This window comes from Bradyrhizobium sp. Leo78 (assembly GCF_059512425.1).
In genome coordinates, this window is record NZ_JCAMOT010000010.1 from 1 (window position 1) to 113,615 (window position 113,615).

Here is a 113,615-nt window from a genome sequence, read left to right on the forward strand (position 1 = left end):
AGGCGGAGGTAGGATGCTCCGGATCAGCCCGCCGCCGTCACCGCGCGCTGCGCCATCACCTTGATGAGGTTGGCGCGCATCACTGCGCGCCGTTGTCACAGGCGGAGGTAGGATGCTCCGGATCAGCCCGCCGCCGTCACCGCGCGCTGCGCCATCACCTTGATGAGGTTGGCGCGGTAGTCGGCGGAGCCGTGGATGTCGCTGAGCAATCCGGCAGACGGAATTTGCACGCTGTCGAGCGCGGCTGCCGACCAGTTCGCCTTCAGCGCCGCTTCGATCGGGCCGACGCGCGTGACGCCGCTTTGCGACGCGCCGGTCGCGGCGACGCGGACGTCACCGTCCTTGGTCTTGGCGACGAACACGCCGGTCAACGCAAAGCGCGAGGCGGGGTGCGGGAATTTGGCGTAGCCCGCCTTGGCCGGAATCGGGAACGACACGGCCGTGATGATCTCACCGTCTTCAAGGGCGGTCGAGAACAGTCCCTGGAAGAAGTCATCGGCTGCGATCATGCGCTTGTTGGTTTTGATGGTCGCGCCGAGCGCCAGCACTCCGGCCGGGTAATCCGCGGCGGGATCGTTGTTGGCGAGCGAGCCGCCGATCGTGCCGCGATGGCGCACCGCGGGGTCGCCGATCAGCGAGGCGAGATAGGCGATTGCCGGGATCGCCTTTTGCGCCGCGCTGTTCTGCGCCACGTCACAATGCGGCGTCGCCGCCTTGATCGTCAGCGCGTCGGCCGTCGCGTCCACGCCGATCAATTCCTTGATCTTGCCGAGGTCGATAACGTCAGATGGCGAGGCCAGCCGCTGCTTCATCACGGGGATCAGCGTGTGACCGCCAGCGAGATATTTCGGCTCCTCACCTTTGGCGAACAGGGCAGCCGCTTCGTCGACCGATGAAGCGCGATGATAAATGGTCTCGTACATGGCTCACGCTCCTCGTTAACCGTGAATGGCATGCCAGACGCGATCGGGCGTCGCCGGCATTTCGAGCTTGTTGCTGCCGATCGCATCCGTGATCGCGTTGATCACGGCGGCAGACGCACCGATTGCGCCAGCCTCGCCGCAGCCTTTGACACCGAGCGGATTGCCCGGGCACAGCGTCGTGGTGTGCGAGATCTGGAACGACGGCAGGTCGTCGGCGCGCGGCATGGTGTAGTCCATGAAGGATGCCGTGACCGGCTGGCCGTTGCTGTCGTAAACCGCGCTTTCGAGCAGCGCCTGGCCGATTCCCTGCGCGAGTCCGCCATGGACCTGGCCCGCGACGATCATCGGGTTGATCAGCCGGCCGAAATCATCGGCCGCCACGAAGTTGACGAATGAAGTCTTGCCGGTCGTGGGATCGACCTCGAGCTCGCAGATATAGGCGCCGGCCGGGAAGGTGAAGTTGGTCGGATCGTAGAACGCCGTCTCCTTCAACCCCGGCTCCATGCCATCAGGCAGATTGTGTGCAGTATAGGCGGCGAGCGCGACCATCGGCAGCGCGATCGACTTGTCGGTGCCGGTGACCTTGAACTCGCCATTCTCGATCACGATGTCGTTCTCGGAAGCCTCCAGGGCGTGCGCGGCGATCTTCTTGGCCTTGGCCTCGACCTTTTCCATCGCCTTCACGATGGCCGCGCCACCGACCGCGATCGAGCGCGAGCCGTAAGTGCCCATGCCGAACTGCACCTTGTCGGTATCGCCATGGACGATCGAGACCTGGCTGATGGGGACACCGAGGCGGTCCGCGATGATCTGGCAGAACGTGGTCTCGTGACCCTGGCCGTGGCTGTGCGAGCCGGTGAGGATCTCGATCGTGCCGACCGGATTGACGCGCACCTCCGCCGATTCCCAGAGGCCGACGCCGGCGCCGAGGCTGCCGACCGCCTTTGACGGCGCAATCCCGCAGGCTTCGATATAGCAGGACACGCCGATGCCGCGCAGCTTGCCGTCCGCTTTCGCCTTCGCCTTGCGCGCCGGGAAGCCGGCATAGTCGATTGCCTTCATCGCCGCGTCGATCGAGGCATGGAAGTCGCCGGTGTCATAGGTCATGATGACAGGCGTCTGGTACGGGAACTGGGTGATGAAGTTCTTCTTCCGCAGTTCGGTCGGATCGACCTTCAACTGCCGCGCCGCGGTTTCCATTATCCGCTCGATCAGGTAGCTCGCCTCGGGACGGCCCGCACCGCGATAGGCATCGACCGGCGTGGTGTTGGTATAGACGCCGATCACCTCCGCATAGATCGCCGGGATGACGTATTGTCCCGAGAGCAGCGTCGCATAGAGATAGGTCGGCACGGCCGAGGAGAACAGCGACATGTAGGCGCCGAAATTGGCGTGGGTCTTCACGCGGAGGCCGAGGATCTTGTTGTCCTTGTCGAACGCCAGTTCGGCCTTCGAGACATGGTCGCGGCCATGCGCATCGGTGAGGAAAGCTTCCGTGCGGTCGCCGGTCCACTTCACCGGGCGGCCGACTTTCTTGGAGGCCCACAGCGCCACCATCTCTTCGGGGTATATGTAGATCTTGGAGCCGAAGCCGCCGCCGACGTCGGGCGCGATCACGCGCAGCTTGTGCTCGGGCGCGATATTGTAGAAGGCCGACAGCACGAGACGGGCGACATGCGGGTTTTGCGAGGTCGTATAGAGCGTGAAATGCTCTTCGGCCGCGTCATAGTCCGCGATCGCCGATCGCGGCTCCATCGCGTTCGGCACCAGGCGGTTGTTGGTGAGCTCAAGCGTCACCACATTCGCCGCCTTGCTGAAGGCGTCCTTCACCGCGGCCTCATCACCGAGATGCCAGTCATAGACCACATTGCCCGAGGCTTCCGGATGAAGCTGCGGCGCGCCCGGCTTGATCGCGGCCTTGATATCAGAAACTGCCGGCAGCTCTTCATAATCGACCACCACGGCTTCCGCGGCGTCGCGCGCCTGGTTCTTGGTCTCGGCGATCACGACTGCGACGGCCTGGCCGACGAAGCGCACGGTCTCCGGCGCCATCGCCGGCCACGCGCCCATCTTCATTGGCGAGCCGTCCTTCGACGTGATGGCCCAGCCGCAAATGAGATTGCCGATTTTGTCGTCGACGAGCTCTTGGCCCGTGAGCACGGCGATGACGCCGGGCTTCTTCAGGGCCTCGCTCGAATCGATGCTCTTGACCTTGGCATGCGCGTGGGGGCTGCGGATGAACTGGGCATAGGTCATGCCCACCAACTTGATGTCGTCGACGTAACGGCCTTTGCCTGTGATGAAACGGCGGTCTTCCTTGCGGACGACGCTTGCGCCAATGCCTTCGATGCCCATTGTGAATCCTCCCGACCGGAGATGTGATGTCCCGCCGCTTCCATCGAAGCCCGGCGGCGTTTGACGAGATGTGGCGGGCGGCGGCTATTCCGCCGCTTGCGCGACCTTCATGCGCCCGGCGGCGTCCAGCACCGCCTTGACGATGTTATGGTAGCCGGTGCAGCGGCAGATATTGCCTTCCAGCTCGTGGCGGACGGTGGTCTCGTCGAGCTCGCCGCCATAGCGGTGCACGATATCGATCGCCGACATGATCATGCCCGGCGTGCAGTAGCCGCACTGCAGGCCGTGATTGTCGCGGAATGCCGCCTGCATCGGGTGCAATTCGTCGCCCTTGGCGATGCCTTCGATGGTGGTGACGTTCGAACCCGCCGCCTGGCCCGCCAGCACGGTGCAGGATTTCACCGCCCGCCCGTCAATATGGACCACACAGGCGCCGCACTGGCTGGTATCGCAGCCGACATGGGTGCCGGTCAGGTTCAGGTTTTCGCGCAGGAGATGGACGAGGAGGGTTCGGTCCTCGACGTCGACGGATACCGCTTTGCCGTTCACCGTCAGCTTGACTGTAGACACGCGTCGTTCCTCCGGATGCTTTTAATTATTCCAATTAGAAACAGCGGCGAGGAACTTGGCAACTAGGATTTTGCCTACCTTTGTCACGGCCATGACATCGGGCGAGGACGAGGAGCTGCGCCTCCCGGCGGGGTACTCCACAACCTCTCCGAAATGTCTGCTGAATTTACTAGCTCTTATCGATTCTGCCTTAGCTTTGCGCGTCGGGTCCGGGCAACGATTCCCGGACACCACTTGTTTTCAGAATGAAGACGGGGGTTGGGGTGGGACTACTGGGGCGTGTGGGGTCGCGAGTGCCGACCCTTCGATTTCGTGCGAAAATCATCCTGGGCTTTGCCGCTGTGCTGGCGATTACCGCCGCCAGCATGGGCTTTGCCTATCTCGGCTTTGAGCGTATCGCCGCAGGCGTCGCCGCCTACCGCGCGAGCGTCCGGGAGGCCGATCTGGCGCGCAATATCGACCGCGAGCTGATCTCCTACCGTTCGCTGGCGCGCTACTATGTGGCGACCGGCAAGGAGGAGGACGGCAAGGCGGCGCTCGCGGCTGAGGCCAGCCTCAAAGAGGCCATCCTCCAGGCAATGAAAGGTACCACCGACCCTGCGCGGGTCGAGCAGGTGACGAAACTCGAGCGCGAGTTCCGCGCCTTCACCAAGATCTTTGCCGAAATCCTGAAGGTCAAGGAAGAGAGCGGGCTGCTCGCGCAGAATCAGCTCGCCCGCGGCGGTAACTCGCTGCGCTACAAGCTCGACGATCTCGCCTCCAACGCGGCCGAAGCCGGCCTGTCCGCCGTCGAGATGGGCGCCAAGCAGGTCGGCTCGCAATTCCAGCAGGCGAGCGCGCTCGTCAATACCTTCGTGGTCAATTCCGACAAAATCACCGCAACCAGCGGGCTGGCTCGGCTGAAATTCGTCGAGAACTCGCTGAAGGCGGTCTCTTCGACCGACGAGAAGGTCGTCGCTGCGCTCAAAGAGCTGACGAAGATGCTCGATGAGTATCGGGAGGCGCTCTCGAAGCTGATCGAGAACGCGAAATCGATCGACGAGCTGACCCTCGAGATGACGGAATCCGCGGCCGCCATCAATCAGGGCTCCGGCGTGATGAAATCGGACCTGCTCGCCGACCAGAAGCGCATGGAAACCGAGTCGGACGCCGCGATCGGCGCGACCGAGCGGTTCATTCTGATGCTCGCCGCCGGCGGCTTCGTGTTCGGCGCCGTTCTCGCCTTTCTGCTCGGAACCGGCATTTCGCGCCCGATCCGGGCGATGTGCGCCGCAATGCGCGAGCTTGCGGCCGGCAATTTCGACGTCGTGCTGCCGGGGCTCGGCCGCAAGGACGAAGTCGGCGAGATGGCCGGCGCGGTGGAGGAATTCAAGCTCCAGGCGATCGCCAAGGCCGAGCGCGACGCCGCAAGCCAGGAGGCGCAGAACAAGGCGAGCGCCGCGGCACGCCGCACTGAATTGATCCGCTTCGCCGACGAGTTCGAGACGGCGGTCGGCTCGATCGTCGCCAATGTCTCGGCCTCGGCGGTGCAGCTCGAGACCGCGGCGGGCACGTTGACGCGGACCGCTGAGACCACGCAGAACCTCTCAAGCCAGGTAGCGGGTGCCTCCGAGGAGGCGTCCAGCAACATGCAGTCGGTGGCTTCCGCTACTGAAGAATTGTCGGCTTCCGTGGACGAGATCGGACGCCGCGTGAAGGAGTCCAGCCGGATCGCCGATGCTGCGGTGCGTCAGGCCGAGCAGACCGACGCCCGCATCGGGAAGCTCTCGCTCGCGGCGCAACAGATCGGCGACGTGGTCAAGCTGATCACCGCGATCGCCGAGCAGACCAACCTCTTGGCGCTGAACGCGACGATCGAAGCCGCACGCGCCGGCGATGCCGGCCGCGGCTTCGCGGTGGTCGCCTCCGAGGTGAAATCGCTCGCCAGCCAGACCGCGCGGGCGACCGAGGAGATTTCCAGTCACATCGCGGGCATGCAGTCGGCGACGCAAGAGTCGGTTGCCGCCATCAAGGAGATCGGCGGCACCATCGGCCAGATCTCGGAGATCGCCGCCAACATCGCCGGCGCAGTCGAGCAGCAGAGCACGGCGACGCAGGAGATCGCCCGTAGCGTGCAGAATGTCGCGCAGGGCACACAGGAAGCCGCCACCAGCGTCACCCTCGTCAACCGGGGCGCCACCGAGACCGGCTCCGCGTCGGAGGAGGTGCTGAACTCGGCACGCTCGCTATCGTCCGAAAGCACGCGCCTGCGCGACGAGCTCGACCGCTTCATGGCGAACATCCGCGCGGCGTAGCTCCGTCCCGGGCTTGACCCGGGACCCATAACCACAGGCGTTTGTGGTGTGCTCCGCTGCAACTGCTTGCTCGCGTCATAACAGCTTCCTGTGGTTATGGGTCCCGCCTTCGCGGGGACGACAACGGGGCACACGTTCACTCCCTCTCGAACTGGTGCTTCAGCTCTACCTTCGCGCGTTCTAATCGCGTGCGCTGCGCCTGCGGCAGCGTCTTGCCGGCGCGGTTGATGTAGAAGGTCAGCATCGATAGCGCCGAGCGGTAGGCGCCGGCCTTGCGGCGCTTGCTTCGCTCGGCGGAGCGCTTCAGTGAAGCGGCGATCTTCTTCGCGCTGGTCTGCTTGAACACGCCGCGGTCGAGATCGAGTGCGTCGCTCCGCTGCGTCACGCGTTGCGACCAGCGCCGCGATGACGTCTTGCGCGTGCCGGTCTTTCGCGTACCGGTCTTGCGCCGCGCCGTGGTTGTCCTTGTCGCACCTTTTCGTGCCGTGGTTTTTCGTGCGCTGGTTTTGCGACGTGGTGCCATTGCGAGCTCCTGTTTTTCAGGTAGCAACATCTGCGGTTATGTCCGGGTTCCTATGTCGCGATGCGGGAACCCGGTGGCTTGGCGGACGTTGTCGTGCGTGGCGGCGGGCATCTGTTTGCCGCAAATTTTTGGGATGAGCACCTTGGGGCAAGCTGCGTTCCGGGGTGATTTCTCGTTGGTTCCGTGATGGATTTGCAGCCGATCCAGCCCAGTCCTGCAACTGCTTCTGCACTCCGTGACGCTGACGCGCCGCAGCCGCAGGATCGTGACCGCATTATCGAGACCTCCATCCCCGTGCGTCTCGACAATCTCTATTGGAGCGGCTTTCACACCCGCGTGGTGCTCGCGCTCGGGATCACCTGGATCCTCGATGGGCTCGAGGTCACGCTCGCCGGCGCGTTGTCGGGGGCGCTGAAGGAGAGTCCGACGCTGCAATTCTCCAACTTCGATGTCGGGTTCGCCAACAGCGCCTATCTTGCCGGCGCCGTGTTGGGTGCGATCGGCTTCGGCTGGCTCACCGACCGCATCGGCCGCAAGAAATTGTTCTTCATCACGCTCGCGGTTTATCTCAGCGCCACGGCCGCGACCGCGCTGTCGTGGAATGTCGCAAGCTATGCGCTGTTTCGCTTCCTGACCGGTGCCGGCATCGGCGGCGAATACACCGCGATCAATTCGACCATCCAGGAATTGGTGCCGGCGCGCTATCGCGGCTGGACCGATCTTGTCATCAACGGCAGCTTTTGGATTGGCGCCGCGATCGGCGCCGTCAGCGCCATCGTCCTGCTCGATCCCGCCGTGATCAATCCCGAACTCGGCTGGCGGCTTGCCTATTTCACCGGCGCCTGTCTTGGCCTCGTCGTGTTCGTGATGCGGATGTGGATTCCGGAAAGCCCGCGCTGGCTGATGATCCACGGCCGTCCCGACGAGGCGCATCGGATCGTCGACGACATCGAGCGCTCCGTGACCGGCCATGTCGAGGCGCACTCGCAGGAACTGCCGAAGATCAAGCTGCGGATGCGCGACCACACGCCGCTGCGTGAAGTGGCGCATACGTTGCTTGTTACCTATCGCCAGCGCGCGCTGGTCGGGCTCGTGCTGATGAGCGCGCAGGCGTTCTTCTACAACGCGATCTTCTTCACCTTCGCGCTGATCCTGACCGACTTCTTCGGCATCCCCGCCAGCCATGTCGGCTGGTACATCCTGCCGTTCGCCGCCGGCAACTTCCTGGGGCCGCTGGTGCTCGGTCGCCTGTTCGATACGCTGGGACGCCGCACCATGATCACGCTGACCTACGGCGTGTCGGGCGTGCTGCTGGCGCTCTCGGGCTATTTGTTCTCGATCGGCGCGTTGAGCGCGCAAGGACAGACGATCGCCTGGATGGTGATCTTCTTCTTTGCCTCGCCCGCCGCGAGCGCCGCTTATCTCACCGTGAGCGAGACGTTCCCGCTCGAGGTGCGGGCGCTCGCGATTGCGCTGTTCTACGCGATCGGCACAGGGATCGGCGGCGTGATCGGACCTGCATTGTTCGGCGCGCTGATCGATACCGGATCGCGCAATTCCGTCTTTGCCGGCTACCTCCTGGGGTCGGCGCTCATGATCGTCGCGGCCTTGGTCGCGTGGCGCTACGCCGTCGCCGCCGAGCGAAAATCGCTCGAATCTGTCGCGCGGCCACTTGCTGTTGTGGAGTAGAATGACATGACTGAGGAACTGGCTGACATGCCGCTGGACGAAGACTTTTCGCCGGAAGACGAAGCATCGCCGGAAACCGTGCCGGTGCCGAGCGCGTTGGTCGGGCATCTGAGCGAGACCGCTGTCCTGCTCGACGTCGACGGCACCTTGCTCGACTTCGCGCCGACGCCGCGCGAGGTCTGGGTGCCGCCCGGGTTGGCGAAAACGCTTCATCGCCTGCTCGAGCGCACCAACGGTGCGCTGGCGCTGGTCAGCGGCCGTTCGGTGAACGATCTTGACCTGATTTTTGCCCCCGATGTCTTTCCTGCGGTCGGCGGTCATGGCGCGGAGATGCGGCTCGATCCGCAGGGCGATGGAGATGCAGGCCCCGCGCTGCAGCTCGACAAGGAGCTGAAGCGCCGTCTGGCCGCCATCGCCAGATTGAGCCCGGGCATTCTGCTTGAGGACAAGGGCTATTCGCTCGCGTTGCACTATCGCCTTGCGCCGCATGCCGAGAGGGCGATCTATGAGGCGGTGTCGCTGATCCGCGCCGATCTGCCCGATGCGCCGATCGAGGTGCTGCCGGGCAAGCAGGTCTGCGAAATCAAGCTCGCGGGCTTCACCAAGGCCACCGGCGTGCGCGAATTGATGAAGCATCCGCCGTTCAAGGGCCGCAAGCCGTTCTTCATCGGCGATGACGTCACGGACGAGACGGTATTTGCGATCATGCCCGAGCTCGAAGGGCTCGCTTTCTCGGTCGGCCGCCGTGCCAAGGGAGTGGCCGGTCATTTCGATGCGCCGAGCGACGTGCGCGAATTCCTTGCGCATCTGCTCGACGACGAGCGCGAAATCGCCGCGCCTTAGCCGAAACCTCAACCGCAAATTGGCGCGGAATAACCGCAGTTCCTTCTGTGGGCGGCCGCCTGCTCGCAAAAATTTTCTTTTTGTGAGTTGACGCCCCGGTTCCATGCGGGCCTGCCTGAATTTGGTTTCAATTCGGAGAAAGCGTGGCCAGGAACCATATTGATGAATGGTTGTTAATACGCGAATGCCCAACGGGAGGGGACCATTTGAACCTCGTTGTCGTGTCGAACCGCGTAGCGCGTGGAAAACCCAATGAACCCATGACCGGCGGCCTCGCCGCCGCTCTTTTGCCTGTCGTCGAGAAGTCGGGCGCGATCTGGGTCGGCTCCAGCGGCCGTGTCCGCGATGGGAACCAGAAGGAACCTTTCGCGGAGGTGGAAGCGCTCGGCGCCGGTGCGCTGGCGATGCTCGATCTCCCGGCCGCGCATTACGGCGGTTACTACGAAGGCTTTGCCAACTCCGCGCTGTGGCCGGCGCTGCATTCGCGCGCCGACCTGATCCGCGCCTCGGAGGAGGATTATGCCAGCTATCGCGAGGTGAACGCCTTCATGGCGCGCGCTCTGCTGCGCTTCCGCAAGGACGATTCGGTGTTCTGGATTCAGGACTACCATTTCCTCGCGCTCGGCGCGGAGCTGCGCGATCTCGGCATCGACAAGCCGATCGGCTTCTTCCTGCACACGCCGTGGCCGGCGCGCGCGGTGATCGAGGGCGTGCCGCATCATCGCGAGCTGATCGAGGCGATGCTTGCCTATGATCTTATCGGCTTCCAGACCGAGGAGGATTGCGAGAATTTCCTCGGCTATGTCGAAGCCGATCTCGGCCTCGTGGTGCGCGATGGCAGCGTGACCTCGCGCTATGGACGCAGCCGCGCCGCCGTCTTCCCGATCGGCATCGATCCGGAGAAATTCGCGCAGCAGGCGACCAAGGCGACGACCCATCCCGACGTCTCGCGCTTGCGACGCAGTCTCAACGGCGAGCGGCTGGCGATCGGCGTCGACCGGCTCGACTATTCGAAGGGCCTGATCAACCGCATCAAGGCCTTCGACCGGATGTGGACGATGCATCCCTCGCTGAAGCGCACGATCTCGCTGCTGCAGATCGCGACTCCTTCGCGCGGCGGCATCGAGGCCTACGGCAATCTGCAGAGCGAGGTGGCAAAGCTCGTCACCGACGTCAACGGCATCCATGGCGAGGTCGACTGGACGCCGATCCGCTACCTCAACAAGGGATTCAGCCAGGCGGTGCTGGCCGGCCTCTACCGCACGGCGCAGGTCGGCGTGGTGACGCCGCTGCAAGACGGCATGAACCTCGTCGCCAAGGAATATGTCGCCGCCCAGAACCCGGCCGATCCCGGCGTGCTGGTGCTGTCGAAATTCGCCGGCGCCGCCAACGAACTCGAGGCCGCCCTCATCGTCAACCCGCACGACGTCGACGGCATGGCGCGCACCATCGCCACCGCGCTGTCGATGCCGCTCGCCGAACGGCGGCTGCGCTGGGAAGCGATGATGGAGAAGATCTGCACGGGCACCATCCAGCAATGGTTCGCCAATTTCGTCGAGGCGCTGCAGGACACCGGCGCCGACGAAAAGCCCGAGCGCGCGCCGCCACTGGCCGAAGCCACGCACTGGCCCTATCGCAGCGCCCGCATTCATTAGCCGCTCTTCTTGGCACATCTCCGTCGGTCCCGGCGGAAGCCGGGACCCGTAACCACAGGCAGGTGTTGTGGCGCGAGCAAGCGGTTGCGGAGCCGTAGGGTGGGCAAAGGCGCATCAGTGCCGTGCCCACCATGACCACTCCGCTCGTGAGGGTGGGCACGCTTCCGCCTTCGCTCTACGAGCTACGGCGGACAAGTCGCTTTGCCCACCCTTCGGCATCGCCGCGAGTTATGATTCAAATTTCAAACAACGTGAGGATATGAGCGTGCATTCTCGCGGCGCGTTGCACCCGAGCTTTGCGTCTCGTTCCACCCTCCTCGATAGCAGAGGGCGCAGGGAAAGCCGGGTGCCGGTTGCACCCATGGGTCCCGTGCAACAAAAAGCACGGGGGTAGGACCACAGGTTCAACCGAAGCATTCCGGCTTTCCCTGCGCGATGGTGTTACGGCTTCCTTCGTACTCTCCCCGGTGACCGGGCTTTCTTGCCACCGTCGCCTCTCGCGCGAACTGTTCGCGCGAAAAACTTAGCGCCAGCGTCGGGGCGCCAGGACCATACGACTTCGCCGTCCGCGAGTGCCACGCTCGTCAGTCGTGACACTCCCGTCCACCGCATCTCACCGCAACGTTCGTGACGATCGCGATCCGCCCCTCATTCGGGTGAGACGCGCGGAGTTAAATCACTGATTTGCCCGACGACGGAAGCGGAATGTTTTTTGCGCGAGGGCTGGACAGACTTTCGGTGATTTGCCCGTCGGGTTGATTTGTCGCACCGAAAGTCGCCACATCGTCATTGCGAGCGCAGCGAAGCAATCCATCGCGCCGCTTGTGGAGACATGGATTGCTTCGCTCCGCTCGCAATGACGGAAAGTAGGGCACCCGTGGGCGCGTCAGCGCAAACGCGGACAGATCAATAACAATACGGCACGCCATCGAGCACCGGGCAGCGCGCCCGCCGCGGGTCGCTTGGATTCTCCATCGGCACAACGCCGTTGCCCTTGCCGACGAACACGCCTTGCCCGACCCTGACCGAGGACCGGTTGCCGACGATCACGCTCGGATGCGGCGAGGTCAGGCTCGAGCGCGTGCCGTCGCTCCAGATGATGGTGTCGCCACCGTCCGTCGTCGCAGCTCACATCCGTCCCCGCCTTGGTGCAGCTTTGCGCCAGCGCCGGACCGGCGCCCACAACCGCCACCACGACCAGGCCGAGAATCGCAAATGCCCGCTTCATGCCGCCCTCCACCGCTGATTTGCCTTGCGGTCGTCGGTGCTGGGCGGATTCGGGTTCAACAGGCCGAACCCGCGCCCCGATCCCGACCGGCAGCCCCGCCAAAAACCCAAGCTGTTCCAAAAACTTAAGGAAATTTCAGCTTCCACCTGCTCTCTCCCTTGCAAAATCCGCCCTATCCCTTCAAGAGAGGGCGCTTCCGGAGAGATGGCCGAGTGGCTTAAGGCGCACGCTTGGAAAGCGTGTGTGCGGGAAACCGTACCGTGGGTTCGAATCCCACTCTCTCCGCCATTTATGCGAGTTTGTACGCCGGACTACGATTTGGACGGTGTTGCACGCGATATCACGCCGTTGCACACGCAGGGCATTCTAGAGCTTTGCTTAGCGGGTGGTTCAAGGCAACGGTCTCGAAGTGCATAATGCAGACATCTAAAACTGTCTAAGCGGTGAACGAGAGGTGCGAACGATCTCCGCACCTCCCACCAACGGGCTTACAAAAACCCGATAGAAATCCAGGGCACTACAGCCACTAGAAGTGTGCCGAGGAGTAAGGCCAGTATGTACGCGACGATCGGACCCATGCCTTCGTCGGGATGAATTCGACTGATCGCGCAGGCTGCGTAATAGCCAACGCCGAAGGGCGGGGCAAAAAGACCGATTCCCATCGCGAGAACGACGACCATCGCATAGTGGACCTCATGGACGCCCACTTGACGAGCAATGGGGAAGAGCAGTGGTCCAAAGAGCACGATGGCAGGAATACCTTCGAGTACACTCCCGAGGATGACGAACGCGATGATGGTGACGATCAGAAATGCCGGCGCACCACCGGGCAAGGAGGTCATGAACTTCGCAAGCCATGCCGAGAAGCCCGACTGGGTCAAAGCCCAGGCCATTCCCGTCGCCGCACCGATGATGAAGAGGATTGCGCCGGAGAGAGCCGCGGTCTCAACCAGCATCGGATAGAGGCGACGCCAGTCAAACTGGCGATAGATGAGAAGCCCAGCCAATATGGAATAGACGATGCCGATTGTCGAAACCTCGGTCGCAGTCGCGACCCCTTCGATAACCGCGGCGCGGATCACAAAGGGAAGGGCAATAGCGGGAATAGCAATCAGAAACGCACGACCAACTTCTCGGCCCGTCGCTCGCTTGACGTGGGATAAGTCCTGCCGACGGTATCGCCACCACACGACCGCGCACAGCCCGATCGCGAGCACGATGGCTGGCAATAACCCACCGGTGAACAGCGCGGCGATTGACACGCCGGTCACCGATCCGATCGTGATCAGCACCAAGGAGGGAGGGATCGTCTCGGTCTGGGCGCCGGTAGCCGCCAACAGTGCGACGAGGTCGCCGCGCTTTGCGCCGCGCTTGGTCATTTCAGGGAAAAGCACGGGCGCTACCGCCGCCATGTCGGCCGCCTTGGATCCTGAAATGCCTGAGACCAAGTACATCGCACCGACCAACACATACTGGAGGCCGCCCCGGACGTGGCCGAGCAGGCTGGCAAGGAACCCGACCATGGCGCGTGCCATGCCTGTCATTTCGATTAACAGACCGAGAAATACAAACAGGGGTACCGCAAGAAGGATGAGATGGCTCATGCCTTCGTCCATGCGGCCGATGACAACCACGTCGGGCGTGCTGGTGGTCAGCGTGATATAGCCGATGGTTGCCAGGCCGAACGCGAAGGCGATCGGCACCGCCGCAAAAACCATCGCCCCGACGATGAATACAAAGAAGATCAGCAAGTTGAGATTGCCGAGCGGTTTCAGCACCGGCGCTAGTAGCGCCAGAACTGCGACCAGCGATCCCACCGCGACGACAGCCCCAACGAGGTGCTTGAGATTGGCCGTGGCCGCCAGCCTTAGGCTTGCGACGATCAGCATCAGGCCAATTCCGACCGGAAGCGCGGCGGCCCGCCAGGTGTTGACGATGCCCAGTGCAGGAGTGGTGACATAGACTTCGTCGGCCGCGAACTCGTACGCCGGTTGAATGACCAAAAGCAGGAATGCCAACGATGCGGCTGTCGCGAAAACATCGAGGAACAACCTGGCTTCAGGGCGGATCATGCCGATGACCGCCGTCATCCGCATATGTTCGGCTCGTTGGAAAGCGATAACTGATCCCAGCATCGCGAGCCATAGGAACAGAATGCCAGCAAGTTCGTCCGACCAGACAATCGGCGCCTGGAGCACGTAGCGGGAAATGATGCCGACAGAGAGGACGATCACCTCGGCAACGATGAGCAGTGCGGCAGGGACGGCGACGACAGGCTTGAGCGCGCGGTTCACGCTCACGACAATCTTTCGCCATCCGGAGGCCGGTTCGGGAAGGGCAAGAACCGCCCCTTCTATGTGTCCGTGTTCCATGGCGCTCAACCCAGCTTACCGGCGGCTTTCTCGAGCTGCGCCCATGCTTCTTCACCGAATTTGGCTTTCCAGTCGGCATAGAAGCTCGTCTTCGCCAGCGCCTGGCGGAAGACCGATCGGTCGACCTCGAGGAATTGCATGCCCTTTGCGGTCAAATCGTTGCGTAGGGACTCGCTGAGCTTCGCGATATCCGCCCGTTCATCATTCGCAGAGCGATCGAACTCGCGCGTCACGATCTCTTGCACGTCTTTCGGAAGCTTCTCGAAGGCGCGCTTGTTGCCGAGAATCCAGTAGTTGTCCCAAACATGCCCGGTCAGGCTGCAGGTCTTCTGCACCTCATACAAGCGCGCCGTCGCGATGATCGGAAGCGGATTTTCCTGACCATCAACGACCTTGGTCTGCAGCGCGGAATAGACTTCGTTGAAGTTGATCGGTGCCGGACCCGCGCCAAGAGCTAGAAACAGCGAAGTCAAATTCGGAGCAGCAGGGACCCTCAGCTTGAAGCCCTTGAGATCCTCCGGCTTCTTGATCTCGCGCCCGGAGGACGTAATGTGCCGGAAGCCGTTGTCCCACGGCTTTGACACCGCCATGATCGGCGTCTTTGCAATCTGCGCGCGGATATAGGCGCCGAGTTCGCCATCCATGGCCTTCCACACCGCATCATAGTTGGGAAATAGGAAGCCCAGGTTGACGGTGCCGGCGGCCGGTACGAGCGTGGCCAAGATCAGAGAGGAGAGGTTGAAGAATTCGACACTTCCGTTGCGAACTTGTGTCAAGAGATCGGTATCCGAGCCGAGTTGATTGGCGGGGAAAACGTTGATCTCGAGACGTCCGCCGGTCGCCTCCTTGATGCGATCGGCCGCTTCTTTGGCGCGAACGTTTACGGGATGCGTCGGGTCCTGCCCGGTCGCAAGCTTGTATGTGAATTCTGCCGCCGCAGCGGGTCGTGTGAGGATGGCGCAGAACGGGACGGCCGCGCCGGCCAAGAGTAATTTGCGACGACTGATGGCGATCGGTTTACGTTGGGTCATAGGTTCCTCCTTGTTAGTGCGAAGTGGTCTATTCACCGGTAGCGGGACATGATTGCAGCTTCGACCGGCTCTCGGACGCCGGGTTCGGGTAGCAGCCATCCTTCTGCGCGGTGGGGCCGCGCAGCCGATGTTTTTTCGCAGTCGAACGTGACGAAGGGACGATGCGCGCTTAGCGCAGCCACTCCTTGATCTGCCGCGAGACTTCGGCAGTGGAAATTCCGTAGCGATCGTGCAGCGTGGGGAGCGCCCCTGCGGCAAGAAACTCGTCGGGTAGCGCGACCTGACGGAAGGCAGGATGGACTCCCGAACGCATCAGCAGAGCCGCAACCGCCTCCCCGAGGCCGCCGATGGTGGTATGATTCTCGGCGACGACAACGAGGCGACCGGGCTTGCCGGCCTCGCGCAGGATCGCTTGCTCATCGAGCGGCTTGATGGTCGGAACATGCAGCACGGCAGCATCGACTTTGTCGTCAGCAAGCGCTTTGGCGGCTTCCAGCGCGCGCATGGTCATGATGCCCGAAGAGATGATCAGGACTTCCCGCCCGTCGCGGATTAGCGACGCCTTGCCGAGCTCGAAGCGGTAGTTGTATTCGTCGAGCACAAGCGGCACCTGGCCGCGCAGCAGTCGCATGTACACCGGTCCCCGATGAGCGGCGATGGCCGGAACGATTTGCTCGATCTCATGAGCGTCGCAAGGATCGATCACCGTCATGTTCGGTATCGCGCGGAAGAGGGCGAGGTCTTCCGCCGCCTGGTGGCTTGGGCCGTAACCGGAAGTGAGGCCGGGCAAGGCGCAAGCGATCTTCACGTTGCGGTCCTCTTCCGCAATCGTCTGATGAATAAAGTCGTAGGCGCGTCGCGACGCGAACACCGCATAGGTCGTCGCAAAGGGCATGAAGCCTTCGGCCGCCAATCCAGAGGCGGCGCCGAACAGCAGTTGCTCGGCCATGCCCATCTGATAGTAGCGATCCGGAAACTGCTTCGCGAAGATATGCAGGTCCGTGTACTTGCCGAGATCGGCCGTGAGCCCGACGACCTCCGGCCGGCTCCGTGCCAGTTCGACGAGCGCGTGGCCAAACGGCGCAGGTTTGGTCCGTTGGCCTTCGGCCGCGATCGACGCGATCATTGCAGAGGTAGTGAGCCGCGGTTTCCCGGGGCTAGCTGGGGCTGCCGATTTCATGACCTGTCTCCCGCATCGAGTTCTGCCAGGGCGAGCTGCCATTCGTGCGGCTCAATCCGGATGAAATGGTTCTTTTCGCGCTGCTCCAGGAAAGGAACGCCCTTTCCCATGAGGGTGTCGGCGACGATCACGCGCGGTTGCGGTTCGGGGTGCGAACTCGCTGCGTCAAAGGCCGCCACGACGGCGTCGAGGTCATTGCCGTCGACCCGGCCTACGAACCAGCCAAAGGCTTCGAGCTTGTCGACCAACGGCTCGAATCCCAGCATCTGCTTTGAGGGGCCATCGGCCTGCTGATTGTTAACGTCGATGATCGCGATCAGATTGTCGAGCTTGTGGTGTGCTGCCGACATCATCGCTTCCCACTTCGAACCCTCGTCGAGTTCTCCGTCGGAGAACAGTGTGAAGACGCGACTTTTGGAGCCCTTTCGCTTCAAGCCGAGACCCATGCCGACCGCGATACTTAATCCGAGCCCCAGTGACCCGCCGGACATTTCCATGCCGGGCGTGTAGGAGGCCATGCCAGACATTGGAAGACGGCTTTCGTCGAAGCCGTACGTCTCCAGTTCGGCTTCCGGGATAATGCCGGCCTCGATCAGTGCGGCATATAGGGCGATGGCGTAGTGGCCGTTGGAAAGAAGGAAACGGTCACGATCTTCCCAGGTGGGCTCCTCGGGCCGGTAGCGCATCGCGTGAAAGTATGCGACCGCTAGCACATCGGAGATGTCGAGAGCCTGCGCGATGTAGCCTTGGCCTTGCACTTCGCCCATGAGCAGGGCGTTACGGCGAATGTTGCGCGCACGCTGTGCAAGGGTCGGCGTGTTAACAAACGTATTCGTGGACATCCTTCTCTCCATCGCTTCTCTCAGTGAATGAGCATCCCGCCGTTGACGTCGATCACCGCGCCGGTGACGTAGGCGGAAAGGTCCGAAGCGAGGAATGTGTAGATTCCCGCAACATCCTTCGCTTCCCCGAGCCTTCCCAGCGGAATGCCTTCCAGAATCTTCGCCCTCATTTCGTCAGTGAGCTTGCCGGACGTGATGTCGGTGCCGATCAATCCCGGCGTGACGCAGTTGACGCGAATTCCATCGGCGCCAAATTCCCGCGCCATCGCCTTGGCAAGCCCAAGGACGCCCGCCTTTGCTGCCGAGTAGTGCGGTCCACCGAAAATGCCGCCACCGCGCTGGGCTGATACGGACGACATGCACGCAATGGATCCGGACTTGCGCTTCTGCATGTGCGGAATCACCGCCTGAGACAGGAACAGTATGCCCTTGAGATTGACGTCCTGAATCCGGTCCCAGTCGCCCGGCTTGATGTCGAGGAACTTCACCGGCTGGGTAATACCAGCGTTGTTGATCAAGACGTCGATCTGACCGAAGACGCTGGCGACGGTTTCGACCGCTTTCAGGCAAGCGGCCTGGTCGGCGACGTTGCAAGCCACTCCAATATGAGCGTCGCCCAGATCTTTTGCGGCGGCTTGCGCGGCGGGGCCATCGAGATCGAGGATACCGACGCGAGCGCCTTCTTCGGCAAACCGTCTGGCGGTCGCGAGGCCAATTCCGCGCGGCGAAGCCGCACCTGTAATAATGGCTGTCTTGCCGCGAAGCAGCATTCGATCCTCCCTGTGTCTATTCTTCCAAGGCGCTGCGGTAGGCAGCCGGTCTTCTTCACCCCATTCCTAGGTCCGAGGCGCTGCAGGGACAAACGCGCTGTTGTCTTGGATATGTGAATCTGGTTCACTCATAGGCATGCTGCTGTCGAGCATCCCGATCTCGGCGATCCGAGCCTTCGAGGCGGCTGCGCGCACCGGCTCCTTCAGCGGCGCGGCCGACGAACTGCATTTGACTCCGAGCGCAGTCAGTCACGCCATCCGCAAGCTCGAAAGCACGATGAGCACCACTCTGTTCGAAAGGAGTGCACGTTCCGTCCGTCTGACGCCGGCGGGCGAAAACCTGATGCGTCACGCCGGCGCGGCTTTTGACAATCTGCGACGTGGCATCGAAGAGGTTGCCGGTCGCGGGCCGCAGCTCTTGAGGGTGCATTGTGCGCCAAGTTTCGCCGCGCAATGGCTGGCCCCGCGATTGACAAAATTCCTCGCTGCCGAACCGCGGCTCGAAGTGAGGCTTGCCGCCAACACCGACTATGCTCGGTTCACCAATGACGACTTCGATCTTGACATTGTTTATGGTCAGCCGCGCGGCGAAGGCGTCGATGTGATACCTCTTGGGGAAGAAACTGTTACCCCGCTTTGCACGCCTGAAGTCGCGAAAAAGATTCGCAAGCCAAAGGATCTTTTGGGCGCGGTGCTCATCCGTTCAGACGTTAAGCAAGTGCAGTGGCATCAATGGTTCACTGCGAACGGACTTGAGCCGCCGGCCATCCACGGAATGCGTTTTGATCGCAGCTTCCTCGCGATAGCCATGGCATGCGGCGGTGTCGGCGTTGCTTTGGAATCGACTCGTCTGGCCGAGCGTGAAATGGCATCTCGCAGATTGGTGGCGCCGTTGGTCGGTCGTTCTGTCGACATTCGATACGTCGGCCATCATCTGGCATTTCCGCGTGCAAGTCGGCAACGCCGCGCCCTGCGAACGTTCGTGGATTGGATCACGTCGGAACTCGCGCTGGCCGATAAGGGTTAGTTCGAGTTGAGTTAGGAAAACCCGCTGGCCATCTGCCAGCCGGTGGCGCAGTGCGCTCTCGCCGCTGTGCATCAATTCCGATCATCGCGCGGCGGCTGCCTTCGGAGGGCAAATGGTCGCCCGACATGCAAGGGACAACGCATCGACCAGTCCCAAGGATCGTGTTTTGCAGCATCTGTGACCTCGCCGCCCCGCTCATTCATACGCCGCACCACGCTGCGTCGCGAAACTGGCATAAGGTACTGTTGTCGATGAAAAGATCTATCAGCGGAAAGAGATTCTGTCGGAGACAAAATACTATCTTCCAGCGTAGCTTAGAGTGTGGGTTTTGGTCTAGGAAAGACAGAAACGCTTTATCTTTCAATGGGGATTGACTGACACTCTCTCCGCCATTTACACGATTTTGTACCCCAAACTACGATTTCGCGCGCTGGGGTTCGTTAGTTGTGCCGAATGCACGCCAGTGGCTTGCATGAGGGACTTCAAGTGATCTCCCATCAACAAGGATGTGGACGCGCCGATCTTCCAGGTGCCGTTGGGCGAAGCATCAGCGGCAAATCTTCGGGCGCGATACCGAGCCGTTCGACTAGCTCGCGACCATCGGGCCGCCCGGGTTTGCCGCGCGTTCGTCTCTTCATCGACTCGGTTGCCGCTGTTCTCGGCCCCGGACGGCGTCTTTGGCGGTTGTGCTAATCGATAAAGGCCGCAAGCTCCTCCGGTGTCCCTGAGGGGAAGGCTTCCTTGAGAAAGTCGAGGAACGCGGATACGCGAGCGCTCAGCAGTCGGCGCGATGGATAGAGTGCCCAGAGGACGATCTCCGGTCCGTCGACATCACCCCAGTGGACAAGCTTGCCGGCGGCCAGATCGTGACTCACGAGCGACACAGGAAGGCGTGCGGCGCCCACGCCTGCGCGGACCGCATCGCGGACCATGACGATCGACGACAGGCGAAGCACCGGGGCGGTCGTGATCCGAGAGTTTCCGCTTGACGACTTCACATCCCATGCGGATGTCAGATCGCTCACCCCGCGCACCACGGTCGGAACGGCAAGATCGCGCGCAGGACGACTTAGGTCGGGGCTCGCCACCACCACTAGCCGATCGCGCATCAGGATTCGTCCGACAAGGGTTTCGTCCGGATCCGGATTGACCCTGATCACCAGGTCATAGCCTTCCTCGATCATGTCGACGGCGCGGTCTTCCGTCGTGACCTCGAGCCGAACCTCCGGGTATCTCAGCGCGAACGCGGCAGCCAGCTTTCCCATCGCGGTCTGCGAGAAAAGCAGAGGCGCGCTGACCCGTAACCGGCCTCGCGGCTTGTCCCCGCCCGAAGCGATCGCCGCCGCCGTTTCGTCGAGCTCGGCGAGCAATGCTCCTGTCCGCTCAAAAAGCGCTCGACCTTCCTGAGTAAGCTTCAGTGTGCGCGTTCCGCGCTCGAACAACCGCAGATCGAGGCTGCTCTCCAGTTCCGAGACTCGGCGGGAGAGCGTCGCTTTCGGGCGGCCGGCGGCCCGGGCGGCCCGTCCAAAGCCTCCATGGCGGGCGACGAGGTTGAAATCGGCGAGGGCCAGCAAATCCATTCGTTCCACCAGTGAGACGATCTGTCTAAATATAGCGTCTATCTGGCGGAATTTGGATCACTAATTTGCGGGGGTGTCGCAACCCACCCGGAGTGATCCCCATGACCATCCTCGTTACCGGCGCCACCGGCAATGTCGGCCGCCACGTCGTCGAACAACTCGTCAAGCGCGGCGCCGATGTCCGTGCCCTCGTGCGCGATCCCGCAAAGGCCAACTTCCCGGCAAGCGTTAACGCCGTGAAAGGCGACCTGCTGGACGTCGACTCGCTGCGCAGCGCGTTCTCGGGCGTCTCGACCCTGTTCCTGCTCAACGCAGTGGTGGCGGACGAATTCACCCAGGCGCTGATCGCGCTCAACCTGGCGCGAGAGGCCGGCATCGAGCGCATCGTGTACCTGTCGGTGATCCACAGCGACGTCTACGTGAACGTGCCCCACTTCGCCGGCAAGTTCGGAGTCGAGCGGATGATCGAGCAGATGGGCTTTAGGGCCACCATCCTGCGCCCCGCTTACTTCATGAACAACGATCTCACGATCAAAGACGTCATGACTGGCTACGGCATCTACCCGATGCCGATCGGCAGCAAGGGCCTCGCCATGATCGACGCGCGCGACATCGGCGAGATCGCTGCTATCGAGCTCGTCCGCCGCGAGACGTCCGTCGCGTCGCTTCCGCTCGACCGGATCAATCTCGTCGGTCCGGATGTGCTGACCGGCGCGAAAGCTGCCGCCATCTGGTCGGAGGTGCTGGGTCGCACGATCGCATATCCGGGCGACGATACCGCCGGCTTCGAGAAGAACCTGAGGCAGTTCATGCCGAGCTGGATGGCCTTCGACATGCGGCTGATGAGCGAGCGCTTCCTCACTGACGGAATGATCCCCGAGGCCGGCGACGTCGAGCGTCTGACCGCTCTCCTGGGCCGTCCGCTGCGCTCCTATCGCGACTTCGTCGCCGAGATCACGGCCGCTGCCTGATGGCAGCGGCTTCACCCAAACGCGACAACCAAGGAATACGACCATGATCCATTCGACCGCCACCGTTCCGGTGAATCCGAAAGGCGAGATTCCGCTGACCCGCGCGCAGGTGTGGAAGGGCCTTGTTCTCAAGGCCCGCGACGCCCGGCTGTTTCTTCCGCCCAATCTCTGCACGCGTTGCGAGGTGGTAGAAGAAAGCAAGACGCACATCGTGCGTGAAGCCACGATCGCCGGCGACGATCTGCGCGAGATCATCGCCTTCGAGCCGGAGAAGAAGGTGACCTTCTTCCAAGCCACCGGCCCGCGCGAAGGCGCGATCGTCAACGAACTCTTCGAGGACGAGGTCGGTGCCCTGCAACTGCGGTTCTATTGCTACACGGGGCTGCGCGGCAAGAAGCCGAATGGCCCCGAAGAGCAGGCCGAGCAGGCGCAGTTTGACAGCGACAAGGGCTACAAGGCCGCCATGCTGTCCACGCTAAAGCGGACCCGCGAATTGCTCGCGGAAACCAAGCTCTGATCATCACCGAAAACCGAAACCGCGGCACGACCTCCTGAGAGGCGTCCCGCCATTCAAGGAGGCATCCATGAGCAATCCCACGAACGACAGCACCAGGACTTCCCCATCGAAACTGTTGGTTCTTGGCGCGACCGGCGGCACCGGACGTCTGATCGGCAGCCAGGCGTTGGCGCGCGGACATCAGGTCACCGCGCTGGTGCGTTCAACCGAGAAGGCAAGCGATCTGAAAGGCGCCAAGCTCGTCGTCGGAGACGTCCGCGACGAACAAGCGTTGCGCGAAGCCCTCAAGGGACAGGACGCCGTCGTGAGTGCGCTCGGCACGCCGGCAAGCCCCTTCAGCGAGGTGACGCTGCTCTCGACGGCAACGCGCGCACTGGTGAGCGCGATGAAGGCCGAGCACGTGTCCCGCCTGGTTTGCATTACGGGGATCGGCGCCGGCGACAGCGCCGGACACGGCGGCTTTCTCTTCGACAACTTGATCTTTCCGCTTCTCCTGAAGAAGGTGTACGCCGACAAGAACCGCCAGGAAGCCGTCGTCAGAGACAGCGGGCTCGACTGGATTCTCGTTCGGCCCTCCGTCCTGAATGATCAGCCCAGCCGCGGCTCGGTCCGGGCCCTGACGGATCTCTCCGACTTCCATGGCGGAAGCATATCGCGACAAGACGTTGCGGCGTTCGTCCTGGATCAACTGCGCGCCGATGTCTGGCTGCATCGTGCTCCGTTGATCACCTGGCGAACGCGATTCCGCGCACCGTCTAGTCCGTAACGCGTACGAGTGCGCGGAATGTGGGCTTGACTATGCTGGCGTTCATGATGTGGGGCGCGCCAAGCTGGGTCGGCATCATTCTGCGCGTGGAAGCCATCATCCCCGTAGGCGACATGCTGCTCATTCTTGCAGAAGGCCCCACGAAAAGCGCCTTCGGTATGCACGGTCTCACGGCCGTGATCATGGTCGAAGTGCTAGAGTTGGAGGCAATGCATCGCCGCGTGCAACGTGGCGCTTTTCTCGGCTGGAGCGGTTTGCTGTCAGACAGAAAGTCGATAATATAGCGATAATACGTGAGTTTTGGTATCGGGGAAGGGCTCAGTGACCAAGGAACGAGAGTTGCCTCTCATCGCCCTTCGGGCGTTCGCCGTCGCCGCACGTGCGCACAGTCTGAGTTCCGCGGCGAAAGAACTCGGGGTGACTCACGGAGCGGTTAGCAAGCAAATTCGCTCCCTCGAGAGTTGGCTGGGTCGACGCGTATTCACGCGTGAGGGAAGGGGTCTTACGCTGACCCCCTATGGCAAGATTCTCGCAGAACAGTTGGGGCAATCCTTCAAGGATATCGGAGCCGCTTGCGAGTACGTGAGACGCCAGCGAAGCAAGACGGTTCTTGCCATTGAGGCACCCTCCACATTTGCAATGTACTTTCTGATGCCCCGATTGAGACGCTTCGAGGTGCGCAATGCCAACGTGTCGGTTTGGATTTCAACGCGCATGACCGGCGAGACCCCCGACATATCGGCCAATGATTTAGTGATAACGAGAGGCACAGCGGAGCGGATTGGATCGTACCTCAAGGATACCACGGCACTTTTCACCGAGAACCTTACCCCTGTCAGCGCGGAGGTCCTCTTGCAACGTCGCCCCGTTAAGAAGCCGGCTGATATCCTCAAGCATTCTCTGATCACATCGGCAACGCGTCCGGGGCACTGGGAAGCGTGGCTGCAGGAGGCCGGGGTCCGCGATTATCTGCTTGAAGGCGGCCACCGATTTGATCACATGTTCGTCGCGATGCATGCGGTGCGCGAAGGATTGGGGTCGATTGTAGCACCCAAAGAGTTCTTCGCTGGCCCGAGCAGATGGAAGCTGCGCTGTCCGCTCCCAGGCATCGCTGTGAAAGGAGAGCAGTACTTCGCGCATTCTACTTCGAGAGCTGACCCGCGACATGTCAATCGCGTCGTGGATTGGCTGAAAGAAGAGATCGGGAAGTAGCGCACCCACGAAACGTGCCGGTCAATTTTGTCCGGCGCCGGCGGATTTCTGCGTGCCAGAAAATTGAGTTCGGACACCTCTCCGCAAAACGATTTCGCGGATGTCCTCTGCTGGCTGGTACAGTTACTAGAACTCACATATAGGTGCATTTAATTCGATTGAAACTCTCGCTCGCGAGCGGGAATGTGCCGCCATGCACGATTTGCCCACCCGAGCCTTATCCATGAACCAACGCCTCGCGCCCTCGCAGAATCCCGCTACGGGAGTCGACGTGAACGGAAGATTTTATGCTGCGCCCAAACGTCCCACCGTCGTGGTGTGTGTCGACGGTTTCGACCCCGCTTATCTGGAGCATGGCATTGCGAACGGCACGTTGCCCACGATGAAGTCCTTCAAAGAACATGGCTTTGTTGCAATCGCGGATTGCTCGATGCCGAGCACGACGAACACCAATAATACGTCAATCGTCACCGGCGTGCCGCCGGTCGTGCATGGGGTCAACGGAAACTATTATCTCGATGCGGAAACCGGCAAGGAGATCATGGTTACCGACGCCAAACGCCTTAGGTGCGGCACCATCCTCGGTGCATTGAGTCGGGCTGGCGTAAAGACGGCTGTTGTGACCGCGAAAGACAAGTTGCTGAAGGTACTCGCTTACGAGATGAAGGGGATCAACTTTTCCTCGGAGTACGCCGGCAAAGCCAATCTGAAGGAAAACGGTATCGATAACGTCGAAAAATTGGTGGGGCGCACTACGCCGGACCAATACTCGGCAGATCTCTCGCAGTTCGTCTTCGACGCCGGTGTCAAGCTCCTGGCGACTGAGCATCCAATGCTCATGTACCTGTCGACCTCCGACTACGTCCAACACAAGCATGCGCCGGGCGAGCCCGAAGCTGACGCGTATCATCAGGCTGTCGACAAGGCGATCGCGTCCTTCATCTCGCTTGGAGCAACTGTTGCGATTACCGCAGATCACGGGATGAACGACAAGTCTGCCAAGGATGGCACTCCCAATGTCGTGTACCTCGAGGACGAACTGAACTCACGGTTCGGCGACGGCTCGGTGCGCGTGATTTGTCCGATTGCGGATCCATTCGTTCGTCATCACGGGGCGCTCGGTTCCTTTGTTCGGGTGCACCTGCGAAAGCCCGGCGATGTCCACGCGATGATTGCCTTTGCCAAGACGTTGCCGGGAATCGAACTCGTCTTGGACAAGCAGCAGGTATGTAGGCAGTTCGAACTGCCCATCGACCGTGAAGGAGATTTTGCGGTCTTCAGCGATCGGCACACCGTGGTGGGCGCTCGACAGGAGGATCATAATCTCAGCCAGTTGGCCGGCCATCGGCTGCGCTCGCACGGTGGCCTCGGCGAGCAGAAGGTGCCGTTCCTGATTTCGCGTCCGATCAGCGAGCAATACAAGGAAAAGGCAAAAGCCGGACCGCTGCACAACTACGACATTTTCGATTTCGCGCTGAACGGAGTTGTCGACTAGACAGCAAAGCGCCAATCGAGAGCGGCGGTCCGTAGCTGCGCGAACCGCTGATCGTTCCGTCCGTCAATGTCTATCCCTACAAGCACGCGATAGGCTTCCCAAAGGTTTTGCAAGGCCGTCCGGCGCAACACGCAGGGGGCGCCCACGTTGACCCAGGGGCGCTTGCGCCTTGCTCACATCGGCGCTCGCCAGCCGGCCGACCTGGACAGCGCCGGCCGGCTGCGTGCATCAATGGGCGTGCGTCGCTTAGGGACGAACGCGGATGATCGTCTTCCCCTTGCGTCGCTCGGTCGGGTTTAAGGCGATGACGGCATCGTCGAGGGGCGAGACGTTGCCGATGTTCGTCCGCAGTCGTCCGTCCCGCACCCGCTGGACGATCTCACTCAGTTGGGCACGATCGGACTCGACGACGAAGTCGACCGCGAGGCCGTCGGCGGGCCGTGCCTCGGCCGGCCCGACGATAGACACCAGCGTTCCTCCGGCTCGAATCAGGCCTGCGGACCGCTTCCCGATGTCGCCGCCGATGACATCGAACACGAGATCGACTCCGCCGACGTCTTCCAGGGCGTCGTTGTCGAGGTCGACGAACTCCTTCGCGCCGAAGTCGAGCACCGTCTGACGGTCGGCGGCGCGTCCGGTACCGATGACGTAGGCGCCGGCCTCTCGTGCGAGTTGCGTCACCATCGACCCGACTGCGCCGGCCGCACCGTGCACGAGGACGCTCTGCCCCGCCTGAAAGCGGCCGTGCTCGAACAGTCCCTGCCACGCGGTCAGGCCCGAGATCGGCAGGCTCGCGCCGACCGTGAAGTCGAGATCGCCCGGCAGCGGCGCGAGGTTGCGTGCCTCGATCGCCACATACTCGGCCAGCGTGCCGTCGCGATACCAGTCCGCGAGGCCGACCACCCGCTGTCCCACCGACAGACCGGTCGTGCCATATCCGAGAGCGGTGACCACTCCGGCCAGCTCGTGCCCCAGGATCGACGGTGTTCGATCACGGTCGAGGCGATCGGTCCAGGTCGAGGGCCACGCCAGCTCAGTCGGGACGAATCCCGACGCATGAACCTGAACGACGACGTCGTTTATCGCTGCCTGCGGCTCGGGCCGCTCCACCAGCGTCATCCCGGCCGTTCCCGCCGCTTGGTCCGTCACAACGATCGCTTTCATGATAATTTTCTCCTCGGTCATTTGTCTCTTTGGCTCGGGAGCGTGGACGCGCCGGCTATCCACAAAATGTCAGCCATTGTCGAAGTCCGGTCTCCATCCCTGCGATCTGCGCTGTCTGCATTGACCGGGGTTCCCACCAAGCCTGATGCATCGGGATCGCTCCGGTCGCCGGTGTTGACGAATAGATGCGCTGCGGCTGGTCATAAAACAGTACCAAGATTGCCAATTTTGGCTGTACCATCGCGCAATGGCTGGCCTCCGCATCCGACTTGATCGTGCCAGAAGGACCCCGCTGGCTGCCCAGATCTATTGCGCGGTCAGAGAGGGTATCGAGAACGGGCGGCTCACCTCGGGCGCGCGGTTACCCTCTTGGCGCGATCTGGCCGCTCAGCTCGGAAGGACTTGATGTCGCCGCTGGTGTCCAGACCGCCGGTGGAGCGACATTGCCAGTTGTAACGCCAGGCCAGCAGGCACCGCTCGGAATGACGATGTCGCTGCCGCGGCGGCTTGCACTGATCGCCTGGGCTCGGCGGAACGACGCCTGGATCATCGAGGACGATTACCTGAGCGAACTGCAGCTGAAAGGACGGGCGGCTCCGGCTCTCTCTCGACGGCCGGGAGCGAATAATATTTCGACCTTCTTGCGCTGTCGTCGTGATGCTCGACCCTTCCAGGATTTGGCAAGCGCCCGCGCCATGTCGCGGGCTCTTCATGAAGCGAGCGAGGTACCTTTCGAGCAGGCGGGCAGCAATGTCGATTGTTCAGACAAGAAGCCGCAGCGCAGGCTATTGGAACAAAAGCATGCAATGTCGGTTGGCCACCAGTTGTCCAAGGAGGAGAGCAATGGATTGGAATCGCGTTGAGGGCAATTGGAAGGAAATGAAAGGTAAGGTCAAGGAGCAGTGGGGAAAGCTCACCGATGATGACCTCGACGTCATCGCGGGAAAGCAGGACCAACTCGAAGGACGTTTGCAGCAACGTTACGGCTATGCGAAGGACCAGGCCAGAAAAGAGATCGATGACTGGTACGGTCGTCAGAAGTGGTAACTTCAAGAAGCCCCGCTTTTGCGGGGCTTTTTTGATCGGAGGTCCAGGGTTTCGACGTCCTTCAGGACAGGAACAAAATGTCGCACCGGCACGTTCTTCATCTGTAATCGGAATGGAGGAATGAAATGAGGAGCTACCTTCTTGCCGCCGCCTTGATGGTGTCGTTTGCCGCCCCCGCTTTGGCTGAAGACGTTGGCGTTGGGGTTCAAACCGGACCGGTTGGCGGAGGTGTCACTATCGGTGAGCCTCGCGATCATCGCGACCGCGATCGGACCACCGTCATCAAAGAACGTGAGCCTCGCGAGACCGACAGGACAACGGTCATCAAGAAAGAAAATGAGGACGGATCTCGCGAGAAAACCGTCATTCATCATGACAACGACTGACCGGACGACTGGTGAAGACGGCCGGCAACAGCCGGAGAAAATTGGAAAAGGCGATCGGGCCATCAAGCGGGCATTCTTGGATCCGCAAGATACTGCCCGGCCCTTCAACTTCTGAAAGAGCCTCCGCTGCCTAGCGGGGGCTTTCTCATACGAGGCGGCATGGTCGTACAAGCGCTTGGTCGGAGGTCGGACCCGTGCGATTCCGGTCCGCCACGAAGTGCGCTATCATCCGATTCGAGCGCGGCCCGCGCCTCCCCCTCCGATCGGGAAAGTATTGTTCATACCGGGCTACCTGATCATCGAACCGACTGTTCGAGCGGCAAGCATAAGGAGGGATTGCGAAGATTGCTCGCAATAGGAGGTTGCCGATGAAGCTGTCTGCGCCGCTCTACCATTTGAAGCGCAAAGCCAAACGACTATCCCGCGAGGAAGGTATTCCACTCCATGTCGCGCTGAATCGCATCGCCCTTCAGGAAGGCTATAGCGGTTGGAGCCTGCTTGCGGCGAAGCTGTCCGCGTCCAGGCCCGCCGGCAAGCTGCTTGCTCGGTTGAAGCCTGGTGACTTGGTGCTGGTGGGCGCGCGTCCGGGCCAGGGCAAGACGCTGATGAGTCTCGAGCTCGCCATTGAGGCCATGAAATCCGGCAATCGCGCCGTGTTCTTCACGCTGGAGTATACCGAAAGGGACGTTCTGGATCGCTTCCAGGCCATCGGCGCGGAGTACGCGCGGTTCGACGGACTGTTCGAACTCGACTGCTCCGACGCGATAAGTGCCGATTACATCACGAGGGTGTTGGCGACGGCAGCTCGCGGCACCCTGGTGGTGGTGGACTATCTGCAATTGCTCGATCAGAAACGTGAACACCCGGGATTGGCCGAGCAGGTTCGCGTGCTGAAATCGTTCGCGCGGGAGCGGGGGCTGATCATCGTCTTCATCTCGCAGATCGATCGCTCCTACGATCCGGCGAAGAAGACGTGTCCTGACATTGGCGATGTCCGGCTGCCTAATCCGCTGGACTTGCGGCTGTTCAACAAGACGTGCTTCTTGAACAAAGGCGAAGTCCAGTTCCGGGCCGTGAGCTAGCGCGGGCCAATCCGGTCCTGCTCCTGTCGTGTGCCAAATCGATCGTGCGCGACAGGGGCTGCAACGCCCCGTTGCTCCGTTTCTGATATCGCCAGTCGTGTTCACGCCTTCGGCAGGCTCGGCGGAAACCAATCGTTAGGATTCGGTCGGGTCCGCTTTTTCCGGCTTCGATTCGTTCTTTGAGAACGAAATGAAGTCAGATGCAGAACAGTCAAAGACAGGTGCATCGCCCGCAAAACAGCGCGCCCCGCCGCGGGCGTGCTAGTCGCCTCTCTTGCATTCACTCTCGCGCGCAACCACTGTCCGGCAACGCGCTAAGGGGCGGCCGCGATGGCTTCGATCTCAATAACGAATTCCGGTCGCACCAAGCCGGCCACCATTATCAGCGTCGTCGCCGGCGGCGTTCCCGGAAACTGCCGGTCGCGCGATCGCCTGTAGCCCTCCATGTGCTCACGGGCCGTCACATAGACGCTGAGGCGGACGACGTTCGCCAGCGCCATCCCGTCCTCGGCAAGGATCGCCGCAATGTTTGCGAAGCAGAGATCGGCCTGCGCTTCGCTGTCCGCGGGAATCCTCTCATCTGGAGCGATGCCGAGTTGCCCCGCAGTGATCACCAGGCGGTGGCCCGCCGGCACGGCGATCCCGTGGCTGTATCGCGCCAAGGGCGGTCGAATCGACGAGGGAGATAGTGCACGCATGGCGACCATCCTGAATGGAGACAAAGGGCAGATGACGCAGTCGATGCTAGTCAAAGCTACGACGCAGCGTCAATGAGATGACGTCGCCACGTTCGGCGGAAACTAATCGTTAGGACGCCGTCCGGACCGATTTTCGCGGCTTCGATTCGTTCCTTGGGAACGAAATGAAGTCAGATGCAGAACAGTCGAAGGCAAGATGCATCGCGACGGAAAACAGCATGCCCTGCCGTTGGCGCGCTAGTCGCCTTTCTTGCCATCGCTCGGAGGCGCAGGCCTCGGTGGCGGTGGGCTGCCCACGCTGCCGGGGGTACCACCGGTCCGGGCTCCAGGTTTGAGTGGCGGCGCGCTTCCGCCCACGGCGCCTGTTGCAGCGGCCGGGTCTCCAGGCCTGGGTGGCGGTGGACTGCCGACGCCTTGCGCAAACACCTGAAGTGGCGCGAGTGCGAGAGCTGCGGCGATCAGCATGGAGAGCTTACTTTTTGACATTCGCTTCTCCCAATGATGTCCCACGATAACTTTCAGGCCAGGTGCGAAGTTCCTCATCGACCCATTCGATCGATCTCGGCCGCAGCGAGTCGCGCGATGTGCAGATCGATCTCCGCCATCGGATCGCCGTCGCCCGAGTACCAGGCTGCAGACAGACCGGTCCAAGCCAGGATCCAGCGAAGCAGGCGAAGCCGGTCGAGCTTTGCGGCTTCTGCGACGATGTCCAGACGCCGTGCAAAGCGACCCGGCACGGTGGCCACCGGCCGCGTCGGGTCGGCGAGATCGGGATTGGTGAAGATGTTGGCGAAGTCGAAGCCGCGCTCGCCCACGATGTGTTTGGGATCGATCGCGAGCCAGCCGCGCGCGCCAAAGTCCAGCACGTTGTCGTGGTGCAGATCGCCATGGAGGACGACGATGTCGCGCTGATCGCGGAGCAGGGCTTCGGCCGTCTCGGTGCAGCGGGGAAGAATCCCGCCGTAGGTTCGCGCGGCTGGCGCGAGTTCGCGAAACCATTGCGCCAGCGGTATCAGCTTCGGCAAGGCCTTGGTGCGGGGCGCATGAAGGCGGGCGGCTGTCCGGCACAAAATGCGGCAGGCCTCATCGTCCTGCCCCGTTCGGGCCATGTCGCTGAGAGAGGCCGGACCGATGGCGCCCTCCAGCAGCAGCGCGTGTTCGTCGCGCGCCAGCACGCGGGCCGCACCGTCTCCATCCCACCATTCCATGACCGCGCCGCCGAGGCGTTCGTCCTCCTCGAACGACAGCTTGAGCATGGCGGGTTCGCCGTGCCGTAGCACCGGCAGCAGCCGCGCCGCATGGGTGACAATGGGTTCGCCATCAGGGACGAGGCGCCATTTTGCGAGATATGAATCGAACATCCGACGAGCGTATAGCGGCGTTTATCGTGTTGTTCACGCGGTCGTGTAGAGGTAATTCATCGTTATTTTCGCACCAGCCGCGATGCATTCCTTGCGCCGCTTGGCGACGCGCCGATTTCTGCGATTTGCGCACAAGTCTTTCAAGCGCGGCGCGCTTTTTCCGAATCGGTGTTCCGCGATAGCTGTGCTGTCAGATCAGTTGCAGCCATTGCGAGTCAGGCGGGCATGTCCCTCAAACGATTACCAGTACCACGCTGTTGCGTGGGCGATGATTGCTGCCGTGATCCTCACCAAGGCAGTTACGGAGAAACAAGATGAACAGCCTCAAAATATCAGTCGCTTCGGCCATGCTGCTTTCGGCGCTGGCGGCGGCGCCGGTGTTCGCGCAGCAAGCGATTCAAGAGCCCGGCCTGCGGGCATTCTATTACCCGAACTCGGACGTGCTGAATTCGGGCGCGAGCGCAAACAAGCTTGTGAATGACGCCAGCGCCTATGCGGCAATGGAAGGCGGTCGTGCTTCGCAATGCGCGCCGCGGGTTCGGTCTCAGAAATCCGGATCGCGAGCCGTTGCTGCAGCGGACAATCGGCAGCTTCGCTGCGACTGACGCATCGTCCATCCTGAATGTCGAACGACAGTGCGGGTTCGCCTCGGCGGCCCGCGCTTCACACGCTGAGAACCGGAGCGCTTCGGTCGCTTCCCTGGTCCTGGATCGCGCCCGGGTCCTCGGAAAGCAAAGCGCGAATTTCTCGCAGCTCTTCCAGGATGAAATTCAGCACCACGCGCGTGCGCGGCGCAAGATGTCGGCGTGAGGAGTAGACCAGGCTGAGCGGAATGTTCGGCGACGGGAAGTTGTTCAAGACGCGGATAAGCTGGCCACTGCGCAGATCGTCGAACACGTCGACCAGCGTGAGATAGGCAATCCCGTATCCGCCTCTGGCGGCCAGATGCACAGCGCTGCCGTCATTGGCGAGGAATCCGCCCGACACGCGAAATTGCTGGGTGCCTTCGTTGGTCACGAACGTCCACATATCCGAATTCTGGCTGGTGGCGTGCACGATGCAGGTGTGCTCTGCAAGTTCGGCGGGCAAGGAAGGCTCGCCATACTTTTCGATATAGCTCGGCGCCGCCACGGCGACGCGCGAAATCGTGCCGGCGTGACGAACGACCAGCGATGCATCCGATATCTCGCCGGCGCGCATCGCTAGATCGAGACGATCTTCGATCATGTCGCCGATCCGATCGCTCACCACGAGCTCGACCTTCAGTCCCGGGTGATCCGCGAGCAACTCGGGCAGACGCCGCGCGAGGAAGCGGCCTGCGGTCCCCGTCACGCCGACGCGGACCAGGCCTATGGGAGAGGCGCTCTGTCGTCCCACGGCGGTCAGCATGCCCTCGACGCCGTCCAATATCGGTCGCGCGAGGAGGACAAGCATCTGTCCGTCATCGGTGAGGCTGATCTTTCGCGTGGTGCGATGGAACAAGCGAACGCCAAAGTGCTCTTCGAGCTGCGAAATCTGGCGGGCGACCGCGGCCTGGCTCACATCACGCTCGCGCGCGACGGCGGAAAACGAAAGAACTTCCGCTACGCGTACCAGAATGCCGAGGCTGCCGAGAAGGTCCATCGCCGGTGCGCCTGTTCTCTAAGGCTCCGCCACCTGCAGACGTGCTTTCTCCAGCCTTTCCTTGAGAGAGAATAGTTTTCCACTGAGCTCATCGAGTTCGCCGGGCGCGAACTCCGCGAAGATAAATTCAATCAATGAATCTCGTCGCGGTGCCAGTCCTTCCAGATGCTCCAACGCTCGATGCGTCAACGACAGGTTGACGATTCGTCCGTCTCGTCGCGATGTCTTTCTCTGGATTAAGCCCTCTTTCTCAAGGATTTTTGACTGTGTTGTGACAAACGATGCTTCGACGTTCAAAATTTTCGAGACGTTGCCGACGGACAACCCGTTGTCATCGCCGGCATCGGCGAGGATCAGCATGATCTTCCATTGCGGGCCGGTGATTCCGAGCGTTTTCGCCCAGGACTGATAGAGTTCATCAAGAGATGCGTGGAGCGACGCGATTTCCCGACCAAACTGTCGAATAGAGTCTCGCTTCCTCATTGCGAATACATCTGCTCCGTTCATTGGTCATGTCACCGAGTGTAGCTTGGCTGCAACAAGATCGATTTTGTTGTCATTTGATAATGGTGTTATCTAGATCATGACAAATAAGTTCGTTACTTATGCTCGGGCAAGGGGGCTGGTTGGCTGGACGCGATAAATTTTCCGTCAGCTTGAGACACTTGTAATTGGGCATTACGCGAGAGCGATGGGTCTCAGGCCGCTCGTTCCGCTTCGACTGACACCAGTCCGTCAGATCAGGAGGTTGCAATAAAATGACTGTCGTTAGGACATTCGTACTTGGTGGGGCCGCAAGCCTCATCACTCTGGCGGGCGCGCAGGCGGCCGACCTTCCGGTGAAGGCGAAGGCCGTCGAATATGTGAAGGTTTGCTCGCTGTACGGCGCCGGCTTCTGGTACATCCCGGGCACCGACACCTGCATGAAGATCGGTGGCTATCTGCGCGTGGACGCGACCTTCAACGGCGGCATCCATGGCACCCCGGCGTGGAACGGCGATATCGGTCAGGGGAACCGGTATCGCGATTACTTCGCCGCTCGTTCCCGTATGGCGCTGACGATCGATACCCGCACCGCCACCGAATATGGCGTGGTTCGCACCTTCGGTCAGGCCGACTTCCAGTTCTCGACGCTCGGCGGCAGCACCTACAACCCGAACTCGATCAATACCGGCCTGCCGGTTGCCGGCTCGCAGCTGCTCGACACTCCCGGCGGCGGCTATGTCGCGGTTGAGTATGTCTTCATTCAGTTCGCCGGCTTCACCTTCGGTAAGTCTGCCTCCGCCTACGCTACTCCGTGGCAGGGCTTCCCGGGCAACATCAACTCCAACCTGCTCGGCGGCCAGAACACCGACACCGGTGTGAACAACATCCAGTACACCGCGCAGTTCGGCAACGGCATCTCGGCCAGCATCGGCTTGGATGATCCGACGGTCTGGGATCGCACCGCGGTCTACAACCTGTCGCTGCCTCTGAACGCGACGTTCAATACGGGCAACGCCTATGCGGGCGTTCACGCGCCTGACGTGGTCGGCAACATCCGCATCGACCAGGCTTGGGGTCTGTTCCAGATTTCGGCCGCGGCGCATGAAGTGAGCGGCTCCTACAACACGCTCAACGCACTCGGCGCTCCCGCCGGCGGCGTGGGTCTGCCGGGTGCGGCACCGACCGGAGCGTCCGAGCTTTCCGGTCACCCTGACACCAAGTGGGGTGGCGCGGCGATGATCGGCGTGAACATCAAGAACATCCCGACCGGCCCCGGCGACGACATCAAGTTCGATGTCAGCTACGCCAAGGGCGCGACCAAGTACGTGATCGCCACCTCGTCGTCCTCGCCGAGCTTTGCGATCTTCGGCGGCGGCGGCGCGGGCGCCTATCAGAGCATCGGCTTCGGTGCCACCACCGACGGCGTCTACCTGCCGGTCGCGGCCGGCGGCGACGGATCGTTGCATCTGACGGAAGCCTTCGGCGTCCGCGGCGCCTTCAACCACAACTGGGATCCGTACTGGTCGACCAGCCTCTTCGGCAGCTATTCGGCGGTCCGGTATGATGGTGCGGCGAAGGCGTTCATGTGCCTCAACTACACCACGCCGGCCAAGGCGGTCAGCGCGAATTACGTCTGCAACCCCGACTTCAACGTCTCGCAGCTCGGCGCGGTCACCCGCTGGACCCCGGTCAAGAACCTGACCTTCTCGGCCGAATTCCAGTGGTTCCATCTCGACCAGAGCTTCCAGGGCTCCGCTGTCCTGGGCCCGTCGGCGCCCAAGCCTTCGGCCCGCTACGAGTTCAAGGACCAGGATACCTACCTGCTCCAGCTCCGCGCGCAGCGTAACTTCTGAGGACAAAGAGCCGCAGCGCGCCTGCGGCTCCAGATCATGATCCGATTAGACCAATCGGATCATGATCCCCTCTATCTGTTTGAGCATGATCTCCGCGCAAACGCCTCGCGTTTGTCGCGAGGGAAACCGGTTTCCACTTTTCCGGATCATGCTCTAGCCAACGTCAACAGAGACCTGCCGCAAACAGTTCTTCGTGTTGACCTCCAGGGACCTCCGGCGATGCCCCGCCGGAGGTCTTTCCTTTGAGATGACATATTATTCACGTGACATGGTGTCCGCGCGACATATTGTTGTTGCGCGTGTTCCGCTTTTGCTCATATTTTATGCAGAACCGGCCGGTGAATTTCGATTTTCGTTCTGGCGTTTCCTATGGCGGCCGATGCAGCATCCCGCGCCCTGTCGGCGCTCCAGGGTCGCTTCCAGAAGGAGCAGTCGGGGGCGCCGTCGGTCATGCCCATCCTGTCCCGCGAGCATATTGAACCAGCAGAAATGTCCTACCTTGACGATTCCCTTGGCTATGCCCTCCATCGGGCGCAACTGGCGGTGTTTGAGGGAATTCTTCAGTGTTTCGCTGAGTCCGACGTAACGGCTGCGGAATTCCTGGTGCTTGTGGTGGTGGCGGAGAACCCCGGCATCAACCAGGCTGATCTCGCCAAGAGCCTTGAAGTGGAGCGCCCGAGGATCGTTCCGACCCTCAACAGCCTGGAACAGCGCGGGCTAGCCAAGCGCACCCACGTCGCCCAAGATGCCCGCGTCAGACAGATCCACCTCACCAAGAGCGGCCATCAGCTCGTGAAGGTGCTGCAACGGCGCGCCCGGGACCATCAGAAAAGGGTCATGTCGCGGCTCGACGAAACCGAGGCAAAGGTGATTCTCTCCTGCCTCTGGAAACTTGCAGGGCGGGATTGTCCGGACGAAGAGCGCGTCCGTCGGAACGGAGCGCAAGTCCGCAGCGTCTGAGCCTTCGCCGCGAACGTGCTGTGACCATCGCTGCCGTTTCTCGTTTTCGCTGCGGCTGACGATCACGCCTGGACGTTGATCAGCTTCGCCGCGGTCAGGCCGAGGATGTCGGCCTTCTCCTCGTCGCTCAATGACGTGCATGCGAAGACGTGGTCGACCGGCTGCAACTGCCACGGATACGGATAGTCGCTGCCCAGCACGAGCTGGGATGCGCCGACCTGCGCGGCCAGATGCCGGATGGCCTCCGGCGTGAACACCAGCGAATCGAAATAGATCTGCTTGAGATATTCGGTCGGCCGCTTCTTCAGCTTGATGTCGGGATTGCAATTGGCCGGGCTGACCAGGCAAGCGTGATCTGCACGATCCGCATAGGAAGGTAGATAGCCGCCGCCATGCGCGGCGATGATCTTCAGGCCGGGGAAGCGATCGAACGTGCCTTCGAAGATCAGGTGTGCGAGCGCGATGCTGGTCTCGGTCGGGTAGGCAACGAGGTTGGAGAGCCAGCCGTTGCCGGCAAGATGCTTGTTCAATTCCGCGATCCCCTGCGGGTGGATGAACAAGGGGACGCCGAGCTCTTCAGCCTTGGCCCAGACCGGGTGAAATTTGGGATCGGAAAACGGCATGCCCTCGACCATGCCGCCGATCGCCGCGCCTTTCAGCCCCTGTTTCCTGACCGCCGTCTCCAGCTCCTTCACCGCGAGATCGGGCGCCTGCAGCGTCAGCGACGCGAAGGCCGCAAAACGCTCGGGCTTGGATGCACAAAGCTCGGCCAGCTTTTCGTTCTGCATCTCTACGATCTTGCCGGCGAGCTCACGATCGCGGCCGTACCAGAACGGATTGATCGACAGCACTTCCATGTCGACCGCCTGCGCGTCCATCGCCGCCAGCCGCTGATCGAGATTGATGAAGGCTTCCTCGGCGCCGCGCACCGGAGGAACCTGGATCTTGCTGGCATCGTTGCCCAGCAGTTCGCCGGCTTCCCGGATCTGGCAATGCGCGTGAACGTCGATGGTCTTCACACGCTTGCCGCTGACACTGACTGGCAGCGTCTGGCGCGCCGGCTGCTGCGCGTGCGCGCTGCGCAACAGGCCGCAACTGCAGAACATGATGCTGGCGGCAGCGCCGCCCTTCAAGAAGTTTCGACGGGTGGTCACGCGGGTTCCTCCCAGTTCTATTTTTGAAGTGTGCAAGGTAAGGTAGAAAACGCGGCCTCAACAAGGCAGCCGGTGCGCGCCGCACAAAATGCAACCGCGGCAACTTTTCAGAGGCGCTTCTCGAAGAACGTGTCCGGATACGGATCGTCGTTGAAACGCTCGATCTCGTTCCAGCCGCTGTTGCGGTAAAGCCGCTGCGCCTCCGGCAGCGCGCTGTTGGTATCGAGACGCAGGACCTTGATGGACAATTCGCGCGCGATGTCCCCGGCGGCCTCCATGAGACGATGTGCGAGCCCAAGGCCGCGCGCTGACGGCGCGACCCACAGCCGCTTGATTTCCGCGATCTCGCCGCCACCGCCCTTCAGTCCGACGCAGCCGATCGGCAGGCCATCCGATATCGCGACGAGAAACGCGCCGCGCGGGCGGATCATGTCCACGGCTTCCGGATCGCGGGACAGCGAAACGTCGAAGCCGTTCTCGAAGCGGCGTGCGAGTTCGGCATAATATTCGCCGAGGCAATATCTGGCGTCGTCGCGCCTCGGGTCCATTTCCTCGAGCACGATGCGGCCGCGCCCGAGCGCGGAAGCGACAAGGTCCATCGCGCGCAGAAGTTCTTCCTGCCGCGAGTGGCGGGCCAGGAAGTCTTTGGCCTGGGCGTTGGAGAGCGCTTCATAAGCGCGGAATTCGGAACGGCCGGCCTTGGTCAACCGGGCGACGCGCCGCCGTGCATCCTCGGGATGCGGCACGGTCTCGATCAGGCCTTCGTCTTCCAGGCCGCGCAGCAGGCGACTCATCAGGCCGGAGTCGAGGCCGAGATAGTCGCGGATCGCCGCGACATCGGACTGCCCATGCCCGATCGCGTTGAGCACGCGCGCGCTGCCGAGCGGGCGTCCGCGCCCGAGAAAGGAGGTGTCGAGGGCACCCACCTCGGAGGTGACGGCGCGGTTGAAGCGGCGGACACGCGCGATGGGGTCGAGCGGCATGATATCTGACTTTAGTCAGATAAATTGTTCTGTCAATCGAGGGCGGGGCGAAGTTGGACGAAGCCCTGCGCACTGCGTCATGTCGTTCGCCAGATCCGGGCTCGCCAGCAGGCACTTACCGCGCCCGTTAACCCAACCTCTTAACAATCCGTAAACACCTGCAAGCGCAGCCTCCGCACCGGAGGTGCAGCATGCTCATCTACCCCGTACCTGTCGAAGTGACGAAGGCGAGGGTTCAGCTTCTCGCCCATCAGATGGAAAAGGCCCCGCCTCGTGTCATCAGCGAAGCCGTCCTTGACGTCTTCGCGGCCAAGAACAAGGTCGAGCGCGACGCGGTTGCCGTCGATATCAAGGCGTAGCACGCACTGACGTCTTCTCGTATCCTCGCCGCGCGCTGCCTTTGGCGCCGTTGTCTTACCGTGAGGTCACGCGAATGAAGCGGCAGTTGATCATGGCCCTCGGCGCGACGACGTTGCTGCTCGCGTCATTTGTTTCCGGGCAGCCGATGGCGCAGGACGCGGGCGCATCGGGAAAGCAACTGTTCAACAATTCCTGCCGGACCTGCCACACAACGAAAGAGGGTGACAATCGCTTCGGTCCTCACCTGCACAACATCATCGGCCGCAAGGCCGGCTCGCTGCCGAATTATCGCTACTCCGAGGCGATGCAATCTGCCGATTTCGTGTGGGACGAAGACAAGCTCGGACGCTTCATCGAAAATCCGGATGCACTGGTGCCGGGCAACGGCATGACACCCTATACCGGAGTCCGTTCTGCCGAGGACAAGGCGAAGATCATCGCTTTCCTCAAATCGTCCGGCCCATGAGTCCGCAACTCCCGTCGTCGCGCGGGCGGGCCTTCAGTGCGTCGGCACGACGAAGACCTGCCCGGGATAGATGCGGTTGGGATTGCGGATCTGTTCCTTGTTCGCCCGGTAGATGACGGCATAGCGTTGCCCCGCACCGAACGCGCGCTGGCTGATGCGCCAGAGGCTGTCACCGCGGGAGACGGTGGCGGTCGTGATCTTCGGCACCACCACGGCGGAGGGCGAGCCCTTGTCGGACGGAGCGGTCGTCTGGGCAGCGGCCAGCTTGGTCGGGGCAGCTTCCGAGGGCTTGGCCTGCGCCGGCAAGGAGGCAGTCGTCAATGTGCTCGGAACGTTGAACGGCACCTCGGCGCGCGCGCGGACGGCGCCTGAAGCAGCCTCCACCTCGTCCAGCCTGATCCGGTAATTGCCCGCCGCCACGCCGGCGTTGATCGCGACGGAGAGGCGACCGTTGTCGTCCGACGTCACGGCGGTGACAAAGCTGTCGTTGAGATAGAGTCTCACTGCGGCGCCGGGATGCGCGCGACCGCTGACACGGAGCTTTCCGCCCGGCTCGGTCTCGACCGCTTCCACGACGATCACGCGCTCCGCCGCCGGCGTGGGGGCGGGATCCTGCGAGAGCACCTTCACAGGTTTATCCGGCGCTATCAGCGCTACGATCGGCTGCTCCTTCCCGGCAGGCTCGAGCGCCACCGCGACGCTCTGCTTGGACGCGGTCTCCTTGCCGTCCGGCTGCTTGACGCGCAGGGTCAGATCGTAATTCCCCGGCGGCAGTGGACGCGGGATCATGGCGAATTGTCCCGATTGATCGGCGACGATGCGATCGTGCAATTCGCCGTTGCGGAGCAGCTCCACCGTCGCACCCGGCGTCGCCCGGCCCGCGATCACGGCTTCGCCTGTTGGCTCGATGCGGACAACGTCGAACTCCGGCATGCCGTCGCTGCTACCCGGGGCGGGAGGCAGGCCGGTAAGCGCTGTTGCGAGGTTGGCCGCCTCCGATTGCAGGGCCGATAGAGCCGATGGTGCCTGATCGCGCTTGTCCGATGCCGAATCCTGCGCTGCAGGCGCAGACGTCGTGGCGGAGCTGGTGTCCACCGGTGGCGTTTGCCGCGCGGGAGGAATGAGGAAGAACAGCGCGACGACGCCGGCGATGGCAAATGCCAGCATCGGCACGACCATTCGGCTTATCGACGTGGCGCTCATGATGTTCATCCGTTTGGCCGAATCGCTTGACGGCGCGTGGCGCAGCATGTCGGGAACAGTGCTCCCATCTGTTCAGTCCATCAAGTAGCCTTCAAATCGCTTGGTGGATTGGTCAGCCAGGCTGACTTAATCCGCCAGCGCTCCTCAGTGCCAATCCGCCAAATTGATCGCGAGCGCGATGGCGCCGACCAGGACCAGGCTCACGGCCCAGACCGTCTCCAGATTGAACCAGCTTCTCGCCACATACCTCACGCCGAGATAACGATACACCAGCCACGCCAGGCATCCGCCGGCGGTGATCATGGCTGCGGTGTGGACCAGGGCGACCAGCAGCGCCATCGCGAGGTTCTGGTTGACGACGCCTGCCGCCGCCTCGTGGCCGTCATGGATGCCGGAAGGCAGGCAGAGCCCGAGATAGAGCGGCAGGATCATCAGCCCGGCGCCATGGGCGATCGCGACCGCGAACGACCACAGGCCAAGTTGCGTCGGCGGTATCCGTGCCAGCGCGCGCGGATGGCGAGGCCTGAGCAGTCGCGTGACGCCAAAGGCGATGACGAGCAGGCTGGCGCCGGCCTGGATCGGGCGCTGCCACTCGACCAGCGCGATCAGGAGCGCGAACGGCAACAGCACCAGCAGCATTGCCAAGAGGTGACCGACCGACAGCGGCAAGAGCGCACTGACGAGTGCACGAGGGGATTTCTCCATCAGGCCCGCGGCGACCGCGAGCGGCCAGCCCATGCCGGGATTGATCCCGTGATAGAGGCCGCTCGCGACGATGCCAAGCCAGAGCCAGAGGATGGGCGTGTCTGCCTCGTTCAATTCCAGACCGACGGATAGCAGAAGGAGTCCGTCGAGCAGTCGCCGCCTTCGAGGCGGATCTGATGCGCGCGGTAGCCATCGGGGAAGCTCACGAAGTAGTCGCGGGCGAGCTCCAGCCCGCCCTGCGGCCCGACATTGGCCATCACCTTGGCGCCCGGCACGCCGTCGGGATAGAACTGGTCGTCCCAGCTCGAATAGAGCGAGTTGGTCCAGTACACGCGCTTGCCGTCGCGGCTGATCTCGACCATCTGCGGGCCGCCGGCGAAGGCTTTTCCATCGGGGTGTGGCGTGCGGCGCGCGATGCCACCGATATGCACGGAGCCGGCAAGTTTCGGCTTCCTGGGATCGCTGACGTCGTATTGGCGCATTTCGCCGGTGCCCCAGCAGGCGACGTAGAGGAAACGATCGTCCATCGACAGATCGATGTCGGTCACCAGCGGCGGCACCGCGCCGAAGCCCTGCAACAGCGGCGGCAGTTTTTCCTTCGGTGCGGGCTCCGCGGGAATTGTCGCCGTCTTCTCGATGTGGAACTTGCCGCCCTCGCGCCACCAGGTCCAGATCGAGCCTTCGAGGTTGGTGGTGTCGACGACGACGCCGACGAAGCCATATTCCCTGACCGGATCATGCGCAGGACGCACCTCGAGCGCCATCTGGTGGTTGGCGCCGAGATCGAGGGTCTGCACGTTGCGGCGGGCGCGAAGGTCCCAGAAATGCAGCCTGTGGCCGTATTTGTTCGACAGCAGATCTTCCGGCACGACGCCGTTCTCGAATTGCGGCGGCAGCGCCCATTCGCTGCTCACCATGTAGTCGCGCGGCAGATTCCACCAGAAGTCATAATGCAGCGTCTGCGGGCCGCGATCGATCTCCCAGCGCCCGAGCACGTCGAAGGTTTCACAGTCCATGATGAAGATGCCGGGAGGCCCTTTGGTGCCGTCCTTGCCGCTGCCGCCGAGCGTCGAGACATAAATGCCGTCCGGCCCGCAATGGATCGTGTGCGGCCGCGAGTAGCCGGTCTTGTCGAACACTTCCTCGGGCTCGATGATCTTATGAATCTTTGCCTCGAGCGGCGATGGCTTTGTGTCGATCACATAGATGCGCGAGGACCGCAGTCCCGGGATGATGAGATAGCGGCGTTCGACAAAGGCGTGTCCCGTGAGCGGCGACAGCGCGGAGGAGCAGGCATTCCAGCCGAAATGATGGAATTCATCGCCCTTGTTCGGCATCGTCACGGTATGGACGATCTGGCTGTAGGTCTTTGAGCCCGGCTTGACGTCGATCACCGCGAGCGCGTCGGGCTTGGAGAAATCGGGGCTGAGCAACAGCGTGTAGGCAAAATTCTCCGGCGGCGCTTCCATGGCAAGCTTCGGCGACGCATGGAACGTGGGGTCCGGTCTCATCGTCATGACTTCCTCCGTTATTTCGGCTTGGGCCAACGGCTCGGACGGTCGGAGCGAGGAAACGGCTTGTTCTGGGACTTGCGATCGGGGCTCCGCGGGCGAGGGTTGGCAGCGCCAGCTTACGGCATCGCGCGCCTGCGCGGAATATGCTTGTGGGCGACAGCGGTGCGGCGATTGGGCCCTGCCGCGGAGTTCTTCGACAGCTGCGGAGCGTCGCACTGCGCTCGGGGTCACGCCGAATGGGCAAGTATCTCTGTGATTCCGGTATTCTTCCGTCAACCAAGCTTATTCAGCTTTCGGCTAGGAATACCTGCCAAGCTGTCGTCATTGCAAGTGGTCGCGACTGAAGCGTGATGACTTCTTCTCGAATTGTGATCCCGCTTTAGCTTCTTAGTTTGAGCATGATTTTTTCGGGGAGGCGGTAGTCACGCTTCCGGCTCATGCTTGAGCGACAGTGAATTCCGGAATGATCTGAAACCCGGACCAGCCCGGTTGGCGGTCTCTTCCACAAAGGAGGCCCCTATGCTCAAGGGCTTCGCAATTGCGGTTTTGCTGCTGCTTGGTGCATCGCAGTTCGATCAATACTGCTACGCAGGCCGTTACACGGATGCTGCGCTGTCAATGCTGAGACAGATCAGGCACTCATTTCGGATCTGACGCCCGGCGCTGTCTGCACCGGATCATCGTTCGGGGCGTATACTCGCACGCCTGGGACGCGCAAGCTGCCAATGGCCAAGCCCGCGTTCATTCGGGCTCGATCTGGCGCAGATTTCAATCTATGATTGATAACAGCAGAGTTCGGCGAGAGGCGTGAACCGGGAGGGGTCCAATGCGTTTCAAGATGCTGACGCTTGTCGCGTTGGTCGCGAGCTTTCAGTTCTTTGGCGCATCCAACCGGCTTGATGCCGCAACTGACGGTGAAGGTCCTCAGGAAGTCCTCTGGCCGACAAAATCCTGGCAGACGTCGAGCCCCGAAGAACAGGGGATGGACTCAGCGAGTCTTGCCCGGCTGATAGAGAATGTCGGCACTTATCAGCAGGACAGCCTGACGATCATTCGTCACGGCAAGATCGTCGCTGATGTCTACTACGCTCCGTACATCGCCGGGGTCAGCCACGATTTGAGATCAGTGACCAAGAGCGTCGTCGGCACGCTGACCGCTATTGAGCTGCAAAAGGGCGAGCTTGATAGCGTTGATCACCCGGTCATCGATCTGTTTTCAGACAAGCAAATCCAAGACGTCGATGACCGGAAAAAGGCGATCACGGTGCAAAGCCTTCTCGACATGACGTCAGGCATCGAATGGCTGGAGAAGGCGTATCGCCCCGGCGAGACCATCATGAAGATGTACGAGAGCCCCGATCGGACGGCCTTCGTGCTGAACCAGCCGATGGCTGGCGCGCCCGGTGCCACGTTCAATTACAATGGCGGCAACCCTTATCTGCTGTCCGCGCTCGTCAACAGGAAGTCCGGGCAGAGCGCCTTCGATTTTGCAAAGAAGGAGCTGTTCGAACCGCTTGGCATCCACAGTGCCCGATGGGGAAATGTGGACGCGCAGGGTGTGACGGACGGCGAAGCGGGCCTGTATCTCGCGCCGCACGACATGGCCAGGATCGGCTACCTGTATCTTCACAACGGGCAGTGGGAAGGAAAACAGCTTATCCCGTCGTCATGGGTCGAGAGGGCGAAGTCCGGGCCCGTCGCCGCGACGTTTGGATTCCACTATGGGAACCTGTGGTGGTCTTATCCCGAAAAGGGCGCCTACATGGCGCGCGGCCGGCATTCGCAATTGATCCTGATCATACCGAGGCTGGATGTTATCGCGGTTATGACCGGGGCCCTGCGGGACACCGAGTTCTATTCGGCCTCCGGGCTGATCGACGATATCTCGGGCGCGGTCAAATCCGACAAGCCGCTGCCCGAGGATCCCATCGCCAAGGCGTTATTGACCGACGCGATACGTCGAGCCGCGACGGAAAAACCATGCGCCATCGGCGGCACGCCAGAGTTGGCCAAGGCGGTTTCGGGAAAGGTCTATCATTTCTTCGACAACAGGCTGCGGTTGAAAAGTTTCACGCTGAATTTTTACGACACGGATTCGTCCTGGGTGATCACGACCTATACCGACAAGTCAGATGGCCGGTTCACAGGATTGGTCGGACTGGACGGAACCTATCGCAAGAGCCCTCCGGCGCGGTATGGGATCAACGCCGCAAGAGGGCGCTGGACCAGCGACCATACGTTCGTGATGGAGCGCCGGATCCTGGGGCATGGCGAAATCCAGACCTGGGCGCTGACCTTCGACGGCGACAAAGTGAAGGTGAATTTCGAAAACACCGACGGCTTCAAGGCGGAGCTGCAAGGCGAGAGCACCGAGTGAATGCAGCCCGCTGCGAAGGCGGGCCCGCTCCTGCAACAGATGGAGCGTAAGCCGCGCGAGTATTCGCATCTGTTTGGTCGACGAGACGGTCATGACTATCTCGCCGACCAAGGAAGCCAATTCAGTCCGTTCAGCGTCACGACAGCGATTGCCCGACGCCGGTCCGGCGGCGAAGCCTGGATACTTCGACCGGAGCGATTTCTCCATCGAGCCAGTCCTGCTCGCGCGCCAGAGCCCTCCAGGAATCTTCCAAGCGCTTGAAGTAAATTTTCGTCTGCTTGTCAGTTGTCCGCTTTGCAAGCTTTGAACAGATCACCGCGTTATCCAAGAGATGCTGCGATTGCTTCATGGAAAGTCCTCCCGTTCGAAGGAAACGTAGGCGATCGGCAAGGCCATTCAACGAAACTTCCGTGACGATTTGGTCACGCTCATGAACACCTGTTCATCATGAGCGTCCAGTCGCGGGCAAGCGAACGAAGTCAATTCGCGGCTGCAAATGTCTTGCGCAGCGATTTCCGAACGCGCTTACACCTCGACGTTGCGAGGAGCGGGAACATCACGACATTGTCCGCGTTGAGGGTGCCGTTGGAATGCTTCAATGAAGGGCGACCCATGAACAAAGCAACGCTGAACGGAATCGCAACCGCAGGTGTCCTGGCGCTCGCGCTCGGCATCGCTCCGGCTAATGCTCAAGAGGCTGGACGAACGAAGGTCGGCACGCTCACCTGCAGCATATCGCCAGGGGTCGGGATGATCGTCGGGGGACAGCGGCAGCTGAGCTGCATCCTTACGTCGGCGAGAGGCAGAGCACGCGAGCCTTATGATGGCACCGTCAGCACGCTCGGGCTCGACATCGGCGCCACATCCGGCGGCCAACTGACATGGGCGGTTTTTGCGCCGACGACACTGCGCCGCGGCGCGTTGGCGGGAACCTATGTGGGGGCGACCGCCGGCGGCACGGTCGGCGCCGGCGTGGGCGCCAACGTCCTGGTCGGAGGCTCGGACCGCACGGTCACCTTGCAGCCGCTGTCCGTGCAGGCGCAGACGGGCCTGAATATCGCGGCGGGCGTATCCAACATGGAGCTACGGCCGACCGCTGCGCCGCCTGCACGTCGCAGGGCTCAGTGACTGGAACGAGCCCGGCTCATTGCTGCGTGCCGGCGTCCTTGTTCCGGAATGCTTTCTCTCCGGCATCGGACACTTCGACCCACGTCTTGTCGGGCGCGGCGTCGGCGACGTAGTTGTCGTGCCAGTTCCACCACTTGTAGGTCGGGGTCTGGGGATAGCCTTCGGGCGAGTCCTCCCAGACCTCCTGCCGGCCCAGCGGCGTGATGTCGAGATAGTTCCAGGTGCCTCCCATCTGCTCGTCGCCTCGGTTGTTGATGAAGTAGGTGCGGAACACGCGGTCACCGTTGCGGTAGAACACGTTGGTGCCGTGCCACTCGTTGACGCCGAAGTCGGCGTCGAAGCCATCAGTGATGGTGAACCATGGCATCTGCCAGCCCATCCGCGCCTTCAGCCGCGCGATGTCCGCCTGCGGCGCGCGTGAGACGAAGACGAGGGTGGTGTCACGGGCGTTCAGATGGGCGAGGTGGGCGACCTGATCGGCCACCATGGAGCAGCCGCGGCAGGCGTGATCAGGCCAGCCGAACACGCCCGGCTCGAAGAAGGCGCGATAGACGATGAGCTGACGCCGGCCGTCGAACAGGTCGAGCAGGCTCGTCTTGCCCGCAGGCCCCTCGAACGTATACGACTTCTCCACCGCCATCCACGGCATGCGCCGGCGTTCGGCGGCGAGCGCGTCACGGGCGCGGGTCTGCGCCTTCTCCTTCACGAGCAACTGCTGGCGGGCCGCTTCCCACTCCCGCGGCGATACGACCGGTGGTGTGTGCATGGCGCGCTGGCCGCCTTTCCGTCCGTTCTCTGTCGATGTGTTCATGGCTCCGGAAACCTCCTGATTTGGACGAATTCGCGGCCTCGTGGCGTGAGGCGCGATTCCATTCGCCGCAAGTTGGCAGCGGAAATCGAACGGTGAGAGTAACAAGTGTGGCGCTATTCGGTTCGAGTCGCTGATTGCAGCCGCTATGCGCGAGGCAGACATTCCCCCGTCGATTCGATTGTGGCTTGGGGCCCAGAAGCAGAAGTGTCACTGACGCATTATTGGTGCGCTGCCATAAGGTGTTGGGAGCGGCCTCACCAGCTCCCCTTGCTTGATGTGCCGTATGGCTTGATGCAGACTCTGCTATCTCAAGACTTGTCTATTTGAGGCAAATTCGCGACTGAAGGGCAGGCATTGCCTGCGAGGCTGACATATGAGCGCAGGGCTCGACATGTCCGCAGCGCAAATGTTGCGTCATGGGCGCGACGTGCTGTTCGCGCTTTGCCTCGTGGTCGAACTTGTCTTCGGTCGGGTCACGCCGGCCCACGCGCTCGAACAGGTGTCGCTGCAATTGAAGTGGAAACATCAGTTCCAGTTCGCCGGGTATTACGCTGCGGTCGAGAAGGGATTTTATCGCGACAACGGCCTCGATGTCTCAGTTCGCGAGGGCGGCCCTGGCATCGATGCGGGCCTCGAAGTGGCCAAAGGCGCTGCTGATTTCGGCGTGTGCACGACCAGCGTGTTCGTCAACAGCGCCGAACGCGCCAACAATGTCGTCCTCGCTGTGATCTTTCAGCACTCCGCGGCCATCATCCTGGTGCTGCACCGCGCCGGCATCCATGCGGTCTCCGAGTTGAAGGGCCACGCTTTGATGGATGCCCCCAGCAGCGACGACATCGCCGCGATGCTGAAGCACGAGGGGGTCGGCTACGCGGACCTGCCCCGCATCGCCCATTCCGGGAATCCGCGTGATCTGCTCAGCGGCAAGGCCGATGCGATGGTCGCCTACAGCACCAACGAGCCGTATTTGTTCGAAGAGTACGGCACGCCATATCTGGCCTTCTCGCCGCGCGCCTACGGGTTCGACTTTTACGGCGACAACCTCTGCACCTCAAAGCGCCAGATCGCAGCGCATCCGGAGCGCGTAGCAGCGTTTCGCGAGGCGAGCTTGAGGGGGTGGGCGTATGCGCTCGCCCACAAGGAGGAGATCGCCGATCTGATACGAGGCAAGTACGCCGCGCAAAAAACTCAGAAGGCGCTGCTGTTCGAGGCCGCGCGGACCGAGCTGCTGATCGAGCCGCATCTCACGCCGATCGGTCAGCAGAGTGTCGCGCGCTGGAACGCCATCGCGCGCGCTTATGTCGACCTCGGCATGTTGGATGAAGCGAAGCTCCCGGAAGGCCTGATCTATGCGTCTGACGATCAATCATGGCGATCGCAGATACGAGATCCGAGACCGTGGGCCTTCCTTGCGGTCGTTGCTGCCATCCTGCTGAGCCGGACTCTTTATCGCCGGATTGTGCCCGCAATCGGTGCGCTGCGACTGAGCGCGGCGATGTCGGGATTGTTCGTCCTCCTCAGCATTCCCGCGCTGATATTCATCCTGGCCTACAATTACTGGCAAAACTCGGCCACGATCAATGCGACGCTGAACGACGTCGTGGCCAAGACAAAGCGGGCCAGCATCGATGACGCCCGAGGCCTGGTCAATCCGGTCGAGGCCACGCTGGAATTGCTCGCCTCCTTTGCCGCGGAAGATCCCGAGATATTCAAAAAGGAGGAGAGCCGCGAGTTGCTCCACGAAGCCCTTACATCTGCGCCGCAGATCGATGCGGTCTATGTCAGCTTGGAGGACGGCTATCATCGGGTTGTGACCCGGATCGACGATGACCGCCGGCGCTCCGATCCCAAGATTCCGGCGACAGCGAACTGGCATTCCGGCTACATCGACAGCTTCTCCGGCTCGCCGCGACGGGTCCGGCACCGTACGTTCTACGATACGTGGCCCCATGTCGTAGGGAGTTATGACGTTGGGACAATCGAGGACATCAGGACCCTTGCGGGTTACCAGGCGGCGAAAGATGCCCGCGCACTGATCATCGAGGGGCCTCGGCCAAATCCGGACACCGGCTTTCCGGTCATCATTGTGAGAGTCCCGATCATCAAGGACGGCGCGTTCGTTGGCTGTGCTTCGGCAAATATCACGCTCAACGTGCTGTCGCAGTTTCTCACCAGCCATCGCGCCAGCCCGCGCAGCACCACCGTGATCGCCAATCCGACCGATGGCACGATCATCTCTTATCCTGACCCGAAGAAAGGCGTGAGACTGGAGAACGACCGTCTGGAAATGGCCAGGCTGGATACGATTGACGACCCCAATGTGCGCGAGGCTCATCGGCTACAGAGCGATACCAATCGCGACGATTTCCTGTTCCGGTCGCCGCAGGGCGGCGAAGAGATCAGCGCCTCATTTGCCCGCTTTCCAGGAAGTTTCGGCAAACCGTGGGAGGTTATCACCCTGACGCCGACCGATGATTTTATCGGGACCCTCAAGCGAACGAACAGGCAGATGGTCGCCCTGATCGCCGCTCTCACCGGCATCGAGTTGCTGCTGATCCATTTCTTCTCCCGCAGATTGTCACGGCCGATCGAATGCGTGTCGCAGGACTTGCGGTCAGTCGAGGACCTGACGTTCTCACACGGGGTCGCGACGCCATCAAAGATCAAGGAGATCAAGGAACTCCAAACCGCCGTCAAGCTGTTCGAGACGTCGCTGCGCTCCTTCTCTTCGTTCGTACCGCTGGGCATAGTCAGGAATCTGATCAAGACGGGGACCCCGCTGACGCTCGGTGTCGAACAGCGCTTCATGACGGTGCTGTTCACCGACCTGAAGGACTTTTCCACCCTGTCGGAGCAAATGGCGCCGAATGATCTCCTCGCGCAACTTTCGCACTATTTCGAAGTCGTCTCGCACGCGATAGCGGAGGAGTCCGGTACGGTCGACAAGTTCATCGGTGACGGCATCATGGCGTTCTGGGGCGCTCCGGTCCATCGCGCCGATGATGTGTTGCGTGGCTGCTGTGGCGCGATGCGGGCGACGAGGCGAATGGAACAGCTCAATGCGGACTGGAGCAAGCAGGGGCGACCGTCACTGTATCTTCGGATCGGGCTGCATTGCGCCGAGGTGCTTGTCGGCAATGTCGGTTCAAGCGAGCGGCTCAGCTACACGGTGATGGGAGACGGGGTGAACGTCGCGGCGCGACTGGAGGGCATCAACAAGAATTTCGGAACCACGATCTGCATCAGCGACAGCGTGGTCGAGGCTGTCGGGCCGGAAATCGTGGCAAGGCCTATCAGAAAGGTTCAGGTCAAGGGTCGCAAGCGGGAGTTCATGATCTATGAGCTTCTGGGCATCAAGGCCAGCGACGATCCGGAGCTGAAGGCGTCGGTCAATGCCGCCAGACTGTGCGATTTGACGTGGGACGCCTCGTTACATTTCGAGCGAGGTGAATTCGATCAAGCCGCCCGCTGCTACCAGGGTATTTTGACTGCCTTCCCCGATGATCCAGTTGCAAAGTCGCTGCTCGCGATGTGCTCGGCAAAGGCATCGGCTTAGTCCAGGCGCGCGGCCTAATAGGGCACCGGCGCGTCGAACGTGTTCGGCGTGACGCAGACCATGGCGTAGATGCCGACGAGATAGGACGGCTCGGCCGCGCCGTGCGCGCCGAACTCCTGCACCGCTGTGCGATAGGTCAATTCTGGCAGCACGCCACGGTTCAAAGGCTCAACTGGTTTACGGCCAGCTACTTGCGCTTGGGCCTGATGGCGTCGGCAGTGCCCTGGATGAAGGCCTGGATTTTCACAACGTCCGCTTCCGTCAGCTTGCCGGTGAAATCAGGCATGCCCTTGTCGCGGAACGGACCGTGGAAGACGATGTCCTTCAGATTGGCGATCTCTTCGGCCGGAACGTAGCCGAGATTTCTAATGTTGCCTCCGGGGCCGACACCAGGCACGCCGTGGCAGGCTGCACAGGCCGCCGCGACATAGATGGCACCGCCTTCCCTCACATCCTTCGGATCGTACTTCACGCCCTGCAGGAGACCTTCGGTCTGGTACTTCACGAACTCCGGTAGCTTCGCCTTGCCGCCCAGCGCAAACGTATAGACCGTTCCCGGGTTCTGGAACTCGGTCACTCGCTGAGAAATGCCGAAAGCGCCGCCCCAGCCGACCGCAATCGAGACATACTGTATGTCATCGATCATGTAAGTTGCGGGAGCCGCGACCACGCCGTTGCCGGTCGGGGTTTCCCACAGCTTGGTTCCCTTTGCTGCGTCATAGGCGACAAAGCGGCCATCCGCCGTCCCCTGGAAAACCAAGTTGCCTGCGGTGGTCAGAGTACCGCCGTTCCACGGCGACACGTGCTCGACCCGCCAGACTTCCCTTTGATGCGCCGGATCCCAAGCGAGCAGACGTCCGAATGCGGACGATTTCGGAGGCGTGCTGTTGAAAACGAAGCCGATATTCCCGCCCAGTATGGAGCCAACCTTGCCCGGCGTAGCCGCATTCTGCGTAAACGACTTTTCCGGCGTCACACTAACCGGTATGTGCTGCACCGGAATGTAGACGAGGCCGGTCTGGGGATTGAACGACATTGGATGCCAATTGTGAGCTCCGTCTGGCCCGGGAATGGAGTCGTATGGACCGTCGCCGCGCGCAGGCGGCAACTCGATCGGCCGCCCGTTGGCGTCGTATCCCGTCGCCCAATTCACATCGACGAAGTTCTTCGCCGAGATAAACTTGCCGTTGGTACGATCGATAACGAAGAAGAAGCCATTCTTCGGCGCGTGCAAGATCACCTTACGCAGTACACGGTCGATCATGATGTCGGCGAGGATCATCGGCTGGGTTGACGTGTAGTCCCAATTATCGCCGGGCGTCTCCTGGTAGTGCCAGATATATTGGCCGGTGTCGGCGTTGAGCGCGACGAGCGAGGCGAGGTAGAGATTATCGCCGCCCGACGGACTGCGGAATTTGCGATTCCAGGGAGAACCATTTCCAGTACCGATATAGACCATGTTCAAGTCGGGATCGAACGTGATCGTGTCCCACGGAGTCCCGCCGCCACCGTTGATCCAGTATTTGCCTGCCGGGTCCCAGGTCTTGGCCGCGGCTTCCATCGAAGCGTCTTCAAACGGCTTCGATGGATCCCCGGGCACAGTGAACCAGCGCCAGAGTTGATTACCTGTCTCGGTGTCGTAGGCCGTGACATACCCGCGCGCACCGTACTCGGCGCCGCTCTGGCCGATCACGACCTTGCCGTTGAACGCGCGAGGCGCGCCGGTGATCGTATAGGAATGCGCGTGGTCGATCAGCGTATCTTTTTCCCAGACCTTCGCGCCGGTCGCGGCATCGAGCGCGATCAGGCGGCCGTCATAGGCCCCCACGAATACCTTGCCCTTGTAAATGGCGACGCCACGGTTGACCACGTCGCAGCAGCCCTTGTAGCCCTTTGACCGGTCGACACCTGGATCGAACGACCAGAGTTTTTTTCCGGTCCGCGCGTCAATCGCATGGACCACGCTCCAAGGCGCCGACTGATACATGATGCCGTCGACGACGACGGGTGTCGCCTCGACACCGCGTGATGATTCAAGATTGTAGCTCCAGACCAGCCCAAGATCCTTCACGTTGTCGGTGTTGATCTGATTGAGCTTGCTGAACCGCGTTTCGGCGTAGTCGAGGCCGATGGTTGGCCAATCCTTGGATGTTGTGGCGTTTGCCTTGATGAAGTTGCTGTCGACCGCCGAGGTACTCGCCTTGATGCGGTCGAGCTTCGCGTCGGTGATGCTCTGCGCCGATGCATTGAAAGGGAGAGAAAGACCAAGGAGAACCGCAAGAACAACTTTTATGTTATTGGAGGAACTCTGGATCTTGAACCGATATCCAGGTGTCGTCCCTGGCCATTCACCCTTCAAGTTTGATAGCGCCATGTGTCGTCCCCGGCCTACGCCTTGCGCTGGTTGATATGGCGTATTCAAACTGTCTTCCCGCTACGGCACTATTTCAGTCTCCCGAAAAACGGTTGCAGTTGTAGGCGTGCGGCCGTCACATGGCGGGGACTGCCGATGCCGTTGCCCGGGTGGAGCGTTAGCGTAACCCGGGGCTGCTCGTCGTGTTGATACGGATGTCCCGGGTTTCGCGTTCGCTCCACCCGGGCTACGCAGAGAGACGAACTCGGCTCTTGTCAATCCGGCACCGGCACGTCGAACGTGTTCAGCGTGACAGAGACCATGCAGTAGATGCCGACGAGATAGGACAGCTCGGCTGCGCCGTGCTCGCCGAACTCCTGCACCGCCGCGCGATAGGTCAGTTCCGGCAGCACGCCGCCGTTCACGAGCGCCGAGGCCATGTCAAAGGCGACCGCTTCCTGCCGAGTCAGGTCGACCGGGCGCTGGCCGGCGACGATGGTGGCGAGCTTTTCGTCGGAGAGGCCGCGCGCCTCGGCGACCAGCACGTGAGCATAGAGCTCATAGCCCGAGCGAAAATGCGACCCGGTGACGAGGATCGCGACCTCGCGCACCGGTGCCGGCAGCAGCGGGTTCGAGGCGACGGCCTTCACCAGATCCCAGACCGGCTTGCCGAACCTCGGCTCGCGCAGCCAGGGATTCCAGGGGCCGAGCAGCGCGCCGTCGGCGCGCATGTTCACGAAGCCCTTGAAATGGCGTTCGATGCCCTTGCGCATGTCATCGTAGAGCGGCTTCTGCTCGTCGGTCAGTTCGGTCGGATCGAGGATCGGAAGGCGCACGGCAAAGCTCCTCTCTCTGATGAAAGCCCAAAGAAGAGTTGAGCGTCGCGTGCATGGCGGCACGAAGCAAGTGAAGTTGCCGTGACATGCGATCGGCAAGATGCGGCCAATCCGGTTCAAAACTCCAGCGGTGCATTGTCCACCACCTCCTTCATCACGAAGAAGGTTCGCGTCTGCCGGACGCCAGGCAGCGCGATCAATTGCTCGCCGTGGATGCGGTTAAAATCTTCCATATCGCCGACGCGGATTTTCAGGAAGTAGTCGAAGTCGCCGGCGACGAGGTGACAGTCGAGGACGAATTTGAGCTTCGCGATCGCCTGCTCGAAGGACGCAAAGCTTTCGGGCGTGGAGCGGTCGAGTACGACGCCGACCATGACGAGCGCGCCCTTGTCCACTTTGCGTGGGGCGACGATCGCGCGGACTTCCCTCACGAAGCCTTCCTCGAACAGGCGCTGGGTGCGGCGGTGACAGGTGGCGGGGCTGACGCCGGCCTTCTCAGCCAGTTCGGCGTTGCTCAGCCGGCCGTTCTTCTGCAGCAATCGCAGGATCTTGAGGTCGATGCGATCGAGCTTGGCAGTCATGGAAGATTCTTTCGTTATTCAGCCGGTCTGTGAGAGAAATGGCGGTATGAACGCACATTTGGCGTAGCAGAGCATAAAGCAGTCAATCGAAATAGAGAGCACCTTTCGCGCAGCCGGTGCTAGGAATCCGCATCGAGACCACGCCATCAAGGGGGACCACGATGCTGGAAAAATTCGCGCGCTATCCGCTCACCTTCGGGCCGACGCATATCGAGAAACTGGAGCGGCTGTCGAAGCATCTCGGTGGCAAGGTCGAGATCTTTGCTAAGCGCGAGGACTGCAATTCGGGGCTCGCCTTCGGCGGCAATAAATTGCGCAAGCTGGAATACATCATTCCTGATGCGATCGCGTCCAACGCTGACACGCTGGTCTCGATCGGCGGCGTGCAGTCGAACCACACCCGCATGGTCGCGGCCGTCGCCGCCAAGCTCGGCATGAAGTGCCGCCTGGTGCAGGAAAGCTGGGTGCCGCATGAGGACGCGGTTTATGATCGCGTCGGCAACATCCTGCTCAGCCGCGTGATGGGCGCCGACGTGCGGCTGGTCGATGACGGCTTTGATATCGGCATCCGCAAGAGCTGGGAGCAGGCGATCGAGGAGGTGAAGGCCGCGGGCGGCAAGCCCTATGCGATTCCGGCTGGCGCCTCCGTGCACAAATATGGCGGGCTCGGCTATGTCGGCTTCGTCGAGGAGGTGCGGGCGCAGGAGAAGCAGCTGGGCTTCAGCTTCGACTACATCGTGGTCTGCACCGTGACCGGCTCGACCCATGCCGGCATGCTGGTCGGCTTCGCCGCCGACGGCCGCGCGCGAAACGTGATCGGCATCGATGCCTCCTTCACGCCGGCGCAGACGAAGTCGCAGGTGCTCTCGATCGCACGCAATACTGCCGCTCTCGTCGAGCTCGGCCGCGAGATCGTCGAGGACGATGTGGTGCTGCTCGAGGATTACGCCCATCCCGCCTACGGCGTGCCGTCGGACGCGACCAAGGAAGCGATCCGGCTGTGTGCACGGCTGGAAGGCATGATCACCGACCCCGTCTATGAGGGCAAATCCATGCAGGGCATGATCGACCTCGTGCAGAAAGGCTTCTTCCCGGCCGGCTCACGCGTGCTCTACGCCCATCTCGGCGGCGCACCGGCGATCAACGGCTACGCGTACACATTCCGTAACGGCTGACGCGACGATTTTACGGACTGACGGCTACCAACGCGGCTTTTCTGAAGTCCGTGTTCTTTTGCTCGCGGAGCGGAGATTTGGCTTCCTCCATTCGGAGATTCGCGATGACCGAGAACATCACGAAGCCGCCCGCCTTTCGCGGGACGATGAAGTATTGCGAGATATTGGCGCGCTCAGAATCCTCGCAGGAGGACATCCCGCGGAATACAACATCGCTGTCAACCAACTCGCTGTTCCGAGCCGATGCGAACTTGCCTTTGCAGTCCTTCGCGTCATTCGCGACGATTGTGGATGCCACATCCAGGCCCTTGACGCCGCTCTCCGCCGGAATGATCCGGACGAATCCGATCGCATCATCCGATTTCCAAGCCGCTCCATTGTTGACAATCGTGGCTGGCGTTTCTGCCCGGCTAAGCACCCGCGGATTGCTCAACGAGGCCTTCAAAATAAAGTTGGTCGCGAGTTGCAAGGCTTCCAGCTGAAGTTCCGGCGAGGATGGACCGGAGGCTGGCCGAAGGCTGCTGCCGGTATCAGGTGAGTGAACGGGAGCAGCCCTCGCGACGGCGCCGGGAGCTCTTGGGGGCAACACAAAATCCTTTGCGCCTGAGATGCCATCGCGATTGACTGTAGCAACACAATTAACGAGAGCCGGAAGAAGAATACTTGTCTTGTCCAAGCTGAATTGGAAAAGGTTGCCCTGCGCAAATGCACTCATCGTGGACGAAGCACGAAACTGACGGATCAGCCCGGAATTATCGGGCATATCCACGCTCACCGTGTGGGCGGAGATTGATCGGCCAGTAACGTTGAAAGGCGTTTTCCCATCAAACGTCAGCACGATCGGAAATGTCCCTCCCGGCGTGAGAGACCAGGTCTCGTGGCTAAAACCCAAGTTCCAGGTCATGGCCGAACTGACCATCACAAAGAACGTGATTCCGCTCTTGTACGGAGCCGACGCTATGCAGCCGGTAAAGGCGCCCGTCTGATCGTTGGTGAATGCCCCTCCAGTCCAATTTCCGATCTTTATCGACCCGTACGGACCTCTGGCAGTAGCGGTCGAGAACGACAACCCCACTAGCAGTGCGGTCATACAGACAATTCGCCAACGCATAGTCCTATTGCCCCCATTCTCCCAACTGATTCCGCAACTGGTGCGAGAGTGCAAGGGGAAAGCTCGCTTTTTTCGTCGCTTGCCAATCACTTGGCACGTGCGCTTGCCTCACCCCGCGCGTCGCAGCGTGTGCAGCGTGATCTCCGGCGGGCAGTTGAGGCGGACCGGCAGCAGGCTGGTACCGGCGCCGACCGAGGTGTAGCCGGCCATCTTGCCGTAGCGCCAGGCGCCGGCGCCGAACGCGCGTGGCAGCCACGCTTCCAGCTTGATCGCGATGCCGCCGGGCAGGCAGAGCTGGCCGCCATGGGTGTGCCCGCTCAGCATCAGGTCGAAGCTTGCGGCTGCCGCCGCCCGGTACACTTCCGGCGTATGCGAAAGCAGGATCGAGAAGGCGTCGCCGGGAATGGGCGCGGCGGCCTTGCCGATGTCGTCGGCGCGATAGAAATGCGCATCGTCGACGCCGGCGAGATAGATCGCCTCATCGCCGCGCCGGATCGCTTCGCACTCGTTGAACAGCATCCGGATGCCCATCGCTTCCAATGCCGGCGTCATCCGGATCGTGTCGTGATTGCCGAGGATGCCGTAGACCGGCGGCTTCAGCGCCGCGATCACCGGCGCAAGATAGTCGAGGCTCTTGTCGAAGGGACCAAAGGTCTGGCCGCGATAGTCGCCGGTCAGGACGCAGATGTCGTAGGCGAGCTCCGCGACCATGCCGGGCAGCCGCCGCATCGCGCCGGCACTCATGTCGGCGTGCAGGTCGCTGATATGGAGCATGGTGAAACCCTCGAAGCTCTTGGGCAACACGGTCGAGGCAAGCTCGTTCTGCCTGAGGCACACGCGGTCCGCGTTCTGCCGCGCGCGGCCGTAGAGCCCGGCAATCTTGAGCGCTGTCGCGATGACGCTCGGCGCGAGCAGCGAGTTCTCCAGATTGAAGAACAGCGTGCCCTGGCCGAACAACTGCGCCTCATGCTCGGTCTCATCGTTCAGCCGCCGCCTGACATGCTCGGCGCCGATCCGCTTGATCAAATCCTGAAGACCCAATTCGTGCATGGCTTGTTCCAAGTTCGAACCTCTTGCTCAGGACGCCATACGGCTCCGGCTATCTTAGAGCGCCATGGAACCATTCAAAATGGCTTCGCATCGCCATTGATGGGAATATCATGACGCAATACAAACTTGGCAAAGCGGTAACAAAGCAGATTGTTAGAGGCGCCAATGAAGCTCGGATGGCGGCCGCAAAAGTGGCTCGAGAAAAAGAGTAAATTGGGATTTCGGGGTTATCCGGTCGGCACCATCGCGTTTTACGGACCTGACGACCGGCACGCCACCAAGGTGGCTGTCTCCATTATTTCCGAATCAGGCGTGGAAGCGGTCGTGCTGGCGCGCTTGTTCGCCGAGAATGGCGATGTCCGCAAGGACCCGGCGATCATTGAACAAGTCGCCTCGCTCCTTCGGGGCGCAGCGGTGCACTCGGTGGCGATGGCGGAAGGGGTGTATGGATGTCCGCACGAGGAGGGAATTGATTATCCCGTCGGCGAGCCATGTCCGCATTGTCCGTTTTGGGCTGGTCGCGATCGTTCGCTCCATTTGACAAGCGGGTGAGCTGCACGAAGTTCGGATGATGGCACGATAGGTTTAGCCTTCGTTCGATCGCACCAGAGCGACCAACTCGTCGCCGTAATGCTCGAGCTTCTTGTCGCCGATCCCGACGATGCCGCGAAGCCGGTCGAGCGTCGTCGGGCGCACGGCGGCGATGCCGTCGATGGTGGAATCGTGCAGCACGACATAGGCCGGCACGCCCCGCTGCCGCGCCACCTCGGAACGCCAGGCGCGCAGCGCGGCATGAAGCGCGGGGTTCGCTGCCTTGCCCTGGCCGGTCGCGACCGGCGCTAGCTCGCCGCGCCGCGACTTGGAACGGATGGCGCGGTTGCGCGCGCCTTCCGCCTGCTCGCGCAAGAGAACTTCAGTCTCGCCCTTGAGGACGCCGCGCGCGCTCTCCGTCAGTTTCAGCGCGCCGAAAGCCTCGCCGTCGGCCCAAAGATGCCCCATCGCGACAAGCTGGCGCAGCACCGCGCGCCACTGCTTCTCGTTGAGCTCGCGGCCGACGCCGAACACCGAGAGCTTGTCGTGCCCAAACTGGGTTACGCGCTCGGTGAGGCGGCCGACCAGCACGTCGATCAGGTGCATGGCCCCGAAGCGCTGGCCGGTGCGGTAGACGCAGGACAGCATTTTCTGCGCCAGGATCTTGCCGTCGCGGACGCGCGGCGGCGACAGGCAATTGTCGCAATTGCCGCAATTCTCTTCTGTCAGCGTCTCGCCGAAATAGGCCAGCAGGCGCCGCCGGCGGCAGCCCACGGTTTCCGCCAGCGCCACCAGCGAATCGAGCTTGCCGATCGAGACGCGCTTATAGGCATCCGAGCCGGTGGACTCGTCGATCATGCGGCGCTGCTGCACGATATCGGAGAGGCCATAAGCCATCCACGCGCTGGACGCCTTGCCGTCGCGCCCCGCGCGGCCGGTCTCCTGGTAATAGGCTTCGATGCTCTTCGGCAGATCGAGATGGGCGACGAAGCGCACGTCCGGCTTGTCGATGCCCATCCCGAAAGCAACCGTGGCGACGACGACGATGCCGTCCTCATTGATGAAGCGATCCTGGTTGCGTGCGCGCACGCTCGGCTCGAGCCCGGCGTGATAAGGCAGCGCCGGGATGCCGGCCGCGCTGAGCGAGGCTGCGACGTCTTCCACCTTGGCGCGCGACAGGCAATAGACCACGCCGGCCTCGCCCGCATGCCGCTCGGTGATGAACGCCTTCAACTGCACCATCGAATTCACCTTGTCGATGATCTCGTAGCGGATGTTCGGTCGGTCGAAACTCGACACGAAGCGCGGCGCGTCGGTGAGTGACAGCCGTTCGGCGATCTCCTCGCGGGTCAGTTCGTCGGCGGTCGCGGTGAGCGCCATCCGCGGCACGTCGGGAAAGCGCTCGGCGATCACGGAAAGGCCGATATATTCGGGCCGGAAATCATGGCCCCATTGCGAGACGCAATGCGCCTCGTCGATCGCAAACAGCGCGATCTTCGCCTGCGCGAGCAGACTGAGGCAGCGCGGCGTCACCAGCCGCTCCGGCGCGACGTAGAGCAGATCGAGATCGCCTGCGATCAGGCGGCGCTCGACTTCGTTGGCTTCCTGCGGCGACAGCGTCGAGTTCAGCACCGCCGCGTTGACGCCGGCCTCGGTGAGGCCCGCGACCTGGTCGCGCATCAGCGCGATCAGCGGCGAGACCACGATGCCGCAGCCCTCGCGCAGCAGCGACGGCAACTGGTAGCAGAGCGATTTGCCGCCGCCGGTCGGCATTAGCACCAGGCAATTGCCGCCATCGGTCACATGCCGAACGATCTCTTCCTGCGCGCCCCGGAACGCGGTGAGGCCGAACACGGAATTGAGCACGGCAAGCGCATCGCTGGTCTCGCCGGACGGACGGTTGAGGACAGAATCCATGTCGGTTTCAGACGCAGTCAAGAAGCGGTGATCGGGAGCCCCGCCGGCGAACGATGCCGGGATCTCCGTGTTAAAACACGGTCCAACCACAAACTCAAATGGCCGGCATGGCGAGATCGCCACGGATCATCGCAGGCATTGTCGCTGTCGCGCTGGCCGCAGGCGCAGCGGCGGCCTTTGCGATCGTGTGGCAACCCGCAATCGCCGCGATCGAACCGCCGCAACCGGCATCGTTCGATCCGGCCGTTGTCAAGCGTGGCCGCGAGCTCGCTGCACTGGGAAATTGCAGTAGCTGTCACACCGTGCGTGGCGGCCAGGATTTTGCCGGCGGCGTGCCGGTCCCGACCCCGTTCGGTGTGGTCTTCTCCTCCAACATCACGCCGGATCCGGAGACCGGCATCGGCAGGTGGTCGGAAGAGGCGTTCGGCCGCGCCATGAGCAGCGGCGTCAATCGCGAGGGCCAGCATCTCTATCCGACCTTCCCCTATGACCACTTCACCAATGTCACCGATGAGGACGACCGGGCGCTTTATGCGTTCCTGATGACCCGGCCGCCGGTGCATGCGGTGGCCCGGCCGAACGAACTCGTCTTTCCGCTGGATCAGCGGCCCATCATCGCCGGATGGAAATTGCTGTTCCTGCGCCGCGAGACATTCCAGCCGGATCCGGCAAAGAGCGCCGAATGGAACCGCGGCGCCTATCTGGTCGACGGCCTCGCCCATTGCGGCGCCTGCCACACGCCGCGCAATGCGCTGGGCGCCGAGCGCGTGAGCGCGCAGTTTGCCGGCGGCGAGGCCGACAATTGGCACGCTTATGCCCTTAACGACCGCGCGCATGCGCCGGTGCCGTGGAACACGGAGTCGCTTTATGCCTATTTGCGCAACGGCTGGCATCCCGATCATGGCACCGCGCGCGGGCCGATGGCGGAGGTGGTGAGCAACCTCTCCACGGTGCCCGACACCGACGTGCGCGCCATCGCCATCTATATGATGGACGTCTCCGGCGCGGCGAAGCCGGAACGCGATCGCAGCGCTGTGCTCGCCCAAGCCGAATCGGCACCTGCGCAAGGAGACCCGACGGGTGCCGCGATCTACGTCGCGGCCTGCGCCTCCTGCCATGAATCCGGCCGGCCGCTGCCTTATGGCGGCGTCAACCTTGCGCTGAGCACTGCGGTCACCAGTCCTGATCCCCGCAACCTCGCCAATCTCATTTTGGCCGGCGTTCCGGCGGTGGCGGGCGAACGCAGTCCGATCATGCCGGGCTTCGCCGACAGCATGACCGACGCGCAGGTTACTTCGCTCCTCAATTACCTGCGCACGCGTTTCAGCAAGGAACAGCCCTGGACTGACGTTGAAAAGACCGTTGCGGATGCTCGCCGCACCCAGACCGCGCTTCTCCAGACTTCCATTGGGCCGCGCAATGCGCCGGCCGACCCTTCGCAGCGAGATCAGCCATGATGACATTGAAGGTCAACGGCCAGGACAATCACATCGATGCCGATCCGGACACGCCGCTGCTCTACGTGCTGCGCGACGATCTGAAACTCAACGCCGCCAAATTCGGCTGCGGGCTCGGCCAATGCGGCTCGTGCACTGTCCTCGTGGATGGCAAGGCCGTGCTGTCCTGCGTGACGCCGCTGGTGCTGCTCGAGGGCAAGCAGGTGACGACGCTGGAAGGTCTCGGCACCGTGTCCGCGCCGGCACCGATCCAGCGCGCATTCATGGAAGAGCAGGCGGCGCAATGCGGCTATTGCATCGCCGGCATGATGATGCGGGCGCAGGCGCTGCTGCTCAGGAACCCAAAACCGACCGATGCCGAGATCCGTGCCGAGCTTCAGCCGAATCTTTGCCGTTGCGGCACCCATATGCGCATCCTGCGCGCGGTGCATCGCGCCGCGCGATTGATGGATACGGCGGATGCATCCGCAAACGAGAGGAGCGGCCAATGAATGCGCCTGTCATCCTCGATCGGCGCCACGTACTGCAAGGTGGCGGCGCCCTCATCATGAGCTTCTCGCTCGGCCGTGCATTCGCGGAAGAAGGGACGCCGGCGGCTGCAAAGCGGCCGGGCAGTCTCGCGACCGCGCCTTATCTCGATTCCTGGCTCCGCATCGATTCCGATGGCCGCATCACCGCCTTCACCGGCAAGGTCGAGCTGGGGCAGGGATTCAAGACGGCGCTCCAGCAGATCGCCGCCGAACAGCTCGATGTGGCCTTCCAAGCGATCCACGTCGTCACCGCGGACACGCAACTCACGGCCAACGAGGGTTATACCTCAGGCAGCCACTCGATGCAGGATTCCGGCACCGCGATCCTGAATGCCGCCGCGCAGGTGCGCGAACTCCTGATCGCGGAGGCGGCAGGAAAGCTCGGTCTCGCCGGAGACAGCCTGAAGACCGAGAACGGCGCGGTGGTCGCGCCGGATGGCAGGCGGCTGACCTACGGCGAACTGGTTGCGGCCGACATGCTCCATGTGCAGGCACAGCCGCAATCCAAATTGAAGGACCCTGCAACGTTCAAGATCATGGGACACGCGGTGCCGCGCGTGGACATCCCGGCGAAGGTCACGGGCGGCGAAGCCTATGTACAGGACATGCGGCTGCCTGACATGGTGCATGCGCGCGTGGTGCGGCCGCCGAGCTATGGCGCGCAGCTCGTCGAATGCGACAGCTCGTCCGTCGAGAAACTGCCCGGCGTCGTCAAGGTGGTGCGCGATGGCAATTTTCTCGCTGTCGTCGCGGACAAGGAGTTTCGGGCGGTCAAGGCGATGAACGCGCTCGCCGCCGCCGCGAAATGGAAGGAAAGCCCGAGCCTGCCGAAGCAGGATGATCTGCTCGATGTGCTCACGAGCTTGCCTTCCCATGATTCCACCATCTTCAATCGCAGCGATCCTTCCGTCTCCGGCCAAAAGACCCTCGAGGCCACTTACACGCGCCCCTATCAGTCGCATGGCTCGATCGGGCCATCCTGCGCGGTGGCGCATCTCGTTGGCGACGCGATGACGGTCTGGACGCACACCCAGGGCGTCTATCCCGACCGCCAGGCGATTGCGGAGATGCTGCGGATGCCGCCCGCGAGCGTCCGCCTGATCCATGTCGAGGGATCCGGCTGCTACGGCCATAACGGCGCCGACGATGTCGCGGCCGACGCTGCGCTGATCGCGCGGGCGCTGCCCGGGCGGCCGGTGCGCGTGCAGTGGATGCGCGAGCAGGAACACGCCTGGGAGCCGTTCGGGCCGGCGATGGTGACGAAGCTGAAGGCCTCGCTCGACGCCGATGGCCGCATCGCCGACTGGAATTTTGCGGTGTGGAGCAACACCCATTCGATGCGGCCGGGCAAGGCCGGCACGCTGCTTGCTGCGCAGCACATGGCGCAGGGCTTTGCCGTTCCGCCGCCAAAGCCGTTGCCTTTGCCGGAAGGCGGCGGCGACCGCAACGCGATCCCGCTCTACAATTTTGCCAACGCGCACGTGGTGCATCATTTCATTCCAGCGATGCCGCTGCGGATTTCGGCGATGCGCGCGCTCGGCGCCTATCACAACGTGTTCTCGATCGAGAGCTTCATGGATGAGCTTGCCGGGCTCGCCGGCGCCGATGCGGTCGAGTTTCGCTTGCGGCATCTCGAGGACGCGCGCGGACGCGACGTCATCGAAAAGGCCGCGCAGGAATTTGGCTGGACGCGAGATCAGAAACCGCAAGCCGGCCGCGGCTACGGCTTTGCCTTCGCGCGTTACAAGAACCTTGCGGCCTATTGCGCCATCGCTTCGGAAGTCGAAGTCAATCGCGAGACCGGACGTGCGCGGCTGCTGCGCGCGGTCGCCGCTGTCGATTCCGGGCAGGTCGTCAATCCGGATGGGCTGACCAACCAGATCGAGGGCGCGATCATGCAATCGATGAGCTGGACGCTGTATGAGAGCGTCAGCTTCGACGACACCAGGATCACCAGCATCGACTGGCAGACCTATCCGATCCTGCGCTTCGACGCGGTGCCTGACCGCATCGATGTCCACATCATCAACCGCCCTGGCCAGCCGTTCCTCGGCAGCGGCGAGACCGGCCAAGGCCCCGCCGCAGCCTCGATCGCCAACGCCATCGCCCACGCCACCGGCAAACGTCTGCGCAACCTGCCGCTGACGCGCAAACGCATCAAAGACGCGATCGACGCGTGAACGGTAAGAGTATCGCGCTGACATCGTGCGCGCCGTCTCCACTTGTTCGGACGCGCCTCTCCCCTTGTGGGAGAGGCCGTATCGCATGCAGCGAAGCGGAATGCGATGCGGGTGAGGGGTCTCTCTCCACGCACTGTGCTCGCGGAGGCAGACCCCTCACCCGGAATTCAAGCTGCGCTTGAATTCCGACCTCTCCCACAAGGGGAGAGGTGGCGTTCGCCGCGCCAGCGTCGCGCAACGTTTCACGCCGCCCGCGGTTTATTGATAAGTCGCGACGATATCGGAGACCGCGCGTTCGAGCTGCTGGGCGGTGGCACATTGGCGCACCACGCTGCAGAAGGTGGCGTAACGCGGCATTTCCGAATCGCCGAAGCCCCAGGTCATACGGCCTTCCGGGTTGAGCCAGACCAGGCGTTTCGAACGCTCGGCGATGCGGCGCAAGATGTCGGCGCGCGGATCGAGGTTGTTGCTGCGGGCGTCCCCGAGCACGATCACGGTGGTCTGCGGCGTGATCGTGTCCATCCAGCCCTTCTCGAAATCGGCAAGCGAATTGCCATAGTCGGAAGAGCCGAAGCCGACCTTCGACATGATCTCGGCCATCGCCGCCTCAGGCGATTTGTCCTCCAATATGTCGCTCACCTCGATCAGATGGCCGGAGAAGGCAAAGGAGCGGACATCGTCGACCACTTCGTGCAGCGAGTGGATCAACAGCAGGAAGAAATCGGACACGCGCGCGACCGAGCCGGAGACGTCGCAGAGCGCGACGATCTTCGGCCGGTCGCGGTGCTTGCGCTTCCAGGCCGTCAGGAAGGGCACGCCGCCCCAGGCCGCGTTTCGCCGCAGCGTGCGGCGCACGTCGAGATGGCCGCGGCGCTGGCGCTTGCGCGGCTTGGAGTAGCGTTCGCGCAGGCGGCGGGCGATCTGGCGGATCAGCGCGCGCATCTGCTCGACCTGGCGCGGCTCGATCCGGGCGAGCGGCGCATTGCGCAGGATCTCGTTGCGCAGGTTCTCTGTCTCCTCGCGGCCGTAGAGCAGAAGCGCCTGCGAGACCGTGTCGCGGACGGTGCCGCGCAATCCGTCGAGTGCCGCCTGCAGCCGCTCGGCCAATGCCGGATTGGTCGCGGTCAGGTTGTCGAGATCGTCGCGCAGGCGCTGGATGCCCATGGCGTCCAGGATGCGGCCCGAGAAGATGCCGCGTTGGGTGAAGTATCTGATGTTTGAGAGCGAGGCCGCGCCGGAGGCGTTGGCGATCGCCGCCGCTATCGCATTACGGTCCTGCGACTGCAGCATCTGCGCGAGGGGGCCAAGATTCTGGGCCTGATCGCCGCTGCCGCTTTCGCTCGAGGAATCGGAGCCAGCGCTTGAATCCGCCCGCTCGGCATCGTCCGACTTGCTCTCGTCCTGCGCCGTATCCTGCGCCGGCTCGGGCTGGCTGAAGAACAGATCAAAGCATTCGCCGAGCGCGCGCTTCTCGTCCTGCGACTTCGCAAGCGTCAGCAGGAAAGTGTCGCGCAGGACGCCGCGATCGGCAAAGCCGACCTTTGAGACCGCGCGCATCGCATCGATGCTTTCGGCAGGCGAGACCCGGACCCCGGCTCCGCGCGCGGCACGAAGGAACCGATGCAGGTTCTCGCGCATGGCGTCTACCCGAACACGCCCTGCCGCGACGCCTTGGCGATGAAGGTGGTGAGTTGCGGCTGCGCGGCCTCGATGTCGGCCTCGTATTTGAGCAGGACGTTCAGCGTGTCCTTGACGATCTCGTGGTCGAGCTCGGTCGCCTGCAGCAGCACCAGCACGCGCGCCCAGTCGATGGTCTCGCTGACCGACGGCAGCTTCTTCAGGTCGAGGGTGCGGATTTCATGAATAAAACCGACCATCTGCCGGCGCAGCGTCTGCGAGATGCCGGGCACGCGGCTCTCGACGATGCGTTCTTCCAGCTTCTGTTCGGGGAAACCGATATGCAGATGCAGGCAGCGCCGCTTTAGGGCGTCGCCGAGATCGCGCTCGCTGTTGGAGGTCAGGATCACGGTCGGCGGCGCGATCGCCGAAACCGTGCCGAGCTCGGGAATGGTGACCTGGAAATCGCTGAGGATTTCGAGGAGCAGCGACTCGAACTCGGCGTCCGACTTGTCGATCTCGTCGATCAGGAGCACGCAGCCCGCCGGCTGCTCCAGCGCCTGCAGCAGCGGCCGCGGCTCGACGAATTCCTTGGAGAAGAACACGTCGCCGAAGGTGTGGAGCTGGTCCAGCGCCTGATGCAGCGTCTGCGCGCCGCCCAGCACCTCGCCGAGCTTGTCCTTCAAGATCTGGGTGTAGAGGAGCTGTTTGGCGTATTTCCACTCATACAGCGCCTTGGCCTCATCGAGGCCCTCGTAGCACTGCAGGCGGATCATCTTCATGCCGCGCCAGGCGGCGATCGCCTTCGCCAGCTCGGTCTTGCCGACGCCCGCGGGCCCTTCGACCAGGATCGGTTTCTCGATCTCTCGCGACAGATAAACCGCAGTCGCGATCTGCCGGCTCGCGATGTAGCCTTGCGCGGCGAGGCCGCTTTCGACGGCCTCGATCGAGGCCGCAGGCCGATTGTCAGCCACCGATGTGAGCTCCGGATTTGCCTTGGTGCATCAGGTTGTTCTGCCTCCCTCTCCGCCAAAGCACAAGGCTCATTTGCGCGAGGGCGGACCTGGTTCCGGCATTTTCCGCCTAGCGACATTTGTTCTCGAGCCGGGAGGCGAATTCCGCTTCGCGAGGCCGGATCGCATCGCGGATGCGATCCGGGTGAGGGGAAGCCCCCGCGATTCCATCTGTCACGGTGTTTGCGGAGGCCGCCCCAACCCTCCCCCCGTAAGAATGGGGAGAGGGGGAAGTACCGTCGACGCCGCTCAGCAGCCGCGGCAGATGCTGCGCAAGCTCTTGTAGACTTCCTCGTCATCCCGCCGCATCTGCTGCAGCGATTCCATCGGCTTGCTGTCGTAGACCGGCTCCGGCTTGCGCTTGGCCTCGAGCGCCACGGCCTGCCGCTCGTAGCAGGCTTCCCGCTCGGCTTTCGCCTGGATGAACCGGCATTGCTCGACCGCTGCCGAGGGAGGGGCGAAGCCGACCAGAAGGCCGAGGGTTATGAGGCTGAGGAGTTTCATGTCGCCCGTCCTTTACCGGCCCCTTGTCTCAGTTCCGTGAAACGCGAGCAACATCAACTTTGCGCGCGAGCCATTTCCTGACCGAGCTTTCTTTGCTAGCCCGTTGTTGCGATAACAAAATCCTCCAGCCCGTCATGATGGCGGGTCACTTCCGGGAAGCAAGCGTGCCAAAGACGATCGACGAACCCGCACGGCGCGTGCCGATCTATGGCGAATATGAAGTCGCGGTGCTCGGCGGTGGGCCCGCCGGCATCGCGGCAGCGGTTGCCGCAGCGCGTGCGGGGCGGCGCACGCTCCTGATCGAGCGCTACGGCTTTCTCGGCGGCATGGGCACCGCCGCGGGCGTGACCAACTTTTGCGGATTGCACGCCAACGTCCACGGCGAAGCGCATCGGGTGGTGCAGGGCATCGCCTCCGACCTGCTGGATCGAATCGACCGTCTCGGCGGGCTGAACAAGCCGCATCTGATCCTCGGCAAGATCCTGGCGCAGGCCTATGACACCGCGGCCTACAAGATCGCGGCCGACGATCTCCTGGCGAGCCACAAGGTCGATATCCTTTTCCATGTGCTCGGTGCCGGCGTCGTGATGGATGGCGAGAAGCGCATCGGCGCGCTGATGGTAGAGACTAAGGCTGGCCGCCGCGCGGTGCTGGCCAGCATCTTCATCGATTGCTCAGGTGACGGCGATCTCGCCGCCTGGGCCGGCGCGCCGTACGAGATTGGCGATGAGCAGGGCAGCATGCTCTACCCCTCCATGATGTTCCGTCTCAACGGCATCGACCCCGAAAAGGCCGGGGACGCCTGGCGCACGATCCCGGCGCTGATGGAAAAGGCGGAAGCCGCCGGTACCCACCAGTTTCCGCGCAAGGCCGCCATCGTGCGGCCGCAGCGCTCGCAGATCGAATGGCGGGTGAACTTCACCCAGCTTGCGCGCGAGGACGGCTCGGCCGTCAATGGCCTCGAGCCCGATGACCTTACCCGCGGCGAGATCGACGGCCGCCGCCAGGCGATCCAGGCGTTCGAATTCCTGCGCACGGTGCCGGGCTTCGAGAATTCCTACATCGTCGACCTGCCGCCGCAGCTCGGCATCCGCGAAACGCGGCGCGTGGTCGGTGGTTACAAACTCAGCGGCGAGGATGTGCTCGGCTGCGCCTCGTTCGAGGATTCCATCGGCGTCAACGGCTGGCCGATCGAGGCGCATGTCGCCGGCGATGTCATCTTCAAGTTCCCGCCGATCCCGGAATCGCGCGGCTTCAACGAACTGCCCTATCGCATGCTGGTGCCTGAATGCGTCGACAATCTCCTCATTGCCGGGCGCTGCGCCTCGATGACCCATGAGGGACAGTCGGCGGCACGGGTCTCCGGCGCCTGCTTTGCCATGGGGGAAGCGGCAGGCTCGGCCGCCGCGCTGGCGCTGTCCGGCAATACCAGGCCGCGCGACATCGCTGTAGACAGACTGCAACAGGGACTGAAACAGCAGGGCGCCTTCATCGGGCGCGAGCAGAAAGTTCCTGACGGATTGTGAGGAGGAAGCGGATGAAGGGTTTTGTGCGGCTCGCGCTTGCGGGCCTGCTGGCGCTGACGGCGAGCGGGACAGCGCGGGCCGATGAGCTGCTGAAGGCCAAGATCGGCGTGCTCCGGCTGTCGTCCTCGGCGCCGGTGTTCATCGCGCAGGACAAGGGCTATTTCCGCGAGGCCGGGCTCGATGTTGAACTGAAATTCTTTGACGCGGCGCAGCCGATCGCGGTCGCCACCACTTCGGGCGATGTCGATTTCGGCGTCACGGCCTTCACCGCCGGGCTCTACAATCTCGCCGGCAAGGGCACGCTGAAGGTGATCGGCGGCATGAGCCGCGAGAAGGCCGGGTACCCCTTGATCGGCTATTTCGCCTCAAACAACGCCTATGCGGCCGGGCTGAAGACGCCGAAGGATCTTGCGGGCAAGCGCGTGGCGGTGACGCAGGTCGGCTCCAGCTTTCATTATTCGCTCGGCCTGCTCGCCGACAAATATGGCTTCAAGCTTGCGGACGTGAAGGTGGTGCCGCTGCAATCGCTTTCGAACGCGGCCGCCGCGCTGAAGGGCGAAACCGTCGATGCGGCGCTGCTGCCGGTCTCGACCGCGCGCCCGCTGATGGAGACGAACGGCGCCAAACTCCTCGGCTGGGTCGGCGACGAGACGCCGTGGCAGCTTGGCGCTGTGTTCGCTTCGCCAAAGACGCTTTCAAACAAGGCGCTGGTGACGAAAGTGCTTGCAGCTTTGGTGAGGGCCGACCGCGAATATCACGTCGTGATCCTGGCTGCGATGAAGAACGGCACAGCACCGATCAACGAAAAGACAAAACCGCTGCTCGACATCATCGCCAAATACACAAATCTGCCAGTTGAGCAGGTGGTCGGCAATTGCGCCTATATCGATCCCGACGGCAAGCTCGACGTCAAGAACGTCGCCAACCAGATTTCCTGGCTGCAGGAGCAGGGCTTTGTCGACAAGGGCTTTGATGCGGACAGCATCATCGCGAAGGAATATGTGAAGCCGGATTGATACCGTAGTCGCCGTCATGGCCGGGCTTGTCCCGGCCATCCACGCACTTTGTGGCCAGGGAAGGAAAGACGTGGATGCCCGGGACAAGCCCGGGCATGACGAGCGAGAACGAAGTGCGGAGCCAAGCAAGAGCCAGATGGACCTGATCGCCGACCATATCAGCCACCGCTTCGACACGCTCGACGTGCTCGACGACGTCTCGTTCACGGTGCGGGCGGGCGAGGTGGTTGCGATTGTCGGCCCCTCCGGCTGCGGCAAGAGCACGCTGCTCTCGATCCTCGGCGGCCTGTTGCGGCCGAGCGGCGGCGCGGCCGAGCTGTGCGGTGCGCCGCCAAAGGACAGCCTTAATCCGCTGACCTTCGTGTTCCAGGATTTTGCGTTGCTGCCCTGGTGCACGGTGGAGGAGAACGTCGCGTTCCCGCTCGAGCATACGGCACTCAGTGCTGCGGAGCGCCGCGGCATCGTCGATGATGCGCTCCGCCGCACCGGGCTTTTCGATTTTCGTGGGACCTACCCAAAACAGCTTTCCGGCGGCATGCGCCAGCGCGTCGGCATTGCGCGGGCGCTGGCCGTAAAGCCGGCAATCCTCCTGATGGACGAGCCGCTCTCGGCGCTGGATTCGCAGACACGCGAACTCCTGATGGAGGATTTCGTCCGCCTGCTTGCCGACGGCGCGATGGGCGCGGTCTATGTCACGCATAATCTGGAGGAAGCGGTGCGGCTTGCAGACCGCATCGTGGTGCTGTCGCGCCGGCCCGGACGCATCCGCAAAGTCGTGCCCATAGCGATGACACGCAGCGAGCGCGGCGACAGGAATGCGCGCGAAAAACTGCTGGTGCTGCAGGACGAGCTATGGTCGCTGATCCGCGAAGAGGCGATCGATGCCGAGCGCGAGGTGCAGCATGCTTGAGCGCGCGCCACCAGAGACACCATCGGATATCGACGCCAAGCCGCGGCCGGTCGCGTTTCGCGGCGCCGGCTTCACGCCGAGCACGGGGCGCGCGTCGGGCTGGATCGCGCTCGCGCTCGTCATTGCACTGTGGCAACTGGCGGGCAGTGCCGGATGGGTCAATCCGCTGTTCCTGCCCCCGCCATCGGCGATCGCGGTCGCGACCTATAAGCTCGCGATGTCGGGCGCGCTCTGGCAGCATCTCGGCTGGTCGGTGATGCGGATCGGCGTTGGCTGGCTGCTTGGCACGGTGGCCGGCGTCATCGTCGGTTTTGCGATCGGCCTGTCGACGCTGGCGCGCGGCGTGGGCATCACCTTCATCTCGGCGCTGTTTCCGATCCCGAAGATCGCGCTGCTGCCATTGTTGATCCTCTGGCTCGGGATCGGGGAAGAACCCAAGATCGCGACCATTGCGCTCGGGGTGTTCTTCTCCACCGCGATCTCGGTCTATAGCGGCGTCGATGCGGTGCCGCGCAATCTGATCCGCATGGCGCAAAGCTTCAACGTGCCGTTTCATGCCATCGTGCGGCGCGTGATCTGGCCGGGCGCGCTGCCCTCGATCCTGGCGGGTTTTCGCATCACCGCCTCGGTCGCGCTGCTATTGGTGGTGAGCGCCGAGATGATCGGCGCGCAGTACGGCATCGGCGCTTTCGTGCTGCAGGCCGGCAATTTGATGCAAACCGATCAACTGCTCGCCGGCGTCGTGATCCTGTCGCTGTTCGGGCTCGCAGTGGGGAAGCTGATCAATTTGCTTGAGGCGAGGCTGCTCCACTGGCGATGAGAGGTGGTTCCGCTCCACCACAGCCGTCATGCCCGGGCTTGTCCCGGGCATCCACGCTCTTGCTCTCCTGTTGCGCCAAAGGCGTGGCTGGCCGGGTCAAGCCCGGCCATGACGGAGAGAGCGGCTATGCATTGCCGCGGTCTTCACGGAACAGGTCGAGCTTCTGCTGCACCGGGCGGTCGGAGAAGCTGAAAAGCACCGAATCGACATCCGCCTCATGCGTGACCCAGTGCCAGCTCGGCACCACGAACAGGTCGCGCGGGCCCCATTCGAAGGTCCGCTCGCCGATCCTGGTGCGACCCTTGCCCTCGATCGCGGCGAATACGGTCGCATCCGTTGAGCGATAGCGCGCGGTCTTGAAGCCCTTCGGCAGGAGCTGGATGAAAGTGCCGATGGTCGGCATCGCATAGTCGCCGGTCTCGGGGTTGGAGAATTTCAGCTTCAGGCCGTGACAGGCGTCCCATTCGTCGCGCGCCTTGGCCTGCTCCAGCGCTTCGCGGGTGTAGCTGTAGGGATAGTTGAAGATCGGCGACGTCTTCGACGCGCGCTTCTGGTCGACAGGCAGCAGGTTGCGACCATAGCGCGCAAAGCTGTCGCCGGCGGGTTTTGTGATCTGCTGCTGATCTTCCTTCGCGCCCTCGGCGAAGGAAGCGTCGAAGAACTGCACCATTGGGATGTCGAGCCCGTCGAGCCAGAACATCGGCTCGCTGGTTTCGTTGGAATGGTCGTGCCAGGTCATCGACGGCGTGATCACGAAATCGCCCGGCGACATCGCGGTGCGCTCACCGTCGACGGACGTATAAGCGCCCTTGCCCTCGAGCACGAAGCGCAGCGCCGATTGGCTGTGGCGGTGGGCCGGGGCGATATCGCCGGGCACCACCATCTGCACGCCGGCAAACAGCGACGTCGTGATCTTCGATTGCCCGCGCAGGCCGGGGTTTTCCAGCACGAGCACTCGACGCTCGGCTTCCTTGGCCGTGATCAGCTTGCCTGCCTCATTCATGTAGTCGCGGATCTGGTCGAACTTCCACAGGTGCGGCCGGCAGGCGCTCCTCGGCTCCGGCGTGATCAGATCGTTCATCACGTTCCAGAGTGCGGAAAGATTCTCGCCGTCGATCTTCTTGTAGAACGCCTCGCGCTCCGGCGTCTTCTGCACCGCTTCCATGGCAGGCCTCCCGTCCATTTCTTTGTTCGCTGATTGACAGCATACTGACAATATGGCTAGCGTCAACTTGAAGAAAATCAGAAGACACCAGGGAGGTTCCGATGAAGCTGCACGGCTATTTCCGCAGCAGCGCCGCGTATCGGGTGCGGATCGCGCTGAACCTGAAGGGGCTCACCGTTGAACATCTGCCGCATCATCTTCGCAAAGGCGAACAATGCGCGCCCGCCTATCTCGCAATCAATCCGCAAGGGCTGGTGCCGACATTGGAAAGCGACGCGGGCGCGATACTGACCCAGTCGCTCGCCATCATCGAATGGCTCGACGAGAGCCATCCAGAACCGCCACTATTGCCAGCGGATTCGCTGCAGCGCGCAAAAGTCCGCGCCTTCGCGCAGGCCATCGCCTGCGACACCCATCCGGTGCAAAACCTCAAAGTGCTGGCGCGGCTGCGACAGCTTGGCCTGCCTGAAGAAAAGGTAACGGAATGGGCGGCCTGGGCTAACCGCGAGGGGCTTTCGGCCTGCGAGATATTGGCTGCGGGCGAAGCGGGGCCGTTCTGCTTTGGAGCTATGCCGACGCTGGCCGACCTTTGCCTGGTGCCGCAGCTTGCCAATGCGCGGCGTTTCGGTGTCGATGTCAGCGCTTTTCCGCGGCTGCTCAAGGCGGAAGCCGCAGCCAAGGCAATGAAGGCGTTCGCCGACGCCGCTCCGGACAGGCAAGGCGATGCCGAATAATAACAAGCCAACCCATGTTACCATGGACGCGGTCTATACCGCGCCTGGTTATCTGTTCCGGCGGATGCAGCAGATCGCTGTCTCGATTTTTGTCGAGGAGTGCAGGGCGTTCGACCTGACGCCGGTGCAATATGCCGCGTTGATCGCAATCCACACCCATCCCGGCATCGATGCGACGCGGCTGTCCGCCGTGATCGCCTTCGATCGCTCCACGCTCGGCAATGTGATCGAGCGGCTGCAGACCAAGGGTCTGATCGAGCGCAAGTCCGATTCCGATGACAAGCGCGTCAAGCTGCTCACCATCACCCGGCAGGGCGCTTCGCTGCTGCGCGAGATCATGCCCGTGGTTGACCGTGCCCAGGCGCGGATGCTGCAGCCGCTCAAGCCTGCCGACCGCAAGACGCTGATGGCGCTGCTCGCGCAGCTCGTCGATCTCAACAACGAGGCCTCGCGCGTGCCGCTGCGCGCCGAGGACGCCCTCGAACATCTCGGGAAGTCGGGCTGATGGCAAAGAGCAACCTGCCGGTCCTGATCGCAGGTGGCGGCATCGGCGGCCTTGCCGCGGCGCTCGGGCTTGCGCAGAAGGGCATTCGCTCGATCCTGCTGGAAAAGTCCGCCTCGCTCGGCGAGATCGGCGCCGGCATCCAGCTCGGCCCGAACGCATTCCATGCCTTCGACTATCTCGGCGTCGGCGAGGCCGCACGGCGCATGGCCGTCTATATCGACCAGCTCCGCTTGATGGATGCACTCACCGCCGAAGAGATCACCCATGTCGATCTGCGCGAGCCGTTCCGAACCAGGTTCGGCAATCCCTATGCTGTGGTGCATCGCGGCGATTTGCATGGCGTGTTCCTGCGCGCCTGCCGCGAGCACGAACTGATCGAGCTGCGCGTCAGCAGCGAGGTGACCGGCTACGAGCAGGACAGTGCCTCGGTCACCGCGCACCTCGCCAATGGCGAGCGCGTCACCGGCCGGCTCCTGATCGGCGCCGATGGCTTATGGTCGAACATTCGCAAGCAGGTCACATCGGATGGGCCGCCGCGCGTGTCCGGCCACACCACTTACCGTTCGGTGATCCCGACCGAAGAGATGCCGGAGGATCTGCGCTGGAACGCGGCGACGCTGTGGGCCGGGCCGAAATGCCATATCGTGCATTATCCGCTGTCGGACTGGAAGGTATTCAACCTCGTCGTCACCTATCATAACGACGCGCCCGAGCCGGTCGCGGGAAAGCCGGTCAGCGATGAAGAGGTGATGCAGGGCTTTCGGCACGTCCATGCGCGTGCGCAAAACATCATCCGTCACGGCAAGAACTGGCGGCTCTGGGTGTTGTGCGACCGCGATCCGAACGAGCGCTGGGTCGACGGCCGCGTCGCGCTGCTCGGCGATGCCGCGCACCCGATGCTGCAATATTTCGCGCAAGGCGCGTGCCAGGCGATGGAGGATGCGGTGTGTCTGTCGCACATGCTGTCGCATCACGACGACCACGCAGTCGCGCTGGAGCATTACCGAACACAACGCTTCCCGCGTACCGCGCAGGTGCAGCTTTGGTCGCGCGCGATCGGTGAGCACATCTATCACCCCGCCGGCGACCACGCCCGTTTCCGCAACGCCATCATGGGCGCGAAGACGTCCGAGGATTATTACCAGGATCTCGCCTGGCTCTATGGCGGCACGGGGTTGGGAGTATGATCCTCGCGCCACATACTCCGCCGTCGTCTCGGGCTTGACCCGGGACCCATAACGACGAATGTTGATGTGACGTGATGTCCGTGCGGCAAGCTCCACCTCTCCCTTGTGGGAGAGGTCGGAATCCAAGCGCAGCTTGGATTCCGGGTGAGGGGTATGCCTCCGCGAGTCGTGGTCCCTCGATAGACCGCGACCCCTCACCTGGATCTCATTCCGCTTCGCTACATGCGCTCCGGCCTCTCCCACAAGGGGAGAGGCGGGGCAGTTGCGTAAGCGGATATCACATCTTCATCACCGCCTGCCGGTCGATCTTGCCTGTTCCCGTTTTCGGCAGCTCGTCAATAAACTTGATCTCGCGCGGATATTTGTACGGCAGCAGCTTTGCCTTCACGTAATCCTGCAGCCGCTTCGCCGTCTCCTCCGCATCGAACGCGCGGTCGTTCATCACCAGCACCGCCTTCAGCGTCATGCGTCTATCAGGCAGTTCGGCGGCGAAGACTGCGCATTCGCGCACGTCGGGATGATCGGCGAGGCAGAGCTCGACCTCCAGCGGATAGACCCATTGGCCTGATATCTTGATCAGGTCGTCGGCGCGGCCGCGGAAGAAATGGAAGCCGTCGCGGTCGCGGACGAAGCGGTCGCCGGTGTAGATCCAGCCGCCATCGCGCACGGTCTCGGCGGTCTTGTCGGGACGATTCCAGTACAGCGGCGTGTTCGAATCGCCGCGCACCCACAAAATGCCTTCTTCGTTGTCGGCGACCTCGCGGCCGTCCTTGTCGCGCAGCAGGATCTCGTAGCCGGGGACGCGCACGCCCGCAGCGCCCAGCTTCTTCCTGTCCGCGCGGTTGCAGAGATAGATGTGCAGCACCTCGGTCGAGCCGAGACCTTCGATGATCTCGAGCCCGGTCAGTGCCTTCCAACCGTTGAAGACGTCGGCCGAGAGCACCTCCGCGGCCGAGATCGCCATGCGCAGTGAGGAGAAATCGGCCTTGTCAGCACCGTCGGCCTTGGTCAGCGCGGTGTAGAGTGTCGGCAGTCCGAAGAACACGGTCGGACGATACTGCTCGATCGCGGCGAAGATCGATGCCGGCTTCGGCTGGCCGGGCAAGAGCAGCGTGGCGGCGCCGACCGAGAACGGGAAAGTGATGGAATTGCCGAAGCCATAGGCGAAGAAAATCTTCGGCACCGAGAAGCAGATGTCGCCGGGCGTCAGCTTCAGCACGCTGCGGGAGAATGCCTGCTCGCTATAGGCCATGTCGTGGTGTAGATGCACGATGCCCTTCGGTCGGCCGGTCGAGCCGGAGGAATACATCCAGAACGCCATCTCGTTGCGGTGGGTGTCGGCTGTGGCGAGCTCGGTCGAAAAACGCGGCAGCCATTCATCGGCCAGCAGGGCCTGCGGTACGGCAGGCTCGCCGGCCGCGCCATTGACCACGATCAGCGTTTGCAGCGGCGTGTCCTTGCAGGCCTCAGTGTTGAAGCGCGAACAGAACTCGGCATCGGCAACCGCGATCGTCGCGCTCGCGTCCGAAAGATAGAACTGCAGGAGGTCCGGTGGCGTCAGCGTGTTGATGAGCAGCGGCACGAAGCCGGCGCCGATAGCACCGAAGAAGGCCGCCGGATAGGCGGGGGTGTCGTCAAGGAACAGCAGGATGCGATCGCCGCGCTTCAGGCCCAGAGAAGCGAAGCCATGGCCCCAGCGCGCGGCGTCGGCGCAGAGTTCGCGGTAGGTCCGCGTTCCCGCCGGGCCGGTCAACGCCGTCAAATCCCCGCGGCCCTGCGCGAGATTGTCGAACAGGATGCGGCTTGCGTTGTAGCGCTCGGACAGCGCAAAGCCGATCTCGCGCGCGCCCGGACTGTCCGATGGTACCTGGTCGGCGATCTCGTTCACGACTTGCTCCTCGAGGCCTCGTAGCCTGCCATGAAGTTCGGCGACATCGCGCGCAGCCGCGCGTCGTCGATCCGTCCCGAACGGGTGATGTAACTGAAGGCAAAATCCATCGGGTCGAGCTTCATGTGTTCGGGGAATTTCTCGTACCAGTCGGCGCTGGTGCGCGCCGCCGTCACCAGCTTCTTCACGATCGGTTTGCGTTCGGCTTCATAGCGGTGAAGGGCGGTGGAGACATGCGCCTCGGATTCGAGCGCCTTCGTCAGCGCAATCGCGTCCTCGATCGCAAGGCGGGTGCCGGAGCCGATCGAGAAATGCGCCGAGTGCAGGGCGTCGCCGATCAGTACCATGTTCTTGAACGACCAGTGCTCGTTCCAGATCCACGGGAAACTGCGCCACAGCGATTTGTTCGAGATCAGCGGCTGTCCGCCGAGCGTCTCGGCAAACACCTCCTCGCACACGGCCTTGGCGTGATCGGCGTCCTTGTTGGCGAAGCCATAGGCGTGCCAGGTGGCACGGTCACACTCGACCAGGAACGTGCTCATGGTCGGCGAATAGCGATAGTGGTGGGCATTGAGGGCGCCGCGTTCGGTCTTGACGAAGGTCTGCGATAGCGTCTCGAACCGCTTCGCGGTGCCGTACCAGACGAACTTGTTGGACGAATAGGACAGCGAGGTCCCGAAGTCGCCCTCAAAACTCCGGCGCACCAGCGAGTTCAGCCCGTCCGCGGCGACGATCAGGTCATAGCCTTGCAGCGCGTCGACCGACTGGATCGGTTTTTCGAATTGCGGGGTGACGCCGACCGCGCGGACGCGCTCCTGCAACAGGGAAAGCAGCGCAAGTCGGCCGATCGAGGAGAAGCCGACGCCGTCGATCTCGACGCTCTCCCCGCGCAGGTTGAGCGTGATGTTCTTCCAGCTTTCCATGTTCGGCGCGATGGCGTCGACCGTATCGGGATCGTCGGCGCGCAGAAATTCCAGCGCCTGGTCCGAGAACACGACGCCGAACCCCCAGGTCGCACCGGCCGGGTTCTGCTCGAACAATTCGACGACCGCGTCCGGATGTCGGCGCTTCCAGAGATAGGCGAAATAGAGGCCGCCGGGACCTCCGCCGATCACGGCGATGCGCACGATATTCCTCCCGATCGACAGTGCACTTACGATTTTGCGGCTAGACTATCCGCAGGGCGCGCGCAGCGCCACCGGAAAGTTTCGCTCAAGCTGATTCAGCTTATTCTCGTGTTCCGCTGCGCGGAGCGGGTCGGTCGCGGCGGGCTCATCGCGCCGCGAACCGTCCCAGCACTTCCTTGCAGGCGGGCGACAGCGAGGCGGCATTCGAGGCCAGGCACTGCGCGATCCGGCCGCCTCCCGGCGCAACGCCGCCACACAGCGAGCGTACGTCGGCGCCGCAGGCCGACCGCACGACGAGCAGTTCTTCGCGCGGACGCAAGGGCCTCAGTACGATCCCTGCCGCGGGCGCCGCCGGTGCGGTAGCCGCCGCGGTGGAGCCGTCGCCTGCCGCTGGCGCCGCACCACCACTCGCGGCCGCAACTGCCTCACCGCAAGCGGGCGAGAGCCTCGCCTTGTTCTTCTCGAGGCATCGCAGTGCGGGGGCGCCGCCGGTCGGCACGCCGGGACAGACCTTCTGATAGTCGGAACGGCAGGCGCTCCGGATCGCGGAAACCTGCGCCTCGGTCGGCTTGGCCTGCGTGCCCGCCGCTTTCGGCTTCGCTGCGCTGGTTGCCGCCGCCGGCGCCTCGGTCTTGGTAGGGGCCGGCGCCGTCTCCGCCTTCGGTGCGGCCGGTGCTTCTACTGCACGCACCGCACTGGCGCAGCCTGCAGACAAGCTCGACATGTTCTTCTGCAGACATTGCAGCGAAGCCTCGCCGCCGGGCGGAATGCTGGAGCAATGCGCCATGTAATCGTTGCGGCATTGCGACTTGATCGCCTCACGCTGGGCCTCGCTCGGCGCCTGCGCGAGCGCTGCGGTCGCCAACAGTACGACGGAAAACGGCAGGGCGCGCCCGCACGCGCGCTTCAATGTCTTGATCATGTAAGCAAACCCTTTGTTGTCGACGGAAGCCGCCGCTTCAACCGAAGTTCATTCTTGCGAAGTTCGTTCTTGAAGAAGGTCGCTCTTTAAAAGTCTGCTACGGCAATCTTAGTGGGCGGTATCATTTTCTGTTTCGGGTTCCACTGCAAGCCAATTGTTGCTATGGATGCATCGCGACAGTCGTCTCCGGATGAACGCCTCTTTGCGGGGCAAGTTGAACTGGTGCACGGAAATGAAGCTTGCGCACCCATCGGCCTGTTGCAGATCGAACCATGGCGCGCGGCCGGCCGCTGCGCCCCTGTTGCGCATTAGCTTCCTGCTGTCCGTCTTGGTCGGTTTAAGTGGCTGCGAGCAAAATACTTTCGTGCCACCGCCGCCGCCAAAGGTGGAAGTCGCCATTCCAGTGCAGCGCAGCATCACGCGTTTTCTGGAGACAACCGGCACCACCGCGCCGGTCAAGAGCGTTGACCTGGTGGCGCGCGTGCAGGGTTTTCTGCAGTCGATCGATTATCAGGACGGCACCTTCGTCAAGCAAGGCACCACGCTGTTCACGATCGAGCCTGAGACCTACAAGTTGAAGCTCGAGCAGGCAAAGGCGGCGGAGGTGGGCGCGCAAGCGACGCTGAAGCAGGCCGAGACCGATTTCAAGCGCCAGATCGACCTGGTGCAGCGACAGGCGGTCTCGCAGGCGACACTCGATACGTCGACGGCGAATCGCGACAACGCCCAGGCCAGCCTGCAGCAGGCGCAAGCCAATACCCGGATCGCAGAGGTCAATTACGGCTACACCAATGTGACGGCACCGTTCGACGGCATCGTCAGCGCGCACCTCGTCTCGGTCGGCGAACTCGTCGGCTCGACTTCGCCGACGCAGCTTGCCAGCATCGTCCAGCTCGATCCGATCTGGGTCAATTTCAACGTCAACGAACAGGACGTGTTGCGCATCCGCGAGGACGCGAGGCGGCGTGGTCTCTCCGTGGCCGAGCTGCGTCAGTTGCCGGTCGAGGTCGGCCTGCAGACGGAGACCGGCTATCCGCACAAGGGCAAGCTCGACTACATCTCGCCGATCCTCACCCAGTCGACCGGCACGCTGCCGGTGCGCGGCATCTTCGACAATCCCGACCGCACGTTGTTGCCGGGCTTTTTTGTCCGCGTCCGCGTGCCCTATGACCAGCAGCAGGACGCGCTGCTGGTGCCCGCTACCGCGCTCGGCAGCGACCAGGCCGGCCGCTATGTGCTGGTCGTCAACGCCGACAACGTGGTCGAGCAGCGCAAGGTGGAAACCGGACAGCTCGAAGGCGAATTGCGCGTCATCGATAGCGGGCTGAAGCCGGACGACCGCGTCCTCATCGCCGGATTGTTGCGCGCGATCCCCGGCCAGAAGGTCGATCCGCAACTGCAGAAGATCGAAGCCTCCGCATCGGCGAAGTGAGGGGGCGGCCATGATCTCGAAATTCTTCATCGAGCGGCCGGTCCTTTCCAACGTCATCGCGATCCTGATGATCCTGATCGGCGGCGTGGCGCTGCTCAACCTGCCGGTCGCGCAATATCCCGACGTGGTGCCGCCGACCGTGCAGGTGACGACCCGCTATCCCGGCGCATCCGCCAAGACCGTGATCGACACCGTGGCGCTGCCGATCGAGCAGCAGGTCAATGGTGTCGAGGACATGCTCTATATGCAGTCCTATAGCGGCGCCGATGGCACCTATACGCTGACGGTCACCTTCAAGATCGGTACCGATCTCAATTTCGCGCAGGTGCTGGTGCAGAACCGGGTGTCGAGCGCGCTGTCGCAATTGCCGCAATCGGTGCAGAGCCAGGGCGTAACGGTGCAGAAGCGATCGACCTCGATCCTGCTGTTCGTGACGCTGACCTCGCCGAACAAGACCTATGACAGCCTGTTCCTTTCCAACTACGCGACCATCAGCATCAGGGATGAGCTGTCGCGGCTGGCAGGGGTCGGCAACGTCACCGTGTTCGGCGCCGGCCAATACTCGATGCGGGTCTGGCTCGATCCGAACCAATTGCAGGCACGCGATCTGGTGCCGCAGGACGTCATCCAGGCGATCCAGCAGCAGAGCCAGCAGGTCACGGCGGGACAGGTCGGCATGCCGCCGACCCCGCCCGGCCAGGCGTTCCAGTACACGCTGAACGTTGCCGGCCGGCTTGATGACACGAGCCAGTTCGAGAACATCATCGTCAAGACCGGAAACGTCGGCGACGTCACCCGCGTCCGCGACGTCGGCTGGGTCGAGCTCGGCGCCCAGACCTACAGCCAGATCTTCTCGCTCAACAACAAGCCTTCCACCGGCATAGGCGTGTTCCTGTCGCCCGGCGCCAACGCGCTCGAGGTCGAGAAGGCGGTGGAGAAGAAGATGGTGGAACTGGCCAAGCAGTTCCCGCAGGACATCAAATACGACACGCCGTTCGACACCACCATCTTCGTCCAGGCCTCGATCAACGAGGTCTACAAGACGCTGATCGAGGCGGGCCTCTTGGTGCTGATCGTGATCCTCGTCTTCCTGCAGGACTGGCGCGCGATGCTGGTGCCGGCAACCACCGTGCCGGTGACCATCATCGGCGCGTTCGCGGCGATGGCGGCGCTCGGCTTTTCCATCAACCTCTCGACACTGTTTGCGATCGTGCTGGCGATCGGCATCGTGGTCGACGACGCCATCGTCGTGGTCGAGGGCGCCGCGCACAATATCGAACGTGGCCTGTCCGGCCATGATGCGGCGATCAAGGCGATGGATGAATTGTTCGCGCCGATCGTCGGCATCACACTGGTGCTGATCTCGGTGTTCCTGCCGGCGGCGTTCCTGCCGGGCCTCACCGGGCGCATGTACGCGCAGTTCGCGCTGGTGATCGCCGCGACCGCGCTGATCAGCGCCATCAATGCCGCGACCCTGAAGCCGACGCAGTGTGCGCTGTGGCTGCGCCGGCCGGTGCCGCTGGAGCAGCGCAATGTCTTCTACCGCGGCTTCAATGCCCTCTATGAGCGGCTGGAGCGCGGCTATGCGCGGCTGATCGGCGGGCTCGTCAGGCACAGCAATGTTTCGGTCGTGGCTGCGCTGATCCTGATCGGTCTTGCCGGCTACGGCCTGTCGCGGGTGCCGACCGGCTTCATCCCGATCGAGGACCAGGGCTATCTGCTGGCTGCAGTGCAATTACCCGATGGTGCTGCGTTGGATCGGACACAACGTGTCCTCGAAAGGGTCAGCGAGATGGCCGGCAAGTCGTCTGGCGTGCAGCAGGTGGTCTCCATCGCCGGCATCTCCGCGCTCGACAACAGTTCGAGCCTGGCGAATGCCGGCGTCGCTTATTTGATCCTGAAGGATTGGAGCCAGCGCGGGCCTGGCGAGGATCTGCGCTCTCTGGTGTTTGGGCTGAACGACAAGCTTGCCGAGATCGAGGAGGCGCGCATCCTGGTGATTCCCCCGCCGCCGATCCAGGGCATCGGCAATGCCGCCGGCTTCGCGATGCAGGTCGAACTCCGCGACGGCAATGCCGATTACGCGAAGCTGCAGGCGATCACCGGCGCGGTCGTCGCCAATGCGCAGACGCAGAGCGCGCTGCAGCGCGTCAGCTCGTCCTTCCGTTCCATGGTGCCGCAGTACGACGTCGAGGTCGACCGGACCAAGACCCAGACGCTGAACGTCACGACCGACCAGATCTTCTCGACGCTATCGAGCTATCTCGGTGCGAGCTACGTCAACCAGTTCAACAAATTCGGCCGCACCTTCCAGGTCTATGTGCAGGCGGATTCGAAATTCCGCCTGAACCTGCGCGACATCCAGAACCTGATGGTGCGCAACAGCCAGGGCGAAATGGTCCCGCTTGGCACGGTCGCCACGATCACGCCGTCGGTCGGGCCGTCGCTGATCAGCCTCTATAATCTCTATCCGTCCGCCTCCATCATCGGTCTGCCGGCGCAGGGCTACAGCTCGGGACAGTCAATGGCGCTGATGGAGCAGATCGCCGCAAAGACGCTGCCGCCGGGTACGGGCTTTGAGTGGACGGCGATGTCGTATCAGGAGAAGGCAGTCAGCAACCAGATCTACTATGCATTCGGCCTTGCCTTACTGCTGGTCTACCTGGTGCTGGCCGGTCAGTATGAGAGCTGGTACGCGCCGATCTCGGTGATACTCGCCGTGCCGCTGTCGTTGCTCGGCCCGATGCTGGTGTTGTCAGCCTTGCGGATCGACAACAACCTCTACACCCAGATCGGCATCATCTTGTTGATCGCACTGTCGGCGAAGAATGCGATCCTGATCGTCGAGGTCGCGCTCGAGCATCACGTGCGAGGCCGCGAGCCGCTGATCGAATCGGCGATCGCGGCGGCACGCGCCAGGTTCCGCCCGATCCTGATGACGTCCTTTGCCTTCATCCTCGGAGTGGTGCCGCTGGTGCTCGCGACCGGCGCCGGCGCCAACGCGCGGAAGTCGATCGGCATCACCGTGTTCTCCGGAATGATCGCCTCGACCTGCCTTGCCGTGCTGTTCGTGCCCGCGTTCTTCGTTGTGGTGCAGGGCTTCGAGAATTGGCGCAAGTCGCGCAAGGAAACGGCGCCGGATACGGGGATTGTCCCGCAGGCGCCGTAACGGCTCCTTCACTGCACCTCGCCCCGCTTGCGGGGAGAGGTCGGATCGCATCGCAGATGCGATCCGGGTGAGGGGGAGTCTCCGCGAACTCAGCTATTACCGTATTTGCGGAGAGAGCCCCTCACCCAACCCTCTCCCCGTAAGAACGGGGAGAGGGAGAAGGCCGCATCGCCAGAACATCACACCCGGATCATGCGCTTGCCGCGGTTCTCGCCGGCGAGCAGGCCGATCAGCGCGGCCGGCGCGTTCTCCAGCCCGTCGATCACGTCCTCCTGCACCTTCAGCCTGCCTGAGGCGACCCAGGACTGCAGGTCGGCGAGTGCGGCGTCGCGCTGGTCCATGAAGTCCATCACGATGAAGCCCTGCATGATTAGCCGCTTGACAACGATCAATCCGGGCACGCCGCGCGGGCCGTGAGCGGAGGGGACGCCGTCATATTGCGAGATCGCACCGCAGCAGGCGATGCGGCCGCGATTGTTCATCTGCGGCAGGCAAGCCTCCAGGATGTCGCCGCCGACATTGTCGAAATAGACGTCGATGCCATCAGGCGCAGCCGACCGTAGCGCCTTGTAGGTGCCGCCGTCCTTGTAATCGACCGCGGCGTCGAAGCCGAGTTCGCTGGTCAGCCAGTGGCACTTGTCCTTGCCGCCGGCAATGCCGACCACGCGGCAGCCCTTGATTTTTGCGATCTGTCCAACGATCGAGCCCACCGAGCCGGCGGCTGCCGAGACCACGACGGTCTCGCCTTCCTTGGGCTTGCCGACATGGAGCAGGCCGAAATAGGCGGTGAGGCCAGCGATGCCGTAGACGCTGAGCAAATGCGTCATCGGCTCGAGCTTTGGCATCTTGGTCAGATGCTTTGCCTGCACCGCGGCATAATCCTGCCAGCCGGTGTCCCCGAACACGATGTCGCCCGGCGCAAGGCCTGAGGCCTTAGACGCCACCACCTCGGCGATGCCGCCACCGGACATCACGGTGTTGGCCTCGACCGCGGCGCGGTAGGTCGCGCCGTGCATCCAGGCGCGGTTGGCGGCATCGAGCGAGAGATAGCGCAGCCGCAGCAAGGCCTCGCCGTCCTTCGGCTCGGCGATGCTGCCATTGACCATCCTGAAGTGCTCAGGTCCGAGCCTCCCGGTCGGCTTCTCCACCAGCAGGATCTGACGATTATTAGCTTCGCTCATGGTGTCCCTCCCTTGTTGGTCAATCCCGATGCAACTGCGTGCGCGTTGCGCGCCAGATTGCACAGATTGTGCGCTGCCATGACGCTAATCCCCGCGTGTCTATTCCACAACTGGAACATGCAGCTCTGCTCGCACAGAGCGAAAGCGTGTTGCGCGCCTGCGTAAATCTGCCACACTCCATCGCTTGCCGGGTGACTTACGGGAGTAAGAGCATGTCGAGCAGGTTCACGCAGTACATCCTCATCGCGATGGTGCTGGGCATCGTGATGGGTGCCTTCGTCTACAACTTCCTGCCCGACAGCCGGGCGGAGATCGCGGCCGACGTAAACCTGATCGCGATGCTGTTCCTGCGGCTGATCAAGATGATCATCGCGCCGCTGGTGTTCGCGACATTGGTCGGCGGCATCGCGCATATGGGAAGTGGCGCGCGGCTCGGGCGCATCTTCGCGAAGACCATGGGCTGGTTCGTCAGCGCCTCCTTCGTCTCGCTCCTGCTCGGCCTCGTCATGGTCAACCTGCTGCAGCCCGGCGCCAACTTTCCGGGCACGCTGCCCGACAAAGCCCAGTCGACCGGCCTGCCGGTCTCGGCCTTTTCATTTGAGAAATTTTTGATCCACCTGGTGCCGACCTCGATCGCGGACGCGATGGCGCAGAACGAGATCCTGCAGATCGTGGTGTTCGCGGTGTTCTTCGCGGTCGCGCTCGGCGCAATGCCGGAGCGGGCGAAGCCGATCATGGCCCTGATCGACGACCTCGCCCACATCATGCTGAAGGTCACGAGCTATGTGATGCTGTTCGCGCCGCTTGCGGTGTGGGCCGCGATCATGGCGACGGTGTCGAAGAACGGACTTGGGGTGCTCTGGAAACTCGTCGTGTTCATGGGCGGCTTCTACGTCTCGCTCCTGATCCTGTGGGCGATCCTGGTCGTCGTCGGCTTCATCGTGATCGGGCCGCGCTACAGCCACCTGTTGCGGCTGATCCGTGAGCCATTGATGATCGCGTTCTCGACCGCCTCGTCGGAGGCCGCCTATCCGAAGACGCTGGAGGGATTGAACCGCTTCGGCGCCTCGGCGCGGATTTCGGCCTTCGTGCTGCCGCTCGGCTATTCGTTCAACCTCGACGGCACGATGATGTACTGCACCTTTGCCAGCATCTTCATCGCGCAGACCTATCATATCGACATGTCGCTCGGCACCCAGCTCGCGATGCTGGCCACCTTGATGATCACCTCCAAGGGCGTCGCCGGCGTGCCGCGCGCCTCCCTCGTCGTGATCGCCTCGACACTCAGCCAGTTCGGCATTCCCGAGGCGGGCCTGCTAATGATCATGGGCATCGACACCTTCCTCGACATGGGCCGCAGCGCCACCAATGTGATCGGCAATTCGCTCGCCACCGCCGTGGTCGCCAAGTGGGAAGGCGAGTTGAAGGAAGAGCACGAGCTTGGGCCTGACGATGCGGTGCCGTCCGATGCGGTGCCGGGTGCGGTGATGGCCGGCCATTGATGGGAGGGGTGCATGCATCACGCCCGAAGCTTGGCCGCGGCGCTGTTGTCAGCAAGCCTGCTGGCCGGCGCCGCGGTCGCTCAAACGGTGGAGGGCCTTAGCCCGACGCTCGCCAATATCAAGAACACCCATGTGGTGCGGCTCGGCTACCGCGAGAGCTCGCCGCCGTTTTCTTTCCTCGATCAATCCAACCGGCCGATCGGCTACAGCCTCGAATTGTGCGAGGCGATCGTGGAGGAGATCGGCGTCGAGGTCGACGACCCCAATCTCAGGATCGACTACGTCAAGGTCACCTCCGACGACCGCATTCCCGCCGTCGTCCAGGGCAAGATCGATCTCGAATGCGGGTCGACCACCGCGAACGCCGAACGAGCCAGGCAGGTCGCATTCTCGCCTTTGATCTTCGTCGCCGGCACCAAACTGATGGTGCCGAAGGCCTCCTCGGTCTCGGCGGTGACCGATCTCAAGGGCAAGACCGTGGTGGTGACCAAGGGCACCACCAACGAGCAGGCCATGCACAATGTCGACAAGAAGTTCTCGCTCGGGCTGAACATCGTGACGTCGCCCGACCACGAGCAGTCCTACCAGATGCTGGCCGACGGCAAGGCGGATGCGTTCGCGACCGACGACATCCTGCTCTACGGCCTGATCGCGCGGCACAAGTCGCAGGACAAGTTTCGCGTGGTCGGCGACTACCTGTCCTACGATCCCTACGGCATCATGTACCGCAAGGGCGAGCCGCAGTTGAAGGACGTGGTCGAGCGCACCTTCCGCAAGCTCGGCTCCGGCCGCGACCTGATCCCGCTCTACAACAAATGGTTCGTCGCCCGGCTTCCCACCGGCGAACGCCTCAACGTCCCGATCTCGCCGCAGCTCGAGGAAGCTTTCAAGGCGTTGGACGATAACGAGGGGACAAGTAATTAGCTTCTCGTCCGTCATTGCGAGCGCAGCGAAGCAATCCACGCTTCCGCAAGCGGCGCCATGGATTGCTTCGCTACGCTCGCAATGACGGGGAGAGAGCGCCGCATTCCGACTTCTCCCCTCACCCGAGGAGGCCGCGCAGCGACCGTTTCGAAGGGCGAGGCCACCGGCGGGGCCTCATGGTTCGAGACGCGCGTTCCGCGCTCCTCACCATGAGGGTCTCACAGCGTCACTGCCTTACTGCGCAAACACCCTATCCAGCGCCGCTTCATACGCGGCATATGCCAGTTCCGGGTGCGAGCGGCTCAGCGCTTCCATCTTCACGCCGGCGTTGACTTCGAGGATCCGCCAGGCGCCATCGGTGCGCACCACGTCGATCGAGCCGAAACGGATGCCGATCGCGCAGGCGGCCCTGATCGCGATTTCGATGCAGGCGTCGCGCCTCTCGCCCTGCTTCAGCAATACCGGCCGCGCGCCGGAATCGAGGTTGTGGCGCCAGTTGAGGATGCGCCGCTCGCCCTCCGGGACGATCGCATCGAGCTCGGCCCGCCCGATCGTCGCGATCAGGCCGGGCAGCGCCGTCGATCGCCGCTCGGCAGGCATGGCCGCGAGCGCAAGCTCGAGCAGCGAATGCCTGCCGTCGCCGATCACGAACGGGCGCTCCTTGCTGTAGACGACGACCGGGAGATCATCGACCAGGACAACACGAATCTCGTCCTCGATCTCGACATAGGGCGAGATAGCGAGGCTTGGGTAGGCCGCCAGGATCCTGCCGACCGCGAGCTCGAGCGCATGCTTGGTCGTCACCCGGAAGACTCCCTCGCCCGACGTGCCCTCGTTTGGCTTGACGACGAGCCCGTTGGGATGCTCGGCCAGCAGGCGGAGCATCGTTTCCCAGGAGCCGGCCGACCGCGTATAGGCCGCAAGCTTCGGCCCAAGGAACAGGGTGTGGGGGATGCAGGGCACCCCAAAACATTGTAGCACCTCGGCGGTAGCCGCCTTGTCGTTGGCGATCTGGTGCGCGACCGCGCTGTTCAGCCCGACGTCATACGCGAAGGCGAGGTGCCGCCGCTGCCCACGTTGCATGACGATCAGCCAGGCCTCCGACCGCACCTCGACCGTAATGTTACGGGCCAGGCAATATTTCGTGACCGCGTCGACAAAAATCCGCTGGCTGATCGGGATCGCCAAGTCGATTTTCCTCTCTCAATGGTGCCGTGTGGAATTAATTGCTCTACCGGCATCGTTTCCAGCAAGTTAATTGCGCCGCGCCGGAAACCTTAACAACGATGTTTTGAACCATTCTGCGAAATCAATCGACAGCCATGCTGAGTTCGCAATTGCACAATGGATGAATTCCATTATGTGTGTCAGCGGCGCGACGGGCAGGCGGGCTTCCCCTTGATGTCAGTCAATTACGTGCGGTCGAGCAGCCGCTACTCGACCTCGTTTATGTAAGGTCAATCGGAAAAACCAGACACATGAGCGCGTTCTATCGAGAGAAGGTCCTTTCTGTTCGTCACTGGACCGATACGCTTTTCAGCTTCCGAGCCACCCGCGATTCCGGCTTCCGCTTCCAGAACGGCCAGTTCGCCATGATCGGCCTCGAGATCGATGGCCGGCCGCTGCTGCGCGCCTATTCGATGGCGAGCGCCAATCACGAGGAAGAGCTCGAGTTCTTCTCGATCAAGGTGCAGGACGGTCCGCTGACCTCCAAGCTGCAGAAGATCCGGGAAGGCGACATCATCCTGGTCGGCCGCAAGGCGACCGGCACGCTGATCACCGACAATCTCATCCCCGGCAAGCGGCTGCTGCTGCTGTCGACCGGCACGGGTCTGGCTCCCTTCGCGAGCCTGATCAAAGACCCCGAGGTCTATGACCGCTACGAGACCATTGTGCTGGTCCATGGCTGCCGCCAGGTCGCCGAGCTCGCCTATGGCGAGGATCTGGTCGCCAATCTGCGCGACGACGAATTGTTCGGTCCGCTGCTCGCCGAGAAGCTGCTCTATTATCCGACCGTGACCCGCGAGCCGTTCCGCAACCGCGGCCGCATCACCGACCTGATCACGTCGGATCAGCTCTTCAACGACATCCACCAGCCGCCGCTCGATCTTGAGACCGACCGCATCATGATGTGCGGCAGCCCGGCGATGCTGGAGGACCTGCGCAAGCTGTTCGAGGGCCGCGGCTTCACCGAAGGCAGCCACAGCACGCCCGGCCATTTCGTGATCGAAAAGGCCTTCGTCGAGCGCTGATCGGCTTCGAGTTTTAAGCCAACTCTCTCGCCCGTCATTCCGGGGCGCGCGCAGCGCGAGCCCGGAATCCATTTCTCCGCGGCGTTTGTGGCCCGATGGATTCCGGGCCCGATGCTTCGCATCGACCCGGAATGACGGCGGGGTGCCTCTTCCCCCTTTCGTTGCGGCGCAATACACCACCCCGGATCGTGTAGCGTCGGTGTCACATCCGTGAACCCGAAGTCCCATTATACCGTATAGCGTGTGGCGGACGGCGCGGGATCGATTAGGCTCTCCGCCCGCCGATAACCAGTTCGGCAGGATCCGCTGAGGGGTTTCATGGCAACGCTGCTGCTTCCGTTCTCGCCGCGCTTCATCGTGCTCACGATCTGCTCGGTGGTCACTGCGCTCCTGCTCGTGTTCGGCATCGTCGACCGGAAGCTGATCGACGTCATCCTGATCCCCTTACTGATCTTCGGCGCGCTGACGCTGCTGGGCGTCCGCGACCTCATGCAGAAGCATCACGCGGTGCTGCGCAACTATCCGATCTCGGCGCATCTGCGCTTCCTGCTCGAAGAGATCCGCCCGGAGATGCGGCAGTATTTCTTCGAGAGCGAGAAGGACGGCATGCCGTTCTCCCGCGACACCCGCGCCGTCGTCTATCAGCGCGCCAAGATGGTGCTGGACAAGCGGCCGTTCGGCACCCAGGAAGACGTCTACCGCGAGGGCTACGAATGGATGCACCATTCGGTGGCGCCGAAGCCCCATTCGAACGAGAAATTCCGCATCACCATCGGCGGTCCCGACTGCGCGAAGCCTTATTCGGCCTCTGTCTTCAACATCTCCGCGATGAGCTTCGGCGCGCTGAGCCCGAACGCGGTGCGCGCGCTGAACGCCGGCGCCAGGAAAGGCGGCTTTGCGCATGACACCGGCGAAGGCGGCGTCAGCCCGTACCACCGCGAGAAGGGCGGCGACATCATCTGGGAGATCGGCTCCGGCTATTTCGGCTGTCGTAATCGCGACGGCACGTTCAATCCGGACGAGTTCGCGCGCGTCGCCACTGAGGAGCAGATCAAGATGGTCGAGCTCAAGATGAGCCAGGGCGCCAAGCCCGGCCATGGCGGTGTGCTGCCGGCGGCGAAGGTCTCGGAGGAGATCGCCAAGATCAGGGGCGTTCCCCTAGGGGAAGATTGCATTTCGCCGGCCTCGCACAAGGCGTTCTCGACGCCGCTTGAGATGATGGCTTTCATCGGCGAGATGCGCCGGCTGTCGGGCGGCAAGCCGGCCGGTTTCAAGCTGTGCATCGGCCATCCCTGGGAATTCCTCGCGATCTGCAAGGCGATGCTCGAGAGCGGGATCTATCCCGACTTCATCGTGATCGACGGCAATGAGGGCGGCACGGGCGCTGCGCCGCTGGAATTCATGGATCATCTGGGCATGCCGATGCGTGAGGGCGTCAATTTTGCCCACAATGCGCTGGTCGGCATCAATGCGCGCAACCGCATCAAGTTAGGTGCCTCCGGCAAGATCGCGACTGCCTTCGACATGGCGCGCGCGATGTCGATCGGCGCCGACTGGTGCAATTCCGCGCGCGGCTTCATGTTCGCGCTCGGCTGCATCCAGTCCTTGAGCTGCCACACCGACCGCTGCCCGACCGGCGTGACCTCGCAGGACCCGATCCGCAACCGCGCGCTCTACGTGCCCGACAAGATCGAGCGCGTCTCCAACTATCATCACGCGACGCTGCATGCGCTGGCGGAACTGCTCGCCGCCGCCGGCCTCGAGCATCCGCAGGAGTTGCGGCCAATCCATTTCACGCAGCGGACGTCGACCACGGAAGTCCGCACCTTTGCCGAACTGTACCCGGCGCTGCGTCCGGGCGAATTGCTCGAAGGCACCCAGGACCGCCGCTTCCGCGACGCCTGGGCCATGGCCCGCCCCGATTCGTTCCAGCCAGCGGGGTGAGCACGTTTCCCTCTCCCCGCAAGAACGTGGAGAAGGCGAACCGCCCATCCCGGTCATTCCGGGGCGCCACGCAGTGGCGAGCTATGATGTGCAATTGCACATCAGAGAATCCATGTTTCCACCCGCATCTGTTGCTCGATGGATTCCGGGCTCGCCGCTTCGCGTCGCCCCGGAATGACAGGGTTTGTTGCGGCGGCGAGGTAGGGACAGGCCGCCTCGGCTAATGCGGGTTCTCCAGGCTGAACGTCTCCGACTGTTCGTCATAGGCGAACAGCTCGGCATAGCGTCCCCATGAGACGATGGTCTTCAGCGTCTCGTCCGCATAATCCTCGGACATGTAGTCCTCGAGCTCGTTGCGGAATCGCGCGGCGGGGGCTGTGTGGGACGGGCGTTCGTCAAGCACGCGTTTGATCAGGCCCATCACCGGCACGTAGCTGATCAGATGTTCGGCGAACAGTTTCTTGCGCGCGTCGGTTTCGAGATTGGCAAAGCGCAGACCGGCTTCGGTCAGCACCAGGTCGCCCTCGCTTAAGCGCGCGAACCGCAACAGCTGCAGCGCCTCGCCGAGATGCAGGATCTCGTCCGTCTCCATTTGCAGGCTGCCGGCGAGAACCGGCAGGTCGGCGTGGCCGTGATAGGGCGGCCCTGCCAGCGTCTCGATCAAGCCGGACAGTTCGTTGGACGAGACATGGCCGAGCGCCGTGCCGACGCCCGCGCCGGAAGCCGCCTCGGCTGCTGTGGTCGACTTGCCGTCGGTCCGCTGCGTCATGCGCCCATAGATGTTGTCGACGAGCTGCCGGAACGCCGGATCGAGGCGGTTGCGCGGATGCGGGAAATCGACCTTGATCTCGGTCGCCACTCTGCCGGGATTGGACGAGAACACGAGAATGCGGTCGCACATCAGCACCGCCTCCTCGATATTGTGCGTCACCATCAGCACCGATTTGATCGGCAGGCGGCCGTCGGTCCACAGATCGATCAGGTCGGTGCGCAGCGTTTCAGCGGTCAGGACGTCGAGCGCCGAGAACGGCTCGTCCATCAACAGCAGGTCCGGATGCACCACCAGGGCGCGCGCGAAGCCGACGCGCTGGCGCATGCCGCCGGACAATTCCTTGGGGTAGGCGGATTCGAAACCGTCGAGGCCGATCAGGTCGATCGCGGCGAGCGCGCGGGTGCGTCGTTCTGCGGCATCGATGCCGAGTGCTTCGAGCCCGAGCTCGACATTCTGCAGCACCGTGAGCCAGGGAAACAGCGCAAACGACTGGAACACCATCGCGACGCCGTTGGGGGGACCTGCGATCTTCTTGCCGCGGCAGGCCGCCTCTCCCGAGGAGGGATCGACGAGGCCGGCGATGATCCGGAGCAGCGTCGATTTGCCGGAGCCGGAGCGGCCGAGCAGGCCGACGATCTCGCCGGCGCGGATGGTCAGGTCGACGTTTTCGAGCACCAGCAGGTTCTCGCCGCTGCCCTTGGGAAAGGAGCGACAGACGCCGCGGATATCGATGAGGTTAGGCTGAGCGGATTGTTCGAGCATGGCGGCTCCTCATCACCCGAGGCGAAGGCGGCGGGACAATGGCTCCTTGAACCGATCTCCCGCGATCCTTTCATTTGAGCACGATCTTCCTGTGAAGATATGCTCTAGAATTCCCCGTGCAGCCTTCCCGCGAAGATGTGCACGGGGCCACGGTCGGCGTTATAGGCGGGGTTTGTGATGAACTGATAGTCCGCCGTCAAGGTGAAGTTCTTGCTGATCGAATACGCGTAGTACGTCTCGAAGATGCGCTCGTGGCTGTAGTTGAGCCGACCGTCGCCGATCAGGAGGCCGAGGCCGCCAGCCGCCAGGAAATCGCGATGCGCGGCGGACAGGCCGTTGATCGCGCCGCCAATGCCGAACGTGTCGCTTGGCCGGCCCCAATAGCTGCCCTTGACCGACAGGCCGCCCGAAACGCTGCGGTCGACGTCGGTGAACGAGAGAATTTCGGCGCGGCCGTCGTTCCAGCTCGCGCGGGCAAACAGGCCAATGTCCGTGGCGAGCTGCTGCTCGAGGTTGGCGTAGAAGCCGTATTTGAGATTGTCGCGGCGGATGGCCGTCATCACGTTATTGATGTCGAGCGCCGGGTTCAGGCTCTCGATATCCAACGCCTCCTGATAGATGCCGGTATTGCCGCGATTGGCAAATGCGCCGAGCCGCAGCTTGCCGGGCTTGTCGGAGAGCGCATAGCGCCCTTCGAACTCGACCGCGGTGCCGCCGGTCTTAAAGGTCAGGACGTCGCTGTTGGGCGCATCAGGCACCTGGAACAGGCCGGCGCGCACCGCCCAGTCCTTGCGGTTGAACTCGACCACCGCGCCGCGCGTATAGCCAGGCAGGTCGGCCGGGAAGTCGTAGGCGGCAGAGGCCCACATCGCCCAGTTCATGAAATCGGCGCGCGGGTCCTTTGCATAGGAATTGCCGTCGAAGAAGTCGCCGACCGCAAAGCGCCCGACGACGACGGTGATGCGGTTGATGTCGCGCTTGCCCGGCAACTGGTTGGGACCATCGGCGACCTCTTCCTGCTCGCCTCCAAGTCCAAAGGTCTGCTTGAGGAAGTAGCGTTGCGGCCGCAGCTTCGGAAAGGCCGCTCCTGCCTTTTGCGCTTCGCCGTTGGGGAAACCGGCAAGGCCGAGCGTGCCGTTGATGCCGAAGCCCTGCGCCAGCTCCGGATTGAAATAGAGCTCGCCGCCTTCCCACAGCCTGAGGCCGAGAAACGCCGTCGTGGTCCAGGTCGCCTGGAGTTGTCCAGGCCCCGGCAGGCTGTTGGTGCCCATGTAGGGCGAGCGGAACGACGGATAGCCCTGCGGCAGGAACGTGGTCTGCGCATGCACATTCCAGTCGTTCGACTCGGGAAGTTTGGTCGGGCTTGCCGCGACCGGCCAAGGCGCGTCGCCAAACTGATAGTTCAAGCCGAACTTCAGCAGATGGAGATCGGGCTTGATGCTGACGGAGGGCAAGCCGAATTCGCCGAGGTCGTAGGTCCGTTGCGCGAGGTTGACATAATCGTATTCGAGCTTCGCGCTCCAATTGCCGCTCAGCGCGAATTCGGCACCGGCGCCGACGGTCCAGCCGGTGTGATATCGACCGGGGGTCGAGACGATCTCGCCGTCGGCGTCGTTGATCCTGACATGGCTGTGCCCCCAGGCGAAGCCGCCGGTCAGATAGGGCATCCACCATCCGAATGCGTAGCCGACGCGGCCACGCAAGGTGCCGGTGTAGTCGATCGAGCTCTGGAAAGGGCCCGGCACCAGCCGCGGCACGTCCGTCGGGCTGGTGAAGGTGGCGTCGGCCTCGATGCCGAGCACCATGCGATTGAAGAATTGGCGATTGTATCCGGCCTGGTAGCCGCCGAGCAGCCCGGTAACGGTCGGTGGAAAGAACACGGACTGTTCGGGGAGGGGATTGGTGCGTGGGCCCAGGCTGCCATCGCCGTAGCCGGTGTGGCCCCCCAGATAAAAGCCGGTCCAATCGTAGACGGCGGCGTAGGCGGGAGCCTTGAAGGCGATATCGGCGGCAACCGCCGGGCCGCTCAAGGCGACGGTCGCGGCCGCCGCGTGGCCGAGAATCTTCGCAAAGGATCGGCTGCGGCGCGGCATGGCGGAGATGTTTCCAAACTGGACGTCGCGAGGGTTCGGCGTGCCCGTTCCCGAAGCGTTGCTACGACGCCTTCCCGCACACGAAATCATCACGCCGCCTTTGCCCCGGTCGCATGTCCTGATTCCCCTCCATCGCGCCAGATCGGGGAAGCTACACCGTACCACAATCCCTATTGCGAATAATTCGCAATAGCAAGAAACGGCGAGTCATTACCGCTGGATGGCATCGCTCAATGACAGTTTTGCAACAGAAGGCGCGATCATCTTGTCGCGGCCAGATCCGGATGTGGATGACCCGCCCGGGGGGACAGCCGGGCGGGTCCGGGGACGACACGGGGTGGATGAGGCGCCCGTGCCGGACGCACAATCCACGGTCGACGTGTTTTCGAGCGAAGGAGGTTTACCGGTTCGCGCCGCAATCAAGTTTACGCAGATTGCGTGGACTTATCTGTGCAGAAAACGCGTCAACCAAAACCGCTCCGTCGATCGATCAGAAATTGCAGGTACGCACGCGGCCCATGTAATTGCCGAACGCATCGTACTGGCGAACCCAGCCGCAGCGGCGATAGCCGTCGTAGTAGTAGCCGTTGTTCGCGGCGATGGCGCTGCCGACAACCGCTGCGCCGACGAGGCCGGCACCGACGCCCAAGCCCCAGTGGTGGTGGTGGAACGGCTTGGCTTGCGCCTGGGTGGTCGACGTCGCGATCGTGCCGGTGACAGCGAGCGCGGCGAGGGCGAGAGCAGCAATCTTGGTCTTGATCGACATGGATAACTCCATCCTGTTGAAGGCGGCGCCGGGATGGCCCGCACGCACCGTTGGACGGAGCCTCCGCGATTTGGGTTCGAAGCGGAGGATGAAGGCTATGCCTGTCGATTATTTTGCTGTCAGAACAGCGGCTTAGTGGATGAGCGCGGCCCGGCTGCGAGCTTGTTCACGTCGAAGTTATCGACGTCGATAAGCAGCTCGCAGAACGCGCGTGCGCCGTGATCGAGCAGGCGCTCGCCCTTCTCCGCGGAAGCCTTGGTCGCATCGCCGATCGCGCCGCTTGCGTGCAGGTCCTGCGTTTGCCAGGCGAACGGCGCGGGCCGTTGCGTCGACAGCCAGCGGTGATCCTTTTCGATGGCGATGCTGGCGGGACGAAAATCCGCGATCGCTTCGTTGCGCACCGTCTGCGGATAGCGCGCCAGCATGATCGAGGTCTCGGCCGCGCCGCCATGAATGCCGTGACGCACTTCTTCCGCATCGAACAGCTTGTCCGCCGCGCTCAGCCGCGACCAGCTTGTGGTGACCACCAGCATTTCATGTTGCGCACGCAGATCCTGCGCGACCAGGCTCATCGCGGCGCTGTTGCCGCCATGGCTCGTGACCATCACCAGCTTTTTGACGCCTGCGCGCGCCACGCTGTCGCCGAGCGTCGTCCAACTCTTCAATGCGACATCGGCCGGCAGCGTCAGCGTGCCAGGAAAGTCGATATGCTCGGTGGAAATGCCAACCGGCTGCAGCGGCAGGAAGGTCGCGGGGAGGCCGACGGGCAACAGCTCGCGCACAAGCGCCAGATAGGCTTCGGCGATCATGACGTCGGTGCCGAGGGGCAGATGCGGCCCGTGTTGCTCGGTCGCTGCGAGCGGCAATACCGCGATCCAGCGCGCCGGATCGGCGCCAGCGACCTGCGGCCAGCGGATTTCGGTCCAGTCGCGGGGTGGAACAGTCGAAGTCATTTCTCTGCCAAGCGTTCCTTTGCGCGGATTTGCGAGGTAATTTGCCGGCCCTGCCGCGGGCGCATTCGGCGTCCATCACCCATCATGGGCCATAACCAGCGACGGAGTCCAACCATGAAGCGGGCCTTTTTGCTGCGAGCGTTAACCATAGCCGTGTGCGGCCTGGTTGCGGCCTTTGCGCCCGCAAAGGCCCAGACCCTGGACAAGGTTTCGTTCGGCACCAACTGGGTCGCGGAGGCCGAGCATGGCGGCTTCTTCCAGGCGGTGGCCGACGGCACCTACAACAAATACGGCCTCGACGTCACCATCGTTCCCGGCGGTCCCAACAACAACAATCGCATCCTCCTGATCGCCGGCAAGATCGATTTCTTCATGAGTGCGAACTCGCTGCAATCCTTCGACGCGGTCACCAACAACGTGCCGCTGGTCGCCGTCGCCGCGATGTTCCAGAAGGATCCGCAGGTGCTGTTGACCCATCCTGACATCAAGGCAACCAAGCTCGAGGATCTGAAGCCGCTGACGCTGCTCGTCTCGAAGGAGGGTATGACGACCTACTTCCAGTGGCTCAAATCCGAATACGGATTCAGCGAGAGCAAGGTGAAGCCGTACACCTTCAACCCGCAGCCCTTCATCGTCGACAAGAAGAGCGCGATGCAGGGCTATGTCACCTCGGAGCCGTTCGCGGTGGAGAAGGCCGCAAGCTTCAAGCCCGGTATCTTCCTGCTCGCCGATTACGGCTTCAACACCTATTCGACCCTGATCGAGACCCGCCGCGACATGGTCGAGAAGAAGCCCGATCTCGTGCAGCGCTTCGTCGACGCCTCCATCATCGGCTGGTACAACTATCTCTACGGCGACAATGCCGCTGCGAATGCCATGATCAAGAAGCTCAATCCGGAAATGACCGACGAACTGCTCAGCTATTCCATCGACAAGATGAAGGAATACGGCATCGTCGATTCCGGCGACTCCCTGAAGGACGGCATCGGCGCCATGACCGACGAGCGGATGGCGAGCTTCTTCGACAAGATGGTGCGGGCCGGCGTCGTTCGCTCCGATATCGACTTCCGCCAGGCCTATACGCTGCGCTTCGTCAACAAGGGCGTTGGGCTCGACCTGCGGCCGAAGAACTGAGCGCGAAGAGAGCTCTCGTGATGGCCGAGCCAGCCCCGAGCGAACTGGACGCCGGCTCCTCGCTTGCGGTGAGCCTGCGTGGGGTCACGAAGGTTTATGACAGCGGCGTCGCGGCGCTCGGCCCGCTCGATCTCGAGGTCAAGCGGGGAGAATTCGTGACGCTGGTCGGGCCGTCGGGTTGTGGCAAATCCACTGCGCTGCGGCTGATCGCTGGCCTTGCGGCGCCGACCGCCGGCACCGTCAGCGTCTCGCATCTCGCGGCGGAAGTACGCGGTCATCACTCGATCGGCTTCGTGTTCCAGGAGCCGACCCTGATGCCGTGGGCGAGCGTGCGTGACAATGTCCGCCTGCCGCTGAAGCTTGCCCATGCGCCGACGAGCGAGGCGGATGCGCGCATCGACGAGGCGTTGGCGCAGGTCGGGCTCGCCGAATTCGCACACGCCTATCCGCGCGAACTGTCCGGCGGCATGAAGATGCGCGTCTCGTTGGCCAGGGCGCTGGTCACCGATCCCGATATTCTCCTGATGGACGAGCCGTTCGCGGCGCTGGACGAGATCACGCGTTTCCGCCTCAACAACGATCTGCTGGCGCTCTGGCGCAAGCTGCACAAGACCGTGATCTTCGTCACCCATTCGGTATTCGAGTCGGTGTATCTCTCGCAGCGCGTGATCGTGATGACGGCGCGGCCGGGGCGGATCGGCGCGGAGTTTCGCATCAGCGCGACCGAGCCGCGCGGCGAGGAATTCCGCACCTCCGCCGAATATGCCGGCTTCTGCCGCCAGGTCTCCGGCGCACTGGCGCCGGCCTACGCGGGACAGGCCGGCGCATGAAGTCCTCGCGGCATGCGGTTCGCCTGCTCTTGCCGGTCGTCGTCTTCGCGGCTGCTATCCTGCTGTGGGAAGCGATCGTTCGCGTCAACAATATCCAGCCCTATGTGCTGCCGGGGCCGGTGGCGGTGTTCCAGACACTGATTGGCGACTGGCCGGTGCTGTCGCAATCGCTGGGCGTCACGCTGCTGACCACGCTCGAAGGTTTCGTGGCGGCCGCGATCGGCGGCATCGCGCTGGCGCTGTTGTTCAACCAGTCGAAATGGCTGGAATATTCGCTGTTCCCCTATGCGGTGATCCTGCAGGTCACGCCGGTGATTGCGATCGCGCCACTGCTTCTGATCTATCTGCAGCAACAGACCGCGGTGGTGGTCTGCGCCTGGATCGTCGCCTTCTTTCCGGTCCTGTCCAACACCACGCTCGGGCTCAATTCGGTCGACCGTAACCTCGCCGGATTGTTCCAGCTCTACGGCGCGACGCGGCTGCAGACGTTATGCTTTCTGAAACTGCCCGCGGCGTTGCCGTTCATCCTCGGGGGGTTAAGGATCGCGGGCGGCCTGTCGCTGATCGGCGCCGTCGTGGCCGAGATCGCGGCCGGCACCGCGGGCGCAGGCTCCGGTCTCGCGTTCCGCATTGCCGAGTCCGGCTATCGTCTCAACATTCCACGTATGTTTGCGGCGTTGTTCCTGCTCTCGGTCGCCGGGATTGTCATCTATGGGGTGCTGGCGCTAATTTCGCACCTGGTATTGCGGCGCTGGCACGAGAGCGCGCTTGGAAAGGAAAGCTGATGGCTGCAACTATCTCTTCTGACAAGATCGACCTTTTGGTTTACGGGCCGATCCGTCCCATTCTGCAGAATGGCTTTCCCGATCAGTTCATCCTGCACACTGCGGAAAACCGCGCCGATCTCGAACGCTTGACGCCGGAGACCAAGGCCAGGATCCGCGGCATGGCCGTGACCTATCACACCGTGTCGACCGACAGGACCGTGCTGGCGCAATTCCCGAAGCTCGAGCTCGTCGCGAGCTTCGGCGTCGGCTACGACCATGTCGAGTCCGCCTATGCGCGTGAGCACAACATCATCGTTACCAACACGCCCGACGTCCTGACCGAGGAGGTGGCCGACGTCGCCATGGGCCTTTTGATCGCGACCCTGCGCGAATTCATCAAGGCCGACCGCTACGTGCGCTCCGGCCTCTGGCAGACGCAGAACTATCCCTTGAGCGTCGGCTCGCTGCGCGACCGCAAGGTCGGCATCGTCGGCATGGGTCGGATCGGGCAGGCGATCGGCCGCAGGCTCGAGGCTTCGCTCGTTCCCGTCGTCTATCATTCGCGCAATCCCGCGGCCGGCGTGTCCTACCAGCACTATCCCGACCTGATCGAGATGGCGAAGGCGGTGGATACGCTTGTCGTGATCGTGCCCGGCGGCGCCTCCACTGCGAAAATGATCAATGCCGAGGTGTTGAAGGCGCTCGGCCCGCGGGGCGTGGTGATCAACGTCGCGCGAGGTTCGGTCGTGGACGAGCCGGCGCTGATCGCGGCCTTGAAATCGGGGACCATCCTGGCCGCCGGTCTCGACGTGTTCGCCACCGAGCCGAACGTGCCGGACGAGCTGAAGTCGATGCAGAATGTCGTGGTGCTGCCACATATCGGTTCGGCTTCCGTGGTAACGCGCAATGCCATGGACCAGCTCGTGGTCGACAATCTCAAGAGCTGGTTCGCCGGCAAGCCGCCGCTCACGCCGGTTGCGGAGACCCCGGTAAAGGGATGTTGATCAGGGATCGTCGATGTCAGTCCGCCGTTTCAGCGTCGTGGCCGTGCTGCTGGCAATTGCCGGCGGCGCTGGACCTGCGTCGTCCCAGGATGCCTCGTCGCTGAAACAGGAAATGATCGGGCAGTGGGAGCTTGCCACCACTGAGCGCAGCAAGACCTGCGTCGTGACGCTAAAGGGCGATGCCACGGCGCAAGGCCTCAAGCTCGAGCTCGAGCCTTCCTGTCCGGCGGCGCTGCCCTTCACCAAGGACATCGCCGCCTGGAACATCAAGGGCCTCGACATCGTGCGGCTGCAGAATGCGGCTGGCGAGCCGGTAATCGATTTCACCGAGGTCGAGAGCGGCATCTTCGAGGGGCACCGGACCGGCGAGGGCGTCTACATTCTGCAAAACCTCGCCGCGGCCCGCGCGCTCGCCAAATCGATGGACCAGATGATCGGAGACTGGTCCATGGTGCGCGGCAACGGACAGGCGATCTGCGGCCTGACGCTGACCAACACCGAAGCCGGCCAGGACAATTTCCAGGTCTTCCTGAAGCCGAAATGCGATCCGGCGGTGACCGCATTCGCGCCGACGGTTTGGCGGCTCGATCACGGCCAGATGCTGTTGATGTCCGAGAAGGGCGAGACCTGGCAGTTCGAGGCTGACGACAATGCGCAGTGGCGCAAGGTTCCCGACACCGCCGACCCCCTGATCATGCTGCGTGATCAGTAGCGGCGCCGCAGGGCGTGACGACTCTTGTTTGACTCGGCGTGACCGCCGTTGTTCACCTCTCCCACAGGGAGAGGTCGGCGCGCAGCGCCGGGCGAAGGGTTACGGTCCCACGATGGAGTTCATCCCCCTCACCCGGATCGCATCTTGCGATGCGATCCGACCTCTCCCCGATGGGGAGAGGTAAGGCACCTCCGACGTGGTACCAACTCGCCTGATCTCGCGATCCGCGCCCGTGGCGATCCGCTACTATCACCCGATGGCGGCGGCCTCGTTGGCGGCGCGCTGCATGCTCGACGACATCTCGCCGGTGACGACGCTCTGCTCCTCGACTGCGGCCGCGGTCGACGTCACATATTCTCCCACCGCCTCGATCGAGCGGCGGACCGTGCCCAGCGCAGTGACCACGTCGACGGAAATGCCATTGAGCGAGTCGATCTCGACGCCAATCTTGTCGGTCGCCTGCTTGGCCTGGTTGGCGAGGTTCTTGACTTCAGCGGCGACCACCGCAAAGCCACGGCCGGCCTCGCCGGCGCGTGCGGATTCGATGGTCGCGTTCAGCGCGAGCAGGTTGATCTGGCCGGTGATGTCGCCGATCATCTGCAGGATGCCGCTCATCGAGGCGGCCGCGGCGGTCAGCCGCTGCGCCTGGTGGTCGGCGGATTGCACATGGTCGGTGGCGGCCGCAGCCGTTTCCTTCGACTTGACCATCGCCTCCGAGATCTCGCGCACCGAGGCATTCAATTCCTCGGCGCCGGCCGCGACCTGCTCCATCATGCCGCGGACGCGCTCGCTCTTCAGTCGCGCGATCACCTGGGCGGTGACGTCGGAGGAGTATTTGACGACTTTGAACGGCCTGCCATTGAGATCCATGATCGGATTGTAGGAGGCCTGGATCCAGACTTCGCGTCCGCCGGCGCCGACGCGGCGAAACTCACCGGTCTGGTATTCGCCGCGATTCAGCGCAGCCCAGAATTCGCGATAGGCAGGCAGGTCACGCTCGGCCGGATCGACGAACATGCTGTGGTGACGGCCCTGGATGTCGTGCAGCGTGTAGCCCAGCGTCTTCAGGAAATTCGCGTTCGCCGTTTTTACCGTGCCGTCCATCGCGAACTCGATCACGGCCTGCGACTTGTCGATGGCCGCGATCTGGCCGGCAAAATCGGCATTGCGCAGCTTCTGCTCGGTGACGTCGGTGGCGAATTTGACCACCTTGAACGGCTTGCCGTTCTCGTCGAACACCGGATTGTACGACGCGAGAATCCAGACCTCCCTGCCGCCCTTGCCGATCCGCTTGAATTCGCCGGTCTCGAATTCGCCCCGGTTCAGCTTCTGCCAGAACTCCCGATAGTTCGGGCTGTCGCGGAATGACGCCTCGACAAACATGCTGTGGTGCTTGCCCTGGATCTCGGCCAGCGAATAGCCGAGCGCGCGCAGGAAATTCTCATTGGCGGTGATGACAGTGCCGTCGAGATTGAATTCGATCACCGCCTGGACGCGGCCAATGGCCGTGGTCTGCGCCCGGAAGTCCAGGTTCTGCAGCCGGATCGAAGCATCGGACCATTCCACGGCGAAGCCTGCGCGCTGCCCGTCGTCGGTGGTCAGCGGCGTGATCATGAGATCAAAGGCACGGCCACCGAACCTGATGGTCTCCCGCTGCGGCGTCTTCAACTGCGCCAGCGCGTGGCGCTCGGCGGAATCCCTGTAAAACATGTCGATGCTGCTGCCGATCAGCTTGCCGACCGAGAAGCCCGGAAGCTGCTTGCGGATATCGGCTTCCGCGTCGGTGAGCAGCCTGGTCACCGCACGATTCATGTAGGTGATGGTCAGTGACGCATCTGCGATCATCAGGTTGGCAGTGATGACGTCGGCGGCAGTCTTGGCAATGTCACCGGCACGCGATTTCCGGCTTCCAAACATGTCTGGGTTCCTGCGTTGGCGGGCCAGGCGACGCAATTGTCGATCTGGTATTCATGATCGGCGAATCAAAATTCCAAATGTCACCAGAAGCTTCTCAGCATGGTGTGAACGGTCCCTTAAATATCCCGCTACCGCTGGCAAAATTGCCGAGCTCCGATATTGCGTCGCGGCCGAACACGCAAAACCGCGTGCTCGGCGCTTTCTTCGAGCAGTTCTTCACCCGCTCTCACCTGTCCTTGTGCTGGGACGAGGAACGCCCTTGGCGTGTGCGGCGTTGGCTGTTCATGTCTCGATCCGGCTTCTTCGGACCAGGAGCGCGCTATGGCGACGACCGTGCTTGCAATTGGCATCGATCCCGCATTCGCGGATTTCAGCGCCTTTCCGCAGCTCACGCCGGACCTCATCAGGAACTATATCGACGCGCAGATCGATCAGTTGCGCAGCCACGGCTATGAGGCGGACGCCTGCCTGGTCGACCTCGGCGATACGGCGGAGCAGGTGGTGGCCATGGCGCTCGAGTCGAAGCGGTTCGACTGCGTTGTCATTGGCGCCGGCCTGCGCGAGCCCGCCGAGCAACTGCTGCTGTTCGAGAAGATCATCAACCTCGTGCACCGGCTGGCACCGGAGGCCTCCATCTGTTTCAACGCGTCGCCTGCAGACACGATGGATGCGGTGCGGCGTTGGGTCGGGCCGTAACTCTTCGGCGATGCGAACGATCCGAGTGTTTCTCTCTCGAAGCTCCGCACACAATCACAACACTGATGTACCCCGACCGGGGAATCTGGTCAGGGCGCCGAGGGATGGAGTCTGTCGATGTAGTCGGTTACCTCCTTGTATGTGACCGGCTTGGCAAGGCTTTTCATCGGCGGCTCGCTACCTTTGCGGATCTCCAGGCTTTTTCCGTCACGAGCGTGCGTGACCTGATAACCGCGATACAACCAGGTTTTGCCTTCGGTCCAAGTCGGTCGTTCTTGCATCGGATCATCACTCCCTGACTGATCGGTTAACCTCTGGGGCCGGCGGTTAGTCTCTCAACAATCGAACGTGGTGTCACGGCGCCATCGCAATCGCACTAGATTGTGAACGTCGATTAATGAACGCTCGAGTAGTCGTTCGATACCAAGCTTTGCAGACGACGATTTATTGCAGTCACGTTTCCCACAGCAAAGATGCTAGCAAATGGCACCAAATCCGATCGTTATCGAAAACCAGAACACCGGCACCCCTCAAGAAGTATGGGACCTCAGCGGTCCGGCGGCCACCAATATCGAAGGCTTCGCCACCAGCATCAGCGTCAATAGTGGAAGCCAGATCGGCTTCAAGATCAATACCGATTCGACGAACTACCGGATCGACATCTATCGCCTTGGCTATTACGGCGGCGCCGGCGCTCGTTTCGTAACGTCCATTCAGCAGAACACCGCGTCGATCCAGCCGTCGCAACCGGACGGTGATCCGTCGATCGGTCTGTACGATGCCGCCAACTGGAACGTCACCGTCACGTGGACCGTCCCCGCGACGGCGGTCTCCGGCGTGTATATCGCAAAGCTTGTCCGTCAGGACACGACAGCCGGCGAAAGCCATATTACCTTTGTCGTCCGCAATGACGGTGTGGCGCGGGACATCGTCTTCAAGACCTGCGACACCACATGGCATGCCTACAACGGCTGGGGCGGTGCAAGCCTGTATGGAGGAAATGCGACGCAGAGTGGTGACGGGCGCGCTTTCAAAGTCAGCTACAACCGGCCCTTCGGTACTCGTGACGGCATTGGGCTATATGCTGGCCCGCAGGATTTCGTGTTCAGCGCGGAATATGCGGCAATTCGCTGGCTCGAGCGAAACGGATACGATGTGACCTACATCTCAACCGTCGACGCGGGGCCGGGCAACATCCCGCTGACGAACTACAAGGTGTTCATGTCGGTCGGACACGATGAATATTGGTCCGGCGATCTCCGGACCAATGTAGAGGCCGCACGTGATGCAGGCGTGCATCTCATCTTCATGAGCGGCAACGAGGTTTACTGGAAAACGCGATGGGAAGCGGATGCGAACGGCACGGCGAACCGCATTCTCGTCTGCTACAAGGAAACCCACGCCGCCGCAAAAATCGATCCGACGCCGGAGTGGACCGGCACCTGGCGCGATCCGAGCTTCAGCCCTCCGTCCGATGGAGGACGTCCTGAAAATGCGCTGACCGGCACCATCTTCCAGGTGGATTCATTTCGCGGCGACGCGATCACGATTCCCTCGAACCTCGCACAGTTCAGATTCTGGCGGAATACGGCGGTGCAAGCCGGCACGACCAGCTCTCTGGCAATCGGCATGCTTGGCTACGAATGGGACGAAGCGCCTGACAACGGCTTCCGGCCGGGCGGATTGATTGCAGTGTCATCGACGGTCCTTCCGGTGGACACCTATCTGCTCGATTATGGCAACACCACCGGCGCCCGGACTGCGACACATAATCTCGTCCTGTATCGCGCACCGAGCGGGGCAATCGTGTTCGGTACGGGAACGGTCTTCCTGTCTTTTGGCCTCGACACGACGCACGACTACTGCAACCTTGGCAGTGTGGGGCCGACGCCCGAGGATCCCAACGTACAGCAGGCCATGGTGAACGTGTTTGCGGACATGGGCGTGCAGCCGCAAACCCTGCAGACCAACCTCGTTGCCGCCAGCGCATCAACGGATCACACGCCACCGGTCTCGACGATCTCTACTCCCGCTTCAGGTGCAAGCCTTGTCCAGCAGCAAGCGGTGACGATTTCGGGCACCGCTGGAGATGTCGATGGGCTGGTTGCGGTCGTCGAGGTCTCGACCGACGGCGGAACGACCTGGCACCCGGCCACAGGCACCACGAACTGGACATACACGTGGTGGCCACTGCAGCCGGGCACGTTCACCATCAAGTCCCGGGCTGTCGACGACAGCCTCAATATGGAGACACCCGCCGCCGGTGTAACCGTAAGCGTTATACCTGGAGCGGTCGTGAGCCTTTTCACGCCTACTGATGCGCCGTTCGTGGTACTCGCCAACGATCCCCTGGCAATAGAGCTTGGTATCCGAGTGCAGATCAGCGCTGCCGGCACTGTCAGCGGTATCCGTTTCTACAAGGAGCCGCTCAACACCGGCCCGCACGTCGGCAATTTCTGGAGCGCTGACGGAACGTTGCTTGCAACCGCGGCCTTCTCCGGTGAAACGTCAAACGGCTGGCAGCAGGTCAATTTTCCGACTCCGGTCACTGTCAATGCAGGCGCGACATACGTTGCGTCGTACCACACCGCTACGGGCCTCTATTCTGCGGACTTGAACTACTTTCTCAATACGCGGAGCGCGGGTCCGCTGCGCGCACCGGCCGCCGGCGCCAATGGTGTATTTGCCTATGGATCGACGAGCATTTTTCCCGCGAGCTCAAATCTGAAAGGCAATTACTGGGTCGATCTGGTATTCAACCGCGCTGGTGGAACCGGGAATCTGCCACCCATCGCGAATGACGTCGGAGGCTTTATCACCCCTCCGAACTCCGTCCTGTCCATTCCGGCCGCCTCGATCCTGGCTAATGATACGGATCCAAATGGCTACACACTATCCATCTCAAGCGTCAGCAGCCCGGTCAATGGAACTGTAAGCTACGATGCAACAACGCAAGTCGTTAGCTTCACGCCGACGACCGGTTACCTTGGGACAGCCAGTTTCATTTATACAATCACCAACGGCCATGGCGGCACCGCCTCCGCGACCGTATCGCTGACCGTGAGTGCCGGCACCGTCAGCCTGTTCGGTCCATCGACGACACCGGCAACGATCACAGTCAGCGACGCCAACCCGGTCGAACTCGGGGTCAAGTTCGAGACATCCGTTGCCGGCCAGGTCCTCGGAATTCTTTTCTACAAGGGTCCGCAAAACACAGGCACGCATGTCGTCAATCTGTGGACCTCGACGGGTACCCTGCTGGCCAGTGCAACATCCAGCAACGAAACCGCGAGTGGTTGGCAGACCGTGGGTCTGACCACACCGGTGACCTTGACCGCCAATACGATCTATGTCGCTTCCTATCACACCAACGGCTTCTATTCTGTGGACGGGAACTACTTCGCCACTGACCATACCAGTGGGCCGCTCACGGCCCCCAACAGCGCCGGCAGTAACGGCAATGGAGTCTTCTCCTACGGCGCCAGCGGCAGCTTCCCAACCAGCAGTTTCGACGCAAGCAACTATTGGGTCGATGTCCTTTTCAACCCGAGTGGCAGCGGAGACCTACCTCCCGTTGCGAACAACGACAGCGGATTTACAACGCTCCAGAATACAGTCCTTGCCATTCCGGCCGCTACGATTCTGGCCAATGACTCCGATCCCAACGGCTTTGCCCTGTCGATCTCGAGCGTCGGCGCCCCGACCAACGGAACGGTCAGCTATAATGCAACGACGCAAGTGGTCGATTTCACGCCGACCAGCGGCTACCTCGGAGCGGCGAGCTTCACATACACAATCACCAACGGCCACGGAGGAACCGCCTCGGCAACCGTCTCACTGACTGTTCTCCCCTCCAATGCCGTCAGCCTCTTCACCGCCACGACCACACCGGCAAACATCACGGTCAACGATTCCAATGCGGTCGAACTTGGGGTCAAGTTCGAGACGTCGGCCGGCGGCCTCGTCTTTGCGATTCTCTTTTACAAAGGGCCGCAGAACACTGGTCCGCATATCGTCAACCTATGGACTGAGACCGGGACCCTGCTAGCCAGCGCGACATCCACCAACGAGACCCCCGGCGGCTGGCAAACTGTCAATCTCGCTACACCGGTGGCTTTGACCGCCAACACGATCTACGTCGCTTCTTATCACTGCAACGGCTTTTACTCGGCGGACTCCAACTATTTCGCCGCCGACCATGTCAACGGCGCACTTACGGCGCCGGCCAGCGCGAGCAGCGGAGGCAATGGTGTCTATGTCTACGGCACCAGCAGCAGCTTCCCGACAAATACCTTCGGCGCCAATAACTACTGGGTCGACGTGCTGTTCGTCGCCGGCGCTGGGCCGTAAGCGTGACAAGCGGGAAATGCAAAGTGAACCGGCTGCCGACTCAACCAATGGCACCACGCTCTAAGCCGAGGCCGCGATCAAGCCCTTCTTGATCGCGGCGTCCTCGCTGCTGAAGATGGCCATCGCCGTGAGCATGCGCCGGAAGCCGAGTTTCTCATAGAACGCCTCGGTGCCGGGATTGGCGTACAGGATGATCTTCCTGTGGCCGCGCGACAGATCCCGCAATCGCGTCGCGATCTCCTTGCCGAGGCCTCGCCCCTGAAAATGCGGATGGACGGCGATGTCGCAAATGTAGGAGCAATCGACACCATCAGCGACGGCGCGTCCTGCGCCGGCCAGGATGCCGTCGTCGAACGCGAAGCATTTGTACATGCTGTTTCCGAACGCGCGCTTCAGCTCCTCCGGTTTCTTGTCGCCCAGCGGAGCGATCCGATAGAGCTCCGACAGCGCATTCCAGTCGATCCGGTCCTGGTCGGATGTCCATTCCATGTCGTTGCTCCTCTCGGATCATGTACTAGAGCAGATTTGGTCAGAATGATCATTGATCATGGCCTATGCTGCAAATGTCGTTTGAAAGGCTAGTCGCTTCGGGGATCATCCAAGGGCGACGACGTCCGGCCAAAACGGCGCTCAAGATAGGTCACGCCAAAGGAAACGATGTCCTGCGCGTCGAACAGGTAGCAGGATGCGTCTCCTACTCGGTCAATCCGGTGCCGATCGAGGGCAGCGTATGCATGCGCGATCGTTTCGACCGCGTCAGGCTCTCCGTCGACCGCGAAGCGATCGAGGATGCCGTTCGAGTCGAAATCCTCGGCCCACTCCCAGACGGTTTGACCATCGGGGCCAAGTAGCGGCATCTCATAGGTCACGCGGCGTTTACCAGGAATATCGGCAATAGCCTCGGCATAGTGCAGTGCGGTAACTGAGTTCAGCGGAGCGCCTAGCAGAAGAACTTTTCCGCCCAGCTTGACAAAACGTTCGAGGGGCGAGCCTTTTCCCAACGCCTGACCAAGGTGATGAGACTTTGTCAAAGTTTCTGCGAGAGGACCTATAGCGACCATCGATGCGTCCGGATGTGCGCTACGTCGCGCACCGGGGGTCTGGACAAGGAACTGATTGAGCAGGCCGAAGCCCGCATATGTTCCAGAGGTTGCAGGGTCAAACGGAGGCCAGGTGCGACGGAGTTCTTCGTCCATCTGAGCGCCGTTCAATGTTTCCTCGTACGGTGATCGGTCCCATGAGGCATAGCCCATTACAGTACCCGTCGGCCCGACGGCGTCGAGAAGAGCGTCGACGACGGTGGCCGCGCCGCCCTCGACACTACCGATGGCCTTCAACGAGGCATGGACCATCACGAGATCTCCCGGTTGGACGCCCAGTCGTTGAAGGTCTGCTGTGATTTCGGTTCTTGCTCTCATTGGAATCTCTCTCCCAGTTTCTTCTCGGCTGGATCGGCCGTGCCGAGGGGCCGACCTCGAGGAAAAGTACCAGTAGGAGGTAAGCCGGCGGTACGTATTGGTCGACGTAGCTGACCGTCAGGGCAAACCGGGGCGCTGAAACCAGCATGGATTCAAATCAGCCGCATCCCCTTCAAACTCGCGTGGCCGTTCTTGCCGACGATGATGTGGTCGTGCACGGAGATGCCGAGCGGCTTGGCGATGTCGATGATCGCTTTCGTCATCTGGATGTCGGCCTGCGACGGCGTCGGGTCGCCGGAAGGGTGGTTGTGCACCAGGATCAGCGCGGTGGCGGACAGTTCCAGCGCGCGCTTGATCACTTCGCGTGGATAGACCGGCGTGTGGTCGACGGTGCCGATCTGCTGCACCTCATCGGCAATGAGCTGGTTGCGCTTGTCGAGGAACAGGAGGCGAAACTGCTCCTTGTCAGCGAAGGCCATGCTCGAGCGGCAATAGTCGAGCACGTCGTTCCATGACGACAACGCCTTGCGCCGCTTCACCTCGCCCTTGGCGACCCGGCTCGCGGCGGCCGCGATCAGCTTGAGCTGGTTGACCGAGGCTTCGCCGATGCCCTCGACCTCGCGCAGGCGGGCGACGGGCGCATGGATCACCTCGGCAAACGAGCCGAAGCGCCTCAGCAATTCCTTGGCGAGCGGCTTGGTGTCGCGCCGTGGGATCGAGGCAAACAGCGCCATCTCGAGCAGTTCATAGTCGCTCAGCGCGTCGGGCCCGGCGCTATGGAAGCGTTCGCGCAGGCGCTCCCGATGGCCGTGGTAATGCGGCGTCTCGGCGGGCTGGTCTGTGTTGGTCTTGGCGGGCATCGGCGCCAAACATGCCGTGCCGCGCGGTTTTTGCAACCATGAAGTGCCGCGGACGCATCGAAGCCTTCGACATGCGCCAGAAGACCGGCCGGTCTTGATCGCTTCCGCGTGATGGGCGGCCAGCAATCGTTGCGATTTGGCTGCGAGCCGGCCACATTGTGGTGGCTGGGGATTTCGTCGATTGCCGGATATCGGGTTATGTCGAATGAATTCCACCCATAAAAAGCTCAACTTCGCATCTCAACCAGAGCAACCGGCGTCGCCAGGGGCACACGGTTTCGGAAGCTACGGCGCCTCGGGGCTTCTGGCGTCTTCCACCGATCGGGGCTGGTCGGGCATCACAGCGGAGCTTCGCAGCCACGGCAGTGGCACGATCGCCTGGAAGAGCCCGCAGCCGGACATCGAAATCTGCATCGACGTCCGGGGCAATGGGTCCGTGGTCACGCGCGAGAGGTATGGCATCACCGATCGCAGCGTCTCCGAACGTGGGACGATCTGGGTTTCGCCGCCGGTGGCCGAGCATGGCCTGATCGATTTGTCCGATCCCGTTCCGGCGGTCCTGCACATTTATCTGCCGCCGAGCCGGTTTTCGCGGGAGAGCTTTGGCGAGGGGCTCGCCCCATGCGTTGTGACGTCGCTGCGTCATGAAAGCAGTTTTCGCGATCCGCTTCTGGCCGAGATCGCCTATGCACTCACCTCCGAGCTGGAGCGCGAGACGTCTGCCGGCCGGCTCCTCGCAGAGACGCTGGCCTCGAGTCTGGCCGCAAGATTGGTTCAAAACCATTTCGGCAAGCTATCGCTCGACTTCCTCGCACCCCGCGAGGGACTTGACCGGCGCAGGCTGGCGCGTGTGCTGGATTACATCGAGACGAATTTGGAGGGCGAATTGACGGTCGGCCATCTGGCATCGATCGCGTGCCTGAGCCAGTTTCATTTCGCCCGCGCGTTCAAGGCAGCCGTCGGCCGATCGCCGCATCGTTACGTCAGCGCCCGGCGGCTCGAACGTGCCAAGGAATTGCTGGGACAAAGGGAGCAGCCGCTGGCCGATATCGCGCTCAGGCTCAGATTTTCGTGCCAAGCCAATTTCACCCGCGCGTTCCGGCAGGCAACCGGCCTGACGCCCGCTCAGTACCGCCGCAGCGTCGCGGCCTGATTTGTTACGGATGTAACCGATCTGCGTCCGCTGATCCTGACAGCGGCAAGAAATGACAAAAGCTGAGCAACCGAGGCAAAGCCGCGTCCGGTCGCATGGTGCATCTATCGCTCCGATAAACCCCAGGCAATTGCGAGGAGCGAACATGACATCAGAGCGAAAGGTCGTCATCATCACCGGCGCGTCACGCGGCATTGGCGCGGAATTGCTGAAAGCCTATCGCGAAAACGGCTACCGCGTCGTGGCCACCGCCCGTTCGATCGGCAAGAGCGATGATCCGTCGGTCCTCATGATCGAGGGCGACATTGCACACCCCGAGACGGCCGAGCGCATCTTTAAGCTGGCGATCGAGCGTTTCGGGCGCATAGATACGCTCGTCAACAATGCCGGCGTGTTCATTGCCAAGCCTTTTACCGAATATTCCGCCGCCGATTTCGCAAAGATGGTCGCGGTCAATCTCGCCGGATTCTTTCATCTGACCCAGAAGGTCGCAGCGAGAATGCTGCAGACGGGTTCTGGCCACATCGTCAACATCACCGCCACGATCGCCGAACAGCCGATGACATCGCTCGCAGCGGGTCTTGCGGCGCTGACCAAGGGCGGGCTCAACGCGATCACGCGCTCGCTCGCGATCGAATATGCGCCCCGGAATATCCGGGTGAATGCCGTTTCGCCGGGCGCGATCAGCACGCCGATGCATTCGCCGGAGGCGCATGGTTTTCTCGCCGGGCTGCAGCCGATCGGTCGGATGGGCACGACGCAGGAGGTCGTCGATGCCGTGATGTATCTGGAGAAGGCAGCCTTCGTCACCGGCGAGATCCTGCATGTCGATGGCGGCTGGTCCGCCGGTCGCGGCTAGGAGATGCGAGATGTGGTCCGACCGTCGTCTGCTTGAATTGTTTGGAATCGAACATCCGATCGTGCTGGCGCCGATGGCGGGTTTCGCCACGGTTGAGCTCGCTTCCATCGTCGCCGATGCCGGCGGCCTCGGCTCGATCGGCTGCGCCACCATGGACCCGCAGCGCGCCGCCGATGCGATCACACAGATGCGGCGGCTGACCAGCAAGCCGGTCAGCCTCAATTTCTTCTGCCACGAGCCGGCGAAGGCCAATGCGGGGCGCGAGCGTGCGTGGCACGAGACGCTGTCACCCTATTATCGCGAGCTCGGAATTGACGATGCGACACCGCCGCCGCGCACCGATCTTGCGCCGTTTGGCAGTGCGATGTGCGAATTCGTCGAGGACGCGAGGCCGGAGGTGGTGAGCCTCCATTTCGGCTTGCCTGCACCGCCATTGCTGGCACGGATCAAGGCGGCAGGCTGCAAGGTGATCTCGTCGGCGACGACGGTTGCGGAAGCGCGCTGGCTGGAAGACCATGGCGCGGATGCAGTCATTGCCCAGGGCTATGAAGCCGGCGGCCACCGGGGCACGTTCCTCGATCGCGACCGGAACTGGGCGGTCGCTTCGCAGCTCGGCACCTTCGAGCTGGTGCCGCAGGTCACTGACGCGGTCAGCGTGCCCGTGATCGCCGCCGGCGGCATCGCCGATGGGCGCGGCATCGCCGCCGCTCTTGCCCTCGGCGCCTCCGGAGTCCAGATCGGGACCGCTTT

At 62.6% G+C, this 113,615-nt stretch carries 96 protein-coding genes, 1 tRNA gene and 4 pseudogenes (1 of these 101 running past the window's edge); 52 read left to right on the forward strand and 49 right to left on the reverse strand.

Annotated elements, in window-relative coordinates; all coding sequences use genetic code 11:
• Positions 1–122 precede the first annotated feature (122 nt).
• The 3 genes from AC5ZG1_RS15075 to AC5ZG1_RS15085 all read right to left on the reverse strand — a co-directional run bounded on the left by AC5ZG1_RS15075 (position 123) and on the right by AC5ZG1_RS15085 (position 3,848).
• The gene (locus AC5ZG1_RS15075) at positions 123–923 is read right to left on the reverse strand and encodes an FAD binding domain-containing protein (RefSeq protein ID WP_496133338.1); all 801 of its coding nucleotides are present in this window, start codon (positions 921–923) and stop codon (positions 123–125) included.
• Between the two features lie 15 nt (positions 924–938).
• Positions 939–3,278 (reverse strand): xanthine dehydrogenase family protein molybdopterin-binding subunit, encoded by a 2,340-nt coding sequence (locus AC5ZG1_RS15080; RefSeq protein ID WP_496133339.1) that lies wholly within the window; start codon positions 3,276–3,278, stop codon positions 939–941.
• A gap of 84 nt (positions 3,279–3,362) precedes the next feature.
• The gene (locus AC5ZG1_RS15085) at positions 3,363–3,848 is read right to left on the reverse strand and encodes a (2Fe-2S)-binding protein (protein WP_028162342.1); all 486 of its coding nucleotides are present in this window, start codon (positions 3,846–3,848) and stop codon (positions 3,363–3,365) included.
• A 245-nt stretch (positions 3,849–4,093) separates the two neighbouring features.
• On the opposite strand from AC5ZG1_RS15085, the gene AC5ZG1_RS15090 reads away from it, so the two are divergent.
• The gene (locus tag AC5ZG1_RS15090; protein WP_456644050.1) at positions 4,094–6,142 is read left to right on the forward strand and encodes a methyl-accepting chemotaxis protein; all 2,049 of its coding nucleotides are present in this window, start codon (positions 4,094–4,096) and stop codon (positions 6,140–6,142) included.
• A gap of 136 nt (positions 6,143–6,278) precedes the next feature.
• Here AC5ZG1_RS15090 and AC5ZG1_RS15095 read toward each other — a convergent pair whose 3' ends face one another.
• On the reverse strand, positions 6,279–6,665 hold the full coding sequence (locus tag AC5ZG1_RS15095) for a DUF3175 domain-containing protein (RefSeq protein ID WP_496133340.1): 387 nt from the start codon (positions 6,663–6,665) through the stop codon (positions 6,279–6,281).
• A gap of 186 nt (positions 6,666–6,851) precedes the next feature.
• Between AC5ZG1_RS15095 and AC5ZG1_RS15100 the strand changes: the two genes are divergently transcribed.
• The 3 genes from AC5ZG1_RS15100 to AC5ZG1_RS15110 all read left to right on the forward strand — a co-directional run bounded on the left by AC5ZG1_RS15100 (position 6,852) and on the right by AC5ZG1_RS15110 (position 10,852).
• Entirely contained in the window at positions 6,852–8,354 is a 1,503-nt protein-coding gene (locus AC5ZG1_RS15100) for an MFS transporter (protein ID WP_496133341.1), read from the forward strand.
• Positions 8,355–8,360: 6 nt separating this feature from the next.
• On the forward strand, positions 8,361–9,197 hold the full coding sequence (gene otsB / locus AC5ZG1_RS15105; protein ID WP_208829282.1) for a trehalose-phosphatase: 837 nt from the start codon (positions 8,361–8,363) through the stop codon (positions 9,195–9,197).
• Positions 9,198–9,403: 206 nt separating this feature from the next.
• The gene (locus AC5ZG1_RS15110) at positions 9,404–10,852 is read left to right on the forward strand and encodes a trehalose-6-phosphate synthase (RefSeq protein ID WP_496133342.1); all 1,449 of its coding nucleotides are present in this window, start codon (positions 9,404–9,406) and stop codon (positions 10,850–10,852) included.
• A gap of 906 nt (positions 10,853–11,758) precedes the next feature.
• On the opposite strand, the pseudogene AC5ZG1_RS15115 reads toward AC5ZG1_RS15110, so the two are convergent.
• Positions 11,759–12,080, reverse strand: a pseudogene (locus tag AC5ZG1_RS15115) (hypothetical protein).
• Positions 12,081–12,278: 198 nt separating this feature from the next.
• Here AC5ZG1_RS15115 and AC5ZG1_RS15120 point away from each other — a divergent pair.
• Positions 12,279–12,368 (forward strand) — tRNA-Ser (locus AC5ZG1_RS15120).
• A 200-nt stretch (positions 12,369–12,568) separates the two neighbouring features.
• Here AC5ZG1_RS15120 and AC5ZG1_RS15125 read toward each other — a convergent pair.
• The 5 genes from AC5ZG1_RS15125 to AC5ZG1_RS15145 all read right to left on the reverse strand — a co-directional run bounded on the left by AC5ZG1_RS15125 (position 12,569) and on the right by AC5ZG1_RS15145 (position 18,275).
• Positions 12,569–14,452: a TRAP transporter large permease gene (locus AC5ZG1_RS15125; RefSeq protein WP_496133343.1), complete on the reverse strand. Its 1,884-nt coding sequence runs from the start codon at positions 14,450–14,452 to the stop codon at positions 12,569–12,571.
• 5 nt (positions 14,453–14,457) lie between these two features.
• The gene (locus tag AC5ZG1_RS15130) at positions 14,458–15,483 is read right to left on the reverse strand and encodes a TRAP transporter substrate-binding protein (protein WP_130226744.1); all 1,026 of its coding nucleotides are present in this window, start codon (positions 15,481–15,483) and stop codon (positions 14,458–14,460) included.
• A gap of 169 nt (positions 15,484–15,652) precedes the next feature.
• The gene (locus AC5ZG1_RS15135) at positions 15,653–16,663 is read right to left on the reverse strand and encodes a transketolase family protein (protein ID WP_130226743.1); all 1,011 of its coding nucleotides are present in this window, start codon (positions 16,661–16,663) and stop codon (positions 15,653–15,655) included.
• Positions 16,660–17,505, reverse strand: a complete 846-nt coding sequence (locus tag AC5ZG1_RS15140) for a transketolase (protein WP_130226753.1) — start codon at positions 17,503–17,505, stop codon at positions 16,660–16,662. Before AC5ZG1_RS15140 ends, AC5ZG1_RS15135 begins: the two co-directional genes overlap by 4 nt.
• Positions 17,506–17,525: 20 nt before the next feature.
• Positions 17,526–18,275, reverse strand: coding sequence for an SDR family NAD(P)-dependent oxidoreductase (locus AC5ZG1_RS15145; protein WP_496133344.1), 750 nt, complete (start codon positions 18,273–18,275; stop codon positions 17,526–17,528).
• 139 nt (positions 18,276–18,414) lie between these two features.
• Here AC5ZG1_RS15145 and AC5ZG1_RS15150 point away from each other — a divergent pair, with 139 nt between their 5' ends.
• Entirely contained in the window at positions 18,415–19,302 is an 888-nt protein-coding gene (locus AC5ZG1_RS15150) for a LysR substrate-binding domain-containing protein (protein WP_456646369.1), read from the forward strand.
• A 689-nt stretch (positions 19,303–19,991) separates the two neighbouring features.
• On the opposite strand, the gene AC5ZG1_RS15155 is transcribed toward AC5ZG1_RS15150, so the two are convergent.
• Positions 19,992–20,882, reverse strand: coding sequence for a LysR family transcriptional regulator (locus tag AC5ZG1_RS15155; protein ID WP_496133345.1), 891 nt, complete (start codon positions 20,880–20,882; stop codon positions 19,992–19,994).
• A 101-nt stretch (positions 20,883–20,983) separates the two neighbouring features.
• On the opposite strand from AC5ZG1_RS15155, the gene AC5ZG1_RS15160 reads away from it, so the two are divergent.
• From AC5ZG1_RS15160 to phnA, 6 genes and pseudogenes are all read left to right on the forward strand, one after another.
• The gene (locus AC5ZG1_RS15160; RefSeq protein WP_496133346.1) at positions 20,984–21,853 is read left to right on the forward strand and encodes an SDR family oxidoreductase; all 870 of its coding nucleotides are present in this window, start codon (positions 20,984–20,986) and stop codon (positions 21,851–21,853) included.
• Between the two features lie 43 nt (positions 21,854–21,896).
• Positions 21,897–22,370: an SRPBCC family protein gene (locus tag AC5ZG1_RS15165; RefSeq protein ID WP_496133347.1), complete on the forward strand. Its 474-nt coding sequence runs from the start codon at positions 21,897–21,899 to the stop codon at positions 22,368–22,370.
• Positions 22,371–22,437: 67 nt separating this feature from the next.
• Positions 22,438–23,136 (forward strand): NAD(P)-dependent oxidoreductase, encoded by a 699-nt coding sequence (locus AC5ZG1_RS15170; RefSeq protein ID WP_496133348.1) that lies wholly within the window; start codon positions 22,438–22,440, stop codon positions 23,134–23,136.
• A gap of 23 nt (positions 23,137–23,159) precedes the next feature.
• Positions 23,160–23,330: pseudogene (locus AC5ZG1_RS15175) on the forward strand (DUF4267 domain-containing protein); the annotation flags it as partial.
• Positions 23,331–23,457: 127 nt separating this feature from the next.
• On the forward strand, positions 23,458–24,348 hold the full coding sequence (locus AC5ZG1_RS15180) for a LysR substrate-binding domain-containing protein (protein ID WP_496133349.1): 891 nt from the start codon (positions 23,458–23,460) through the stop codon (positions 24,346–24,348).
• A 223-nt stretch (positions 24,349–24,571) separates the two neighbouring features.
• Positions 24,572–25,843, forward strand: coding sequence for a phosphonoacetate hydrolase (gene phnA / locus AC5ZG1_RS15185; RefSeq protein WP_496133350.1), 1,272 nt, complete (start codon positions 24,572–24,574; stop codon positions 25,841–25,843).
• Between the two features lie 246 nt (positions 25,844–26,089).
• Here phnA and AC5ZG1_RS15190 read toward each other — a convergent pair whose 3' ends face one another.
• Positions 26,090–27,007 carry an NADP-dependent oxidoreductase gene (locus AC5ZG1_RS15190; protein ID WP_496133351.1) on the reverse strand — a complete coding sequence of 306 codons (918 nt, stop codon included), beginning with the start codon at positions 27,005–27,007 and terminating at the stop codon, positions 26,090–26,092.
• Between the two features lie 247 nt (positions 27,008–27,254).
• On the opposite strand from AC5ZG1_RS15190, the gene AC5ZG1_RS15195 reads away from it, so the two are divergent.
• Entirely contained in the window at positions 27,255–27,413 is a 159-nt protein-coding gene (locus AC5ZG1_RS15195; protein ID WP_456646365.1) for a GntR family transcriptional regulator, read from the forward strand.
• A 201-nt stretch (positions 27,414–27,614) separates the two neighbouring features.
• Here the strand turns inward: AC5ZG1_RS15195 and AC5ZG1_RS15200 are convergent.
• A pseudogene (locus AC5ZG1_RS15200) lies at positions 27,615–27,751 on the reverse strand (IS5/IS1182 family transposase); the annotation flags it as partial.
• A 99-nt stretch (positions 27,752–27,850) separates the two neighbouring features.
• Here AC5ZG1_RS15200 and AC5ZG1_RS15205 point away from each other — a divergent pair.
• The 3 genes from AC5ZG1_RS15205 to AC5ZG1_RS15215 all read left to right on the forward strand — a co-directional run bounded on the left by AC5ZG1_RS15205 (position 27,851) and on the right by AC5ZG1_RS15215 (position 29,522).
• A complete protein-coding gene (locus tag AC5ZG1_RS15205; RefSeq protein ID WP_028166602.1) occupies positions 27,851–28,054 on the forward strand; it encodes a CsbD family protein in 204 nt (67 codons plus the stop codon).
• Between the two features lie 125 nt (positions 28,055–28,179).
• On the forward strand, positions 28,180–28,440 hold the full coding sequence (locus tag AC5ZG1_RS15210; protein ID WP_130226734.1) for a hypothetical protein: 261 nt from the start codon (positions 28,180–28,182) through the stop codon (positions 28,438–28,440).
• Between the two features lie 368 nt (positions 28,441–28,808).
• Positions 28,809–29,522, forward strand: a complete 714-nt coding sequence (locus AC5ZG1_RS15215) for a DNA helicase (protein ID WP_496133459.1) — start codon at positions 28,809–28,811, stop codon at positions 29,520–29,522.
• 314 nt (positions 29,523–29,836) lie between these two features.
• Here the strand turns inward: AC5ZG1_RS15215 and AC5ZG1_RS15220 are convergent, their stop codons facing one another.
• Entirely contained in the window at positions 29,837–30,220 is a 384-nt protein-coding gene (locus AC5ZG1_RS15220; protein ID WP_496133352.1) for a RidA family protein, read from the reverse strand.
• A gap of 539 nt (positions 30,221–30,759) precedes the next feature.
• Positions 30,760–31,581 carry an aminoglycoside phosphotransferase family protein gene (locus tag AC5ZG1_RS15225; RefSeq protein WP_496133353.1) on the reverse strand — a complete coding sequence of 274 codons (822 nt, stop codon included), beginning with the start codon at positions 31,579–31,581 and terminating at the stop codon, positions 30,760–30,762.
• 314 nt (positions 31,582–31,895) lie between these two features.
• On the opposite strand from AC5ZG1_RS15225, the gene AC5ZG1_RS15230 reads away from it, so the two are divergent.
• The gene (locus AC5ZG1_RS15230; RefSeq protein WP_496133354.1) at positions 31,896–32,186 is read left to right on the forward strand and encodes a hypothetical protein; all 291 of its coding nucleotides are present in this window, start codon (positions 31,896–31,898) and stop codon (positions 32,184–32,186) included.
• 58 nt (positions 32,187–32,244) lie between these two features.
• Here AC5ZG1_RS15230 and AC5ZG1_RS15235 read toward each other — a convergent pair whose 3' ends face one another.
• Positions 32,245–33,204 carry a LysR family transcriptional regulator gene (locus tag AC5ZG1_RS15235; protein WP_496133355.1) on the reverse strand — a complete coding sequence of 320 codons (960 nt, stop codon included), beginning with the start codon at positions 33,202–33,204 and terminating at the stop codon, positions 32,245–32,247.
• 18 nt (positions 33,205–33,222) lie between these two features.
• Positions 33,223–33,711, reverse strand: a complete 489-nt coding sequence (locus AC5ZG1_RS15240; RefSeq protein WP_496133356.1) for a MarR family winged helix-turn-helix transcriptional regulator — start codon at positions 33,709–33,711, stop codon at positions 33,223–33,225.
• Between the two features lie 251 nt (positions 33,712–33,962).
• On the opposite strand from AC5ZG1_RS15240, the gene AC5ZG1_RS15245 reads away from it, so the two are divergent.
• Together AC5ZG1_RS15245 and AC5ZG1_RS15250 are read left to right on the forward strand one after the other, a co-directional pair.
• The gene (locus tag AC5ZG1_RS15245) at positions 33,963–35,543 is read left to right on the forward strand and encodes a porin (protein WP_456645427.1); all 1,581 of its coding nucleotides are present in this window, start codon (positions 33,963–33,965) and stop codon (positions 35,541–35,543) included.
• 369 nt (positions 35,544–35,912) lie between these two features.
• Positions 35,913–36,503 carry a MarR family winged helix-turn-helix transcriptional regulator gene (locus AC5ZG1_RS15250; protein ID WP_496133357.1) on the forward strand — a complete coding sequence of 197 codons (591 nt, stop codon included), beginning with the start codon at positions 35,913–35,915 and terminating at the stop codon, positions 36,501–36,503.
• A 62-nt stretch (positions 36,504–36,565) separates the two neighbouring features.
• On the opposite strand, the gene AC5ZG1_RS15255 is transcribed toward AC5ZG1_RS15250, so the two are convergent.
• Both AC5ZG1_RS15255 and AC5ZG1_RS15260 read right to left on the reverse strand, forming a co-directional pair.
• Positions 36,566–37,657: an amidohydrolase family protein gene (locus AC5ZG1_RS15255; RefSeq protein WP_496133358.1), complete on the reverse strand. Its 1,092-nt coding sequence runs from the start codon at positions 37,655–37,657 to the stop codon at positions 36,566–36,568.
• A 107-nt stretch (positions 37,658–37,764) separates the two neighbouring features.
• Positions 37,765–38,640, reverse strand: coding sequence for a bifunctional helix-turn-helix transcriptional regulator/GNAT family N-acetyltransferase (locus AC5ZG1_RS15260; RefSeq protein WP_496133359.1), 876 nt, complete (start codon positions 38,638–38,640; stop codon positions 37,765–37,767).
• A 191-nt stretch (positions 38,641–38,831) separates the two neighbouring features.
• Between AC5ZG1_RS15260 and AC5ZG1_RS15265 the strand changes: the two genes are divergently transcribed.
• On the forward strand, positions 38,832–38,999 hold the full coding sequence (locus AC5ZG1_RS15265; RefSeq protein WP_496133360.1) for a hypothetical protein: 168 nt from the start codon (positions 38,832–38,834) through the stop codon (positions 38,997–38,999).
• A 74-nt stretch (positions 39,000–39,073) separates the two neighbouring features.
• A complete protein-coding gene (locus AC5ZG1_RS15270; RefSeq protein WP_496133361.1) occupies positions 39,074–39,466 on the forward strand; it encodes a c-type cytochrome in 393 nt (130 codons plus the stop codon).
• Positions 39,467–39,499: 33 nt separating this feature from the next.
• On the opposite strand, the gene AC5ZG1_RS15275 is transcribed toward AC5ZG1_RS15270, so the two are convergent.
• The 3 genes from AC5ZG1_RS15275 to AC5ZG1_RS15285 all read right to left on the reverse strand — a co-directional run bounded on the left by AC5ZG1_RS15275 (position 39,500) and on the right by AC5ZG1_RS15285 (position 42,891).
• Positions 39,500–40,669, reverse strand: a complete 1,170-nt coding sequence (locus AC5ZG1_RS15275; protein WP_496133362.1) for a LysM peptidoglycan-binding domain-containing protein — start codon at positions 40,667–40,669, stop codon at positions 39,500–39,502.
• A 144-nt stretch (positions 40,670–40,813) separates the two neighbouring features.
• On the reverse strand, positions 40,814–41,488 hold the full coding sequence (locus tag AC5ZG1_RS15280) for a hypothetical protein (protein WP_464347970.1): 675 nt from the start codon (positions 41,486–41,488) through the stop codon (positions 40,814–40,816).
• Positions 41,485–42,891 carry a selenium-binding protein SBP56-related protein gene (locus AC5ZG1_RS15285; protein WP_456645433.1) on the reverse strand — a complete coding sequence of 469 codons (1,407 nt, stop codon included), beginning with the start codon at positions 42,889–42,891 and terminating at the stop codon, positions 41,485–41,487. Before AC5ZG1_RS15285 ends, AC5ZG1_RS15280 begins: the two co-directional genes overlap by 4 nt.
• An 823-nt stretch (positions 42,892–43,714) precedes the next feature.
• Here AC5ZG1_RS15285 and AC5ZG1_RS15290 point away from each other — a divergent pair.
• The gene (locus tag AC5ZG1_RS15290; protein ID WP_496133363.1) at positions 43,715–45,265 is read left to right on the forward strand and encodes a serine hydrolase domain-containing protein; all 1,551 of its coding nucleotides are present in this window, start codon (positions 43,715–43,717) and stop codon (positions 45,263–45,265) included.
• A gap of 136 nt (positions 45,266–45,401) precedes the next feature.
• Here the strand turns inward: AC5ZG1_RS15290 and AC5ZG1_RS15295 are convergent, their stop codons facing one another.
• Positions 45,402–45,614 (reverse strand): hypothetical protein, encoded by a 213-nt coding sequence (locus AC5ZG1_RS15295; protein ID WP_496133364.1) that lies wholly within the window; start codon positions 45,612–45,614, stop codon positions 45,402–45,404.
• A gap of 263 nt (positions 45,615–45,877) precedes the next feature.
• Here AC5ZG1_RS15295 and AC5ZG1_RS15300 point away from each other — a divergent pair, with 263 nt between their 5' ends.
• Complete coding sequence (locus AC5ZG1_RS15300) at positions 45,878–46,393, forward strand: DUF992 domain-containing protein (protein WP_130226722.1); 516 nt, start codon at positions 45,878–45,880, stop codon at positions 46,391–46,393.
• 16 nt (positions 46,394–46,409) lie between these two features.
• Here the strand turns inward: AC5ZG1_RS15300 and AC5ZG1_RS15305 are convergent, their stop codons facing one another.
• A complete protein-coding gene (locus AC5ZG1_RS15305) occupies positions 46,410–47,204 on the reverse strand; it encodes a DUF899 domain-containing protein (RefSeq protein WP_496133365.1) in 795 nt (264 codons plus the stop codon).
• A gap of 373 nt (positions 47,205–47,577) precedes the next feature.
• On the opposite strand from AC5ZG1_RS15305, the gene AC5ZG1_RS15310 reads away from it, so the two are divergent.
• On the forward strand, positions 47,578–50,760 hold the full coding sequence (locus AC5ZG1_RS15310; RefSeq protein WP_496133366.1) for an ABC transporter substrate-binding protein: 3,183 nt from the start codon (positions 47,578–47,580) through the stop codon (positions 50,758–50,760).
• A 14-nt stretch (positions 50,761–50,774) separates the two neighbouring features.
• Here the strand turns inward: AC5ZG1_RS15310 and AC5ZG1_RS15315 are convergent.
• The 4 genes and pseudogenes from AC5ZG1_RS15315 to AC5ZG1_RS15330 all read right to left on the reverse strand — a co-directional run.
• Positions 50,775–50,951 (reverse strand): annotated as a pseudogene (locus tag AC5ZG1_RS15315) (carboxymuconolactone decarboxylase family protein); the annotation flags it as partial.
• Positions 50,948–53,134 carry a PQQ-dependent dehydrogenase, methanol/ethanol family gene (locus tag AC5ZG1_RS15320; protein WP_496133367.1) on the reverse strand — a complete coding sequence of 729 codons (2,187 nt, stop codon included), beginning with the start codon at positions 53,132–53,134 and terminating at the stop codon, positions 50,948–50,950. The gene AC5ZG1_RS15320 and the pseudogene AC5ZG1_RS15315, both read right to left, overlap by 4 nt.
• Positions 53,135–53,388: 254 nt before the next feature.
• On the reverse strand, positions 53,389–53,949 hold the full coding sequence (locus AC5ZG1_RS15325; protein WP_208829250.1) for a carboxymuconolactone decarboxylase family protein: 561 nt from the start codon (positions 53,947–53,949) through the stop codon (positions 53,389–53,391).
• Between the two features lie 116 nt (positions 53,950–54,065).
• Positions 54,066–54,530, reverse strand: a complete 465-nt coding sequence (locus tag AC5ZG1_RS15330) for an Lrp/AsnC family transcriptional regulator (protein ID WP_208829249.1) — start codon at positions 54,528–54,530, stop codon at positions 54,066–54,068.
• Between the two features lie 161 nt (positions 54,531–54,691).
• On the opposite strand from AC5ZG1_RS15330, the gene AC5ZG1_RS15335 reads away from it, so the two are divergent.
• The gene (locus tag AC5ZG1_RS15335; protein WP_496133368.1) at positions 54,692–55,705 is read left to right on the forward strand and encodes a 1-aminocyclopropane-1-carboxylate deaminase; all 1,014 of its coding nucleotides are present in this window, start codon (positions 54,692–54,694) and stop codon (positions 55,703–55,705) included.
• A 10-nt stretch (positions 55,706–55,715) separates the two neighbouring features.
• On the opposite strand, the gene AC5ZG1_RS15340 is transcribed toward AC5ZG1_RS15335, so the two are convergent.
• Complete coding sequence (locus tag AC5ZG1_RS15340) at positions 55,716–56,795, reverse strand: hypothetical protein (RefSeq protein ID WP_496133369.1); 1,080 nt, start codon at positions 56,793–56,795, stop codon at positions 55,716–55,718.
• Positions 56,796–56,924: 129 nt separating this feature from the next.
• Positions 56,925–57,866, reverse strand: coding sequence for a metallophosphoesterase (locus AC5ZG1_RS15345; protein ID WP_496133370.1), 942 nt, complete (start codon positions 57,864–57,866; stop codon positions 56,925–56,927).
• Positions 57,867–58,031: 165 nt separating this feature from the next.
• On the opposite strand from AC5ZG1_RS15345, the gene AC5ZG1_RS15350 reads away from it, so the two are divergent.
• The gene (locus AC5ZG1_RS15350) at positions 58,032–58,418 is read left to right on the forward strand and encodes a hypothetical protein (RefSeq protein WP_496133371.1); all 387 of its coding nucleotides are present in this window, start codon (positions 58,032–58,034) and stop codon (positions 58,416–58,418) included.
• Positions 58,419–58,451: 33 nt separating this feature from the next.
• On the opposite strand, the gene recQ is transcribed toward AC5ZG1_RS15350, so the two are convergent.
• Positions 58,452–60,314: a DNA helicase RecQ gene (gene recQ, locus AC5ZG1_RS15355; protein WP_496133372.1), complete on the reverse strand. Its 1,863-nt coding sequence runs from the start codon at positions 60,312–60,314 to the stop codon at positions 58,452–58,454.
• A 107-nt stretch (positions 60,315–60,421) separates the two neighbouring features.
• On the opposite strand from recQ, the gene AC5ZG1_RS15360 reads away from it, so the two are divergent.
• From AC5ZG1_RS15360 to AC5ZG1_RS15370, 3 genes are read left to right on the forward strand one after another with little or no spacing between them, the layout of a single operon-like run.
• A complete protein-coding gene (locus tag AC5ZG1_RS15360) occupies positions 60,422–61,771 on the forward strand; it encodes a cytochrome c (RefSeq protein WP_496133373.1) in 1,350 nt (449 codons plus the stop codon).
• Positions 61,768–62,262, forward strand: coding sequence for a (2Fe-2S)-binding protein (locus AC5ZG1_RS15365; protein ID WP_496133374.1), 495 nt, complete (start codon positions 61,768–61,770; stop codon positions 62,260–62,262). Before AC5ZG1_RS15360 ends, AC5ZG1_RS15365 begins: the two co-directional genes overlap by 4 nt.
• Positions 62,259–64,481: a xanthine dehydrogenase family protein molybdopterin-binding subunit gene (locus AC5ZG1_RS15370; protein WP_496133375.1), complete on the forward strand. Its 2,223-nt coding sequence runs from the start codon at positions 62,259–62,261 to the stop codon at positions 64,479–64,481. The genes AC5ZG1_RS15365 and AC5ZG1_RS15370 overlap by 4 nt, the downstream gene beginning before the upstream one ends.
• Before the next feature lie 258 nt (positions 64,482–64,739).
• Here the strand turns inward: AC5ZG1_RS15370 and AC5ZG1_RS15375 are convergent, their stop codons facing one another.
• From AC5ZG1_RS15375 to AC5ZG1_RS15385, 3 genes are all read right to left on the reverse strand, one after another.
• Positions 64,740–66,119, reverse strand: a complete 1,380-nt coding sequence (locus AC5ZG1_RS15375) for a vWA domain-containing protein (protein WP_496133376.1) — start codon at positions 66,117–66,119, stop codon at positions 64,740–64,742.
• A 5-nt stretch (positions 66,120–66,124) separates the two neighbouring features.
• Positions 66,125–67,072, reverse strand: a complete 948-nt coding sequence (locus AC5ZG1_RS15380) for an AAA family ATPase (protein ID WP_456645444.1) — start codon at positions 67,070–67,072, stop codon at positions 66,125–66,127.
• 288 nt (positions 67,073–67,360) lie between these two features.
• On the reverse strand, positions 67,361–67,615 hold the full coding sequence (locus tag AC5ZG1_RS15385) for a hypothetical protein (protein WP_028167912.1): 255 nt from the start codon (positions 67,613–67,615) through the stop codon (positions 67,361–67,363).
• A gap of 137 nt (positions 67,616–67,752) precedes the next feature.
• On the opposite strand from AC5ZG1_RS15385, the gene AC5ZG1_RS15390 reads away from it, so the two are divergent.
• From AC5ZG1_RS15390 to AC5ZG1_RS15405, 4 genes are all read left to right on the forward strand, one after another.
• The gene (locus AC5ZG1_RS15390; RefSeq protein ID WP_496133460.1) at positions 67,753–69,141 is read left to right on the forward strand and encodes an FAD-dependent oxidoreductase; all 1,389 of its coding nucleotides are present in this window, start codon (positions 67,753–67,755) and stop codon (positions 69,139–69,141) included.
• A gap of 11 nt (positions 69,142–69,152) precedes the next feature.
• Positions 69,153–70,157 carry an ABC transporter substrate-binding protein gene (locus AC5ZG1_RS15395; RefSeq protein ID WP_496133377.1) on the forward strand — a complete coding sequence of 335 codons (1,005 nt, stop codon included), beginning with the start codon at positions 69,153–69,155 and terminating at the stop codon, positions 70,155–70,157.
• A 136-nt stretch (positions 70,158–70,293) separates the two neighbouring features.
• Entirely contained in the window at positions 70,294–71,067 is a 774-nt protein-coding gene (locus tag AC5ZG1_RS15400) for an ABC transporter ATP-binding protein (protein ID WP_496133461.1), read from the forward strand.
• Positions 71,060–71,887, forward strand: coding sequence for an ABC transporter permease (locus tag AC5ZG1_RS15405; RefSeq protein ID WP_165435163.1), 828 nt, complete (start codon positions 71,060–71,062; stop codon positions 71,885–71,887). Before AC5ZG1_RS15400 ends, AC5ZG1_RS15405 begins: the two co-directional genes overlap by 8 nt.
• 124 nt (positions 71,888–72,011) lie before the next feature.
• Here AC5ZG1_RS15405 and gtdA read toward each other — a convergent pair whose 3' ends face one another.
• Positions 72,012–73,052 carry a gentisate 1,2-dioxygenase gene (gene gtdA, locus AC5ZG1_RS15410; RefSeq protein WP_496133378.1) on the reverse strand — a complete coding sequence of 347 codons (1,041 nt, stop codon included), beginning with the start codon at positions 73,050–73,052 and terminating at the stop codon, positions 72,012–72,014.
• Between the two features lie 101 nt (positions 73,053–73,153).
• On the opposite strand from gtdA, the gene maiA reads away from it, so the two are divergent.
• The 3 genes from maiA to AC5ZG1_RS15425 are packed head-to-tail and all read left to right on the forward strand — an operon-like array spanning position 73,154 to position 75,478.
• A complete protein-coding gene (gene maiA / locus AC5ZG1_RS15415; protein WP_496133379.1) occupies positions 73,154–73,786 on the forward strand; it encodes a maleylacetoacetate isomerase in 633 nt (210 codons plus the stop codon).
• A complete protein-coding gene (locus AC5ZG1_RS15420; protein ID WP_208829234.1) occupies positions 73,776–74,291 on the forward strand; it encodes a MarR family winged helix-turn-helix transcriptional regulator in 516 nt (171 codons plus the stop codon). The genes maiA and AC5ZG1_RS15420 overlap by 11 nt, the downstream gene beginning before the upstream one ends.
• Positions 74,291–75,478, forward strand: coding sequence for a 3-hydroxybenzoate 6-monooxygenase (locus tag AC5ZG1_RS15425; RefSeq protein ID WP_496133380.1), 1,188 nt, complete (start codon positions 74,291–74,293; stop codon positions 75,476–75,478). The genes AC5ZG1_RS15420 and AC5ZG1_RS15425 overlap by 1 nt, the downstream gene beginning before the upstream one ends.
• Before the next feature lie 277 nt (positions 75,479–75,755).
• On the opposite strand, the gene AC5ZG1_RS15430 is transcribed toward AC5ZG1_RS15425, so the two are convergent.
• The 3 genes from AC5ZG1_RS15430 to AC5ZG1_RS15440 all read right to left on the reverse strand — a co-directional run bounded on the left by AC5ZG1_RS15430 (position 75,756) and on the right by AC5ZG1_RS15440 (position 79,415).
• Entirely contained in the window at positions 75,756–77,366 is a 1,611-nt protein-coding gene (locus AC5ZG1_RS15430; protein WP_496133381.1) for a benzoate-CoA ligase family protein, read from the reverse strand.
• A complete protein-coding gene (locus tag AC5ZG1_RS15435) occupies positions 77,363–78,493 on the reverse strand; it encodes an FAD-dependent monooxygenase (protein WP_496133382.1) in 1,131 nt (376 codons plus the stop codon). Before AC5ZG1_RS15435 ends, AC5ZG1_RS15430 begins: the two co-directional genes overlap by 4 nt.
• Positions 78,494–78,638: 145 nt before the next feature.
• Entirely contained in the window at positions 78,639–79,415 is a 777-nt protein-coding gene (locus AC5ZG1_RS15440) for a hypothetical protein (RefSeq protein ID WP_496133383.1), read from the reverse strand.
• Positions 79,416–79,647: 232 nt separating this feature from the next.
• Between AC5ZG1_RS15440 and AC5ZG1_RS15445 the strand changes: the two genes are divergently transcribed.
• Positions 79,648–80,847, forward strand: coding sequence for an efflux RND transporter periplasmic adaptor subunit (locus tag AC5ZG1_RS15445; RefSeq protein WP_496133384.1), 1,200 nt, complete (start codon positions 79,648–79,650; stop codon positions 80,845–80,847).
• A 10-nt stretch (positions 80,848–80,857) separates the two neighbouring features.
• Positions 80,858–84,016: an efflux RND transporter permease subunit gene (locus tag AC5ZG1_RS15450; RefSeq protein WP_496133385.1), complete on the forward strand. Its 3,159-nt coding sequence runs from the start codon at positions 80,858–80,860 to the stop codon at positions 84,014–84,016.
• A 179-nt stretch (positions 84,017–84,195) separates the two neighbouring features.
• Here AC5ZG1_RS15450 and AC5ZG1_RS15455 read toward each other — a convergent pair whose 3' ends face one another.
• Positions 84,196–85,197 (reverse strand): NADP-dependent oxidoreductase, encoded by a 1,002-nt coding sequence (locus tag AC5ZG1_RS15455; protein ID WP_496133386.1) that lies wholly within the window; start codon positions 85,195–85,197, stop codon positions 84,196–84,198.
• A 212-nt stretch (positions 85,198–85,409) separates the two neighbouring features.
• On the opposite strand from AC5ZG1_RS15455, the gene AC5ZG1_RS15460 reads away from it, so the two are divergent.
• Both AC5ZG1_RS15460 and AC5ZG1_RS15465 read left to right on the forward strand, forming a co-directional pair.
• Entirely contained in the window at positions 85,410–86,699 is a 1,290-nt protein-coding gene (locus AC5ZG1_RS15460) for a dicarboxylate/amino acid:cation symporter (protein WP_028167897.1), read from the forward strand.
• Between the two features lie 12 nt (positions 86,700–86,711).
• Positions 86,712–87,623 (forward strand): amino acid ABC transporter substrate-binding protein, encoded by a 912-nt coding sequence (locus AC5ZG1_RS15465; RefSeq protein WP_496133387.1) that lies wholly within the window; start codon positions 86,712–86,714, stop codon positions 87,621–87,623.
• Positions 87,624–87,857: 234 nt separating this feature from the next.
• Here AC5ZG1_RS15465 and AC5ZG1_RS15470 read toward each other — a convergent pair whose 3' ends face one another.
• Positions 87,858–88,811 (reverse strand): ATP-grasp domain-containing protein, encoded by a 954-nt coding sequence (locus tag AC5ZG1_RS15470; RefSeq protein WP_496133388.1) that lies wholly within the window; start codon positions 88,809–88,811, stop codon positions 87,858–87,860.
• Positions 88,812–89,101: 290 nt separating this feature from the next.
• Here AC5ZG1_RS15470 and AC5ZG1_RS15475 point away from each other — a divergent pair, with 290 nt between their 5' ends.
• Complete coding sequence (locus tag AC5ZG1_RS15475) at positions 89,102–89,875, forward strand: ferredoxin--NADP reductase (protein ID WP_028163358.1); 774 nt, start codon at positions 89,102–89,104, stop codon at positions 89,873–89,875.
• Between the two features lie 318 nt (positions 89,876–90,193).
• Positions 90,194–91,819: an FMN-binding glutamate synthase family protein gene (locus AC5ZG1_RS15480; protein ID WP_456645458.1), complete on the forward strand. Its 1,626-nt coding sequence runs from the start codon at positions 90,194–90,196 to the stop codon at positions 91,817–91,819.
• 220 nt (positions 91,820–92,039) lie between these two features.
• Here AC5ZG1_RS15480 and AC5ZG1_RS15485 read toward each other — a convergent pair whose 3' ends face one another.
• The 4 genes from AC5ZG1_RS15485 to AC5ZG1_RS15500 form a co-directional block, all read right to left on the reverse strand.
• Positions 92,040–93,353 (reverse strand): ABC transporter ATP-binding protein, encoded by a 1,314-nt coding sequence (locus AC5ZG1_RS15485; RefSeq protein ID WP_496133389.1) that lies wholly within the window; start codon positions 93,351–93,353, stop codon positions 92,040–92,042.
• Positions 93,354–93,457: 104 nt separating this feature from the next.
• Complete coding sequence (locus AC5ZG1_RS15490) at positions 93,458–95,446, reverse strand: carbohydrate porin (protein ID WP_496133390.1); 1,989 nt, start codon at positions 95,444–95,446, stop codon at positions 93,458–93,460.
• Between the two features lie 490 nt (positions 95,447–95,936).
• Positions 95,937–96,212, reverse strand: coding sequence for a hypothetical protein (locus AC5ZG1_RS15495; protein ID WP_130225269.1), 276 nt, complete (start codon positions 96,210–96,212; stop codon positions 95,937–95,939).
• Between the two features lie 119 nt (positions 96,213–96,331).
• Positions 96,332–97,165: a creatininase family protein gene (locus AC5ZG1_RS15500; RefSeq protein ID WP_496133391.1), complete on the reverse strand. Its 834-nt coding sequence runs from the start codon at positions 97,163–97,165 to the stop codon at positions 96,332–96,334.
• A gap of 114 nt (positions 97,166–97,279) precedes the next feature.
• Between AC5ZG1_RS15500 and AC5ZG1_RS15505 the strand changes: the two genes are divergently transcribed.
• From AC5ZG1_RS15505 to AC5ZG1_RS15525, 5 genes are read left to right on the forward strand one after another with little or no spacing between them, the layout of a single operon-like run.
• Positions 97,280–98,299 (forward strand): ABC transporter substrate-binding protein, encoded by a 1,020-nt coding sequence (locus tag AC5ZG1_RS15505; protein WP_496133392.1) that lies wholly within the window; start codon positions 97,280–97,282, stop codon positions 98,297–98,299.
• Between the two features lie 20 nt (positions 98,300–98,319).
• Positions 98,320–99,129, forward strand: coding sequence for an ABC transporter ATP-binding protein (locus AC5ZG1_RS15510; RefSeq protein ID WP_496133393.1), 810 nt, complete (start codon positions 98,320–98,322; stop codon positions 99,127–99,129).
• Entirely contained in the window at positions 99,126–99,914 is a 789-nt protein-coding gene (locus AC5ZG1_RS15515; protein ID WP_208829218.1) for an ABC transporter permease, read from the forward strand. Before AC5ZG1_RS15510 ends, AC5ZG1_RS15515 begins: the two co-directional genes overlap by 4 nt.
• Entirely contained in the window at positions 99,914–100,900 is a 987-nt protein-coding gene (locus AC5ZG1_RS15520) for a 2-hydroxyacid dehydrogenase (RefSeq protein ID WP_496133394.1), read from the forward strand. Before AC5ZG1_RS15515 ends, AC5ZG1_RS15520 begins: the two co-directional genes overlap by 1 nt.
• A gap of 13 nt (positions 100,901–100,913) precedes the next feature.
• Complete coding sequence (locus AC5ZG1_RS15525; RefSeq protein ID WP_208829217.1) at positions 100,914–101,612, forward strand: AprI/Inh family metalloprotease inhibitor; 699 nt, start codon at positions 100,914–100,916, stop codon at positions 101,610–101,612.
• Between the two features lie 249 nt (positions 101,613–101,861).
• Here AC5ZG1_RS15525 and AC5ZG1_RS15530 read toward each other — a convergent pair whose 3' ends face one another.
• Entirely contained in the window at positions 101,862–103,529 is a 1,668-nt protein-coding gene (locus AC5ZG1_RS15530) for a methyl-accepting chemotaxis protein (protein WP_496133395.1), read from the reverse strand.
• 321 nt (positions 103,530–103,850) lie between these two features.
• On the opposite strand from AC5ZG1_RS15530, the gene AC5ZG1_RS15535 reads away from it, so the two are divergent.
• Positions 103,851–104,225: a hypothetical protein gene (locus AC5ZG1_RS15535; RefSeq protein WP_028163370.1), complete on the forward strand. Its 375-nt coding sequence runs from the start codon at positions 103,851–103,853 to the stop codon at positions 104,223–104,225.
• Positions 104,226–104,314: 89 nt separating this feature from the next.
• Here AC5ZG1_RS15535 and AC5ZG1_RS15540 read toward each other — a convergent pair whose 3' ends face one another.
• The gene (locus AC5ZG1_RS15540; RefSeq protein ID WP_130225277.1) at positions 104,315–104,506 is read right to left on the reverse strand and encodes a hypothetical protein; all 192 of its coding nucleotides are present in this window, start codon (positions 104,504–104,506) and stop codon (positions 104,315–104,317) included.
• A gap of 202 nt (positions 104,507–104,708) precedes the next feature.
• Between AC5ZG1_RS15540 and AC5ZG1_RS15545 the strand changes: the two genes are divergently transcribed.
• The gene (locus tag AC5ZG1_RS15545; protein WP_496133396.1) at positions 104,709–108,575 is read left to right on the forward strand and encodes a DUF4082 domain-containing protein; all 3,867 of its coding nucleotides are present in this window, start codon (positions 104,709–104,711) and stop codon (positions 108,573–108,575) included.
• Between the two features lie 60 nt (positions 108,576–108,635).
• Here AC5ZG1_RS15545 and AC5ZG1_RS15550 read toward each other — a convergent pair whose 3' ends face one another.
• From AC5ZG1_RS15550 to radC, 3 genes are all read right to left on the reverse strand, one after another.
• A complete protein-coding gene (locus AC5ZG1_RS15550; protein ID WP_496133397.1) occupies positions 108,636–109,064 on the reverse strand; it encodes a GNAT family N-acetyltransferase in 429 nt (142 codons plus the stop codon).
• Between the two features lie 89 nt (positions 109,065–109,153).
• Positions 109,154–109,993 (reverse strand): aminoglycoside 3-N-acetyltransferase, encoded by an 840-nt coding sequence (aac(3), locus tag AC5ZG1_RS15555; protein WP_496133398.1) that lies wholly within the window; start codon positions 109,991–109,993, stop codon positions 109,154–109,156.
• Positions 109,994–110,145: 152 nt separating this feature from the next.
• Positions 110,146–110,853: a RadC family protein gene (radC, locus tag AC5ZG1_RS15560; protein WP_496133399.1), complete on the reverse strand. Its 708-nt coding sequence runs from the start codon at positions 110,851–110,853 to the stop codon at positions 110,146–110,148.
• Between the two features lie 205 nt (positions 110,854–111,058).
• On the opposite strand from radC, the gene AC5ZG1_RS15565 reads away from it, so the two are divergent.
• The 3 genes from AC5ZG1_RS15565 to AC5ZG1_RS15575 form a co-directional block, all read left to right on the forward strand.
• Positions 111,059–112,006 carry an AraC family transcriptional regulator gene (locus tag AC5ZG1_RS15565; RefSeq protein WP_496133400.1) on the forward strand — a complete coding sequence of 316 codons (948 nt, stop codon included), beginning with the start codon at positions 111,059–111,061 and terminating at the stop codon, positions 112,004–112,006.
• A gap of 145 nt (positions 112,007–112,151) precedes the next feature.
• Positions 112,152–112,865 (forward strand): SDR family NAD(P)-dependent oxidoreductase, encoded by a 714-nt coding sequence (locus AC5ZG1_RS15570; RefSeq protein ID WP_208829207.1) that lies wholly within the window; start codon positions 112,152–112,154, stop codon positions 112,863–112,865.
• A 10-nt stretch (positions 112,866–112,875) separates the two neighbouring features.
• Positions 112,876–113,615 carry the 5' portion of an NAD(P)H-dependent flavin oxidoreductase gene (locus AC5ZG1_RS15575; protein WP_496133401.1) on the forward strand. It continues 352 nt past the right edge of the window, so only the first 740 of its 1,092 coding nucleotides appear in the window; its start codon is at positions 112,876–112,878; its stop codon lies beyond the right edge, outside the window.

What these genes read in the sequence shown, in the direction of transcription:
- AC5ZG1_RS15075 (WP_496133338.1), bottom strand. Translation starts at nt 923, where the DNA reads ATGTACGAGACCATTTATCATCGCGCTTCATCGGTCGACGAAGCGGCT.
- AC5ZG1_RS15080 (WP_496133339.1), bottom strand. Translation starts at nt 3,278, where the DNA reads ATGGGCATCGAAGGCATTGGCGCAAGCGTCGTCCGCAAGGAAGACCGC.
- AC5ZG1_RS15090 (WP_456644050.1), top strand. Translation starts at nt 4,094, where the DNA reads ATGAAGACGGGGGTTGGGGTGGGACTACTGGGGCGTGTGGGGTCGCGA.
- AC5ZG1_RS15095 (WP_496133340.1), bottom strand. Translation starts at nt 6,665, where the DNA reads ATGGCACCACGTCGCAAAACCAGCGCACGAAAAACCACGGCACGAAAA.
- AC5ZG1_RS15100 (WP_496133341.1), top strand. Translation starts at nt 6,852, where the DNA reads ATGGATTTGCAGCCGATCCAGCCCAGTCCTGCAACTGCTTCTGCACTC.
- otsB (WP_208829282.1), top strand. Translation starts at nt 8,361, where the DNA reads ATGACTGAGGAACTGGCTGACATGCCGCTGGACGAAGACTTTTCGCCG.
- AC5ZG1_RS15125 (WP_496133343.1), bottom strand. Translation starts at nt 14,452, where the DNA reads ATGGAACACGGACACATAGAAGGGGCGGTTCTTGCCCTTCCCGAACCG.
- AC5ZG1_RS15130 (WP_130226744.1), bottom strand. Translation starts at nt 15,483, where the DNA reads ATGACCCAACGTAAACCGATCGCCATCAGTCGTCGCAAATTACTCTTG.
- AC5ZG1_RS15135 (WP_130226743.1), bottom strand. Translation starts at nt 16,663, where the DNA reads ATGAAATCGGCAGCCCCAGCTAGCCCCGGGAAACCGCGGCTCACTACC.
- AC5ZG1_RS15140 (WP_130226753.1), bottom strand. Translation starts at nt 17,505, where the DNA reads ATGTCCACGAATACGTTTGTTAACACGCCGACCCTTGCACAGCGTGCG.
- AC5ZG1_RS15145 (WP_496133344.1), bottom strand. Translation starts at nt 18,275, where the DNA reads ATGCTGCTTCGCGGCAAGACAGCCATTATTACAGGTGCGGCTTCGCCG.
- AC5ZG1_RS15155 (WP_496133345.1), bottom strand. Translation starts at nt 20,882, where the DNA reads ATGGATTTGCTGGCCCTCGCCGATTTCAACCTCGTCGCCCGCCATGGA.
- AC5ZG1_RS15160 (WP_496133346.1), top strand. Translation starts at nt 20,984, where the DNA reads ATGACCATCCTCGTTACCGGCGCCACCGGCAATGTCGGCCGCCACGTC.
- AC5ZG1_RS15165 (WP_496133347.1), top strand. Translation starts at nt 21,897, where the DNA reads ATGATCCATTCGACCGCCACCGTTCCGGTGAATCCGAAAGGCGAGATT.
- AC5ZG1_RS15170 (WP_496133348.1), top strand. Translation starts at nt 22,438, where the DNA reads ATGAGCAATCCCACGAACGACAGCACCAGGACTTCCCCATCGAAACTG.
- phnA (WP_496133350.1), top strand. Translation starts at nt 24,572, where the DNA reads ATGAACCAACGCCTCGCGCCCTCGCAGAATCCCGCTACGGGAGTCGAC.
- AC5ZG1_RS15190 (WP_496133351.1), bottom strand. Translation starts at nt 27,007, where the DNA reads ATGAAAGCGATCGTTGTGACGGACCAAGCGGCGGGAACGGCCGGGATG.
- AC5ZG1_RS15195 (WP_456646365.1), top strand. Translation starts at nt 27,255, where the DNA reads ATGGCTGGCCTCCGCATCCGACTTGATCGTGCCAGAAGGACCCCGCTG.
- AC5ZG1_RS15205 (WP_028166602.1), top strand. Translation starts at nt 27,851, where the DNA reads ATGGATTGGAATCGCGTTGAGGGCAATTGGAAGGAAATGAAAGGTAAG.
- AC5ZG1_RS15210 (WP_130226734.1), top strand. Translation starts at nt 28,180, where the DNA reads ATGAGGAGCTACCTTCTTGCCGCCGCCTTGATGGTGTCGTTTGCCGCC.
- AC5ZG1_RS15215 (WP_496133459.1), top strand. Translation starts at nt 28,809, where the DNA reads ATGAAGCTGTCTGCGCCGCTCTACCATTTGAAGCGCAAAGCCAAACGA.
- AC5ZG1_RS15220 (WP_496133352.1), bottom strand. Translation starts at nt 30,220, where the DNA reads ATGCGTGCACTATCTCCCTCGTCGATTCGACCGCCCTTGGCGCGATAC.
- AC5ZG1_RS15225 (WP_496133353.1), bottom strand. Translation starts at nt 31,581, where the DNA reads ATGTTCGATTCATATCTCGCAAAATGGCGCCTCGTCCCTGATGGCGAA.
- AC5ZG1_RS15230 (WP_496133354.1), top strand. Translation starts at nt 31,896, where the DNA reads ATGAACAGCCTCAAAATATCAGTCGCTTCGGCCATGCTGCTTTCGGCG.
- AC5ZG1_RS15235 (WP_496133355.1), bottom strand. Translation starts at nt 33,204, where the DNA reads ATGGACCTTCTCGGCAGCCTCGGCATTCTGGTACGCGTAGCGGAAGTT.
- AC5ZG1_RS15240 (WP_496133356.1), bottom strand. Translation starts at nt 33,711, where the DNA reads ATGAACGGAGCAGATGTATTCGCAATGAGGAAGCGAGACTCTATTCGA.
- AC5ZG1_RS15245 (WP_456645427.1), top strand. Translation starts at nt 33,963, where the DNA reads ATGACTGTCGTTAGGACATTCGTACTTGGTGGGGCCGCAAGCCTCATC.
- AC5ZG1_RS15250 (WP_496133357.1), top strand. Translation starts at nt 35,913, where the DNA reads ATGGCGGCCGATGCAGCATCCCGCGCCCTGTCGGCGCTCCAGGGTCGC.
- AC5ZG1_RS15260 (WP_496133359.1), bottom strand. Translation starts at nt 38,640, where the DNA reads ATGCCGCTCGACCCCATCGCGCGTGTCCGCCGCTTCAACCGCGCCGTC.
- AC5ZG1_RS15265 (WP_496133360.1), top strand. Translation starts at nt 38,832, where the DNA reads ATGCTCATCTACCCCGTACCTGTCGAAGTGACGAAGGCGAGGGTTCAG.
- AC5ZG1_RS15270 (WP_496133361.1), top strand. Translation starts at nt 39,074, where the DNA reads ATGAAGCGGCAGTTGATCATGGCCCTCGGCGCGACGACGTTGCTGCTC.
- AC5ZG1_RS15275 (WP_496133362.1), bottom strand. Translation starts at nt 40,669, where the DNA reads ATGAGCGCCACGTCGATAAGCCGAATGGTCGTGCCGATGCTGGCATTT.
- AC5ZG1_RS15285 (WP_456645433.1), bottom strand. Translation starts at nt 42,891, where the DNA reads ATGACGATGAGACCGGACCCCACGTTCCATGCGTCGCCGAAGCTTGCC.
- AC5ZG1_RS15290 (WP_496133363.1), top strand. Translation starts at nt 43,715, where the DNA reads ATGCGTTTCAAGATGCTGACGCTTGTCGCGTTGGTCGCGAGCTTTCAG.
- AC5ZG1_RS15295 (WP_496133364.1), bottom strand. Translation starts at nt 45,614, where the DNA reads ATGAAGCAATCGCAGCATCTCTTGGATAACGCGGTGATCTGTTCAAAG.
- AC5ZG1_RS15300 (WP_130226722.1), top strand. Translation starts at nt 45,878, where the DNA reads ATGAACAAAGCAACGCTGAACGGAATCGCAACCGCAGGTGTCCTGGCG.
- AC5ZG1_RS15305 (WP_496133365.1), bottom strand. Translation starts at nt 47,204, where the DNA reads ATGAACACATCGACAGAGAACGGACGGAAAGGCGGCCAGCGCGCCATG.
- AC5ZG1_RS15310 (WP_496133366.1), top strand. Translation starts at nt 47,578, where the DNA reads ATGAGCGCAGGGCTCGACATGTCCGCAGCGCAAATGTTGCGTCATGGG.
- AC5ZG1_RS15320 (WP_496133367.1), bottom strand. Translation starts at nt 53,134, where the DNA reads ATGGCGCTATCAAACTTGAAGGGTGAATGGCCAGGGACGACACCTGGA.
- AC5ZG1_RS15330 (WP_208829249.1), bottom strand. Translation starts at nt 54,530, where the DNA reads ATGACTGCCAAGCTCGATCGCATCGACCTCAAGATCCTGCGATTGCTG.
- AC5ZG1_RS15335 (WP_496133368.1), top strand. Translation starts at nt 54,692, where the DNA reads ATGCTGGAAAAATTCGCGCGCTATCCGCTCACCTTCGGGCCGACGCAT.
- AC5ZG1_RS15340 (WP_496133369.1), bottom strand. Translation starts at nt 56,795, where the DNA reads ATGACCGCACTGCTAGTGGGGTTGTCGTTCTCGACCGCTACTGCCAGA.
- AC5ZG1_RS15345 (WP_496133370.1), bottom strand. Translation starts at nt 57,866, where the DNA reads ATGCACGAATTGGGTCTTCAGGATTTGATCAAGCGGATCGGCGCCGAG.
- AC5ZG1_RS15350 (WP_496133371.1), top strand. Translation starts at nt 58,032, where the DNA reads ATGAAGCTCGGATGGCGGCCGCAAAAGTGGCTCGAGAAAAAGAGTAAA.
- recQ (WP_496133372.1), bottom strand. Translation starts at nt 60,314, where the DNA reads ATGGATTCTGTCCTCAACCGTCCGTCCGGCGAGACCAGCGATGCGCTT.
- AC5ZG1_RS15360 (WP_496133373.1), top strand. Translation starts at nt 60,422, where the DNA reads ATGGCGAGATCGCCACGGATCATCGCAGGCATTGTCGCTGTCGCGCTG.
- AC5ZG1_RS15365 (WP_496133374.1), top strand. Translation starts at nt 61,768, where the DNA reads ATGATGACATTGAAGGTCAACGGCCAGGACAATCACATCGATGCCGAT.
- AC5ZG1_RS15370 (WP_496133375.1), top strand. Translation starts at nt 62,259, where the DNA reads ATGAATGCGCCTGTCATCCTCGATCGGCGCCACGTACTGCAAGGTGGC.
- AC5ZG1_RS15375 (WP_496133376.1), bottom strand. Translation starts at nt 66,119, where the DNA reads ATGCGCGAGAACCTGCATCGGTTCCTTCGTGCCGCGCGCGGAGCCGGG.
- AC5ZG1_RS15385 (WP_028167912.1), bottom strand. Translation starts at nt 67,615, where the DNA reads ATGAAACTCCTCAGCCTCATAACCCTCGGCCTTCTGGTCGGCTTCGCC.
- AC5ZG1_RS15390 (WP_496133460.1), top strand. Translation starts at nt 67,753, where the DNA reads ATGGCGGGTCACTTCCGGGAAGCAAGCGTGCCAAAGACGATCGACGAA.
- AC5ZG1_RS15395 (WP_496133377.1), top strand. Translation starts at nt 69,153, where the DNA reads ATGAAGGGTTTTGTGCGGCTCGCGCTTGCGGGCCTGCTGGCGCTGACG.
- AC5ZG1_RS15400 (WP_496133461.1), top strand. Translation starts at nt 70,294, where the DNA reads ATGGACCTGATCGCCGACCATATCAGCCACCGCTTCGACACGCTCGAC.
- AC5ZG1_RS15405 (WP_165435163.1), top strand. Translation starts at nt 71,060, where the DNA reads ATGCTTGAGCGCGCGCCACCAGAGACACCATCGGATATCGACGCCAAG.
- gtdA (WP_496133378.1), bottom strand. Translation starts at nt 73,052, where the DNA reads ATGGAAGCGGTGCAGAAGACGCCGGAGCGCGAGGCGTTCTACAAGAAG.
- maiA (WP_496133379.1), top strand. Translation starts at nt 73,154, where the DNA reads ATGAAGCTGCACGGCTATTTCCGCAGCAGCGCCGCGTATCGGGTGCGG.
- AC5ZG1_RS15420 (WP_208829234.1), top strand. Translation starts at nt 73,776, where the DNA reads ATGCCGAATAATAACAAGCCAACCCATGTTACCATGGACGCGGTCTAT.
- AC5ZG1_RS15425 (WP_496133380.1), top strand. Translation starts at nt 74,291, where the DNA reads ATGGCAAAGAGCAACCTGCCGGTCCTGATCGCAGGTGGCGGCATCGGC.
- AC5ZG1_RS15440 (WP_496133383.1), bottom strand. Translation starts at nt 79,415, where the DNA reads ATGATCAAGACATTGAAGCGCGCGTGCGGGCGCGCCCTGCCGTTTTCC.
- AC5ZG1_RS15445 (WP_496133384.1), top strand. Translation starts at nt 79,648, where the DNA reads ATGAAGCTTGCGCACCCATCGGCCTGTTGCAGATCGAACCATGGCGCG.
- AC5ZG1_RS15450 (WP_496133385.1), top strand. Translation starts at nt 80,858, where the DNA reads ATGATCTCGAAATTCTTCATCGAGCGGCCGGTCCTTTCCAACGTCATC.
- AC5ZG1_RS15455 (WP_496133386.1), bottom strand. Translation starts at nt 85,197, where the DNA reads ATGAGCGAAGCTAATAATCGTCAGATCCTGCTGGTGGAGAAGCCGACC.
- AC5ZG1_RS15460 (WP_028167897.1), top strand. Translation starts at nt 85,410, where the DNA reads ATGTCGAGCAGGTTCACGCAGTACATCCTCATCGCGATGGTGCTGGGC.
- AC5ZG1_RS15465 (WP_496133387.1), top strand. Translation starts at nt 86,712, where the DNA reads ATGCATCACGCCCGAAGCTTGGCCGCGGCGCTGTTGTCAGCAAGCCTG.
- AC5ZG1_RS15475 (WP_028163358.1), top strand. Translation starts at nt 89,102, where the DNA reads ATGAGCGCGTTCTATCGAGAGAAGGTCCTTTCTGTTCGTCACTGGACC.
- AC5ZG1_RS15480 (WP_456645458.1), top strand. Translation starts at nt 90,194, where the DNA reads ATGGCAACGCTGCTGCTTCCGTTCTCGCCGCGCTTCATCGTGCTCACG.
- AC5ZG1_RS15485 (WP_496133389.1), bottom strand. Translation starts at nt 93,353, where the DNA reads ATGCTCGAACAATCCGCTCAGCCTAACCTCATCGATATCCGCGGCGTC.
- AC5ZG1_RS15490 (WP_496133390.1), bottom strand. Translation starts at nt 95,446, where the DNA reads ATGCCGCGCCGCAGCCGATCCTTTGCGAAGATTCTCGGCCACGCGGCG.
- AC5ZG1_RS15495 (WP_130225269.1), bottom strand. Translation starts at nt 96,212, where the DNA reads ATGTCGATCAAGACCAAGATTGCTGCTCTCGCCCTCGCCGCGCTCGCT.
- AC5ZG1_RS15500 (WP_496133391.1), bottom strand. Translation starts at nt 97,165, where the DNA reads ATGACTTCGACTGTTCCACCCCGCGACTGGACCGAAATCCGCTGGCCG.
- AC5ZG1_RS15505 (WP_496133392.1), top strand. Translation starts at nt 97,280, where the DNA reads ATGAAGCGGGCCTTTTTGCTGCGAGCGTTAACCATAGCCGTGTGCGGC.
- AC5ZG1_RS15510 (WP_496133393.1), top strand. Translation starts at nt 98,320, where the DNA reads ATGGCCGAGCCAGCCCCGAGCGAACTGGACGCCGGCTCCTCGCTTGCG.
- AC5ZG1_RS15515 (WP_208829218.1), top strand. Translation starts at nt 99,126, where the DNA reads ATGAAGTCCTCGCGGCATGCGGTTCGCCTGCTCTTGCCGGTCGTCGTC.
- AC5ZG1_RS15520 (WP_496133394.1), top strand. Translation starts at nt 99,914, where the DNA reads ATGGCTGCAACTATCTCTTCTGACAAGATCGACCTTTTGGTTTACGGG.
- AC5ZG1_RS15525 (WP_208829217.1), top strand. Translation starts at nt 100,914, where the DNA reads ATGTCAGTCCGCCGTTTCAGCGTCGTGGCCGTGCTGCTGGCAATTGCC.
- AC5ZG1_RS15530 (WP_496133395.1), bottom strand. Translation starts at nt 103,529, where the DNA reads ATGTTTGGAAGCCGGAAATCGCGTGCCGGTGACATTGCCAAGACTGCC.
- AC5ZG1_RS15535 (WP_028163370.1), top strand. Translation starts at nt 103,851, where the DNA reads ATGGCGACGACCGTGCTTGCAATTGGCATCGATCCCGCATTCGCGGAT.
- AC5ZG1_RS15540 (WP_130225277.1), bottom strand. Translation starts at nt 104,506, where the DNA reads ATGCAAGAACGACCGACTTGGACCGAAGGCAAAACCTGGTTGTATCGC.
- AC5ZG1_RS15545 (WP_496133396.1), top strand. Translation starts at nt 104,709, where the DNA reads ATGGCACCAAATCCGATCGTTATCGAAAACCAGAACACCGGCACCCCT.
- AC5ZG1_RS15550 (WP_496133397.1), bottom strand. Translation starts at nt 109,064, where the DNA reads ATGGAATGGACATCCGACCAGGACCGGATCGACTGGAATGCGCTGTCG.
- radC (WP_496133399.1), bottom strand. Translation starts at nt 110,853, where the DNA reads ATGCCCGCCAAGACCAACACAGACCAGCCCGCCGAGACGCCGCATTAC.
- AC5ZG1_RS15565 (WP_496133400.1), top strand. Translation starts at nt 111,059, where the DNA reads ATGAATTCCACCCATAAAAAGCTCAACTTCGCATCTCAACCAGAGCAA.
- AC5ZG1_RS15570 (WP_208829207.1), top strand. Translation starts at nt 112,152, where the DNA reads ATGACATCAGAGCGAAAGGTCGTCATCATCACCGGCGCGTCACGCGGC.